The sequence below is a fragment of the Pseudomonas sp. 91RF genome, assembly GCF_003576265.1.
GTDB lineage: Bacteria > Pseudomonadota > Gammaproteobacteria > Pseudomonadales > Pseudomonadaceae > Aquipseudomonas > Aquipseudomonas kribbensis.
The window spans coordinates 172,429-281,826 of the sequence record NZ_QWFC01000032.1; the positions used below are offsets into that span (position 1 = coordinate 172,429).

105 protein-coding genes, 2 tRNA genes and 2 pseudogenes (1 of these 109 only partly in view) are annotated in these 109,398 nt (G+C 60.6%); 50 read left to right on the forward strand and 59 right to left on the reverse strand.

From position 1 onward, the window contains the following. The 7 genes from tauD to DXT77_RS17835 form a co-directional block, all read right to left on the reverse strand. Window positions 1–583: the 5' portion of a taurine dioxygenase gene (gene tauD, locus DXT77_RS17805; protein WP_119428607.1), read on the reverse strand. It extends 260 nt beyond the left edge of the window; the window shows 583 of its 843 coding nt (coding positions 1–583); it begins with the start codon at window positions 581–583; the stop codon falls past the left edge of the window. Between the two features lie 58 nt (window positions 584–641). Further along, complete coding sequence (gene tauC / locus DXT77_RS17810; protein WP_119428608.1) at window positions 642–1,481, reverse strand: taurine ABC transporter permease TauC; 840 nt, start codon at window positions 1,479–1,481, stop codon at window positions 642–644. Further along, window positions 1,478–2,272 carry a taurine ABC transporter ATP-binding subunit gene (gene tauB / locus DXT77_RS17815; RefSeq protein WP_119428609.1) on the reverse strand — a complete coding sequence of 265 codons (795 nt, stop codon included), beginning with the start codon at window positions 2,270–2,272 and terminating at the stop codon, window positions 1,478–1,480. Before tauB ends, tauC begins: the two co-directional genes overlap by 4 nt. Before the next feature lie 16 nt (window positions 2,273–2,288). Next, window positions 2,289–3,266, reverse strand: coding sequence for a taurine ABC transporter substrate-binding protein (gene tauA, locus DXT77_RS17820; protein ID WP_119428610.1), 978 nt, complete (start codon window positions 3,264–3,266; stop codon window positions 2,289–2,291). Window positions 3,267–3,484: 218 nt separating this feature from the next. After that, entirely contained in the window at window positions 3,485–5,068 is a 1,584-nt protein-coding gene (gene gshA / locus DXT77_RS17825) for a glutamate--cysteine ligase (RefSeq protein ID WP_119428611.1), read from the reverse strand. A 214-nt stretch (window positions 5,069–5,282) separates the two neighbouring features. Next, a complete protein-coding gene (locus tag DXT77_RS17830; RefSeq protein WP_119428612.1) occupies window positions 5,283–5,666 on the reverse strand; it encodes a PaaI family thioesterase in 384 nt (127 codons plus the stop codon). After that, window positions 5,666–7,990, reverse strand: a complete 2,325-nt coding sequence (locus DXT77_RS17835; protein ID WP_119428613.1) for a Tex family protein — start codon at window positions 7,988–7,990, stop codon at window positions 5,666–5,668. The genes DXT77_RS17830 and DXT77_RS17835 overlap by 1 nt, the downstream gene beginning before the upstream one ends. 360 nt (window positions 7,991–8,350) lie before the next feature. Between DXT77_RS17835 and ompR the strand changes: the two genes are divergently transcribed. Together ompR and DXT77_RS17845 are read left to right on the forward strand one after the other, a co-directional pair. After that, entirely contained in the window at window positions 8,351–9,091 is a 741-nt protein-coding gene (ompR, locus tag DXT77_RS17840) for a two-component system response regulator OmpR (RefSeq protein ID WP_007952694.1), read from the forward strand. A gap of 114 nt (window positions 9,092–9,205) precedes the next feature. Then, the gene (locus DXT77_RS17845) at window positions 9,206–10,519 is read left to right on the forward strand and encodes an ATP-binding protein (protein WP_085712711.1); all 1,314 of its coding nucleotides are present in this window, start codon (window positions 9,206–9,208) and stop codon (window positions 10,517–10,519) included. A 35-nt stretch (window positions 10,520–10,554) separates the two neighbouring features. Here the strand turns inward: DXT77_RS17845 and rimK are convergent, their stop codons facing one another. Together rimK and DXT77_RS17855 are read right to left on the reverse strand one after the other, a co-directional pair. After that, the gene (gene rimK / locus DXT77_RS17850; RefSeq protein ID WP_007949201.1) at window positions 10,555–11,460 is read right to left on the reverse strand and encodes a 30S ribosomal protein S6--L-glutamate ligase; all 906 of its coding nucleotides are present in this window, start codon (window positions 11,458–11,460) and stop codon (window positions 10,555–10,557) included. Beyond that, window positions 11,457–11,903, reverse strand: coding sequence for an ATP-dependent zinc protease (locus DXT77_RS17855; RefSeq protein ID WP_169432582.1), 447 nt, complete (start codon window positions 11,901–11,903; stop codon window positions 11,457–11,459). The genes rimK and DXT77_RS17855 overlap by 4 nt, the downstream gene beginning before the upstream one ends. A gap of 251 nt (window positions 11,904–12,154) precedes the next feature. Here DXT77_RS17855 and DXT77_RS17860 point away from each other — a divergent pair, with 251 nt between their 5' ends. Further along, complete coding sequence (locus tag DXT77_RS17860) at window positions 12,155–12,562, forward strand: RNA-binding S4 domain-containing protein (RefSeq protein WP_119428614.1); 408 nt, start codon at window positions 12,155–12,157, stop codon at window positions 12,560–12,562. Between the two features lie 70 nt (window positions 12,563–12,632). On the opposite strand, the gene DXT77_RS17865 is transcribed toward DXT77_RS17860, so the two are convergent. Beyond that, window positions 12,633–13,433 (reverse strand): phosphatase PAP2 family protein, encoded by an 801-nt coding sequence (locus DXT77_RS17865; RefSeq protein WP_085712713.1) that lies wholly within the window; start codon window positions 13,431–13,433, stop codon window positions 12,633–12,635. 104 nt (window positions 13,434–13,537) lie between these two features. On the opposite strand from DXT77_RS17865, the gene hslO reads away from it, so the two are divergent. Beyond that, the gene (hslO, locus tag DXT77_RS17870; RefSeq protein ID WP_085712714.1) at window positions 13,538–14,440 is read left to right on the forward strand and encodes an Hsp33 family molecular chaperone HslO; all 903 of its coding nucleotides are present in this window, start codon (window positions 13,538–13,540) and stop codon (window positions 14,438–14,440) included. Window positions 14,441–14,621: 181 nt separating this feature from the next. After that, a complete protein-coding gene (locus DXT77_RS17875) occupies window positions 14,622–16,163 on the forward strand; it encodes a phosphoenolpyruvate carboxykinase (protein WP_119428615.1) in 1,542 nt (513 codons plus the stop codon). Window positions 16,164–16,284: 121 nt separating this feature from the next. On the opposite strand, the gene DXT77_RS17880 is transcribed toward DXT77_RS17875, so the two are convergent. The 5 genes from DXT77_RS17880 to DXT77_RS17905 form a co-directional block, all read right to left on the reverse strand. Next, entirely contained in the window at window positions 16,285–16,884 is a 600-nt protein-coding gene (locus DXT77_RS17880; RefSeq protein ID WP_119428616.1) for a Fic family protein, read from the reverse strand. After that, window positions 16,884–17,054 carry a YhfG family protein gene (locus DXT77_RS17885; protein ID WP_096821911.1) on the reverse strand — a complete coding sequence of 57 codons (171 nt, stop codon included), beginning with the start codon at window positions 17,052–17,054 and terminating at the stop codon, window positions 16,884–16,886. Before DXT77_RS17885 ends, DXT77_RS17880 begins: the two co-directional genes overlap by 1 nt. A 294-nt stretch (window positions 17,055–17,348) precedes the next feature. Next, window positions 17,349–17,648 carry a hypothetical protein gene (locus DXT77_RS17895; protein WP_119428618.1) on the reverse strand — a complete coding sequence of 100 codons (300 nt, stop codon included), beginning with the start codon at window positions 17,646–17,648 and terminating at the stop codon, window positions 17,349–17,351. A gap of 347 nt (window positions 17,649–17,995) precedes the next feature. Next, entirely contained in the window at window positions 17,996–19,123 is a 1,128-nt protein-coding gene (locus tag DXT77_RS17900) for a hypothetical protein (RefSeq protein ID WP_119428619.1), read from the reverse strand. Between the two features lie 102 nt (window positions 19,124–19,225). Beyond that, the gene (locus DXT77_RS17905) at window positions 19,226–19,507 is read right to left on the reverse strand and encodes a hypothetical protein (RefSeq protein WP_119428620.1); all 282 of its coding nucleotides are present in this window, start codon (window positions 19,505–19,507) and stop codon (window positions 19,226–19,228) included. A gap of 303 nt (window positions 19,508–19,810) precedes the next feature. On the opposite strand from DXT77_RS17905, the gene DXT77_RS17910 reads away from it, so the two are divergent. From DXT77_RS17910 to DXT77_RS17925, 4 genes are all read left to right on the forward strand, one after another. Next, window positions 19,811–20,314 carry a polysaccharide deacetylase gene (locus DXT77_RS17910; RefSeq protein WP_119428621.1) on the forward strand — a complete coding sequence of 168 codons (504 nt, stop codon included), beginning with the start codon at window positions 19,811–19,813 and terminating at the stop codon, window positions 20,312–20,314. A gap of 386 nt (window positions 20,315–20,700) precedes the next feature. Further along, window positions 20,701–22,629, forward strand: coding sequence for an ATP-dependent DNA helicase RecQ (locus DXT77_RS17915; RefSeq protein WP_119428622.1), 1,929 nt, complete (start codon window positions 20,701–20,703; stop codon window positions 22,627–22,629). A gap of 109 nt (window positions 22,630–22,738) precedes the next feature. Beyond that, window positions 22,739–23,962 carry a 3-hydroxyacyl-CoA dehydrogenase gene (locus DXT77_RS17920; protein ID WP_119428623.1) on the forward strand — a complete coding sequence of 408 codons (1,224 nt, stop codon included), beginning with the start codon at window positions 22,739–22,741 and terminating at the stop codon, window positions 23,960–23,962. A 31-nt stretch (window positions 23,963–23,993) separates the two neighbouring features. Continuing rightward, a complete protein-coding gene (locus DXT77_RS17925; RefSeq protein WP_158593099.1) occupies window positions 23,994–24,425 on the forward strand; it encodes a thioesterase family protein in 432 nt (143 codons plus the stop codon). A gap of 64 nt (window positions 24,426–24,489) precedes the next feature. Here DXT77_RS17925 and DXT77_RS17930 read toward each other — a convergent pair whose 3' ends face one another. The 4 genes from DXT77_RS17930 to DXT77_RS17945 all read right to left on the reverse strand — a co-directional run bounded on the left by DXT77_RS17930 (window position 24,490) and on the right by DXT77_RS17945 (window position 29,344). Further along, a complete protein-coding gene (locus tag DXT77_RS17930; protein WP_085712724.1) occupies window positions 24,490–24,969 on the reverse strand; it encodes a glycine zipper domain-containing protein in 480 nt (159 codons plus the stop codon). Between the two features lie 210 nt (window positions 24,970–25,179). After that, a complete protein-coding gene (locus DXT77_RS17935; protein WP_119428624.1) occupies window positions 25,180–27,528 on the reverse strand; it encodes an FdhF/YdeP family oxidoreductase in 2,349 nt (782 codons plus the stop codon). Then, the gene (fdhD, locus tag DXT77_RS17940) at window positions 27,525–28,364 is read right to left on the reverse strand and encodes a formate dehydrogenase accessory sulfurtransferase FdhD (protein WP_119428625.1); all 840 of its coding nucleotides are present in this window, start codon (window positions 28,362–28,364) and stop codon (window positions 27,525–27,527) included. The genes DXT77_RS17935 and fdhD overlap by 4 nt, the downstream gene beginning before the upstream one ends. A 92-nt stretch (window positions 28,365–28,456) precedes the next feature. Continuing rightward, window positions 28,457–29,344 (reverse strand): LysR family transcriptional regulator, encoded by an 888-nt coding sequence (locus DXT77_RS17945; protein WP_119428626.1) that lies wholly within the window; start codon window positions 29,342–29,344, stop codon window positions 28,457–28,459. Window positions 29,345–29,481: 137 nt separating this feature from the next. On the opposite strand from DXT77_RS17945, the gene lysM reads away from it, so the two are divergent. Beyond that, the gene (lysM, locus tag DXT77_RS17950; protein ID WP_065257779.1) at window positions 29,482–29,922 is read left to right on the forward strand and encodes a peptidoglycan-binding protein LysM; all 441 of its coding nucleotides are present in this window, start codon (window positions 29,482–29,484) and stop codon (window positions 29,920–29,922) included. A gap of 93 nt (window positions 29,923–30,015) precedes the next feature. On the opposite strand, the gene yrfG is transcribed toward lysM, so the two are convergent. Further along, window positions 30,016–30,678, reverse strand: coding sequence for a GMP/IMP nucleotidase (gene yrfG / locus DXT77_RS17955; RefSeq protein ID WP_119428627.1), 663 nt, complete (start codon window positions 30,676–30,678; stop codon window positions 30,016–30,018). An 88-nt stretch (window positions 30,679–30,766) separates the two neighbouring features. On the opposite strand from yrfG, the gene nudE reads away from it, so the two are divergent. Both nudE and cysQ read left to right on the forward strand, forming a co-directional pair. Next, window positions 30,767–31,333 carry an ADP compounds hydrolase NudE gene (gene nudE, locus DXT77_RS17960; RefSeq protein WP_119428628.1) on the forward strand — a complete coding sequence of 189 codons (567 nt, stop codon included), beginning with the start codon at window positions 30,767–30,769 and terminating at the stop codon, window positions 31,331–31,333. A gap of 5 nt (window positions 31,334–31,338) precedes the next feature. Continuing rightward, the gene (cysQ, locus tag DXT77_RS17965) at window positions 31,339–32,172 is read left to right on the forward strand and encodes a 3'(2'),5'-bisphosphate nucleotidase CysQ (RefSeq protein ID WP_119428629.1); all 834 of its coding nucleotides are present in this window, start codon (window positions 31,339–31,341) and stop codon (window positions 32,170–32,172) included. A gap of 31 nt (window positions 32,173–32,203) precedes the next feature. On the opposite strand, the gene DXT77_RS17970 is transcribed toward cysQ, so the two are convergent. The 4 genes from DXT77_RS17970 to rfbC are packed head-to-tail and all read right to left on the reverse strand — an operon-like array spanning window position 32,204 to window position 36,444. Further along, window positions 32,204–32,659 (reverse strand): YiiD C-terminal domain-containing protein, encoded by a 456-nt coding sequence (locus DXT77_RS17970; RefSeq protein ID WP_119428630.1) that lies wholly within the window; start codon window positions 32,657–32,659, stop codon window positions 32,204–32,206. After that, window positions 32,656–34,041, reverse strand: coding sequence for a sigma-54 dependent transcriptional regulator (locus tag DXT77_RS17975; RefSeq protein WP_119428631.1), 1,386 nt, complete (start codon window positions 34,039–34,041; stop codon window positions 32,656–32,658). Before DXT77_RS17975 ends, DXT77_RS17970 begins: the two co-directional genes overlap by 4 nt. After that, window positions 34,038–35,846 (reverse strand): ATP-binding protein, encoded by a 1,809-nt coding sequence (locus DXT77_RS17980; protein WP_119428675.1) that lies wholly within the window; start codon window positions 35,844–35,846, stop codon window positions 34,038–34,040. Before DXT77_RS17980 ends, DXT77_RS17975 begins: the two co-directional genes overlap by 4 nt. Window positions 35,847–35,898: 52 nt before the next feature. Next, window positions 35,899–36,444, reverse strand: a complete 546-nt coding sequence (gene rfbC / locus DXT77_RS17985; RefSeq protein WP_119428632.1) for a dTDP-4-dehydrorhamnose 3,5-epimerase — start codon at window positions 36,442–36,444, stop codon at window positions 35,899–35,901. A gap of 180 nt (window positions 36,445–36,624) precedes the next feature. Here rfbC and DXT77_RS17990 point away from each other — a divergent pair, with 180 nt between their 5' ends. From DXT77_RS17990 to DXT77_RS18000, 3 genes are all read left to right on the forward strand, one after another. Continuing rightward, on the forward strand, window positions 36,625–39,537 hold the full coding sequence (locus DXT77_RS17990; RefSeq protein WP_119428633.1) for an aminotransferase: 2,913 nt from the start codon (window positions 36,625–36,627) through the stop codon (window positions 39,535–39,537). Between the two features lie 179 nt (window positions 39,538–39,716). Continuing rightward, on the forward strand, window positions 39,717–40,823 hold the full coding sequence (aguA, locus tag DXT77_RS17995; RefSeq protein WP_119428634.1) for an agmatine deiminase: 1,107 nt from the start codon (window positions 39,717–39,719) through the stop codon (window positions 40,821–40,823). A 245-nt stretch (window positions 40,824–41,068) separates the two neighbouring features. Beyond that, window positions 41,069–41,281, forward strand: a complete 213-nt coding sequence (locus DXT77_RS18000) for a hypothetical protein (protein ID WP_065257771.1) — start codon at window positions 41,069–41,071, stop codon at window positions 41,279–41,281. A 64-nt stretch (window positions 41,282–41,345) separates the two neighbouring features. On the opposite strand, the gene DXT77_RS18005 is transcribed toward DXT77_RS18000, so the two are convergent. Beyond that, a complete protein-coding gene (locus DXT77_RS18005; protein ID WP_119428635.1) occupies window positions 41,346–43,433 on the reverse strand; it encodes a TonB-dependent siderophore receptor in 2,088 nt (695 codons plus the stop codon). Between the two features lie 244 nt (window positions 43,434–43,677). Between DXT77_RS18005 and DXT77_RS18010 the strand changes: the two genes are divergently transcribed. The 6 genes from DXT77_RS18010 to DXT77_RS18035 all read left to right on the forward strand — a co-directional run bounded on the left by DXT77_RS18010 (window position 43,678) and on the right by DXT77_RS18035 (window position 48,375). Then, complete coding sequence (locus DXT77_RS18010) at window positions 43,678–44,346, forward strand: DsbA family protein (protein WP_119428636.1); 669 nt, start codon at window positions 43,678–43,680, stop codon at window positions 44,344–44,346. Between the two features lie 297 nt (window positions 44,347–44,643). Next, entirely contained in the window at window positions 44,644–45,930 is a 1,287-nt protein-coding gene (locus tag DXT77_RS18015) for an OprD family porin (RefSeq protein ID WP_085733304.1), read from the forward strand. Window positions 45,931–46,162: 232 nt separating this feature from the next. Next, a complete protein-coding gene (locus tag DXT77_RS18020; RefSeq protein ID WP_114881035.1) occupies window positions 46,163–46,909 on the forward strand; it encodes a 2OG-Fe dioxygenase family protein in 747 nt (248 codons plus the stop codon). A gap of 79 nt (window positions 46,910–46,988) precedes the next feature. Beyond that, window positions 46,989–47,366 carry a GNAT family N-acetyltransferase gene (locus tag DXT77_RS18025; protein WP_007952618.1) on the forward strand — a complete coding sequence of 126 codons (378 nt, stop codon included), beginning with the start codon at window positions 46,989–46,991 and terminating at the stop codon, window positions 47,364–47,366. Further along, window positions 47,363–48,079 carry an AzlC family ABC transporter permease gene (locus tag DXT77_RS18030; RefSeq protein ID WP_085608636.1) on the forward strand — a complete coding sequence of 239 codons (717 nt, stop codon included), beginning with the start codon at window positions 47,363–47,365 and terminating at the stop codon, window positions 48,077–48,079. Before DXT77_RS18025 ends, DXT77_RS18030 begins: the two co-directional genes overlap by 4 nt. Next, window positions 48,058–48,375: an AzlD domain-containing protein gene (locus DXT77_RS18035; RefSeq protein ID WP_007952614.1), complete on the forward strand. Its 318-nt coding sequence runs from the start codon at window positions 48,058–48,060 to the stop codon at window positions 48,373–48,375. The genes DXT77_RS18030 and DXT77_RS18035 overlap by 22 nt, the downstream gene beginning before the upstream one ends. Here DXT77_RS18035 and DXT77_RS18040 read toward each other — a convergent pair. Beyond that, window positions 48,292–49,218 carry a LysR family transcriptional regulator gene (locus tag DXT77_RS18040; RefSeq protein ID WP_115076202.1) on the reverse strand — a complete coding sequence of 309 codons (927 nt, stop codon included), beginning with the start codon at window positions 49,216–49,218 and terminating at the stop codon, window positions 48,292–48,294. The two genes, DXT77_RS18035 and DXT77_RS18040, sit on opposite strands and share 84 nt — an antisense overlap. 459 nt (window positions 49,219–49,677) lie before the next feature. On the opposite strand from DXT77_RS18040, the gene DXT77_RS18045 reads away from it, so the two are divergent. The 4 genes from DXT77_RS18045 to DXT77_RS18060 all read left to right on the forward strand — a co-directional run bounded on the left by DXT77_RS18045 (window position 49,678) and on the right by DXT77_RS18060 (window position 51,553). Next, window positions 49,678–49,968, forward strand: a complete 291-nt coding sequence (locus tag DXT77_RS18045) for a type II toxin-antitoxin system RelB/DinJ family antitoxin (RefSeq protein ID WP_085712741.1) — start codon at window positions 49,678–49,680, stop codon at window positions 49,966–49,968. Next, the gene (locus DXT77_RS18050; protein WP_119428637.1) at window positions 49,934–50,248 is read left to right on the forward strand and encodes a type II toxin-antitoxin system YafQ family toxin; all 315 of its coding nucleotides are present in this window, start codon (window positions 49,934–49,936) and stop codon (window positions 50,246–50,248) included. Before DXT77_RS18045 ends, DXT77_RS18050 begins: the two co-directional genes overlap by 35 nt. A 326-nt stretch (window positions 50,249–50,574) precedes the next feature. Then, window positions 50,575–50,793 (forward strand): 4-oxalocrotonate tautomerase family protein, encoded by a 219-nt coding sequence (locus DXT77_RS18055; RefSeq protein ID WP_119428638.1) that lies wholly within the window; start codon window positions 50,575–50,577, stop codon window positions 50,791–50,793. Window positions 50,794–50,842: 49 nt separating this feature from the next. Beyond that, window positions 50,843–51,553, forward strand: coding sequence for an SDR family NAD(P)-dependent oxidoreductase (locus DXT77_RS18060; RefSeq protein WP_119428639.1), 711 nt, complete (start codon window positions 50,843–50,845; stop codon window positions 51,551–51,553). A 58-nt stretch (window positions 51,554–51,611) separates the two neighbouring features. Here the strand turns inward: DXT77_RS18060 and DXT77_RS18065 are convergent, their stop codons facing one another. Then, the gene (locus tag DXT77_RS18065; protein ID WP_119428640.1) at window positions 51,612–51,878 is read right to left on the reverse strand and encodes a DUF3077 domain-containing protein; all 267 of its coding nucleotides are present in this window, start codon (window positions 51,876–51,878) and stop codon (window positions 51,612–51,614) included. A gap of 426 nt (window positions 51,879–52,304) precedes the next feature. Between DXT77_RS18065 and DXT77_RS18070 the strand changes: the two are divergent. Next, a pseudogene (locus DXT77_RS18070) lies at window positions 52,305–52,533 on the forward strand (helix-turn-helix domain-containing protein). Window positions 52,534–52,663: 130 nt separating this feature from the next. Here the strand turns inward: DXT77_RS18070 and DXT77_RS18075 are convergent. From DXT77_RS18075 to DXT77_RS18105, 7 genes are all read right to left on the reverse strand, one after another. Continuing rightward, window positions 52,664–52,739, reverse strand: a tRNA-Thr gene (locus DXT77_RS18075). A 75-nt stretch (window positions 52,740–52,814) separates the two neighbouring features. Then, the gene (locus DXT77_RS18080) at window positions 52,815–53,651 is read right to left on the reverse strand and encodes an FkbM family methyltransferase (RefSeq protein WP_119428641.1); all 837 of its coding nucleotides are present in this window, start codon (window positions 53,649–53,651) and stop codon (window positions 52,815–52,817) included. A 344-nt stretch (window positions 53,652–53,995) separates the two neighbouring features. Beyond that, window positions 53,996–55,231, reverse strand: a complete 1,236-nt coding sequence (locus DXT77_RS18085) for a methyltransferase (protein ID WP_119428642.1) — start codon at window positions 55,229–55,231, stop codon at window positions 53,996–53,998. After that, window positions 55,212–55,901 (reverse strand): ABC transporter permease, encoded by a 690-nt coding sequence (locus DXT77_RS18090; protein WP_085712748.1) that lies wholly within the window; start codon window positions 55,899–55,901, stop codon window positions 55,212–55,214. The genes DXT77_RS18085 and DXT77_RS18090 overlap by 20 nt, the downstream gene beginning before the upstream one ends. After that, a complete protein-coding gene (locus DXT77_RS18095; protein WP_085712749.1) occupies window positions 55,898–56,593 on the reverse strand; it encodes an ABC transporter permease in 696 nt (231 codons plus the stop codon). Before DXT77_RS18095 ends, DXT77_RS18090 begins: the two co-directional genes overlap by 4 nt. A gap of 78 nt (window positions 56,594–56,671) precedes the next feature. Continuing rightward, the gene (locus tag DXT77_RS18100) at window positions 56,672–57,421 is read right to left on the reverse strand and encodes an ABC transporter substrate-binding protein (RefSeq protein ID WP_119428643.1); all 750 of its coding nucleotides are present in this window, start codon (window positions 57,419–57,421) and stop codon (window positions 56,672–56,674) included. A 13-nt stretch (window positions 57,422–57,434) separates the two neighbouring features. Further along, on the reverse strand, window positions 57,435–58,208 hold the full coding sequence (locus tag DXT77_RS18105; protein WP_119428644.1) for an ABC transporter ATP-binding protein: 774 nt from the start codon (window positions 58,206–58,208) through the stop codon (window positions 57,435–57,437). A gap of 551 nt (window positions 58,209–58,759) precedes the next feature. On the opposite strand from DXT77_RS18105, the gene gabP reads away from it, so the two are divergent. Beyond that, entirely contained in the window at window positions 58,760–60,151 is a 1,392-nt protein-coding gene (gabP, locus tag DXT77_RS18110) for a GABA permease (protein WP_085712751.1), read from the forward strand. Between the two features lie 70 nt (window positions 60,152–60,221). Here gabP and DXT77_RS18115 read toward each other — a convergent pair whose 3' ends face one another. The 5 genes from DXT77_RS18115 to DXT77_RS29825 all read right to left on the reverse strand — a co-directional run bounded on the left by DXT77_RS18115 (window position 60,222) and on the right by DXT77_RS29825 (window position 63,374). Then, the gene (locus tag DXT77_RS18115) at window positions 60,222–60,674 is read right to left on the reverse strand and encodes a hypothetical protein (RefSeq protein WP_119428645.1); all 453 of its coding nucleotides are present in this window, start codon (window positions 60,672–60,674) and stop codon (window positions 60,222–60,224) included. A 6-nt stretch (window positions 60,675–60,680) separates the two neighbouring features. Continuing rightward, entirely contained in the window at window positions 60,681–61,094 is a 414-nt protein-coding gene (locus DXT77_RS18120) for a hypothetical protein (protein WP_119428646.1), read from the reverse strand. 31 nt (window positions 61,095–61,125) lie between these two features. Beyond that, a complete protein-coding gene (locus DXT77_RS18125) occupies window positions 61,126–62,100 on the reverse strand; it encodes an alpha/beta fold hydrolase (RefSeq protein WP_119428647.1) in 975 nt (324 codons plus the stop codon). 69 nt (window positions 62,101–62,169) lie between these two features. Next, a complete protein-coding gene (locus DXT77_RS18130) occupies window positions 62,170–63,228 on the reverse strand; it encodes a YhcG family protein (protein WP_119428648.1) in 1,059 nt (352 codons plus the stop codon). Next, window positions 63,228–63,374 carry a hypothetical protein gene (locus DXT77_RS29825; RefSeq protein ID WP_158593100.1) on the reverse strand — a complete coding sequence of 49 codons (147 nt, stop codon included), beginning with the start codon at window positions 63,372–63,374 and terminating at the stop codon, window positions 63,228–63,230. Before DXT77_RS29825 ends, DXT77_RS18130 begins: the two co-directional genes overlap by 1 nt. Before the next feature lie 115 nt (window positions 63,375–63,489). On the opposite strand from DXT77_RS29825, the gene DXT77_RS18135 reads away from it, so the two are divergent. Further along, window positions 63,490–63,939, forward strand: a complete 450-nt coding sequence (locus DXT77_RS18135; RefSeq protein ID WP_119428649.1) for a carboxypeptidase regulatory-like domain-containing protein — start codon at window positions 63,490–63,492, stop codon at window positions 63,937–63,939. A gap of 37 nt (window positions 63,940–63,976) precedes the next feature. Here DXT77_RS18135 and DXT77_RS18140 read toward each other — a convergent pair whose 3' ends face one another. The 5 genes from DXT77_RS18140 to DXT77_RS18160 form a co-directional block, all read right to left on the reverse strand. Further along, the gene (locus DXT77_RS18140) at window positions 63,977–64,294 is read right to left on the reverse strand and encodes a hypothetical protein (protein ID WP_119428650.1); all 318 of its coding nucleotides are present in this window, start codon (window positions 64,292–64,294) and stop codon (window positions 63,977–63,979) included. Between the two features lie 136 nt (window positions 64,295–64,430). Further along, window positions 64,431–64,506: transfer RNA gene (locus DXT77_RS18145), tRNA-Phe, on the reverse strand. 103 nt (window positions 64,507–64,609) lie between these two features. After that, window positions 64,610–64,882: an oxidative damage protection protein gene (locus DXT77_RS18150; protein WP_085712761.1), complete on the reverse strand. Its 273-nt coding sequence runs from the start codon at window positions 64,880–64,882 to the stop codon at window positions 64,610–64,612. Beyond that, window positions 64,879–65,946, reverse strand: coding sequence for an A/G-specific adenine glycosylase (mutY, locus tag DXT77_RS18155; RefSeq protein ID WP_119428651.1), 1,068 nt, complete (start codon window positions 65,944–65,946; stop codon window positions 64,879–64,881). Before mutY ends, DXT77_RS18150 begins: the two co-directional genes overlap by 4 nt. Beyond that, window positions 65,943–68,174: an AsmA family protein gene (locus tag DXT77_RS18160; protein ID WP_119428652.1), complete on the reverse strand. Its 2,232-nt coding sequence runs from the start codon at window positions 68,172–68,174 to the stop codon at window positions 65,943–65,945. Before DXT77_RS18160 ends, mutY begins: the two co-directional genes overlap by 4 nt. 353 nt (window positions 68,175–68,527) lie before the next feature. On the opposite strand from DXT77_RS18160, the gene DXT77_RS18165 reads away from it, so the two are divergent. From DXT77_RS18165 to DXT77_RS18195, 7 genes are all read left to right on the forward strand, one after another. Next, on the forward strand, window positions 68,528–70,192 hold the full coding sequence (locus DXT77_RS18165) for an OFA family MFS transporter (protein ID WP_085712763.1): 1,665 nt from the start codon (window positions 68,528–68,530) through the stop codon (window positions 70,190–70,192). A 262-nt stretch (window positions 70,193–70,454) separates the two neighbouring features. Further along, a complete protein-coding gene (hisB, locus tag DXT77_RS18170; RefSeq protein WP_085712764.1) occupies window positions 70,455–71,048 on the forward strand; it encodes an imidazoleglycerol-phosphate dehydratase HisB in 594 nt (197 codons plus the stop codon). Next, a complete protein-coding gene (gene hisH, locus DXT77_RS18175; RefSeq protein ID WP_085712765.1) occupies window positions 71,048–71,686 on the forward strand; it encodes an imidazole glycerol phosphate synthase subunit HisH in 639 nt (212 codons plus the stop codon). Before hisB ends, hisH begins: the two co-directional genes overlap by 1 nt. Then, complete coding sequence (locus DXT77_RS18180; RefSeq protein WP_085712766.1) at window positions 71,687–71,944, forward strand: DUF2164 domain-containing protein; 258 nt, start codon at window positions 71,687–71,689, stop codon at window positions 71,942–71,944. Between the two features lie 42 nt (window positions 71,945–71,986). Then, window positions 71,987–72,724 carry a 1-(5-phosphoribosyl)-5-[(5-phosphoribosylamino)methylideneamino]imidazole-4-carboxamide isomerase gene (gene hisA / locus DXT77_RS18185; RefSeq protein WP_114881093.1) on the forward strand — a complete coding sequence of 246 codons (738 nt, stop codon included), beginning with the start codon at window positions 71,987–71,989 and terminating at the stop codon, window positions 72,722–72,724. Between the two features lie 9 nt (window positions 72,725–72,733). Continuing rightward, window positions 72,734–73,504, forward strand: coding sequence for an imidazole glycerol phosphate synthase subunit HisF (gene hisF / locus DXT77_RS18190; RefSeq protein ID WP_119428653.1), 771 nt, complete (start codon window positions 72,734–72,736; stop codon window positions 73,502–73,504). Between the two features lie 73 nt (window positions 73,505–73,577). Next, the gene (locus DXT77_RS18195; protein WP_119428654.1) at window positions 73,578–74,333 is read left to right on the forward strand and encodes an ABC transporter substrate-binding protein; all 756 of its coding nucleotides are present in this window, start codon (window positions 73,578–73,580) and stop codon (window positions 74,331–74,333) included. On the opposite strand, the gene DXT77_RS18200 is transcribed toward DXT77_RS18195, so the two are convergent. The 5 genes from DXT77_RS18200 to gpmI form a co-directional block, all read right to left on the reverse strand. Then, window positions 74,314–75,702 (reverse strand): Vps62-related protein, encoded by a 1,389-nt coding sequence (locus DXT77_RS18200; protein WP_119428655.1) that lies wholly within the window; start codon window positions 75,700–75,702, stop codon window positions 74,314–74,316. The two genes, DXT77_RS18195 and DXT77_RS18200, sit on opposite strands and share 20 nt — an antisense overlap. Before the next feature lie 116 nt (window positions 75,703–75,818). Beyond that, window positions 75,819–76,595 carry a divergent polysaccharide deacetylase family protein gene (locus DXT77_RS18205; protein ID WP_119428656.1) on the reverse strand — a complete coding sequence of 259 codons (777 nt, stop codon included), beginning with the start codon at window positions 76,593–76,595 and terminating at the stop codon, window positions 75,819–75,821. A gap of 2 nt (window positions 76,596–76,597) precedes the next feature. Further along, a complete protein-coding gene (locus tag DXT77_RS18210; protein ID WP_085712771.1) occupies window positions 76,598–77,917 on the reverse strand; it encodes a S41 family peptidase in 1,320 nt (439 codons plus the stop codon). 31 nt (window positions 77,918–77,948) lie between these two features. Then, window positions 77,949–79,253 carry a murein hydrolase activator EnvC gene (locus DXT77_RS18215; protein WP_119428657.1) on the reverse strand — a complete coding sequence of 435 codons (1,305 nt, stop codon included), beginning with the start codon at window positions 79,251–79,253 and terminating at the stop codon, window positions 77,949–77,951. 136 nt (window positions 79,254–79,389) lie between these two features. After that, window positions 79,390–80,916, reverse strand: a complete 1,527-nt coding sequence (gene gpmI / locus DXT77_RS18220; protein ID WP_119428658.1) for a 2,3-bisphosphoglycerate-independent phosphoglycerate mutase — start codon at window positions 80,914–80,916, stop codon at window positions 79,390–79,392. A gap of 153 nt (window positions 80,917–81,069) precedes the next feature. On the opposite strand from gpmI, the gene DXT77_RS18225 reads away from it, so the two are divergent. Genes DXT77_RS18225 through secB form a run of 3 tightly spaced genes read left to right on the forward strand, consistent with a single transcriptional unit; the run spans window position 81,070 to window position 82,278 of the window. After that, window positions 81,070–81,483, forward strand: coding sequence for a rhodanese-like domain-containing protein (locus DXT77_RS18225; protein ID WP_085712774.1), 414 nt, complete (start codon window positions 81,070–81,072; stop codon window positions 81,481–81,483). Between the two features lies 1 nt (window position 81,484). Continuing rightward, window positions 81,485–81,739 (forward strand): glutaredoxin 3, encoded by a 255-nt coding sequence (grxC, locus tag DXT77_RS18230; protein ID WP_085712775.1) that lies wholly within the window; start codon window positions 81,485–81,487, stop codon window positions 81,737–81,739. A 53-nt stretch (window positions 81,740–81,792) separates the two neighbouring features. After that, window positions 81,793–82,278: a protein-export chaperone SecB gene (gene secB / locus DXT77_RS18235; protein WP_085712776.1), complete on the forward strand. Its 486-nt coding sequence runs from the start codon at window positions 81,793–81,795 to the stop codon at window positions 82,276–82,278. A 122-nt stretch (window positions 82,279–82,400) separates the two neighbouring features. On the opposite strand, the gene DXT77_RS18240 is transcribed toward secB, so the two are convergent. Beyond that, on the reverse strand, window positions 82,401–82,856 hold the full coding sequence (locus DXT77_RS18240) for a tRNA (cytidine(34)-2'-O)-methyltransferase (protein ID WP_114881098.1): 456 nt from the start codon (window positions 82,854–82,856) through the stop codon (window positions 82,401–82,403). Here DXT77_RS18240 and DXT77_RS18245 point away from each other — a divergent pair. After that, complete coding sequence (locus tag DXT77_RS18245) at window positions 82,855–83,295, forward strand: hypothetical protein (RefSeq protein WP_119428659.1); 441 nt, start codon at window positions 82,855–82,857, stop codon at window positions 83,293–83,295. The two genes, DXT77_RS18240 and DXT77_RS18245, sit on opposite strands and share 2 nt — an antisense overlap. Before the next feature lie 410 nt (window positions 83,296–83,705). Here the strand turns inward: DXT77_RS18245 and ntrC are convergent, their stop codons facing one another. From ntrC to glnA, 5 genes are all read right to left on the reverse strand, one after another. Beyond that, window positions 83,706–85,142, reverse strand: a complete 1,437-nt coding sequence (gene ntrC / locus DXT77_RS18250) for a nitrogen regulation protein NR(I) (RefSeq protein ID WP_119428660.1) — start codon at window positions 85,140–85,142, stop codon at window positions 83,706–83,708. After that, window positions 85,139–86,224: a nitrogen regulation protein NR(II) gene (gene glnL / locus DXT77_RS18255; protein ID WP_085712779.1), complete on the reverse strand. Its 1,086-nt coding sequence runs from the start codon at window positions 86,222–86,224 to the stop codon at window positions 85,139–85,141. The genes ntrC and glnL overlap by 4 nt, the downstream gene beginning before the upstream one ends. A gap of 231 nt (window positions 86,225–86,455) precedes the next feature. Further along, window positions 86,456–87,079 carry a DUF4124 domain-containing protein gene (locus tag DXT77_RS18260; RefSeq protein WP_119428661.1) on the reverse strand — a complete coding sequence of 208 codons (624 nt, stop codon included), beginning with the start codon at window positions 87,077–87,079 and terminating at the stop codon, window positions 86,456–86,458. Further along, entirely contained in the window at window positions 87,076–87,585 is a 510-nt protein-coding gene (locus tag DXT77_RS18265) for a DUF4124 domain-containing protein (RefSeq protein ID WP_119428662.1), read from the reverse strand. Before DXT77_RS18265 ends, DXT77_RS18260 begins: the two co-directional genes overlap by 4 nt. 144 nt (window positions 87,586–87,729) lie before the next feature. Next, window positions 87,730–89,136: a glutamate--ammonia ligase gene (gene glnA / locus DXT77_RS18270; protein WP_085712782.1), complete on the reverse strand. Its 1,407-nt coding sequence runs from the start codon at window positions 89,134–89,136 to the stop codon at window positions 87,730–87,732. Between the two features lie 328 nt (window positions 89,137–89,464). Between glnA and thiI the strand changes: the two genes are divergently transcribed. Further along, entirely contained in the window at window positions 89,465–90,919 is a 1,455-nt protein-coding gene (gene thiI / locus DXT77_RS18280) for a tRNA uracil 4-sulfurtransferase ThiI (protein ID WP_119428663.1), read from the forward strand. Window positions 90,920–91,058: 139 nt separating this feature from the next. Then, window positions 91,059–92,879 (forward strand): translational GTPase TypA, encoded by a 1,821-nt coding sequence (gene typA, locus DXT77_RS18285; protein WP_085712784.1) that lies wholly within the window; start codon window positions 91,059–91,061, stop codon window positions 92,877–92,879. A 114-nt stretch (window positions 92,880–92,993) separates the two neighbouring features. Here the strand turns inward: typA and DXT77_RS18290 are convergent, their stop codons facing one another. Beyond that, a complete protein-coding gene (locus DXT77_RS18290; RefSeq protein ID WP_119428664.1) occupies window positions 92,994–93,431 on the reverse strand; it encodes a YkgJ family cysteine cluster protein in 438 nt (145 codons plus the stop codon). Between the two features lie 258 nt (window positions 93,432–93,689). Between DXT77_RS18290 and DXT77_RS18295 the strand changes: the two genes are divergently transcribed. The 5 genes from DXT77_RS18295 to DXT77_RS18315 all read left to right on the forward strand — a co-directional run bounded on the left by DXT77_RS18295 (window position 93,690) and on the right by DXT77_RS18315 (window position 103,009). Beyond that, on the forward strand, window positions 93,690–96,140 hold the full coding sequence (locus tag DXT77_RS18295) for a glycogen/starch/alpha-glucan phosphorylase (RefSeq protein WP_119428665.1): 2,451 nt from the start codon (window positions 93,690–93,692) through the stop codon (window positions 96,138–96,140). Between the two features lie 102 nt (window positions 96,141–96,242). Continuing rightward, on the forward strand, window positions 96,243–99,836 hold the full coding sequence (locus tag DXT77_RS18300; protein ID WP_119428666.1) for a DUF2339 domain-containing protein: 3,594 nt from the start codon (window positions 96,243–96,245) through the stop codon (window positions 99,834–99,836). Next, complete coding sequence (locus DXT77_RS18305; protein WP_119428667.1) at window positions 99,833–101,197, forward strand: DUF3999 domain-containing protein; 1,365 nt, start codon at window positions 99,833–99,835, stop codon at window positions 101,195–101,197. The genes DXT77_RS18300 and DXT77_RS18305 overlap by 4 nt, the downstream gene beginning before the upstream one ends. 195 nt (window positions 101,198–101,392) lie before the next feature. After that, window positions 101,393–102,403, forward strand: coding sequence for a class 1 fructose-bisphosphatase (locus tag DXT77_RS18310; RefSeq protein ID WP_065261556.1), 1,011 nt, complete (start codon window positions 101,393–101,395; stop codon window positions 102,401–102,403). A gap of 3 nt (window positions 102,404–102,406) precedes the next feature. Further along, window positions 102,407–103,009, forward strand: a complete 603-nt coding sequence (locus DXT77_RS18315) for a DUF924 family protein (RefSeq protein WP_119428668.1) — start codon at window positions 102,407–102,409, stop codon at window positions 103,007–103,009. A gap of 62 nt (window positions 103,010–103,071) precedes the next feature. On the opposite strand, the gene DXT77_RS30425 is transcribed toward DXT77_RS18315, so the two are convergent. Together DXT77_RS30425 and DXT77_RS30430 are read right to left on the reverse strand one after the other, a co-directional pair. Beyond that, window positions 103,072–103,836: a methyl-accepting chemotaxis protein gene (locus tag DXT77_RS30425; RefSeq protein WP_371320915.1), complete on the reverse strand. Its 765-nt coding sequence runs from the start codon at window positions 103,834–103,836 to the stop codon at window positions 103,072–103,074. A gap of 93 nt (window positions 103,837–103,929) precedes the next feature. Next, a pseudogene (locus tag DXT77_RS30430) lies at window positions 103,930–104,964 on the reverse strand (cache domain-containing protein); the annotation flags it as partial. Window positions 104,965–105,246: 282 nt separating this feature from the next. Between DXT77_RS30430 and DXT77_RS18325 the strand changes: the two are divergent. Next, on the forward strand, window positions 105,247–105,501 hold the full coding sequence (locus DXT77_RS18325; protein ID WP_119428670.1) for a hypothetical protein: 255 nt from the start codon (window positions 105,247–105,249) through the stop codon (window positions 105,499–105,501). 31 nt (window positions 105,502–105,532) lie between these two features. Further along, a complete protein-coding gene (locus DXT77_RS18330) occupies window positions 105,533–106,102 on the forward strand; it encodes a lipocalin family protein (RefSeq protein ID WP_085712791.1) in 570 nt (189 codons plus the stop codon). Between the two features lie 48 nt (window positions 106,103–106,150). On the opposite strand, the gene DXT77_RS18335 is transcribed toward DXT77_RS18330, so the two are convergent. Beyond that, on the reverse strand, window positions 106,151–107,515 hold the full coding sequence (locus DXT77_RS18335) for a formimidoylglutamate deiminase (RefSeq protein WP_119428671.1): 1,365 nt from the start codon (window positions 107,513–107,515) through the stop codon (window positions 106,151–106,153). Window positions 107,516–107,660: 145 nt separating this feature from the next. Between DXT77_RS18335 and hutC the strand changes: the two genes are divergently transcribed. Further along, complete coding sequence (hutC, locus tag DXT77_RS18340; RefSeq protein WP_162803449.1) at window positions 107,661–108,371, forward strand: histidine utilization repressor; 711 nt, start codon at window positions 107,661–107,663, stop codon at window positions 108,369–108,371. Next, window positions 108,368–108,937, forward strand: coding sequence for a HutD family protein (locus tag DXT77_RS18345; protein ID WP_119428672.1), 570 nt, complete (start codon window positions 108,368–108,370; stop codon window positions 108,935–108,937). The genes hutC and DXT77_RS18345 overlap by 4 nt, the downstream gene beginning before the upstream one ends. Window positions 108,938–109,398 lie beyond the last annotated feature (461 nt).

The window sequence follows — 109,398 nt, forward strand, 5'->3', positions numbered from 1 at the left end:
CGCTCACCGGGTGCGTGCGGATCACTGGATGTGACAGCGGTGGATTCTTGCGCCGTGCCTCTTCCCATTGCGCCAGTGCTTCCGGCGTGTTGCCGTAACGCTCCAGCGGAAACGAGCGGGTGAAATCGTGAGTCGCGGTCAGCCCTTCGAGCATCGCCTTCATCGGCGTCGACAGCGCTTCATACGCGGCAATCCCGCTGGCCCACAGCGTGTCGCCACCAAACTCCGGCAACAGCTTGGCGCTGAGCACCGCGCCCATGGCCGGGGTCGGCAGGAAGGTCACGTCGGTGTGCCAGATCGCGTTGTCGCGCACGTCGGTGACGGCGGTGTCGAGGATCAGCACTTCCGGTTGTTCCGGCACGTTCGGGTAGATCGGGTGAATGTGCAGGTCGCCGAAATAGTGGGCGAAGCGCGCCTGTTGCGACGGCTCGATCGGCTGATTGCGGAAGAACAGCACCTGATATTTGAGCAGTGCCTGCTCGATGGCGTCGCGCTGTTCCAGGCTCAGCGGCTGGCTGATATCGACGCCGCTGATCTGTGCGCCGAGGGCCGAGCTTAACGGGGTGATGTTCAGGCTGCTCATGGTGGTTCTCTTCAATTCCGGGGCCCCGAAACTGTCGGGGTAGTCAGTGCTGAAAAAATCAGTGGGCCTGGCCGTGCCACGGCACAAGTTTGCGTTGCAGGGCGCGCAGGCCCATTTCCATGGCGAAGGCGATCAGGGCGATGACCAGAATCCCCAGCACCACCACATCGGTGACCAGGAATTGCGCAGCCGACTGCACCATGAAGCCCAGGCCGCTGGTGGCCGCGATCAATTCGGCAGCGACCAGGGTCGACCAGCCGACGCCCAGCCCGATGCGCACACCGGTCAGAATGTCCGGCAGGGCGCTGGGCAAAATCACGTGGCGGATCAGTTGTGCGCGGGTAGCGCCCAGCGACTGAGCGGCGCGCAGTTTGGCCGGGTCGACGGTGCGCACGCCGGTGGCGGTGGCAATCGCGATCGGGGCGAAAATCGCCAGGTAGATCAGCAGTACTTTCGACAACTCGCCGATGCCGCACCAGATCACGATCAACGGCAGATAGGCGAGTGGCGGAATCGGCCGGTAGAACTCGATCAGCGGATCCAGCACGCCACGGGCGATGCGGTTGGCGCCGATGGCAATGCCTACTGGCACGGCGGTCAAAATCGCAAAGCCGAGGCCCAGGCCGATGCGGCTCAGGCTCGCGCCCAAGTGCTGCCACAACGTCGAATCCATGTAGCCCGTGGTCGCCAGCAACCAGCCTTTTTGCAGCACGGCTGACGGTGGTGGCAGGAACAGCGGTTCGATCAGACCGGAGGCCGTCACCGCCCACCAGATCACCAGCAACGCGAACAGGGTCAGCAGGCTGATCCAGCGGGTGCTGAGGCTGCGGCGCACGGGAATCGCCACCGACGTGGCGGCGGGTTTCACTGCGGTGGCAGAAACGTCGTAACTGCTCATGCGCGCTCCTGCCGTTGAACGGCGCTGCGTTGCGAGAACACTTTGGCGAGCACGTGTTCGCGGGTTTCGATGAAGCGCGGATCGGACTTGATCGACCGCGCCGATTCGCCGGCGGCGTAGCGCTTGCCGAAATCCAGGTGCAGGCGCTCGACGATCTGCCCCGGATTCGGTGCCAGCAAAATCAGGTCAGTGGCGAGGAACACCGCTTCTTCAATGTCGTGGGTAATCAGGAACACCGGTTTGGCGGTGCGTTGCCAGACTTGCAGCAACAGCTCCTGCATCTGTTCGCGGGTAAAGGCGTCGAGGGCACCGAAGGGTTCGTCCATCAGCAGTACGCGCGGGTCGGCGGCAAGGGCGCGGGCCAGGCCGACACGTTGCTTCTGGCCGCCGGAGAGCTGCCAGATGCGACGCTTTTCAAAACCGGAGAGATCGACCAGCGCGAGCATTTCCCGGGCGATCTGTTCGCGTTTGTCCTTGGCCGCACCGGCCAGCTCCAGACCGAAGGCGACGTTGGCCAGCACGTCCTGCCAGGGCAGCAGGGCGTCGTCCTGGAACACCACGCCGCGCTCGGCGCTCGGGCCTTTGACCGGCACGCCGTCCAGGGTAATGCGCCCGGCGCTCGGTTCGACGAAACCGGCAATCAGGTTCAACAGCGAAGTCTTGCCACTGCCGGACGGGCCGAGGGCCACCAGCAATTGCTGAGGGCCGAGGGTCAGGGAAATGTCGGACAGTACCGGTTCCGGGCTGCCGGGATACTGTGCGCTGATGCGCTCCAGTTGTAGCAAGGCCATCGCAGTTAACTCCCGATCAGTTGGTGATGTACTTGGGGGTGACATACGGCGCGTAGTCCGGCAGAACCGCTTCGACCTTGCCTTGCTCCTTGAGGAACGCAGCGGTGTCGGTGATGGCTTTGGTGGTCGGCGCGCCGAGGTCATTGACCTGATCCGCCGCCAGCGGGTAGACGTTGCCCTGCAGCAGCAATGGGATGTCGCTGGCCTTGGCGCCGGACAGTTTTACCAGTTTGTCGACGTTGCTCTGGTTGGCCAGCCAGGCTTTCGGATCCTTGCGGTAGTCGGCGTAGGCGTCGAGGGTGACCTTGGCGAACGCGGTGACGATTTCCGGGTGCTTCTCGGCGAAGTCCTTGCGCACGATCCAGGCGTCGAAGGTCGGCGCACCGAACTTGGCCAGTTCACCGGAAGTGATCAGCACTTTGCCGTTTTCCTTGGCCACGCCCAGCGCCGGATCCCAGACGTAGGTGGCGTCAATGTCACCGCGCTTCCATGCGGCAATGATCGCCGGCGGGGCGAGGTTGAGAACGGTGACTTTCGAAGGATCGATGTTCCAGTGCTTCAGCGCGGCCAGCAGGCTGTAGTGACCGGTGGACACGAACGGCACGGCGATTTTCTTGCCGACCAGATCCTGCGGCGTCTTGATGCCGGCGCCGTCGCGGGCGACCAGCGCTTCGGCGGCGCCGATCTGGGTGGCGATGAGGAAGGTTTCCACCGGGACTTTACGGGTGACGGCTGCGGTCAGCGGGCTGGAGCCGAGGTAACCGATCTGCACATCGCCGGAAGCGATGGCCGAGATGACGTCCGCACCGTTGTCGAACTTGCGCCAGCTGATGTCGGCTTTGGTGGCTTTCTCGTAGGCGCCGTCGGCCTGGGCGACTTTTGCCGGGTCGACGGTGGTCTGGTAGGCGACGGTGAGGTCGGCGGCCTGGGCCAGGAAACTCGCAGCAGCCAGAGAGGCCACGGCCAGCAGGCGAAGCGGGACATTCAGTTTCATTTAAGAGCTCCATATCAGGCGACCGAGGATCGGCGTGAAAGGAGACTAAATGATCTAAGAAACTAAAAATAAATAACTTTTTAGACTTAGCTTATGAGCGGAAAAATCTAAGCGTAGCCGCTGCGCGGTCATTCGCGAGCAGGCTCGCTCCCACAGGAGATTGCAATCCAATGTGGGAGCGAGCCTGCTCGCGAAAAGGTTCGAAGAACCTTCTGATGTCAGTTGCTGATCGCCAGAATGCTCGCCTGATACGACCCGACAAACACGTCGAAATCGCCCACCTCGTTCTGCTCCAGCTCAGCCTGTTGCGCCAGCGACGAGCGCGCCAGTTCTTCAAACGTCGCCTGTTCGTCAGCTGCCAACGGTTCGCTGCGGAAGAACTCGGCGTGGGCCTGGCTCTGGCGCAGGGAGAATTGCGCGAAGCTTTCCTTGTGCTCGGCCATGGCCGCCAGCACCTGGGCCGAAGGCGTCAGGGACGAATCCTTGACCTTGGCCAGTTGCGCGTCGAGGGCCTTGCTGTGGGCATCGCCGCCATGGCTCTGATCCAGCAGCGCGGCCAGCGGAGCGATTTTTTCCAGCAGCTCCGCCGCCCATTCCTTCATGCCGACCGGTTGACCGTCGCGCTGCAATTGCAGGCCCGGGCGGCGACCTTCCTTGACCACGCTGAGGAAGTTCGATGTAGCGTTGCCGCAGCTGATGTTGGTCAGCAGCGGGCTGTCGTTCAGCGCGCAGTACAGCAGGAACGCGTCGAGGAAGCGCGATTCTGTCAGATCGATGCCCATCGGCAGGAACGGGTTGATGTCCAGGCAGCGCACTTCGACATACTGGATGCCACGGGCCATCAAGGCCTGGATCGGCCGCTCGCCGGTGTAGGTCACGCGTTTCGGGCGGATGTTCGAGTAGTACTCGTTTTCGATCTGCAGGATGTTGGTGTTCAGTTGCACCCACTCGCCATCCTGGTGCGTGCCGACTTCGACGTACGGCGCGTATGGCGTGGCCACCGCCTTGCGCAGGCTGTCGGTGTAGCTGGCCAGGTCGTTGTAGCAAGGGGTCAGGCCAGCCTGGGCGTTGCTCTGGTAACCGAGGTCACTCATGCGCAGGCTGGTGGCGTAAGGCAGGTACAGAGTGTCCGGGTCCAGTTGTTCCAGCTGATGCGAACGGCCGCGCAGGAATCCCGCATCCAGCGCCGGCGAAGCACCGAACAGGTACATCAGCAGCCAGCTGTATCGACGGAAGTTGCGGATCAGTGCGATATAGGACGACGACTGGAAATCCCGGTCGGTGCCGACGAAGCCTTCGGCTTCTTTCAGCAGCGGCCAGAGTTTTTCCGGCAGGGAGAAGTTGTAGTGAATCCCGGCGATGCACTGCATGGTCTTGCCGTAACGCAGGGCCAGGCCCTTGCGGTAGACATACTTGAGCTGACCGATGTTGGAGGTGCCGTAATAGGCGATCGGGATATCTTCCTCGGCCGGCAACGGGCACGGCATCGATGGACTCCACAGATACTCGTTGCCGAGCTTGCTGTAGGCGAAGCGATGAATCTTGTCCAGGCTCGCCAGGGTGTCGGCCGGATCGGGCAGGGCAGGCGTGATGAATTCCAGCAGCGACTCGGAATAGTCGGTGGTGATCTGTTCGTTGGTCAGCGCGGAACCCAGGCTTTCGGGGTGCGGCGTTTGCGCCAGTCGACCCTCGCCGGTCACGCGCAGGCATTCACGTTCGATGCCGTGCAGGCACTGTTCGAGCAGAGAGAGGTTGGCGCGCTCACCGAGCAGAGCCAGGCGGCGGTTGAGAAGTTCGCTCAATTTGGATTCCTTCACGCGTCAGTCGCCCCAATATGGGGGTGGGCAGGACGGTCTACAAGGGTGAAGTTGAAACTGGCGTTTTCGCCTGGTTTTCGGGCCATGAAAGCCCCATTGCAAACGCCAACTTCAGTCCCTGAATCTGGCAGACGCGGGCGAGGAAAACTCCGACGCTGCGATCACAGCGCCGAAATTAACTCAAATCGATGACGAGTAGCTACAGGACAGCGAACGTGCCTTGCGCTTTTGCGACCAGTTTGTCGCCCTGCATCACGTCGGCTTCGACCACCAGCGTGCGCCGGCCCGGGTGGATCACCCGCGCCGTGCACATCACCTCGCCTTCGGAGACGGCGCGGATGTAGTTGATCTTGCACTCGATGGTCGCGCTCTGCTGGCCAAAGCCGTGGGTGCTGGAACAGGCCAGCCCCATGGCGATATCGACCAGACTGAACAGCGCGCCGCCGTGCAGCTTGCCGCCGCGGTTGCGCAGTTCCGGTTCCAGCGCCAGGGCGACTTGCGCCACCCCGGTTTCCAGGCTGTGCAGGCGGCAACCCAACAGCTTGAAAAACGCGCTCTCGACGAGCCCGGCCGGAATCTCCATCAGCGTTTCTTCAACTGCTTGGCGTTGGCGAACAGCAATGCCATGGCGTTGTTCGCCGGAGCCGCCGGGGTGCTTTCCTTGCGCGGAGCCGAACCCTGCGACTGGCGTGGCGCCGAGCCCGGACGCGAACCACGGGCACCGTCGATCTTCTCGCCCGGCGTGTCGCTCATGCGCATCGACAGGCCGACGCGTTTGCGCGGGATGTCGACTTCCATGACCTTCACTTTCACCACGTCACCGGCTTTCACTGCTTCGCGCGGATCCTTGATGAATTTCTCCGACAGCGCCGAGATGTGTACCAGACCGTCCTGGTGTACGCCGATGTCGACGAACGCGCCGAACGCGGTCACGTTGGTCACCACGCCTTCGAGGATCATCCCCAGTTGCAGGTCCTTCAGGTCCTCGACGCCTTCCTGGAACTCGGCGGTCTTGAACTCCGGACGCGGGTCGCGGCCCGGCTTTTCCAGCTCCTGCAGGATGTCGGTGACGGTGGGCAGACCGAAGGTCTCGTCGGTAAACTTCTTCGGATCCAGACGCTTGAGGAACGAGGCGTCGCCGATCAGCGAGCGGATGTCGCGGTCGGTTTCAGCGGCGATGCGTTGCACCAGCGGATAGGCTTCCGGGTGAACGGCCGAAGAATCCAGCGGGTTGTCGCCGTTCATCACGCGCAGGAAGCCGGCGGCCTGTTCGAAGGTTTTCTCGCCCAGACGCGCGACTTTTTTCAGCGCAGCGCGGGTCTTGAACGCGCCGTGTTCGTCACGGTGAGTCACGATGTTTTGCGCCAGGGTCGCGTTGAGGCCGGAGATCCGCGCCAGCAGCGCCACGGACGCGGTGTTCACGTCCACGCCCACGGCGTTCACGCAGTCCTCGACCACGGCGTCCAGACCGCGCGCCAGTTTCAGCTGCGACACGTCGTGCTGGTACTGGCCGACACCGATGGATTTCGGATCGATTTTCACCAGTTCGGCCAGTGGATCCTGCAGACGGCGGGCGATGGACACGGCGCCACGGATCGACACGTCGAGATCCGGGAATTCCTTGGCCGCCAGTTCTGAGGCCGAGTACACCGATGCGCCGGCTTCGGAGACCATGACCTTGGTCATTTTCATCGCTGGATATTTTTTGATCAGTTCGATGGCCAGTTTGTCGGTCTCACGGCTGGCGGTGCCGTTGCCGATGGCGATCAGATCGACCGAGTGCTTGGCGCACAGGGCGGCCAGGATGGCGATGGTCTGATCCCACTTGTTGTGCGGCACGTGCGGGTAAACCGTGGCGTGATCCAGCAGCTTGCCGGTGGAGTCGACCACCGCGACCTTGCAGCCGGTGCGCAGGCCCGGGTCGAGGCCCAGGGTGGCGCGCGGGCCGGCCGGGGCGGCCAGCAGCAGGTCGTGCAGGTTGTGGGCGAACACGTTGATCGCCTCGGTTTCAGCGCCGTCGCGCAGCTCGCCGAGCAGATCGGTTTCCAGGTGGGTGTAGAGCTTGACCTTCCAGGTCCAGCGCACCACTTCACCCAGCCATTTGTCGGCCGGACGGTTCTGGTTCTGGATGCCGACGTGCTGGCCTATCATGCCTTCGCATGGGTGCAGGGTGCCCGGCAGCTCTTCGCCGACTTTCAGCGCAGAGCTGAGAATGCCTTCGTTGCGGCCACGGAAAATCGCCAGCGCGCGGTGCGACGGCATGCTTTTCAGTGGTTCGTCGTGTTCGAAGTAGTCGCGGAACTTGGCGCCTTCCTCTTCCTTGCCGGCGATGACGCGGGCGCTGAGGGTGGCTTCCTGCTTCAAATAGTTGCGCAGTTTGTCCAGCAGGTTGGCGTCTTCGGCGAAACGCTCCATGAGGATGTACTTGGCGCCTTCCAGCGCTGCCTTGGCGTCGGCCACGCCTTTTTCGGCGTTGATGAAGCGTGCGGCTTCGGCTTCCGGGGTCAGGCTCGGATCGTTGAACAGGCCGTCGGCCAGCTCGCCGAGGCCGGCTTCCAGGGCGATCTGGCCCTTGGTGCGGCGCTTCTGCTTGTACGGCAGGTACAAGTCTTCGAGGCGGGTCTTGGTGTCGGCGAGTTTGATTTCGCGCTCCAGCTCAGGGGTGAGTTTGCCCTGCTCCTGGATGCTGGAAAGGATGCTGATGCGCCGTTCGTCGAGTTCTCGCAGGTAGCGCAGACGCTCTTCCAGATGACGCAACTGAGTGTCATCGAGGCTGCCGGTCACTTCTTTCCGGTAACGGGCGATGAAGGGAACGGTAGAGCCTTCATCGAGTAGCGCGACGGCCGCTTCGACCTGTTGCGGGCGTACGCCGAGTTCCTCGGCGATGCGGCTGTTGATGCTGTCCATAAAACCACCTGACAAATTGTGAAAGCAGGCTCGCAGGCGCATAAATAAGGGCCCGGAGTCTGGTGGGGCGGCCTGACGCTTGCCGCTGCCTGGGTCAAAAGGCATCCCATTGACCCGTGAAATCGAACAATTACTGCGGCCACCCGGAAAATAAAGGACGGCCACCTGCGGTAACGATTCAGACGTTGCCTGGCACAAAAGGCCGCGCATTATAACCGGCGTTCTGTCATTCGGGGGCGACACGGTCTGTAGGCTCAAGCCCCGGTTTTCTGGCAGTGAAGGAAAAATCTGCTAACAATGCACACGGTGCGTATAACGGCAGCTACGCCATAATGCGCGCCGAGCTAAAAGGAGCATCCAATGAGCAGCACTGCACAAACTGCTGAAGGCGAAAAAATTCTTATTGTTGACGACGATCCGGGGCTGAGCAGCCTGCTGGAACGCTTCTTCGTCAGCAAGGGCTACCGTGCCCGCGCCGTACCGAACACCGAGCAGATGGATCGTCTGCTGTCCCGTGAAGTGTTCAACCTGGTCGTTCTCGACCTGATGCTGCCGGGCGAAGACGGCCTGACCGCTTGCCGTCGTCTGCGTGGCGCGAACAATCAGATCCCGATCATCATGCTCACCGCCAAGGGCGACGAACTGAGCCGGATCAAGGGCCTGGAACTGGGCGCCGACGATTACCTGGCCAAGCCGTTCAACCCGGACGAACTGATGGCCCGTGTCAAAGCGGTGCTGCGCCGGCAGGCCGCACCGGTGCCGGGCGCGCCGGGCAGTGAAGAAGAGAACGTCACGTTCGGCGACTACGTGTTGTCCCTGGCCACCCGCGAACTCAAGCGCGGCGACGAAGTGCACATGCTCACCACCGGTGAGTTTGCGGTACTCAAGGCCCTGGTGATGAACGCCCGTCAGCCGCTGACCCGCGACAAGCTGATGAACCTGGCCCGTGGCCGGGAGTGGGATGCCCTGGAGCGTTCCATTGACGTGCAGATTTCCCGTCTGCGCCGGATGATCGAACCCGATCCGTCCAAGCCGCGCTACATCCAGACTGTCTGGGGCGTGGGATATGTGTTCGTGCCGGATGGCAACTCCACCAAGTGACGGGTGATTTGTAGGAGCGGGTCTGCGGGAAACGGTCGAAAGTGCCGGCTCCGCAGACTCGTTATCCGCAATATGCGAGCATTGCTCGCTCCTGCAAGTGCGTAGCGGTTATCCATGAAAACCCCTGTCTGGTTCCCCCAAAGCTTCTTCTCCCGCACCCTTTGGCTGGTGCTCATCGTCGTATTGTTTTCCAAGGCACTGACCCTGGTTTATCTGCTGATGAACGAGGACGTGCTGGTGGATCGCCAATATAGCCACGGTGTTGCCCTGACGCTGCGTGCCTATTGGGCCGCCGATGAAGAAAACCGCGCGAAGATCGCCGATGCCGCGACTCTGATCCGGGTGGTCGGCGCCGGTGTGCCGGAAGGCGAACAGCACTGGCCGTACAGCGAAATCTACCAGCGGCAGATGCAGGCGGAACTGGGGGCGGACACCGAGGTTCGACTGCGCATGCATTCGCCGCCGGCATTATGGGTGCGCGCGCCGAGCCTGGGTGATGGCTGGCTGAAAGTGCCGTTGTACCCGCACCCGTTGCGCGGCCAGAAAATCTGGAACGTGCTCGGCTGGTTCCTCGCCATCGGTCTGCTCTCGACCGCTTCCGCATGGATCTTCGTCAGTCAGCTCAACCAGCCGTTGAAGCGTCTGGTGTATGCCGCCCGGCAACTCGGTCAGGGCCGCAGCGTGCGCCTGCCGATCAGCGATACACCCAGCGAAATGACCGAGGTTTATCGTGCCTTCAACCAGATGGCCGAGGACGTCGAACAGGCTGGACGTGAGCGTGAACTGATGCTCGCCGGGGTTTCCCATGACCTGCGGACGCCGCTGACCCGTCTACGACTGTCACTGGAGTTGATGGGCGACCGCACCGACCTGACCGATGACATGGTGCGCGACATTGAAGACATGGATGCGATTCTCGACCAGTTCCTCGCGTTCATTCGCGATGGTCGGGACGAATCCGTGGAAGAAGTGGACCTGAGCGATCTGGTGCGCGAAGTCGCGGCGCCGTACAACCAGAGTGAAGAGAAAGTGCGCTTGCGTCTGGAACCGATCCAGCCGTTCCCGCTGCGCCGGGTGTCGATGAAGCGTCTGTTGAACAACCTGATCGGCAACGCGTTGAATCATGCCGGCGGCAGTGTGGACGTCGCGGCTTATGTGTCCGGCGACACCAGTGCGCCGTACGTGGTACTGAGCGTGATGGACCGTGGGGCAGGGATCGATCCGTCGGAGCTTGAAGCGATCTTCAACCCGTTCACTCGTGGCGATCGGGCGCGGGGCGGGAAGGGCACCGGGCTGGGTCTGGCGATCGTGAAACGGATTGCTTCGATGCACGGCGGCAATGTCGAACTGCGCAACCGCTCCGGGGGCGGGCTGGAGGCGCGGGTGCGCTTGCCGTTGGGATTGATGCTGCCGCGGGACGCGGTTTAAGTTTCAGGCGGCCTGGCGGCCGCCTGATTCCAGGTTCAACCCTTGCCTTTGGTGCGGGTCATGTTCGGCCCGCCATTCTTCTCGAGATGCTCGATGATGATCCCCGCCACATTCTTGCCGGTGGTGGTCTCGATCCCTTCCAGGCCCGGTGACGAGTTCACTTCCATCACCAGCGGCCCGTGATTCGAACGCAGGATATCCACACCCGCCACCGCCAGGCCCATGACCTTGGCGGCGCGCAATGCGGTCATGCGTTCTTCCGGGGTGATCTTGATCAGGCTGGCGCTGCCACCCCGGTGCAGGTTGGAGCGGAATTCCCCTGGCTTGGCCTGACGCTTCATCGCCGCGATGACCTTGTCACCGACCACGAAGCAGCGGATGTCTGCGCCGCCCGCTTCCTTGATGTATTCCTGCACCATGATGTTCTGTTTCAGGCCCATGAACGCCTCGATCACCGACTCCGCCGCCGTTGCGGTTTCGCACAGCACCACGCCGATGCCCTGGGTGCCTTCCAGTACCTTGATCACCAATGGCGCACCGTTGACCATGTCGATCAGGTCGGGAATGTCGTCCGGCGAGTGGGCGAACCCGGTCACCGGCAGGCCGATGCCCCGGCGTGACAGCAATTGCAGCGAACGCAGCTTGTCCCGGGAACGGGCGATGGCCACCGATTCGTTGAGCGGAAACACCCCCATCATTTCGAACTGCCGCAGCACCGCGCAGCCATAAAACGTCACCGACGCGCCGATCCGCGGGATCACCGCATCGAAGCCTTCCAGCGGCTTGCCGCGATAGTGGATCTGCGGTTTGTGGCTGGCGATGTTCATGTAGGCGCGCAAGGTGTCGATCACTACCATTTCATGCCCGCGTTCGGTTCCGGCTTCGACCAGACGGCGGGTGGAATACAGACGCGGATTCCGCGACAGCACAGCGATCTTCATGCAACACCTGTGGAGGAGGTAGATACCGGGAACACCGGCTTGTCTTGTACATACTTGATGCCCGGATTGACCACCAACTGGCCGTCGATCAGGGCTTTGGAACCGAGCAGCAGGCGATAGCGCATGGACTTGCGGCAGGCGAGGGTGAACTCGACCGGCCAGACCCGATCACCGAGGGCCAGGGTGGTGCTGATCACATAGCGCACCTGGGCCTGGCCGTTGGAACTCTTGATGGTCTTGCGGGTGACCAGCGGTGCTTCGCAACGCCGGTGGCGCAACTGCACCACCGTGCCCAGGTGCGCGGTGAAGCGCACCCACTTCTCGCCGTCCCGTTCGAACGGCTCGATGTCGGTGGCGTGCAGGCTGGAGGTACTGGCACCGGTGTCGATTTTTGCCCGAAGGCCCGCGACTCCCAGATCCGGGAGCGCCACCCACTCGCGCAGACCGACAACGGTCAAATGGTCAAATGTCTTCAAAAAAATGCTCAACCGGTGAAAACCGATCAGCCCGCAGGGGGCCGGATTTGCGGTATTCACGCAGAATAGTGGTTAAAAGGCGACAGATATCTACGGCCCGGATTGGCGCCATCTCAAGCACGCCCCGGAATGTGCGCATTGTAATCCGGGACAGCACAATTCATGGCACGACAGAAACGGTAGTACAGTTCATCAATATTTCAGAATGAGGAAATTCCATGGCACAAAAAAGCGAAGAGGACGACAAGGTCCGTCTCGATAAATGGTTGTGGGCTGCGCGTTTTTATAAAACACGGGCCTTGGCCAAAGCCGCCATTGAAAGCGGCAAGGTGCATTGTCGGGGAGAGCGCTGCAAGCCTGGCAAAGAGCCACGCATCGGCGATGAATTCGAGATTCGCACCGGCTTCGATGAAAAGACCGTTGTGGTGCAAGCCCTGTCGATCGTGCGTCGTGGCGCGCCGGAAGCGCAGACGCTGTATGCCGAGACCGAGGCCAGTATCGCCAAGCGAGAGGCGGCTGCGGCGATGCGCAAGGCGGGCGCCTTGGGCGTGACTACCGATGGCAAACCGAGCAAGAAGCAGCGCCGGGATCTGTTTAAATTTCGTGGGAACAGTGGCGGAGAATAAAAAAGATCGCAGCCTGCCGATCCTGACTCAAGACTCGTCAAAGGCTGCGACTTTTTTCAGCGGTCGTCGATTATCGTGCGGACACGACAGTCATCCGCGAAATCACCGGCAACTTGCCCAGCAGCCCGAAGATCGGCGCCGTGACCTTCAGCCAGAAGTTCGCCGCGTGATAGGCAAACGGCGTGTAGTAACCCCAGCCCAACGCCCACACCGCCAGCAGCAGGCCACCGATGTAATCGTCCTGGCCCCAATGCGCACCGGCCACCAGCCGCGGCAGCATGAACAGCAGCGCCAGGCCCCAGACTGTCAGGAACTGGCCGGCTGAGCGACTGAACACACCCATGAACAACGCCCAGATCAGCAGCACCGAAGCATGGTCACCGGGAAAGCTCTGGCTGGAGCGATCCTTCAGCTCAAAGGTTTTCTCCAGATGCGGGAAGTAGTCGCTCATATGGACGGCGCCTTCGAGCACCATGGAAGGGCTGTTGTGCTGCCAGCCCATGTGGTCGGCGAATTTGGAAAACAGCGCGCGGATCACCACCATCAGCAGCAGGATCGAAAAAAATCCGAAGAACGCGCGACGTACGTCAATCGCCTTGAACACCCAGTCGCCCTTGATCAGCAGCGTCAGCAGAATCAGTCCGACGACAACGTCGAACGGGCGCAGACTTGCAATTGCCCAGATGTGGAGCCATATGGGGTTGCTGGCCAGCGGAGTATTGAGTGAGCGGAACAGCCACTCGTCGAAAACCACACACAGCATCTGGCCTGTAGGCCATAACCAGAAAGCCAGTAGTGCCAATGGCACCGCATTGCACAGAACCAGCCGGCCGAGGTTCCACCTTGATTGGAACAAACCCGGATTGTTCATAAAATGCCTCCCGTGGCTGAACATAGGCATCAAAATGGATGCCAGAAGCACGGGATTTTCATTCTTTGTAACCTTTTTGTCATTAAAATCAGATACCTAGACCTATGACCGATTTCCTCGATACCGATTACACCCAACGCTTCATCTTCGATGACAGCGACACGCGCGGCGAACTGGTGTCGCTGGAACGCAGCTATGCCGAAGTGCTCGCCAAGCACCCGTATCCGGAGCCGGTTGCGCAATTGCTGGGCGAATTCATGGCTGCCGCGTCGCTGCTGGTGGGCACCCTGAAATTCGATGGCTTGCTGATTCTTCAGGCGCGCTCCGAAGGCCCGATTCCGCTGCTGATGATCGAGTGCTCCAGCGAGCGTGAGATCCGTGGTCTGGCCCGTTACGAGGCGGACCTTATCGCCCCTGACGCAACCCTCGCCGACCTGATGCCCAACGGCGTTCTGGCCCTGACGATCGACCCGACCGTAGGCCAGCGCTATCAGGGCATCGTCGACCTCGACGGCGAAACCCTGTCCGACTGCTTCACCAACTACTTCGTCATGTCCCAGCAGGTCGGTACCCGCTTCAAGCTGTGCGCCGACGGCCGTCGTGCCCGTGGTTTGCTGCTGCAACAACTGCCGGCCGATCGCCTGAAAGATGAAGAAGAGCGCGCTGCCAGCTGGCAGCACATCACCGCGTTAGGCAACACCCTGACCGCTGATGAACTGTTGAGCCTGGACAACGAAACCGTCCTGCATCGCCTCTACCATGAGGAGCAGGTCCGTCTGTTCGATGTGCAGAAACTGCGCTTCCACTGCAGCTGCTCCCGTGAGCGTTCGGGCAACGCACTGGTCAGCCTGGGTCTGGAAGATGCGCAGCAATTGGTGGCCGAACAGGGTGGCAGCGTCGAGATCGATTGCCAGTTCTGCAACCAGCGCTACCTGTTCGATGCGGCGGATATCGCTCAATTGTTCGCTGGCGCCGGCGTCGAGACGCCGTCAGATACCCGGCACTAAAACGGTTCAGCGCAGGTAAATTCACTGCTCAACGACGGAATAACGCCGTTACGACGGGAGGGCCCTACTCTTTTTGGGCTTTTCTGGCATAATCCGGCCCACTTTTTTCGCGGTAGTAGTGCACGACTTTCTACTACAAAACGTTTGGAGCACACTCGGCCACTGGCCGACGGGGAACCTCATGACGCAACCCAATAACGCCGTGTACACCGATCTGAGTGTTGATGATCTGGTAAAAGAAGCCCTGAAACGCGGTGAAGGCGAGCTTGCCGATACCGGCGCTCTGGTAGTTCGCACCGGTCACCGCACCGGCCGTTCGCCAGTCGACCGTTTCATCGTTGAAGAGCCTTCCACCCAGGACGCAATCGCCTGGGGCCCGATCAACCGCAAGTTCCCGGCCGACAAGTTCGACGCGCTGTGGGCTCGTGTCGAGGCGTTCAACAACGCGCAAGAGCATTTCGTTTCCCACGTGCATGTAGGCGCGGCCGACGATCACTACCTGGCCGTGAAGATGACCACCCAGACTGCCTGGCAGAACCTGTTCGGTCGTTGCCTGTTCATCAACCCGGCCCAGTACAACCCGGCCGGTCGTGAAGAGTGGCAAGTGCTGAACGTGGCCAACTTCGAGTGCGTGCCTGAGCGTGACGGCACCAACTCTGACGGTTGCGTGATCCTCAACTTCGCCCAGAAAAAAGTGCTGATCGCCGGTATGCGTTACGCCGGTGAAATGAAGAAAGCCATGTTCTCGGTGCAGAACTTCCTGCTGCCGGCTTCCGACGTGCTGCCAATGCACTGCGCTGCCAACATCGGCGAAGCAGGCGACGTGACCCTGTTCTTCGGCCTGTCCGGCACCGGCAAGACCACCCTGTCCGCCGACGAAAGCCGTTACCTGATCGGTGACGACGAACACGGCTGGGGTGAAGGCGTTGTCTTCAACATCGAAGGCGGCTGCTACGCCAAGTGCATCGACTTGTCCGAGAAGAACGAGCCGGTCATCTGGAAAGCCATCAAGCACGGCGCAGTCCTGGAAAACGTCGTGATCGACGATGCCAAGCATGCCGACTACGCCGATGTCAGCCTGACCCAGAACAGCCGCGCGGCCTACCCGCTGGAGCACGTTGCCAAGCGTTCCGAGAAGAACCTGGGCGGCGAGCCGAACGCTGTAATCTTCCTGACCTGCGACCTGACCGGCGTACTGCCGCCAGTGTCGATCCTGAACAACGAGCAGGCGGCCTACCACTTCCTGTCCGGCTACACCGCACTGGTGGGCTCGACTGAAATGGGTTCGGGCAGCGGCATCAAGTCGACCTTCTCCACCTGCTTCGGCGCACCGTTCTTCCCGCGTCCGGCTGGCGAATACGCTGAGCTGCTGATCAAGCGCATCAAGGGCTTCGGCTCCAAGGTCTACCTGGTCAACACCGGCTGGACCGGCGGTGGCTACGGCGTTGGCAAACGCTTCAACATCCCGACCACCCGTGCGGTGATCGCAGCGATCCAGAGCGGTGCCCTGGTCGGTGCCGAAACCGAACACCTGGACACTATCAACCTGGACGTGCCGCTGGCCGTACCGGGCGTCGAAACCAACCTGCTCAACCCACGCAACACCTGGGCTGACAAGGCTGCGTACGACGAAGCTGCCAAAGCACTGGCCGGTCTGTTCATCGAGAACTTCAAGAAGTTCGACGTGAGCGACGCGATCAAGGCTGCCGGGCCTAAGTTGTAAGACTTGGTTCTGGTGAATGAAAAAGCCGCCTCTTGAGGGCGGCTTTTTTGTGGGTGTTCAGTTATCGAGTAAGTACCAGTATTTCCGTACGAAACAGTGTGAACTGCCAGAATTTTGCTACTTAAGATGCAAGCTTTTCGCCAATGCAGCGATCAAAAATTGCCTCAAGGCCCCGGTAATCGCATGCCACAGCATCGATGTTTGCCGGAATCCAGGCTTCATCCTTGATCAACCACCAATCTACTGCAAAACCAGCATTGATGATGATGTGCTCAAAAAGAATGCGTTGGGCACGACCATTGCCTTCGCGAAAAGGATGAATGACGTTCAGATCGCCGTAGGCTTCGGCAACTTTTACTACGAGATCTGATCTTTCCAGCCCCTCGAACCATGCGGAGCGTTCCATAGAGAGAAAAATTTTGTGAGCTTCCGGGAGGATCCTCTCCGCCGTGCAAAAAAATGTTTCGCCTTTTTGGATGTTAACGGTACGCAGCAGTCCAGCCCAATCATAGACGTCGCAAAAAAGCACTTCATGGACGTGCTGCAAGCGGCTGAGGTCATAAGGAGGGGGGAGAAGATGAAATCGGCTGATTGCGATTTCAGAGAGCTCTCGCTCTGCTTTTTGAAGCCGTTCTTCACAATGGATGTTGAGCAAATTACGCAAAACATCAGTGCCGGGGTAACAATAAGGGTCTTGCCCAACCCCGTACTTGTCCACCATTAACGGCCGTTTTGACGATATTTTTCGATAACCGATTCCCGCGAAGGAAGCGGTTTTTCAGCGTCGGCACGGGTGGTGTCAAAGCCTTCAAGCCGCAGACTAGCCAGATAGTTGGACCGGCGGACCTTGTCGTAATAAGCCTGTTTTTGCTGGAACGTCAACTCGCTCATGTCATATGCCTCTTTGTGCTGGGTTCCAGTGTAGCGCAATCGTGTTCCCGGATCTGTCGGGATTTTCGATGCTTACATATGTGTTGCCTGTCATTGGGTTGATGGGGTTCTTTGGGAAATCCATCGATACTCGATTGGTAGTCGGTTCGGTGCTCGCGGCGAAAGATTTCATCTGCCTGTTTGACGCTTTCCATCAGCTCATCAAAAAAATTGCTCACGAGAATCTTCATTGTTTGATTGCTGTTTTTCAGATCGCTCTCAGGTAATGCGTGAGAGCGATTCGATCACTCATCTTCAGGCCGGGGCTTTCCAGCTGAGCATTTTCTGCTGGGCGGCTTGCAGCAGGTCGCAGCCGTCTTTGGTCAGCAGGTAGAGGGCGTGGGTGATGTGCGGGATGTCTTCGACGTCGGCGTGTTTGAAGCAGAGGCAGTAGAGGGTTTGCAGCAGGTCGCTGGAAGCACGCAGGCGCTGGACGGCGCATTCGAGGATGTCTTGCGGGTTGGCATCGGTGTCGATGACCAGGGGCTTGGTGTCGGTGAGGTTGGAGTCGAGTGGACGGTAGCGATCGGAGTGGAGCTCGTTCCATGATTTCATTTTTTAGATCCTCAATTGCTTCGAATGAAGCCACCAAATCGTGACCAAGCGACTGGAGGCGACTGTGTTCGGGTTGGTCAACCGGTGAGGATCATGCACATACCCGGCACGCTCGAAAGCGTCCCAAACACAGCCACCACAACGCTGCTGGCAATTGAGTGCCGGCAGCATACAGCGGACGCGAATGCATGATCCAATCGGGTGACCAAGCCCGGGCCGCTGAATTGGCAGCGACAGTCACAACTATAGGTTTCGGCCCACCGGCGCCGATAGAAGACAAGGCGCCGCTGCCTGTAGGAACTGGATGCAGATTCGAGCAGGTAGTTCCTACAGATCAATCACGGTTTTCAACGAATCGCCCGATACCCCTCAACATCCAGCACACTCGTCGTCAGCCCGGTCGCCGGGGTGTAGATCGTGCCTTTCACCGTCGAGAACGGGACGCCCTTGCTGCCCAGCGACACGTAACGTTCACCTTGGTCCAGTTCGGTGAACCAGGTGTAGGAGCACTTCTCCATGGCCTTGTATTTCGCTGCCGCGTTGGCGATGGTGGCGGCGTGGTTACGAAGGTCGGCGTCAGTAAGGTTGAGGTTCTTGTCGAGCACGGCGCCCCAGCGTTTCAGGCAGACTTCTGCAAAGTGACGGACGATCAGGCCAGGTTCGGCCACAACCTTCGGACCGCTGACGCCATCGGCCGAAGCATTGCCGACCAGGGTGGCGTGACGACCTGGCATGGGGAAAATGCTGGTTTTGGTGCCGGTCGCGGTTTGCGGAATGACGCAGCTGAAACCCTTGGAGCATTCGTCCCGAGCATAAAAGCCCACGTATTCTTTGACGTTGTAATTGAGCTTTACCCGGTGTTCCTGAAAGTTACCGATACCGGGCACAGGATCAATGGCAAAGATATTGACTGGAATGTTTTTCAGCGCACTGTCATTGAACATGGCATTGGCCAGCATATGGCAACTAATGCCGCCACGGCTCCAGCCCACCAGATTGACCTTTGTTGGAATTACACCATCCTTGCGGAACGTTTTAATGATTTGTTCCTGTAACTTCTGTTGTGTGATGCTGCGTTCGCCATAGTTGTATTTACGCCACATCCAGGAACCTTCGACCTTTACATCTTCAATCGGAATGCCCGCAGCCTTGAGGCGGTTGTATTCCGCTTCGGTCAACTGCTCGCGCTGCCAGTCGCATTTGCCTTTGATGATGTTCATCGCGTGCTGGACGTTTTCCTCCCAGCCCTTGCCGAACAGGGTTCCGCTGAGGCCATAGTCCTTGGATTTGGTGAACAGGTCATCGGCCTGCAGGTTGCTGGTGCCGGGGCCATCGACCACGATCCATTCGGCAAATTCGCGACCGGCGTGATGGGAAGCAAGTGTGGAAACCAGTTCGCCATCCCAATAATTTTCGTGGGTATTATCAAACTTTGTGGACCCCGTACCGCAAAAGAAAATAGTCAGCGTAGTCATGTTGTTGCTCTGGGTTGATGAAAGAGCAAACAGGTTAGTTCTGAACTTTGCAGTCATGGAAGCGAAGGGTTGTTGCGAACTTTGTAAGTTTGGGCGGCAGCGTTAGTTGTTTGTTCGTTGTCTGGCAACTTCCAGCAAGTCACAGCCGTCCTGCGTCAATAAATAAAGCACATTGACGATGTTGGGGATGTCCTTTACATCGGCCTGTTTGAAACACAGGCAGTAAAGAGTTTCCAGCAGGTTGTTGGCTGCACGCAGTCGCTGATCGGCGGCATCGAGGAGATCGCGGTGGCTCGCCTCGGTATCAATGACCAGCACGGGCGTTTCGTTATAGCTGGTCGTGAGTGCGCGGTATCGGGAGTTTAGCGGTTTGAACGGGGTCATGATCGGGTGAGTCCTTTACGAAGTCGCTTCGGTGGGCCGACACAGTGCTTTCAGTCGCGCCGGCCACTATAGAAGGACGCCCTCGAGCGGAACAAGACAGCCACGATGGACAGAAATCGTAGGGGTTTTTCCGGGGTTCGGGCATTTGCCCTACGCGTTTTCCAAGCTTTTTCACAGCCAAACCCTGATCAGCGAAATTTCCCACGTGTTTGTCGGGTGATTCCCGTTAAACCTCTGTATGGTGCGCGCCAGAATCCGTAGGGCGTTTCCAGATGTCCGACACACGCTTAAAGGGAATTAGATATGCAGTGGCTACGAATGGCCTCGATCATTTTGCTGTGGGCCAGTGGTTGTCGCGTGGCAGTGGCCTCCGATACGGCCAACGGGTTGGCGCTTGCCAATCTGGAACGAAGCGGCTGGCCGGACGCGCTCACCACTCGGGACGACATCGATACGGCTTCCCGCGCGCAAGTGCTGATCTTCGGCAAGGCCCTGTTGGCCAGCGAAGCGCTGGACGAAACGGGACTCAAGCAACGATTGGGCGTGCAGCAGATGCAGCTCAAGTCGATCCGGCAAGTGCGCGACGGTCTGTGGGATCGCTTGCTCACTAACTATCGCAACGCCAGTCAGAATTGCGACGAACAGGCGTTTTGCCCGCGGGTGCGCAGCGTCGCCGATCTGCGCCAGCTGGCGGCAGCATTCACCGGTGATATCAGCCCGGCCCATGCACAATGGGCAAGCAAGAGCCTGGACGTGCATGAGCGGGTACTGGATGAGCAACTGCGGGTGGCCGTCCTGCGGCCCTGACGTTGCTTTTGCGGGTGTCAGGCCGAAGAGGTTTCACCCGTTGTCACGGCGGACGCCCACGGCGGTGGGAAGTTGTCGGGAGAGGGCGTACATCCACTCAGTAACAGGGATGCAAAGATCAGGGCAAAGGGCAGTTTCAAACGGTTCGACATGTTCACTCCTTGATAAAAATCCATGGGCATCGGCCGTCCTGGCTCGAGGCGTGACGGACATTACCCTTGGTTCGATTCACGCGGCGATGAACAAAGTGTTTCATTTGTTTGATCCCGTGGCGTGGCCGCCGACGCTGTATCATCCCGTATCGATTTGCCCCCCGACCTTTTCTCGATTCGCTGCGATCGCCCGCTAGGCTGTTGGCATCACAGCGGTCAACGGAGTGACAGCGAATGCACAACACCCTGGAACAGGTTTTCGGTTATCCACAATTTCGACCCGGTCAGGAAGCGGCAATCAGCGCTGTGTTGGCCGGGCGCTCGGCGGCAGCGATCTTTCCCACCGGCTCCGGTAAATCCCTTTGTTACCAGGTGCCGGCGCTGCTGTTGCCACACCTGACGCTGGTGGTCTCGCCGTTGCTGGCGCTGATGCAGGACCAGCTCGAATTCTTGCGTCGTCACGGCATTTCAGCGGGGAGCATCGACTCGGCACAAAGCCGCGAAGACGCCAACGATGTAATGTCCCGTGCCCGTTCGGGCGAGCTGAAGATCCTGATGATTTCCGTTGAGCGCCTGAAAAACGAGCGCTTTCGCAATTTTTTGCAGCAGGTGCCGATCTCGTTGCTGGTGGTGGATGAGGCGCACTGCATCTCCGAATGGGGCCACAACTTCCGGCCCGACTACCTCAAGCTGCCGGACTACCAGCGCCAGTTCAACATCCCGCAGACCCTGTTGCTGACCGCCACGGCAACGCCGAAAGTCATCGCCGACATGCAGACGAAATTCGCTATCGCCGCCGAAGACGTAGTGACCACGGGTTTCTATCGGCCCAACCTCAATCTGCTGGTGGAGCCGGTGCGCGGTGAGGACAAGCGGCGACGGCTGGTGCAATGGATGGCCGAGCGGGCGGGCCAGCCGAGCATCGTCTACGTCACCCTGCAGAAAACCGCCGAACACATCGCCGAACATCTGGGGCGCAATGGCATTCAGGCCGAGGCTTACCACGCCGGGCTGCCTCACGAACAACGGGACGCGATCCAGAAGCGCTTCATGGGCGGGCAGTCCAATTGCATCGTCGCCACCATCGCGTTCGGCATGGGCATCGACAAGAGCGACATCCGCAACGTGGTGCATTTCGACCTGCCCAAATCCATCGAAAACTACAGCCAGGAAATCGGCCGCGCCGGGCGTGACGGGCAACCGTCCGACTGCCTGGTGCTGGCTAACCGCGACAGCCTCAATGTGCTGGAAAACTTCGTCTACGGCGACACGCCGGAGCGCGACGGCATTCGTCATGTACTGGATGAATTGCAGGCCGCTGCACCTGAAGGTCAGTGGGAGTTTTTGCTCGGGCCGCTGGCGGATCAGAGCAACATCCGTGCGCTGCCATTGAAGACGTTGCTGGTGCAACTGGAGTTGCGAGGGCTGATTGCCCCGCGCTACGCGTATTACGCCGAATACCGCTTCAAGTACCTGCTGGAGCCCGAGGTGTTGCTTGAGCGTTTCGAGGGTGAGCGCAGGGATTTCGTCGCAGCGATCATCAAGACCTCGAGCCGCGCACGGACCTGGGCCACGGTGAATTTCGAGGCGATGTACACGCAACATTCCGCTGAGCGTAACCGCGTGGTGAAGGCGCTGGATTACTTCCAGGAGAAGGGCTGGGTCGAGCTGGAAAGCAAGCAGATGACCGAGGTCTACAACGTGCTGCACAGCAACTTCGACAGCCAGGTCTTGAGCGGCGAGCTGCATGATTACTTCTTCTGCCACGAACAGGCCGAAGTGGCGCGGATTCACGCGATGCTCGAGCTGTTCGCGACCGAGCGCTGCCTGGGCTATCGACTGGCGGAGTATTTCGGCGATCACAATGCCCCCGAGCAGTGCGGGCATTGCTCGGTGTGTCACGGGCAAGTTGCCCGGTTGCCGTCACCTCCGGAATTGCCGGCGCTTGTGGATAAAAGTTTCCCGGCCTTGTGTGGCGATTTTATCCACAGGCACGAGCAACAGACCGGAAGTGCGCCTTCGGCGGAGCGGCTGACGCGGTTTCTGTGCGGGATCAGTGTGCCGCTGTTCACCAGGCTCAAGGCGCGGACGATTGCCGGGTATGCGGCGCTTGAGGAGTATCCCTACGCGAGTGTTCGGACGTGGGCTCAGGCGCATCTCTGAAGCGGCGAATCCATCCGCTGAATGTCGATCATCACGGCAATAAACTTCAAAAATGCCCGGTGGCTGACTATGGTGAATGCTGTCTTTGGATCTCCAACAAGAGAACAACATGAGCCAGACATCCTTCGAAATCCGCCAGGCCGCCGTGATCGGCGCCGGCACCATGGGCCGCGGCATTGTCATGTGCCTGGCCAATGCCGGCGTTTCAGTGCAATGGGTCGACAACAATCCGCAGATGCTCGAGCAGGCGCTGAAGACGGTGGCCGATACCTATGCGCACAACGTGCGTCAGGGGCGGATCGATCAGATCGAGGCCGATGCGCGAATCGCCCGGGTCAGCACGGCGGCGGATTATGTGGCGATCCGCAATGTCGATCTGGTGATCGAAGCGGTGTACGAGAATCTCGAGCTCAAGCAGAAGATCTTCCGTGAGCTCGATGGCTTGCTGAAGCCGGAAGCGCTGCTGGCGAGCAATACCTCGGCGCTGGACATTGATGCAATTGCCGCCGCGACACGACGGCCGACTCAAGTGCTGGGCCTGCATTTTTTCAGTCCGGCGCACATCATGAAATTGCTGGAAATCGTCCGTGGCGCGCGAACCTCGCCAGCCGTGCTGGAAGCGGCGCTCGAGCTGGGCAAGCGCATGGGCAAGGTCAGTGTGGTGTCGGGCAACTGTCACGGTTTCATCGGCAACCGCATGCTTCATCCTTACGTGCTCGAGGCGCGCAAGATGCTGCTCGAAGGGGCCTGGCCACAGCAGATCGACGCGACGTTGCAGGGCTTCGGTTTTGCCATGGGGCCGTTTCGCATGTACGACGTGGTTGGCATCGATCTGGAGTGGCGTGCCCGGGAGCTGGCCGGCAAGGGCCAGGACGCGCCAGAGGTCCAGGTGGATAACCGTTTGTGCGAGCTGGGGCGGTTCGGGCAGAAATCCGGTAACGGCTATTACCACTATGAACCGGGCAGTCGTCAGGCCGAGCATGACCCCGAGGTCGACGCGCTAGTGTTGAGCGTTAGCGAAGGTCTGGGGTTTCATCGCCGTGACATCGGCTCCGAGGAGATCCTTGAGCGTTGCCTTCTGGCGTTGGTCAACGAGGGCGCGAAAATCCTGCAGGAAGGGATTGCCGAGTCGGCCCATGACATCGATCAGGTTTACCTGAACGGCTATGGCTTCCCGGCAGAGAGAGGCGGGCCGATGGCCTGGGCGGATGATCAGGGGCTGGCAGACATTCACAAGCGGTTGCTGGCGCTGGAAACGCGGCAAGGTGATCAATGGCGGCCGGCGCAACTGATTGGCGAGCTGGCGGCGCGAGGAAAAGGTTTTTACCTTTAGACTGGGCCGATCACTCAAGGAATCGACACTGATGTCCAACCCGATGCCGCAACGCGCCGATTACCCGCATTTCCAGCCGATCACCACGCGCTGGCACGACAACGATGCCTACGGTCACGTCAATAACGTCACCTACTACAGCTTTTTCGATACGGCCGTTAACACCTACCTGATTCAGGTGGGTGGCCTGGATATTCATGATGGCGAGGTGGTGGGTTTTGTGGTGAGTTCGTCTTGCGATTACTTCGCCTCGATTGCGTTTCCGGATCGGATTGAAGTCGGTCTGCGAGTCGGCAAGCTCGGTAACAGTTCGGTGCAGTACGAGCTGGCGGTGTTCAAGGCTGACGAAAGCGAAGCCTGCGCGGCGGGGCGTTTCGTGCATGTGTTCGTTGATCGTGCATCGAATCAGCCGGTGGCGATCCCTGCGGGGTTGCGCGGAGCGCTGGAGCGGCTGGCGGTTTGACAGGCAAAAAAAATCGCAGCTCGGGGGAGCTGCGATCTGGCTGTACCGGCAACGAGGTCAGGCCTCAGTCGCGGTAGTAGCGGTGGTGCTTGCGATGGCCGTAGGCGTGGCCGCGACCATGGTGGTAGTCACGGTAGTAGCGACGATCATCACGGCCGCGATCATAACGACGGTCTTCGCGATTGCTCTCGTTGCCCATGTAGTTACCCAGCGCGCCACCGGCGCCGCCACCTGCTGCGGCGCCGATCAGGCTGCCGGTGGTGCCGCCCATGCTGCGGCCGACCACGTTACCGCCGGCTGCGCCCAGCGCACCGCCAATGGCGGCTTCGCCACGGCTGTGTTTGTTGGCGCCAACCGCGCTACCACCCGCGCCGCCCAGGGCCGCGCCAATGGTTGAACCTGTGCTGCCGCCCAAAGACTGACCGACGACCGAGCCAAGAACCCCGCCCAATGCGCCGCCCACACCTGCTTCGGTGGTGCCTCCGGCAGAAGCGAAGCCACTGACCAGGCCAAGGGACAACAAGAGAATCTGGGAGAACTTCATAGAGGAGCCTCAAAGGGATGACGGCGCGATCCTGAGGCTGTGTAACAAGGCTGACAATCGAAATCCGACGAATAACACGACCTGTATACAATTATGCAAGTTACTGATTTTTGGATGGAACTTAACCGATTTTGGCCGGTCTTTAGCTACTTCACAAAGGCCGCTTTTATGCAAAAGCGGCCTTTTTTGTGGGCGTAGAAAAGTTTTGTATCAGGCCGACTTGGCCATGATCAGCCCCGTCTCGCTCGCCGCTTCCAAACGAATGGCGATGAACTTCGACGTCGGCGTATGGCTGCCGTCCCCGGTGCTTTCCAGCGGCACCAGCGGATTCACCTCTGGGTAGTAGGCAGCTGCCTGACCCGCCGGAATATCGAACGCCAGCAGCGTGAAACCCTTCACCCGGCGCTCACGGCCATCGTCCCACAGCGACACGATGTCAGCCTTCTGCCCCGGTTTGAAGCCCAGGCGAATGATGTCTGCCTCGTTGGCGAACAGCACGTCACGCTGTCCCTTCACACCGCGATAACGGTCGTCGAGACCATAAATCGTGGTGTTGTACTGATCGTGAGAACGCATCGATTGCAGGATCAGGTCCGGCAGTTTGCCGGTGGCGCGGGTGCGCTCGTGGATCAGGTCCTTGGGCAGCATGTTTGGCTTGAAGTTGGCCCGGCCCGACGTGGTGTTCCACTTGCGCGCGCCGGCGCTGTTGCCAAGGTAGAAACCGCCCGGGTTCTTGACCTTCTCGTTGAAGTCCTTGAAGCCCGGGATGGTGTCGGCGATCAGTTCGCGGATGCGCCGGTAGTCGGCCACCAGCCAGTTCCAGTCCACCGGTTTGCTGCCCAGGGTCGCGGCGGCGATGCCGGCGATGATCGACGGCTCCGAGCGCATCTGGTTCGACAGCGGCTGCAACTGACCGTTGGAGGCGTGCACCATGCTGAACGAGTCTTCCACGGTGACGGCTTGCGGGCCTTCGGTCTGGATGTCGATGTCGGTACGGCCCAGGCACGGCAGGATCAATGCGTCCTTGCCGTGGGCCAGGTGGCTGCGGTTGAGCTTGGTGCTGATCTGCACGGTCAGGTCGCAGTTGCGCAGGGCCTGGAAGGTGCGCGGGCTGTCCGGCGTAGCCTGGGCGAAGTTGCCGCCCAGACCGATGAACACCTTGGCGCGGCCTTCGGCCATTGCGTGAATCGCTTCGACCACGTTGTGCCCGTTGTGGCGCGGCACCTTGAACTGGAATCGACGCTCCAGGGAATCGAGAAACGCCACCGGCGGACGCTCGTTGATGCCCATGGTGCGATCGCCCTGCACGTTGCTGTGACCGCGCACCGGGCACAGACCGGCGCCGGGCTTGCCGATGTTGCCGCGCAGCAGCATCAGGTTGGCGATTTCCTGGATGGTCGGCACCGAGTGGCGGTGCTGGGTGATGCCCATCGCCCAGCACATGATCACGTTCTTGCCTTTGGCGTACATGCGCGCCGCTTGCTCGATCTCGACCAGGGTCAGGCCGGACTGCGCGACGATCTGCTCCCACGGCGTGTCATCGACGACACCGAGGTATTCCAGGACGTTGACGCTGTGTTCATTGAGGAAGTCGTGATCGAACACTGCCGGCGCACCGGCCTTCTGCGCATCGCGCTCCCATTGCAGCAGGAATTTGGCCATGCCGCGCAGCACCGCCATGTCGCCGCCCAATGCCGGGCGGAAGTACGCGGTGTTGGTTGGCTTGTCGCCGTTGGTGAGCATCTCGATCGGGTGCTGCGGGTGCTGGAAACGTTCCAGGCCGCGCTCTTTCAGCGGGTTGATGCAGACCACCTGAGCACCGCGTTTCACCGCCTCACGCAGCGGTTCGAGCATGCGCGGATGGTTGGTGCCGGGGTTCTGGCCCCAGACGAAAATCGCATCGGCGTGTTCGAAATCGTCGAAGGTCACGGTGCCTTTACCGACACCGACGCTTTGTGCGAGCGCCACACCGCTGGCCTCGTGGCACATGTTCGAGCAGTCGGGGAAGTTGTTGGTGCCGAAAGCGCGGACGAACAGTTGATACAGATACGCCGCTTCGTTACTGGCACGCCCCGAGGTGTAGAACTCGGCCTGGTCCGGACTCGACAACGCCTGCAGGTGTTTACCGATCAAGGCGTAGGCATCATCCCAGCTGATCGGCTTGTAGCGATCGGTTTCGGCGTCATACACCACCGGCTCGGTCAGACGGCCCTGATATTCGAGCCAGTAGTCGCTCTGCTCCAGCAACGAGGTGACGCTGTGTTTGGCGAAGAACTTGCCATCGACTCGACGTTTGGTTGCTTCCCAGTTGACCGCTTTGGCGCCGTTCTCGCAGAACTTGACCATGCCGCTTTCCGGCGAATCGCCCCAGGCGCAGCCCGGGCAATCGAAGCCGCCGTTCTGGTTGGTCTTGAGCATCATGCGCAGGTTTTTCAGCGCGTTGTCGCTGGTCAACCAGGCCTGGGCCACGCTGATCAGTGCGCCCCAGCCGCCCGCTGCGCCCTTGTAGGGTTTGTAGCGCGGGACGGGTTTCTGGTCGGCTTGATGGTGTTGGCTCACGGGTGTTTCTCCATTTCTGGGCTATACACCCGCGGCGCGTTTTTCTGCGGCAGGTGGATGAGATTGAGGTTGTGGCGACGGGCCCATTGCACGGCGAGGCCGGTGGGCGCGGACAGACTGACGAGGGTCTGGATCCCGGCGCGCAGGACTTTCTGGATCAATTCGAGGCTGCAGCGGCTGGTGACAATCGCCAGGCCGCCGGTTGTGGATATCTTTTGCCGGATCAGGCCACCGATCAGTTTGTCGAGAGCGTTGTGTCGGCCGATGTCTTCACGGCCCAGCAGCAATTCACCGCTGGCATTCATGAACACCGCCGCGTGCACCGCGCCACAATGCTGGCCGAGCGGCTGGAACGCGCCGATGCGCTGGCGCAGACCGTCGAGCCATTCGACCGGCGGCAAAGGCGCGCCGGGCAAGACCTTGAGATCGGGCAACGCCTGTTCCACCGCCTCCACACCGCACAAGCCGCAACCGCTGGTGCCGGCCAGTTGCCGACGTTGCTGCTTGAGGTTCCAGAAGGCGCGATTGGCGATGGTCACCTGGGCGTACTGCGCCGAGCCTGAACCGGTCAGTTGCAGGTCATAAATGTCAGTGGCGTCTTCGATGATGCCGCTGCCGAGGCTGAAGCCGACGATGAAGTCTTCGAGGTCGGTCGGTGTCATCAGCATCACAGCCTGGCTGATGCCGTTGTAGGCAATCGCCAAGGCGACTTCCTCGGCCAGCGCGGTGCTGGCCGACTCCGCCAGGGGCAGGTCGCTGTAGCTGTAGGTCTGACTGGCGGCGGGCGCGGGCGTTTCGAGTGCAGGCGCCGCGCAGGCCGGGCGCTTGGCGTTCATGGCATCACCGACGGATTGATCAACGTTAAGACTAGGCGCGGCAACTTGTCGCGTCTAATCGCTAGTGTCGATCTATCGATAGATGCCGTCGATCAAGCGGCCGCTGGCGATTTCTGATACAGCGCGAAACAGGCCTCGGCCAGCGCCGAACGCGGGGCGCCACGGCGCATGATCAGGCCCAGTCGGGCGAGGGTCTGGGCGTTTTCGATAGGTTGCAGCCGCAGGTGATCGGTGAGGCTTTCGAGGCCGCCGTCCAGCGGCATGATCGCGCAGCAGAATCCGCCGTGCACAGCTTGTAACAATTGATGCACGGCGTCGGTCTGCAACAGTGGCTGCGGTGTCAGGCCGCGGCTGTGGAAGTTATGGTCTATGGACTGGCGAAAGTGCATGCCGCTGGTGAGCATGCCCAGCGGCAGTTCGATCAGCGCCTGCCAGCTCAGCGGTGGCTCGCCGAAACTGAAGGAGCGCTGATCGTAGAGCAGGCCCATGCGGGTTTCGTCAAAGGCCAGGGATTCGAAACGTTCGTTGTCGAGACGATCCAGATAGGACACGCCGATGTCGATCCGGTTGTCCGCCAGTTGTTCGAGGATCTGCTCGGAGCTCAGTGCCGACAGTTCGAAACGCAGCTCCGGGTGTGCAGTGTGCAGGCGTTGCATCAGCGGCAGCGGATCGAAACTCGACAGCGGCACGACCCCCAGGCGCAGGGTGCCGATCAGGTTGCCGCGACAGGCTGCCGCTTCCGCCTGCAAGCCGTCATAAGCCGCCAGTACGGTACGGGCCCAGGCCAGCACGCGCTCGCCTGGCGCGGTAAAACCTTCGAAGCGCTGACCGCGATTGACCAGCGGCAGATCGAGTTCTTCTTCGAGGCTGCGCAGACGCATCGACAGGGTCGGCTGGGTGATGTGGCAGCGGGCGGCGGCCTGGCCGAAGTGGCGGGTTTCGTCGAGGGCGATGAGGAATTTCAGCTGCTTGATGTCCATCTTCGCTCCGGGGCGCTGGCAAGGGTGGGCGATTCTACCGCTTGCGCGGGGGCAGGGTCATTGGTCGGGCCGGAACCGGCGGGGTTCGGGGTGGTCTAGGCTTGGGCGTCTGGAACTTAAATCAAGGAGTGTGCGCTATGAGTCTTTTGAGCTTTGTTAAAGAGGCCGGTGAGAAGCTGATCGACCTGCTGACCCCCGGCAACGCCAATGCCAGCGAGCAGTTGAAGGAACACATCAGCAAGGTCGGGTTGGGCAACCCGAATGTCCAGGCCACCGTGGACGGCGACAAGGTGACGGTCACCGGCGAGGTGGCGAGCCAGGAAGAGAAAGAGAAGATTCTGCTGGCCGTCGGCAACATCGAAGGCGTGGGCAGTGTCGATGACCAGATCACCGTGACCGGGCCGGTGGTGGCCGCCGCACGTTTTGTGGTGGTAAAAAAGGGCGACACCCTCAGCGCGATTTCCCTGGCGGTGTACGGCAATGCCAACCAGTACAACAAGATCTTCGAGGCCAACAAGCCAATGCTCAAGGATGTGAACAAGATCTATCCGGGGCAGACGCTGCGTATTCCTGACTAATCTTCGAAACCGCAATCGCGAGCAGTCTCGCTCCCACACAGGAATGCATTTCCATTGTGGGAGCGAGCCTGCTCGCGATGGGGACGATGCGGTCTATAGGCCCGCAATCAAATCCCGATAATCCTCGACCGCCGCAAATTCCGCCGTGTCCTTCGGCCCCTTGCGACTGTCCGGTTCCTTCACCGCCAACAGATGCGCCACCCCGAAATCCCGTGCACTGCGCAGGATCGGCAGGGTGTCGTCGATGAACAGGCTGCGCGCCGGGTCAAAACCGATATCGGCCTGCAAGGCATCCCAGAACTGCGGGTTCTCCTTGGGGAATCCGTAATCGTGAGAGCTGATAAGCCGCTCGAAGTAGGGCGCCAGTTCAACCCGCTCCAGTTTCAGCGACAGCGAGTCACGGTGCGCATTGGTGATCATCACTACGCGTTTGCCGGCTCGCTTGATCGCCGCGAGAAAGGTGTCGGCGTCCGGGCGCAACGCGATCAGGTGGGCGGTTTCCAGTTTCAGTTCACGCACCGACAGCTTCAGTTCCGCGCTCCAGAAATCCAGGCAATACCACTGCAATTGACCGGCATGGCGCTCGAACAACGGCTGCAATTCCATTTCCGCCATGGCCCGGCTCACGCCATGCAGTTCGGCGTAGCGCTGTGGCAGGTGTTCCAGCCAGAAGTGGTTGTCGAAGTGCAGATCCAGCAACGTGCCGTCCATGTCCAGCAGAACGGTATCGATGTCGGACCACGGTAATGAAGGCATGGCAACGTCTCGAACGGTAGAAAGATATCCGACACAAACAATCGGAAAAGCCGCGTTATAGTAGCGCGTTCACGCCAAGGAGCTTTGCATGCGCCAGAAACCAACCGTACTCGCCCGGGAAATCGTCGCCACCAGCCGTCTGTTCTGTGTCGAAGAGCTGAAGCTGCGCTTTTCCAACGGCGTGGAGCGCACCTACGAGCGGCTGGTGGGCAAGGGCGCCGGTTACGGCGCGGTGATGATCGTGGCCATGCTCGATGCCGAGCACGCGGTACTGGTCGAGGAATACTGCGGCGGTACCGACGAATATGAACTGTCCCTGCCCAAAGGGTTGATCGAACCGGGCGAAGATGTACTGGCGGCGGCCGAGCGTGAGCTCAAGGAAGAGGCAGGCTTTGGCGCGCGGCAGCTGGAACACCTGACCGAACTGTCGTTGTCCCCTGGTTACATGAGCCAGAAAATCCAGGTGGTGCTTGCCAGCGATCTCTATGAAGAGCGACTGGAAGGCGATGAGCCGGAGCCGATGCGGGTGGACAAGGTCAATCTGCGGGACCTTTCGGCGCTGGCGCAAAATCCGCAATTTTCCGAAGGTCGTGCCCTGGCGGCGTTGTACCTGGCCCGCGATCTGCTGACCCAGCGCGGCGTTTTCCAGTCATGAGTGAGATGTCGATGAGTTTTCCCCATCCGATGATGGCGCCAGTGGTTGAGCTGGCACTGCGAGCCGGCGAGGCGATCCTGCCGTTCTGGCGCGCCAATGTGGCGGTCACCGCCAAGTCTGATGATTCGCCGGTAACCGCGGCGGACCTCGCCGCGCACCATGTGATCGTTGCCGGTCTGACCGCCCTGGATCCGAGCATCCCGGTGTTGTCCGAAGAGGACGCCAACATCCCGCAAAGCGTGCGCGCTGGCTGGCAGCGCTGGTGGCTGGTGGATCCGCTGGATGGCACCAAAGAGTTCATCAGCGGCAGCGAAGAGTTCACGGTCAACATCGCCCTGATCGAAAATGGCCGCGTGGTGTTCGGGGTGGTTTCGATGCCCACCAACGGACGTTTCTACGTCGGCGGTGCCGGGCTTGGTGCCTGGCGTGGCGAAACGGGCGGCACGCCGGTGGCGATTCGGGTGCGTGACGTGCCTGGCCCTGGCGAAGCATTCACAGTGGTCGCCAGCCGCCGTCATTCGAGCCCGGAACAGGAACGTTTGCTGGCCGGCTTGAGTGCAAGCCTTGGTGAGTTGCAACTGGCCAACATCGGCAGTTCGCTGAAGTTCTGTCTGTTGGCCGAAGGTGCGGCGGATTGTTATCCGCGACTGGCGCCGACATCCCAGTGGGACACGGCGGCGGCGCAGGGTGTGCTGGAAGGTGCCGGCGGCGAGGTCCTGGATTTGAACGGCGATGCGTTCTGTTATCCGCCGCGGGAATCGTTGCGCAACGCGTTCTTTCTGGCACTGCCGGCGAAAGCGGCGTGGCGTTCGAAGTTGCTGGAACTGGCCCGTTCGTAAGCGCGTTCCCGTACTCGGGAACGCTCAGCCTTCAGCGGTGCAGCACGTACTGCCCGCTGAAGGTCACCGCCTCCTCATCGCTGCCCGCATTGACGATCCGTGTCTGCAGGGTCAATCGAGCCCGCCCGTAACGCTGATACATCGCCAGGAATTTCTTCCACACGGCTGCACTCGGCGCCGGGCAGATCGCGATGGCATCGCCGGTCACCGGCAGCGGATAACTGATCTGTCCTTCCTGAATGACGATGTGTCCGTCGTCGATGCCTTCTTCCTTCAAACGCAGATGCAGCCAGCCCCAGCCGGCCAGCACCGCGCCGCAATACAGACTGCCGCCGAACATGGTGCTCTTGTGATTGACGTTGGCTTCCAGCGGCAAGTGCAGGCGCAGTTGCTGTTCGTGCCAGTCGAGTACCTTGAGACCCATGTCCCGGGTCAGCGGGATGTCGTGATGGAGGACGGATTCCAGATAATGGCTGTCGTGCTTCATTCGGATTCGTCTCCATGGTTGCTGCTGTCGGCGAAGTTCAGACCGTGCTTGCGCAGTTTGTCGTGCAGGGTCTTGCGCGGAATGCCCAGGGCTTCGGCGAGGCTGCGCACCGAGCTGTGCGAGCGGGCCAGCTCGGCGGCGATCAAGGACTTCTCGAAATGTTCCACCTGTTCACTGAGGCCACCGCCGGTGACTTCGATGGTCGCGCTGCCGCCGTCGGACTGAGTGTTGTCCAGCGCCAGCTCCAGGCCGAGGGCGAAACGCTCCGCCGCGTTCTGCAATTCCCGCACATTGCCCGGCCATGCGTGGCGCAGCAGCAGCGCCCGTTGCGCCGGTTGCAGCTCATGCGGTGGCAGACCGTGGCGGGCGCTGGCTTCATCGGCATAGTGCTGGAACAGCACCAGCGCGTCTTCGCCTCGTTCACGCAGTGGCGGGATGCGCAGCGGCGCGACGTTGAGGCGGTAATACAAGTCCGCCCGGAACCGTCCTTGATCGGCGGCCAGGCGCAGGTCTTCCTTGGTCGCGGCGATGACGCGGATGTCCAGCGGGATCAACTGATTGCCACCCAGCCTTTCGACGACCCGCTCCTGCAGCATGCGCAGTAGTTTGACCTGCACATCCATGCTCATGCTTTCGATTTCATCGAGGAACAAGGTGCCGCCATTGGCGAATTCGAACTTGCCGATCCGGCGTTTCTGCGCCCCGGTGAAGGCGCCGGGCTCATGACCGAACAACTCGCTTTCCACTACCGATTCGGCCAGTGCCCCGGCGTTGATCGCCACGAACGGGCCGTTACGCCGGCTCGACAGATCGTGCAGGGCGCGGGCGACGACTTCCTTGCCGGCGCCGGTTTCGCCGAGGATCAGGACGTCGGCCTTGGTCGCGGCCAGTGCGCCGATCTGCTCGCGCAGGCGTGCCATCGGGGCCGAGTGGCCGACCAGTCGGGCGCTCAGTTCGTTGCGGTCACTCAGGGCCATGCGCAGGCTGCGGTTGTCCAGCACCAGACGCCGCAGGGCCAGTGCGCGGCGCACGCTGTCGAGCAGGGCGTCGCTGGCGAAGGGTTTTTCGAGGAAGTCGTAGGCACCGGCGCGCATGGCCTGCACGGCCAACGGCACGTCGCCGTGGCCGGTGATCAGCAGCACGGGCAGCTCGGGATCCTGAGCGTGAAGTTCATGGAGCAACTCAAGACCGTCCATGCCAGGCATACGGATGTCGCTGACCACCACCCCCGGCCAGTCACGCTCCAGTTGGGCGGCCAGGCCTTTGGCTTCGGACAATGGAAGGATTTTCAGGCCGGCCAGATCCAGCGTCTGGCCGAGGGCCTGACGCAGGTGCGGATCGTCGTCGATCAGCACCACCTGAATGCGGTTGTCGATGGTCATGCACTTCGATCCTCGGACGGTTGCAGGCTGACCCCGGGCGCGCCGGCGCGCAGCCGCAGGGTGATCAAGGCGCCACCTTGCTTGTGGTTGGCGAACGACAATTCACCACCGAAGGCGCGCATCAGGGTTTCGCAAATGGCCAACCCCAGACCAAGGCCCTGAGTGCGGGTCTTGGTGGTGTAAAACGGCTCACTGGCGCGGCCCAAAGCCTCCATGCAGAAACCCGGGCCGTTGTCGCGAATGTACAGATTGACGCCCTCGCCGGTGGATTCGGCACTCAGCCACAATTTGCGCGGCGGGCCTTTCTCGGTCAGGGCATCGAGGGCGTTGGCCAGCAGATTGCCGAGGACCTGGCGCAGGCGGGTTTCCCCGGCCTCGACCCACAAGGTTGCGGCGGGCAGGTCGCGGATCAGCTCCACATCCATGCTCCGGCGACGTTTGGCCAGCAGCGCCAACGCATCGTCCAGTGCAGGTTGCAGGGCCACGCTTTCCGGGGCGTGACGATCGCGGCGGGCGAAGGCGCGCAGATGAGCGATGATCGACGCCATGCGCCCGGTCAGTTCGCTGATCAACTTGAGGTTGCCGCGGGCATCTTCAGTGCGCTGATGGTCAAGCAGCACTTCGGCGTTTTCCGCGTAACTGCGGATTGCCGCCAGCGGTTGATTGAGCTCGTGGCTGATGCTCGCCGACATGGTGCCCAGCGCCGACAGCTTGCCGGCCTGCACCAGATCGTCCTGTGCACGCACCAGTTCCTGTTGGGCCTGTTCGCGCTCCAGCACTTCCTGTTTCAGACGCCGGTTGAGTCCTTCCAGATCGCTGGTGCGTTCGGCGACCCGGCCTTCGAGTTCTCGGCGCGCCTTGGCTTCGAAAGCGATCCGTTCCAGGTAATGGCGACGGCGCTGCATCATCAGTCCGAGCAACAGCATCACTACCAGCAACGTCGCGCCGCCGACGGCCACCACGGTGCGCACCGGACGGTCGATCAGCGTGCGCGGCGCAAGAATGCTCACGCTCCAGCCGGTTTCTTCGATATCCCGGGTCTGGATCAGCCAGGCGCTCGGGCTGAGGTTCAATGGACGCGGCTCGCGGGTCGGATACGGCTGGATCGCGGTGATTGCCGAGCGTTCGTCGCCACTCAATGGGCGGGTCGAGCGGAAGCGCCATTCCGGGCGCGACGTAAGGATGACCACGCCGTTGTGATCGGTCACCAGCAGTTGCTCAGGGGTTTTGCCCCACAGACTTTCGGTGTGGTCGAGGTCGACCTTGATCACCAGCACACCAATGATTTTTTCGCCGTTACGCACCGCAGCGGCGAAGAAGTAGCCGCGCTTGGCAGAGGTGGTGCCCAGGCCGAAGAAGCGGCCCAGGCGCCCGGCCATGGCTTCACTGAAATAAGGCCGGAACGAGAAATTGCGCCCGACGAAACTGTCGTGCTTGTCCCAGTTTGACGCCGCCAGCGTCCGGCCGGTGGTGTCCATCAGGTACATGACTTCGGCGCCGGTCTGGGAAGCAATGTTCTTCAGCAGGCGGTTGGCGTTGCCCTGGGTGACGCCGTCGTCCGGCGCACCGATGATCGCCCGCAGGGCCGGCAGATCCCCGAGGATCTGTGGCAGCACTTCGTAGCGATGCAGGGTGCCCAGCAGGTTGGCGACATAGAGGTCTAGGGTCTGGCGGTTCTGCCCGATCAGTTCGCTGCGGTAGTAGCGCTCGGCCAGATGCTCCAGCGGCCACAGCAGCGGGGCCAGGCACAGGGCCAGCAGGGCGAGGCTGCGCCAGCGGGGGCGGCGGGGAAGGGTCGGAGTCATGAGCATCGGGCGCCTGTGGATACAGGCGCATTATGCCTAGGCTTGGGGCACTTCAGGAAAAGACGTCGGCATCCTTGAACAAGGCCGCTGCCTGATCCTTGGCGGACAGTTTCGGTGCTTCGTCCAGTTGCCAGTCGATGCCCAGATCCGGGTCGTCCCAGCGAATGCTGCGCTCGGCCGACGGGGTGTAGTAGTCCGTGGTCTTGTAGAGGAATTCGGCGAATTCGCTCAGTACCACGAAACCATGGGCGAAGCCTTCCGGCACCCACAGCTGACGATGATTGTCGGCGGACAGACGTACGGCAACCCATTTGCCGAAGTGCGGCGAGCTGCGACGGATATCGACGGCCACGTCGAGCACTTCACCGGCCGTGACGCGGACCAGTTTGCCCTGGGTGTTTTCCAGTTGGTAATGCAAACCGCGCAGGACGCCTTTTTGCGAGCGGGAATGGTTGTCCTGGACAAATTGTGTATCCAGGCCGGTCGCGTCCTGAAAAGCCTTGGCGTTGAAGCTTTCGTAGAAGAAGCCGCGCTCGTCACCAAATACCTTGGGTTCGATGATCAGAACACCGGGCAGGTCGGTGGTGATTACATTCATGAAAATTTTCCAGTGGCGGGTGTGGATGGCCGACATTCTTGCGCAAAGTGCCGGTGGGTGCGAGTGCAGACTTGCAAATATGCCCGCCACACAGCGCACGGGGGACGGATGGTCGGGGGGTTGCTTATCGCCCGAAGCAGTGGCGATATAGGCGCCTAATAAAATTTCAGGGGTCGTTCCATGTCGTTCGCCACGTTGATTCACCGCGCCAGTCTTCCAGGCCCACGGGTCACTGCAGAGCAGGCCTTGCAGGTACTGTCGCAGCATTACGGGCTGGGCGGCACGTTGCAGGCGCTGGGCAGTCAGCAGGACCTCAACTATCGCGTGGACAGTGAGCGTGGGCGGTTCGTGCTGAAGATCTGCCGGGGCGACTATTCGCTGGTGGAGTTGCAGGCCCAGCACGCCGGCCTGAAGTATCTGGCGGAACATTGCGATGTCCATGTTCCCCGGGTCATCCCGGCCAATGACGGCCAGGACCTGTTGTCGCTGGAGATCGGCGGTGAAGCGGTGCACGTGCGGCTGCTCGATTACATCGAAGGTCAGCCGCTGACCGCGCTCGATCATCTTGGCCATGAAGTCGTCGCCGGATTCGGTCGGCTCTGCGGCGAAATGGACCTGGCCCTGGCCGGGTTCGACCATCCGGGACTCGAACGCACCTTGCAGTGGGACGCGCGCCACGCCAGCGCACTGATCGAACATCTGCTGCCGGTGATCGGGGATCAGCACCAGCGCGCCCTGATCGCCGAGGCCGCGGAGCAGGCCGGGCGCCGTCTGCAACCGTTGCTGGAAAAACTGCCGGTGCAGGCGATCCACATGGACATCACCGACGACAACGTGGTCTGGCAACGTGATGCCCGGCGGCACTGGCAGTTGCAGGGCGTCATCGATTTCGGCGATCTGGTGCGTACCTGGCGCATCACCGATCTGTCGGTCACCTGTGCCGCGTTGCTGCATCACGCCGGGGGCGATCCGTTTGTGATCCTGCCGGCGGTGCAGGCCTATCACGCGGTCAATCCGCTGCAACACGAAGAATTGCAGGCGCTGTGGCCGTTGATCGTGGCGCGGGCGGCGGTGCTGGTGCTCAGTGGCGAGCAACAGGTCAGCATCGATCCGGGCAATACCTACAGCCGCGACAACCTTACTCATGAGTGGGAAATCTTCCGGGTCGCGACGTCGGTACCACTGGCGCTGATGGAGGCGGCGATTCTCTCGGCGGTCGGGCAGGCATTGCCGGCCATCGACAGTGAAGGCTTCGTGCCGTTGTTGCCGGGGCTGGTCGGGCGCGAGTTCGCGCTGATCGATCTGGGTGTGTTGAGCGCGCATTTCGAGGCCGGTAACTGGGAACAGCCAGGCATCGATCAACGCCTGCTGAATGAAGCCGCCGCGATACATGGTCTGGCCGCCAGTCGATACGGGCAGTACCGTTTGTCCCGCACCCGGCCGGACAGCGCCGAGGAACCAGAGACGTTTCCGCTGCACGTCGAATTACGTGTGCCTCAAGGGACAGCGGTCGAAGCGCCGTTTGCCGGCGTTCTGCACCTGTCGGCTGACGGCGCGCTGCGACTCGACGGCCCGCAACTGAGCCTGCGTCTGTGGGGTGTGACGCCGTCGTTGCAGGGCGGTGCGGCGCTGGTCAAAGGACAGGTGCTCGGTTCGGTGGACGGGCCGCTGATTGTGCAACTGGTCCGCGATGCGCATCTGGAGGTGCCGCTGTTCTGTACGTCGACCCGCGCGCCGGCGTGGCAGGCGTTGTCCCCATCGCCGGCAGCACTGCTGGGCCTGGCCTGCGACGCCGAGCCGGAGCTGGACGCGAAAACCCTGCTGGCCCGCCGTGACGCCAGTTTCGCCCGCACTCAAAAACACTATTACGTCGACCCGCCGCGTATCGAACGCGGCTGGCGCAATCACCTGATCGACATGCAGGGCCGTTCCTACCTCGACATGCTCAACAACGTCGCGGTGCTCGGGCATGGTCATCCGCGCATGGCGGCGGTCGCGAGCCGGCAGTGGTCGCTGCTCAACACCAACTCGCGATTCAACTATGCGGCGGTCGCGGAGTTTTCCGAACGCTTGCTGAAGCTGGCGCCGGACGGCATGGACCGGGTGTTCCTGGTCAACAGCGGCAGCGAGGCCAACGATCTGGCAATCCGTCTGGCCTGGGCCTACAGCGGCGGGCGTGACATGCTCAGTGTGCTGGAGGCCTATCACGGCTGGACGGTCGGTGCGGACGCGGTATCGACGTCGATTGCCGATAACCCGCAAGCCCTGAGCAGCCGTCCGGAGTGGGTGCACCCGGTGACTGCGCCGAATATCTATCGCGGCGAATTCCGTGGCCTCGATTCGGCACCGGACTATGTGCGCAGCGTTGAACACAACCTGGCGAAAATCGACGCGCAGAAACGGCAACTGGCCGGGTTCATCTGCGAGCCGGTCTACGGCAATGCGGGAGGGATCTCGCTGCCGCCGGGTTACCTGAAGAAAGTCTATGAGTTGGTGCGCGCCCGGGGCGGGGTGTGCATCGCCGACGAGGTGCAAGTCGGCTACGGGCGCATGGGGCACTTTTTCTGGGGCTTCGAAGAACAAGGGGTGGTGCCGGACATCATCACCATGGCCAAAGGCATGGGCAACGGCCAGCCGCTGGGCGCGGTGATTACCCGTCGGGAAATCGCCGAGGCGCTGGAGGCCGAGGGTTACTTCTTCTCGTCCGCCGGCGGCAGTCCGGTGAGCTGCCAGATCGGCATGGCGGTGCTCGATGTCATGGAAGAAGAAAAGCTCTGGGAAAACGCCCAGGTCGTCGGCGGGCACTTCAAGCAGCGGCTGGAGGCGTTGATCGATAAACATCCGCTGGTCGGCGCGGTGCATGGCTCGGGGTTCTATCTGGGGGTCGAACTGATCCGCAATCGGCAGACCCTGGAGCCGGCAACCGAAGAAACCACGTTGCTGTGCGATCGCCTGCGGGAGCTGGGGATTTTCATGCAGCCGACCGGCGATGACCTGAACATCCTCAAGATCAAACCGCCGATGGTCACCTCGCGCCAGAGTGTGGATTTCTTTGTCGACATGCTGTCGAAGGTGCTGGAAGAAGGCCTCTAAGCCTGTTGCAGTTCGATTAATACCGATTTCTATCGGTATTAATCGGCAAAAACAAAACTCGGTATTTGTTTTTAGCTTTTAAAGTCGATATTTATCGTTTATAAAGTCGCCATCGTCCGTCGTCCAAACCTGTTCGGCGCGTTGAACAACCTCGACCGTTCCCTGGAGTCCTGATCGACATGACCACCTTGAAAAGTACCCCACGCGCCGATGGCTTTTACATGCCGGCCGAATGGGCGCCGCAAACCCAGACCTGGATGATCTGGCCCGAGCGTCCGGACAACTGGCGTCTGGGCGGCAAGCCGGCGCAGGCCGCTCATGCTGCCGTGGCCAAGGCCATCGCGCGATTCGAACCGGTGACCGTTGCAGTGTCCGCCGGCCAGTACGAAAACGCTCGCGCGCGCCTCGATGTACCGAATATCCGCGTGGTCGAGATGTCCAGCGATGACGCCTGGGTCCGCGACAGCGGTCCGACCTTCGTGATCAACAACAGCGGCGAAGTGCGCGGTGTGAACTGGGACTTCAACGCCTGGGGCGGTTTTGACGGCGGTCTGTATTCGCCGTGGAACCGCGATTCCCAGGTCGGCGGCAAGATCCTCGAGATCGAGCGCAGCCCACGCTATCGCACCGAAGGCTTCGTGCTGGAAGGCGGTTCGATTCACGTCGACGGTGAAGGCACCCTGATCACCACCGAGGAATGCCTGCTCAACCGCAATCGCAACCCGCACCTGGGCCGCGAAGAAATCGAAGCGGTGCTGCGCGACAACCTGTCGGTGGACAAGATCATCTGGCTGCCGGATGGCCTGTTCAACGACGAAACCGACGGCCATGTGGATAACTTCTGCTGCTACGTGCGTCCGGGCGAAGTGCTGCTGGCGTGGACCGACGATCCGCAGGACCCGAACTACCCGCGTTGCCAGGCCGCGATGAAAGTGCTGGAAAGCAGCACCGACGCCAAGGGTCGCCCGTTCACGGTGCACAAGATGCCGATCCCGGGGCCGCTGTTTGCCACCGAAGAGGAATGCGCGGGCGTGGATCCGGTGGACGGCACTCAGGAGCGCAACCCGAGCGTGCGTCTGGCCGGTTCCTACGTGAACTTCCTGATCGTCAATGGCGGCATCATCGCGCCAAGCTTCGACGACCCGATGGACGCTCCGGCCCGGGAGATCCTGCAGAAGCTGTTCCCGCAACACGAAGTGGTGATGGTGCCAGGCCGCGAACTGTTACTGGGGGGCGGCAACATTCACTGCCTTACCCAACAGCAACCCGCGCCGCACAAAGAGTGAGTGCGGATGTAACAGCTTGAGTTGATTGGAAAATCGACCGGGCAGTCATTTGTTGCCCACGCTTGAAGAGAAACCCGCAGCCCGTCAGGACTGCGGGTTTCTTTATGTCCGCTGGTCGACAATTTCATTACGTTGGCATAGCTCTTGTATCGCTCATGACGCACTAGGGAGGGGGGAGAACTTCAACAGTTCTGTCATAAACCTTGGATAACGTAGCCGCTCACGAACGGGGAGAGAGCGCTGAAATGAACGCCGAAGTGAACGTAATCAGCGAGCGGACGTTGCATCCCATGGCTGTAAATAGTGAGTCGCTCCAGATTGTCGCGCACTGGTTGAAGTCCAATGGAACGCGTCAGATCAGGGAACCTGATCCGCGCCGGATGATGATCGAGCGTTACCCCGCTGGCCTGTTCAGCGAGGCCGAACTGGATGCACTTTGGGATGTGATGGAAGGATAAGAAGAACAAACAAGGATTGTAAAAAGCGCTGCCGGGATGGCAGCGCTTTTTTTATGGGCGCGAATCAGAAGCTGTAGGTGCCGGTCATGACCAGGCTGCGCGGTGCGCCCGGCTGGATCTGGAAGGCGCTGGTGGCCGACGAGTAATACTCGCGGTCGGTGATGTTGTTCAGCGCTGCACGCAGGTCCCAGTCCTTGTGGCGGTAGCCGACCAGGGCGTCCCAGCGACCGTAGCCCGGCAACACGGTGGTGTTGGCGTTGTCGGCGTAACGCTGGCCGACCAGGGTCAGGCCGGTTTCGCCGTACCAGCCCATCTCCGGTTTCCAGGTCAGGAACAGGCTGCCGTTGTGCTTGGCGACGTTGTTGACACGTTTGCCTTCCAGGCCGTTGTTGTCCTTCTCGATGGTCGCGTCCTGCACGCCGACGCCGCCGCGCACGTACCAGTTGCCGACGATCTTGCCGGTGCCGGTCAGTTCGATCCCGCGTGAACGTTGCAGGCCGCTGAGTACGGTCAGAGTCGGGTCGTTCGGATCAGTGGTGCGGCGGTTGTAGAGCTCCAGCTCGTAGATCGCCAGGGTGGTGCTCAGGCGATCGTCGAGCCAGTCGCTCTTGACCCCGATTTCTTTTTGCTTGGTCAGCTCTGGACTCAGGTCGTTGGTGTTGCCGGCCGCGCCCGGGGTGATGCCGATCAGGCCGCCACCGACCGGCGAGAAGGTCTTGGTCCACGAAGCGTAGAACGAGTGATTCTGCAACGGCGTCCAGACCACGCCGAAACGCGGGCTGGTGCTGTGGCTGTCACGGTCTTCGGAAATGTTGCGCAGCTTGTTGGTCGACTCGATGTCGAAGGTGTCGTAGCGCAGGCCGGCCAGCAGTTGCCATTGATCGTTCAGACGCAGTTGATCCTGAACGTAGATCGCGCGGCTTTCGACTTCAGTGTGGCTGCTGCTCGACACCTGCATGCGTCCGGTGTGGCGCAGGCCGCGGTTGGGGTTGTACAGGTCCAGCGACGGCACCGGCTGAGTGCCCCGGCCGGTGGCCGCGTTGTACAGCGTCGGGTCGCGACGCTGGCTGCCGGTTTCGATCCCGGTCAGCAGGCGATGCTCGAGGCCGAAGGTGTCGAAGCCGCCTTCCAGTTCGACGTTGTTGTAGACGTTGCGGGTGGTCAGGTCCTGTTGCCAGTGCTGGCGGGTGACCTTGTTGGTCTTCTTGTCGAAACCGGTGAGGTAGGTGTTGTCGAAATCGCTGTCTAGCTTGAACACACCGAGGGTGTGGCGCAGTTGCCAGTTGTCGTTGAGTTCATAGCTGAGTCGCGAGCGCAGGGATTGCGTCTTGTCGTCGATGAAGTCGTGATCGTTGCCGTAGGTCGTGTCCCGGCCAACGTCGGCCGGACGCCCGTTAACCCCGGGAATGCCGCGATCCGGCGTGCGGTTGTAGCGGCTGTATTCGTATTGCACCAGCCAGTTGAGGTCAGGCGTGAGCTGCCAGCTCATCGACGGCGCGAACAATTTACGGTTGCCGCTGACGCCGTCGCGGAAGCTGTTCTCGTCCATGTTGCCCATGTTCAGGCGCAGGCTGATGTTCTCGCTCGGGTCGGCGCTGAGGTCGGCGTACAGGCTGCGCAGATCATCGCTGCCGCCCTGGGCCTCGATGGTCGAGCGGCGACCGGCCTCGGGTGCCTTGCTGACGCGATTGACGATCCCGCCCTGGCTGCCACGGCCGTACAGCACGGCGGCGGGGCCCTTGAGCACTTCGACGCGTTCGATGTTGTGCAAGTCGCGCTTGTACTGGCTGTCGTCGCGGATGCCGTCCAGATAGAAGTCGTTGCTGGCATCGAAACCACGGATGCGCAGGCTGTCGAAGCGCGTGTCGCCTCCACCGCTGACGTTGGGAATCCCGCTCAGGGCGTCTTCGATGTCATTGATGCCGTAATCCGCGACGTTGGCGGTCTTGATCGAGTCGATCGCCTGAGGCACATAGCGCACCGGGGTGGAGGTACGGGTCGCGGTGTTGCTGACTTTTACGCGTGGGTCGTCAGCCTGCGCTTCGGCGCTGATCGACGTGGCGGGAAGCTCGGTCGCGGAGTAGGCGAAACCGGAGGACAAAAAGGCAGAAAGCCCAAGCGTGACGGGCGTGAGACGGAACGGGGCAGGCATTGAAAAGCGCATCCGAAAGGTTGGAAGAATTCGAGCGCGCGAATGGTAATGCTTTGCATTTGCTTCCGTTAATTATTCCGGAAAAGTTCCGTGGTTTGATTGTGTCAATTTGTTTCTGGTTTGTATCTGCGTGGATAACGACTGCATTCGACCGATTGCCGAAACAGACTGAAAGCCATTCCGGCGTTTTTCCGCAACCGCCGAGGGACTAACGTGGCTGCCATCGATTTCCCGGAGTTTTCAGATGATCCTTCACTACATTTACGACCCTCTGTGCGGCTGGTGCTACGGCGCCAAACCGCTGGTACAGGCCGCACAACAAGTGCTGCCGGTGATCGCCCACGCGGGCGGCATGATGACCGGTGCCAACCGCCAGAGCGTTTCACCGCAACTGCGCAATTACGTGATGCCCCACGACCGGCGCATTGCCGAGTACACCGGACAACCGTTCGGTGAAGCCTATTTCGAAGGCCTGTTGCGTGATCACACGGCGGTATTTGATTCCGCTCCGCCGATTGCCGCAGTCATGGCAGCGCAAAGCATCGATGGGCGTGGCCTGGAACTGCTGGGTCGTCTGCAAACCGCACACTATGTAGAAGGCCGGCGAATTGCCGATGAGGCCGTGCTTGTGGAATGCGCGGTCGAGCTTGGCTACGAGACGGAAGTTTTCCTCAAAACCCTGCAAGCAACCGACACCGATCAACACATCAAGAACAGCCGCGCATTGTTGGCGAAACTCGGCGGCCAGGGCTTTCCGACCTTTGCGCTGGAACAGGACGGCCAGTTCACCCTGATCGATATCGGCCCGTGGCTCGGCAAACCGCAGGCGTTTGCACAATGGTTGAGCGAGTCGATTCCGTCGGTTCCCGACGCGCAAGCCGTGCCGGTCTGTGGCCTCGACGGTTGTGCATGACCGGACATCAAATCCCTGATTACAGGCATTTCCCCGCACGCAGCTTTCGAAAAATTTACTTTTATTAGACGATTTTTGCCTATTTAAAGACGATTCTTGAAATTGACACATTGTTCAGGGCGCGGCTACGATTCGGCCCAACGCCTGTGGCTAACCGCCATGACTCAAAATCAGGAGCAGGCCCGCCATGACATTGTCTTGGCGGGCCTTTTTGTTTCGGGGTGAATAAAAGAGTGCATCAAGCGCCGTTTCAGCCGTTCGACACAGCGCGTTTCAACCCGTAATAAGGAAAACAAAATGTTGAACAAGCGGATCAGTCTGATCGCATTGGGGATGTTGAGCGCCACTCAGGCCATGGCTAACGACCAGGCCGAGTCCAAGGGTTTTGTTGAAGACAGCAGCCTGAAAGTGCTGCTGCGCAATGCCTACATCAATCGTGACTACAAAGACGGCAACAAGGACAAATCCGAGTGGGGCCAGGCGGCCATCGGTACGTTCTCGTCCGGTTTCACCCAGGGTACTGTCGGTGTCGGCGTTGACGCCTTCGGCCTGTACGCCCTGAACCTGGAGCGCAGCGAAGATCGCAGCGGTGCCGGCGGCATCGACTTCTTCAAGAAGGGCGACAGCGGCAAACCGGCAAACGATCTGTCCAAGGGCGGCGCAGCGGTGAAATTCCGCCTGTCCAACACCACCCTGACTTACGGTGACCAGATGCCGGCCCTGCCGGTGCTGAACTACGACAACTCGCGTCTGCTGCCGGAAAGCTACACCGGTACCTTGATCACTTCCAAAGAGATCAAAGGTCTGCAACTGGATGCCGGTCGTTTCACCGCCGAGTCGCGCAAGAGCGCTGAAGGCCGTGACAGCGGTGGTCTGAAGTCGATCAACGTGTTGGGCGGTAGCTACCAGTTCACCGAACAGTTCAAGGCTGCGCTGTACGCTTCCGACGTCGAAGACGTGCTGAAGAAGCAATACGTGAACGCCAACTACGTGTTCCCGATCGACAAGGATCAGTCCCTGACCCTGGACTTCAACGGTTACCGCACCAAGCTGGACAACTCCTATGTCCGCGAGAACGGTGTGACCGGCGACGACAACAAGATCTGGAGCCTGGCAGCAACCTTCGCCACCGGCCCGCACTCGTTCACCGTGGCGCACCAGCGTTCCACCGGCGACAGCAACCTGGGTTACGCCTACGGCGGCTACCAGAAAGGTCAGGGTCGCGTGGGTGACGGTGGCAACACCATCTACCTGGCCAACTCCTACTGGTCGGACTTCAACGCTGAAGACGAGCGCAGCTGGCAACTGGGTTACGGCCTGGACTTCGGCGCATTCGGCGTACCGGGTCTGAGCTACAACTTCGCGTACGTGCGTGGTGACAACATCACCACGTCCACCAGCGAAGGCGGCACCGAGCGCGAAATCTTCAACCAGTTCAAGTACGTCGTGCAAAGTGGCCCGGCCAAAGACCTGAGCGTGAAAGTACGTAGCTCGATCCTGCGTGTTTCGCAGAAATCCAGCGAATACAACGTCAGCGGCAACGAGCTGCGTGTGTTCGTGGATTACCCGATCAACATCTTCTGATGATCGGTTGAACCCGCGAAAAGCGATAAAAAACCCCGACTGGTTCGGGGTTTTTTTTTGACGGTTTTTCTGAAAAAAACATGAAAACCCGTGTTTTTGTCATTTGAAATGCACTTTCAGGCCGTTTCAAATCGCGTTTCAAACAGGGCTTTAAATGCCTGAAATTCTTTCTCATGGACGCAAATTCTCCACCTAATAGATTAGGCCGCTCAATGCAGCGGAGAATTTGGTAATGATCGTTTTAACCAGAGAAGTGGGCGAATCGCTACGGCGCGACAAGTACGCCAATGTGCAGGGTGCTGACTTCAATCTCTACGGTCATTTCGCCGACTTCGTCAGACTGACCAAAAGTTGGGAAAACATGGAGCCTGACAGTTACTACGGTCAGGCCGAAGCCGGCATGCGTTACCGTCGTTACAGCGACTTTGAATACAACCCCAAGACGCGAGAGCTGAAGCAGCTGGAACATCGCGCGTACGTGCAGTCCAAGGAGAACAACGCCTACGTGGGCGGCGTTGTGCGGCACTTTCAGGACTTCTCGGACGAAGTCATCGAATCGCCCGTGATGCGCAGCCTGATCGACACCGATTTCGAAGTGTACAAAAGCGTGCTGCCGGAAGAGCTGCACGATGAAATCTGGCAATGCCAGATCCATCAGATCCGCATCGAGATCAAACCGGGCAAACAACTGGAAATCACGCCGGAAGGCATTCACTGCGACGGTTATCCGTTCAGCGGTGTGCACTTCTGGGGTCGCAACAATGTCGAGGGTGCCGAAAGCCGCCTGTACGACATTCACGAGCAGCAACTGGCGTCGACCACCTACCAGGAAATCCTCGACACCACTTACTTCCTCGACCGCGACATGCGCCACTACGTGACACCGGCGCGCAATACCCACTCCCATGCCATGGCGTATCGGCAGATTCTGGCGATTTCCTTCTCGCGGCCCGGGACCGCTTTCGACATTGTTCGCTAATCAGATCACCCAAATCGACGGCGTCGAATGCTCGACGCCGGTGGTGCTGCGGCGCGCGACGGCCAAGGACGCGCAGCGCATGGAGCGCTTCTTCCGCCAGTTCGACGAAGTGTCGTTCTGTGAATGGCAGGACGCCAAGTGTCTGCGCGGCGTGCTGATCCAGAAAACCACCACGGCGTATCTAGCCTTCGACGTCGAAGGCGAGATCGTCGGTGCGGTGCTGGGCGGCATGCTCGGCAGTCGCGGCACCATCAACCATCTGGCGGTCAGCCTGCGCTATCGCAGCCAGGGCGTCGGCCAGCGACTGGTGGAAGCGGCGTCGGCCGACATGAAACGGGTCGGTGTGCTGCGGATGTTCCTGTTCGTCGATGATGCTAACCTCGCGGGCAAGCGTTTCTGGACTGCCCAGGGTTTCTGCGAACCTCACGGCGAACGGACATTTGAGAGGGATCTATGAATGAAACATCCGGCAGTGCGCCGCTGATGGTCGACCGTCAGCCGTCGCGCACGTTTGCCGAAGCCAGCCCGGTGGTGGCCGGTTATTTCACCGTGTCTTTCGTGTTCGGGCTGATGGCGGTCAACGCCGGGCTGCCGCTGTGGCTGCCGGTGGCAATGTGTCTGTTCGTGTATGCCGGGGCTTCGCAGTTCGCGGCGCTGGCGCTGATCAGCAGCGGGGCGTCGCTGACCACCATCGTGCTGACCACGTTTCTGATCAACGCGCGGCACATGCTGATGTCGGTCTACATGGCGAAGGCCCTGCGGGCGCTGGGCCTGAGCCGCATGGAGCGCTGGTGCTACGCCGGCGGTCTGACCGACGAATCGTTCGCCTTCCACAGCGTCAAGCTCGGCACCGGTGCCCCGGTGAACATCCGTTATCTGATCGGCTTCAACCTGTTCTGCCACACCTCCTGGGTGATCGGCGGATTGCTCGGCGCCCTGTGCGCGCAGTACGCCTCGCACCTGATCAAATACCAGCTCGACTACGCGCTGACTGCGATGATGCTCTACGTGCTGGTTTCGCTGTGCAACACCCGCAACAAACTCATCGCCGCCCTGGCCGCTGTGGTCTGCATGGGCGCTCTGAGCCTGGTCGGCAGCTCGCCGTTCAACGTTTTCATCGCCACGTTCGTGGGTTGCGGAGTGGGTGTATGCCTGACCAAACGTTCCTGATTCTGGTGGTCGCGCTGATGATGGCCGTGACCTTTCTGCCACGGGCCTTGCCGTTGCAGGTCAACACCGAGCACTGGCCGCCCTTCGTCGCCCGGGCGCTGGAATACCTGCCGGTGGCGATCGTCGCTGCGATCAGCCTGACACCCTTGTTGATCAAGGATCAGCACATACAGCTCGATCGCCCGGAATTCTATGCAGCGATTCCGACGCTGTTATGTGCGTATTTCAGCAAAAACCTCTTTCTCAGTGTGGCGGTTGGGACGGCTGCGTACATTGCGCTCGGCTCGTTCATGTAGCGGCAGATCGACCACGTCGTTCAACGCCTGGCCGGACAGATCCGGATTGTTCACCGCCAGGCGCACTTCGAGGAAATCCTCGAACCCGGGGAAAATCGTCAGGCCGTTCTTCTGCGCGGCCTCGCGGGAGACCATGCCGACGGCGTCCATCTGCGTGATGAGCGACAGGGTCAGCGTTTCGCTGCAGGAATAAATCGTCCGCTGGCTGTTCTCGTGATTGCCCAGCCCGGCGTCGAGAAAACGCAAGAAGCTGTGGGAATACGGGCAATCTTCTGCAGGACGCACCTGAAACTTGTTGCCGAGCAACGTCAGCGGATCGTTCTCCTGACCGCAGTGCGCGCCGACCACCTGCACCTGCACATCCGGCAGGACAATGCTCGGCAATCCCGGACGCTGCGGACCGATCAGCACCGCGAGGTCGAAGTCTTCGTTCTTCAGCTTGCTGAGATTTTCCATCGACTCGGCGTAGCTGAATTCCATCTGGTAGTCGGGGAACACATCGATCAGGCGCCCGATCAAGCGCCGGTTGAAATCCGGGTCCAGCGTGGTGTTCAACGCCACTTTCAACGTGCGCTGTCCTGGCACCTTCAATGCCTCGACTTTCTCTTCCATCTGCCGCGTGGCTATCAGCACTCTGTCCATATAGGGCGTCAGCTCCGTGCCTTGCGGCGTCAGCGTCAGGCCCTTGTTGGAACGGCGAAACAAGCGGAAACCGAACTGTTCTTCGACCTTGTTCAACTGCGCGGCCAGGGCCTGCACGGTCAGGCACGAATGCTCGGCTGCGGCCGACAAGGAGCCGGTCTGCACGATGCGCATGAGGTTGCGTAAGGTTCTGCTATCCATGGGTAATGCCCTCTGAAGTGGGCTGGGTATTGTTGTGTACGTGACGGCCTGAACGGCTCCATTTGCCGGCTATATTCCTGTACCTGAGCATAGTTGTCGCGCAATTAGTAGCGAATTGATGTCCCTGCCGATGGCTGGAGGCTGACACAGGATCGGGGTTTTTGGTGACGTGGGGGTGATTGGGGTCAAAAAAAGTGCACGGTTTGGGTGCGTTTGGCCGGGTTCATCAAGAGAAACGACTGACAGGGTTCACACGTTATGCCTGCACGGTGAGCAGATTCATCTCAGGGAAATTGGCGATTGGGCTGATAGCGGACCTTTGTCAAAGCGGATGAAATGGCAGTGAGTTACGACGGTGAGGCCCCGTATATCAACTTCACATTGACCCAAAACGAATCCACTGACCACAATGCAGAGGTGGCGCCGATGTAGCTACAAAATCACAATGAGGTAATTGAAATGGGTGCACTACTGAAAACCACCGATGTGCGTTGCCGCATTGATGAGGATTTGAAGGCGCGTGCCACTGAGGTTTTGAACGCTTGCGGGCTCAGTATTAGTGATGCCATGCGTCTGTTTCTCCGTCAGGTCGTTGCGACCCAAGGCTTGCCCTTTGAGGTGCGCGTCCCTTCAGAGAAGACCGCCCGCGCGATGATGGAAGCACGAGATATTCGCCAGCGTTTCGACTCGATAGACGAGATGCTGAGGGCCGCCGATGGCGAAACCGGAGAAAAGACAAAAACGCGCTGAACGGCCTAAGCAGGCTTCACAAACGTCCGAGTTCAAGAAGTCTTGGGATCGTTACGAGCGTGCCGGGCGTCGAGATATGAATGAAGTTCGTAAGGTGATGGTCATGTTGTTTTTGGGCGAACAGTTGCCTGCGGAGTATGTGGATCATGCTCTGAACGGTGATTGGTCTGGATTTCGCGAGTGTCACATCGGCGGTGACTTTTTGATGATTTACGAAAACACACGCCCAGATTTGATCACCTTCGTCGACTTGGGTACTCACTCTGAACTGTTCAAATAGCGCGCACAAAAAAGCCGACATCACTGTCGGCTTTTTTGTTGAAGTTGCTCGATATTGTGCGCTCTCAAGCAGGGGAGAAGAGGTCTCACCCGAACGCTGATTTTCAGGTCATCAACGGGGTTCCTAACGCCGGCTATCGCCACCTGATGGCAGCCGGTTTCGCGCTCTTGGGGGGATTCTCTGTCACAGAACTTCGGCTTGTCAATTCATTACACCACCTCACAAATGAAGTACCCCACCCCTACTTTTTCCCCTCCCGGCTCACGCCTAAATTGAGCTCCAACACCTGACCATCATCCCGAGGGCAGGTCACTGGAGTCGTCGTCATGCCATTTGTCAGCGTACGCATCACCCGCGACGGTGTTACCCGTGAGCAGAAAGCTCAGGTGATCGCCGAAATCACTGAAACCCTGGAACGCGTCCTCAACAAACGCCCGGACCTGAGCCACATCGTGATCGAAGAAGTCGACACCGATAACTGGGGCTACGCCGGCATCACCACCACCGAATACCGCCGGCAACTGGCGGAGCGGAATCAATCCTGACCGCGCCCGCTGTCTTGTCGATCACAATCAATCTGTTGAGGATTTCATCATGAGCAATTCGAAAAAAACCATCGTTATCACCGGTGCTTCTCAAGGTCTGGGAGAAGGCATGGTCAAGGCCTTCCGTGATCTGGGCTACAACATCGTCGCCACTTCGCGCTCGATCAAACCGTCGAATGACCCACAGATCCTGACCATCGCCGGTGACATCGGCGACCCGGCTACTGCTCAACGCGTGATCAGCGAAGGCGTGACTCGCTTCGGTCGTATCGACACCCTGGTCAACAACGCCGGCATCTTTGTCGCCAAACCGTTCACCGCCTACACCGCGGAAGACTACGCGGCGGTGCTGTCGGTCAACCTCAACGGCTTCTTCTACATCACCCAACTGGCCATCGCCGAAATGGAAAAACAGGGCAAGGGCCACGTGGTCAACATCACCACCAGCCTGACCGACCACGCGGTCGACGGCGTGCCCTCGGTCCTCGCTTCCCTGACCAAGGGCGGCCTAAACGCCGCCACCAAATCCCTGGCCATCGAATACGCCAAACGCGGGATCCGGGTGAATGCGGTATCGCCGGGCATCATCAAGACGCCGATGCACGGCGAAGAAACCCACGCGGCACTGGGTGCGCTGCATCCGGTCGGGCACATGGGCGAAATCGACGATATCTCGCAGGCGGTGGTGTATCTCGATAACGCGAACTTTGTGACAGGCGAGATTCTGCATGTGGATGGCGGGCAGAGCGCCGGGCACTGATTGATGTGGGAACACAAAGCCCTTGCAGAAATGCGAGGGCTTTTTTGTGGGCGACGGTTTACGGATCCGGAATCAGGACTTTGACTGCGTCATCGACCAGCGCCTTGCTCAACTCCTGCAAGTATTGCGAAGCGCAGGCGTGGAGTTCCGGGTCGTTGGCGGCAGAAGTATCTGACGTGAGCAGTTTGGAAATGTGGAGCAGATGTGATGCGTGGGAAAGGGCGGTGACAACCGGGACGCCGGGGTTGGTGCGGAAGAGGGCGTGGTTGGATTGAAAAGAGAACTGGGTGAGACCGAGGGTTTTCAGATCTTGGGGATTGGTCATGGCTTCACCTACCGCTTGCTGGAAGGTGGAAAGGGCAGATTTTGGACGGATCGATGCTAATCATTTGTGAAACTCCCTGTATCAAATGAGCGCTGCCAATTCGTTCTCAGGCGAAAGGGTGGCAGCTATGCGCAGGCTGAGAAACCGGAGATACAGGAACCCGGCAGGCCCGAAGACCTCCCACGCACAGCCGCCATTACACGGAATTGCAGGCATAAAAAAGCGCCGGCAATCGTGGGTTGGGGCGCTGGTGCGCCTGGATCTTACGCGGGTTATCAGGCCCGGTCGCTGAATTGGCAGCGACGGGTTTGACGGTAGCGTGGGGGGAGGGTTGAGCGCAATCGTGGCCAGGTGGTGGCGGGGCTGATGTTCTTGGAAGAAACCTATAGCCTTTGATCACGAAGCAACTGAAGGAGGAAATCAGCGATGATCAATGAACTGGAGCAATTCCAGCAGGACTTGCTGGACTCTGTCCACCAAATGAAGGCGGGAAAAACTGCTCGTGTGACAGAGGTGCCACTCTCGGCGGCCGCTGAAGTGCAGGATGTTACAGGATTGGAAGTAGGGTCGCAGGCAGCCGACAGCTGCGGCACAGACATTGTTACGTGTTGCGAGCCAGCATCCGGAAGCATTGCGGGATTTGCAGCCAGCCTGAGGTGAAATCGTCTACCGATTGTTCCGATTAAAACTGGCAATACGGTTGCTGATGATCGGAGATGTGGACGTTTTGTGGACACTCCAGAAACAACAAAGCCCCTGCATTTCTGCAGGGGCTTCGTTTTGTATGGTGCCGGCACCAGGAATCGAACCCGGGACCTACTGATTACAAGTCAGTTGCTCTACCATCTGAGCTATACCGGCGTGTGGGCGACGATTATAGCGACTGGGTTGGTTCTGTAAACCCCTGAATTCTGACTATTTTTGCGCGGGCTTGGATCAGGCTCGGCGCAGGACGTTGCGCAGTTTCTGGATCGCTCGCCAGGCGCGGTTGTTCTGGAGGGCGCGCAGTTGGGCTTCGGCGTGTTCGGCGCGTTGCGTGGCGGCGCTGATTTGCGCCAGGGCTTCGGCTTCGCCGGGGCTGACGGGGTGGGCGAAGGGGTGGCCGAGGCACAGCTGGAAGTTGTCGAGCTGGCAGGGCGGCATGTCGAAGGCCGGTTTGAGGTTCAGGTGTTCGTCGGCCAGGAAGTAGCTGTTGAGGCCGTCGAAGCAGACGTTGGTGTAGCTCGCGTCGGTGATCAGGTGTTCCCAGGTGTGGTCGCGTTCGAACGGGGTTTCGATGAGGATGATCCACGGGCGGAAGCGGCTGAAGTCCATGCCGCGCAGCACGGTTTCTTCATGGCCTTCGACGTCGATTTTCAGGAAGTGGATTTCGCGGCCGGCGGCGTGTTCTTCGCAGATCGAGGTCAGGGTGCGGGCCTTGACGGTGAGGCTGCGCACATCGAGGCCAAGGTCGCGACGCTCCTGGGCGGTGACGGGGTCGGCGGTGGACAGGCCGGTGCCGGGAATGCCGTAGAAGGTCACTTCGCCGGGTTCATCGCTGGCGATGCATTGCAGCGTGGTGTCGCGGGGGCGCTGCTGGCGCAGGGCGTCGTGGAAGTTCTGCATCGGCTCGACGTTGATGCCGCTCCAGCCGCGATCATAGAACGCCTTGGTTACCGAATCGTGGATCGGGTCGTTTGCGCCGACATCTATATAGAAGCCGTTCTCGAAGAATTTAAGGGCGCGCCACAGGCGGATGTCTTCGAAATTCTGTGCGTAAGAGATGAACGTCACGGTCGCTCCCTGTCGGTCAGGTTCTTCTTGTTCGTGCGTGCGCTGCCGGCACGGTGTGAGCCTGTATAGCAAGGGTGGTTGGCCGGTGCAATTGTCCGCTCCCCCCGTCCGCGATTCGGCGGTTATGTCCTTTTGCTTGGGGGCTTATGCACAACGGGCTTTGAAGAGGGCGGGCTTAGAGGGGATTTTGTGGACGGGTTCTCATTTGATGTGCAAATCCCTGTTTTACCGGTTTTTTATTTGTGTGAACAAAAAATGACCAAGGCTGTTAATGGCTTGAAACAGCCGTGGATATTGGATCCACGAGAATTCCATCAACAGAGTTATCCACAGGCTGTAAAGATTTAAACGCGTTCGGCCAGCAGCAGGAAATTGCGCGGTGTGAGCGGCGCTTCGCAGAAGGTGCCGAGGCGTACGACGTATCCCTGCTCGGTGAGGAAAAGTGCCCGATCAAGGTTCAGCCAAAGCTCCAGCGGGCGTCGGAACAGTCCTCGCAGCAATTCCAGGTTGCGAACTTCGGCCAACCGCTGCCAACCGGCGGCTTCCAGTGCCGGCCAATTCTGCTCGCCGACTGTGGATAACTCTTTCAGCGATGCCAAGTCGCGGCAGAAATCGGCGAACGGTTTTTCCAGCCATGCGCTTGGCAGGGAAGGTGTCGGCAGGTATTCCTCGACGCCGCGCACTTGCCGTTGCAGCAGATCGAAAGCCAGTCGGCGGGCCATGGAAGTATCGCGTTGACGTCGGACGCGGGCACCGGCGGTGACGGTTTCGCTCATCGGCAGCGACAGATCTTCCAGTGAGAGCTGTAGGGCAGAGCGCGAGCCGGCGCAGGACAACGCCTGATATTCCGTGCGACTGATCCGGTTATAGCAACACGGTGCGATCGCCAATTGTCGACATCCAGTCGCCGAAGCCAGTTGCATCAGTCGCACATGCAAGTCACCGCAAGCGTGCAGGGCGACAGGTGTGTGTTCGCTGTTCAGCAATAAAGCCGTGTCCGCCGCGAGCACATCCTGCTCGACATGCAGCGCATGCAGGTGATGACGCTCACTCAGCGCCTGGCCGCTGGCGACCAGCGCCGGGTCATATTCCAGACAAGTGAGTTGCTGGCCAGCGCCGAGCAGGCGCCGACCCAAATGGCCTTTACCCGAACACCAGTCCAGCCAGTGCTTCGGTTGTGAGGCAAACGACAAGCGGCTGGCGAAGGCCTCGATCTGCTGCCATTTGCGCCCCGGTACGTCGACATTCAGGCGATGGCCGGCAGCTTCCAGTGACCGTGTGGGCAATTCACCCACCGCACCCAGTTCAAGCGACAACGCCGCCAATGAAGCAAAGGGCTCCGGTGCATCCAAAAGCTCGGCAGGGTTGTTGTGAGCGTTTTCCGCATCTTCCAGCGAGCGTCCACGTAGCCAAGAGGCCAGCTCCGGGTTGGACGCTTCCCAGGGAAGTTGCAGGTGAGTAAACGGGCGAGGCTTCCAGAGCGCCTGATGTGCTGTGAGAAATGTATCCAGTGCCGTGAAACGGGCGAGTAGGGCCTCGCCCGTCAGCACGTCAGAAGAATCAGCGTCCCTGGCACGCATCGACGCGCAGCCAGCGTTCCAGCAGTTTGAAACCGCGAACCAGCACGTAGGCCATCACCAGGTAGAACAAGCCGGCAGCGAAGAAGATCTCCACCGGCAGGTAAGTGCGGGCAATGATCGTACGGGCCATGCCGGTCAATTCCAGCAGCGTCACGGTGCTGGCCAGGGCGCTGGCCTTGAGCATCAGGATCACTTCGTTGCTGTAGGCCGGCAGACCGATGCGCGCAGCGCGCGGCAGGATGATGTAGAACAGCGCTTTCGGTCGGGACATGCCCAGTGCCCGCGCTGCTTCGATTTCACCCGGCGGAATCGCCTGGATCGCGCCGCGCAGGATCTCGGCGATGTACGCCGCAGTGTGCAGGGTCATGGTCGCGGTCGCGCACCAGAACGGATCGCGCAGGTATGGCCACAGCGCGCTGCTGCGCACCGCGTCGAACTGCGCCAGGCCGTAATAGACCAGGAACAGTTGAACCAGCAGCGGTGTGCCACGGAAAAAGAAGATGTAGGCGTAGGGCAACGAACGCACATACCACAGCTTCGAAGAGCGGGCGATGCCCAGCGGAATTGCCAGCAGCAGACCGGCGATGACGGCGATGGCCACCAGTTCCAGAGTCAGGGTCGCGCCCTGCGCCAGTTTCGGCAGCCACTTGATGATGACTTCCCAGTTCATTGAGCGCTCCTCGCGAAGCCGCGGGCGGCGCGTTTTTCCAGGAAGTGCATGCCGGTCATCGCCAGCACCGTCAGGCACAGGTACATGAGGGCGGCGACCATGTAAAAGGTGAACGGCTGTTTGGACACCGTCACGCCGATCTGCGCGTGACGCATGATTTCTTCCAGGCCGATGACCGACACCAGCGCGGTGTCCTTCATCAGGATCATGAACAGGTTGCCCAGACCGGGCAGGGCGATGCGCCACATCTGCGGCATGATCAGCTTGGTGAAGATCCGCCATTTCGACAGGCCCAGGGCCACGCCGGCCTCACGGTGGCCCTTGGGAATGGCGAGGATCGCGCCTCGGAACACTTCCGTGGCGTAGGCGCCGAAGCACAGACCCAGCGCGATGACGCCGGCGGCGAAGGCGCTGAGTTCCAGTTCGGGATTGCCGAAGAACTCTCCGAGCGCGCGCATGGCGTTGACCGTACCGAAGTAGATCAACAGCACCCAGAGCAATTCCGGGACGCCGCGCACCAGGGTCGAATAAGTGCCGCCAAGCCATTGCAGCGGCTTGTACGGGGAAGTCTTGGCCAGGGCGCCGAGCAGACCGAGCACCAGCCCGAGGCACAGGGCCGTCAGTGCCAGTTTGACGGTCATCAGCGCGCCGGCGGCGAGCGCCGGGCCGAATCCGTAGAGGTCGATAATCATGGATTTCTTTTCAAATCGCGGCAGGCAAGGCCGGGAGCCTGCACCGTCGGATGACGGCGCAGGTCCCGCACGTCAGGATCAGTAGATGCTGAACGGGAAGTACTTGTCGTTGATCTTCTTGTAGGTACCGTCGGCGACGATTTCCTTCAATGCGGCGTTCAGCTTCTCACGCAGCGGGTCACCTTTGCGCACAGCGATGCCGATCTTGTCGCTTTCCACGACCGGGTCGCCCTTGAACTCGTAGTTCTTGCCGGCGTCGGTTTTCAGCCAGTCATAGTTGGCGTACTTGTCGGCGAGGATGGCGTCGACACGACCGGAAGTCAGGTCGAGGTAGGCGTTTTCCTGGGTGTCATAGAGTTTGACCTGGATATCGCTACCGTAGGTGTCTTCAAGCCAGGTGCCGGCCAGGGTCGCGCGTTGCGTACCGATGATCTTGCCTTTGAGCGCGTCCTTGTCGGTTTTGAATTCGACGTTTTTCGGCGCGATGAACTGCAGCTTGTTCGAGTAGTACGGGTCGGTGAAGTCCACCGCGCCCTTGCGCTCGTCGGTGATCGACAGCGAGGAAATCAGGAAGTCGAACTTCTTGGCGTTCAGAGCCGGGATGATGCCGTCCCAGTCGGAAGTCACGACGCTGCACTCGACTTTCATCTTGGCGCACAGGGCGTCGCCGACGTCTTTGTCGAAGCCAACAACCTGGCCGCTGGCGTCTTTATTGTTGAACGGCGGGTAAGCGGCTTCGATGCCCATCTTCAGGGTCTCGGCCATGGCGCCGGCGCTGAACGCCAGGGAGACGGCGGCGGCCAGGAAGACCTTTTTGTAGTTCTGCATGCGGGTAGCTCCGTTAGCGGTTGCTGGACATGAATTGTTTGCAGCGCGCCGAAAGCGGGTTTTCGAACACCTGCTGTGGCGATCCTTGCTCTTCGACCAGGCCCTGGTGGAGGAACACCACTTCACTGGACACCTGACGGGCGAACCCCATTTCGTGGGTCACGAGCAGCATGGTGCGGCCTTCTTCGGCCAATGCGCGGATGACATTAAGTACTTCCTGGACCATTTCCGGGTCAAGGGCGGAGGTGGGCTCGTCGAACAGGATCACCTTGGGTTGCATCGCCAGCGTGCGGGCAATCGCCGCGCGCTGTTGCTGGCCGCCGGAGAGTTGCGCCGGGTAGGCGTGGCGCTTGTCGGCGATGCCGACCTTGGCCAGCAGGGCTTCGGCGACTTCGATGGCTTCTGCCTTGCTCTGGCCGAGCACGCGGCGCGGGGCTTCGATGATGTTGTCGAGCACGCTCATGTGCGGCCACAGATTAAAGTTTTGAAACACAAAACCAATCTCGGAGCGCAGGCGATTGATCTGCTTGCCTTCGGCGGCAACCAGTTCGCCATTCTTGGCGGCCTTGAGCTTGAGTTCTTCGCCGGCAACCAGGATCTGGCCCTGGTGCGGGTTTTCCAACAGGTTGATGCAACGCAGGAACGTGGACTTGCCGGAACCGGAGGAACCGAGGATCGAGATCACATCGCCGTCGCGGGCGGTCAGCGAGATGCCTTTGAGCACCTCAAGCTGTCCGTAGCGTTTGTGCAGGTTGCGGATTTCAAGCGCGGGCGTGGCCTCAGCCATGTGCGTTCCTCATATATGTTGCGCTCCAGCTGTTGGTGGCCTTCCTGGCGAGGCGGCCAAGCTAGCATAGCGTTTCAATGGCAGCCAACAGCGCTACGAGCGGTAAACGGATGGCGTGTGGCAGGTTGTCGCATCAGCGCAGCAGACTGTCGCCCCGTCAACAACCGAACGGGCGTTTGAACGTTGATTCCCGTGGGTGTCGCGTAAAAAAAGGCGCGATGTTGCCACCTTTGGCGGGGTGTTGGAAGCGCTATCCGGCCGAACGTTCCTCATTCGCCCTTTTATTGTGCATCCCGCACTTTTTCAGTGTGTTTCTGGTGCGCTCGTTCGTTTGAAAAGTGAGTCGCAGGGTAACGCTTTGGCGAAAGGCCAGTATTCTCAAGGACTTGCGATGACTGTCCGGTCGCGCTAAAAACCGCGGGCCAGAAGACTTTGAAACATTTTGGCGCAATTATTGCGTGCAGAATCTGGAACGCCCCGTTGGATTCTTTTTACGAGAAGGAACGCCAGACGGGCCGGACGCAATCGCTTTCCTCGCAAAGGTAGTTTCAATGAGCAGTACCCCAAGCTCCAATGGCCTCGAACAGGGGCTCAAACCGCGTCATGTGACCATGCTGTCGATCGCCGGTGTGATCGGTGCAGGTCTGTTCGTCGGCTCCGGCCACGCGATCGCCGCCGCTGGCCCTGCCGTGCTGCTGGCCTATGCCGCCGCCGGCATGCTGGTTGTGCTGGTCATGCGCATGCTCGGCGAAATGGCCGTTGCCTCGCCGGATACCGGCTCCTTCTCGACTTATGCCGACCGCGCCATCGGCCATTGGGCCGGTTTCACCATCGGCTGGCTCTACTGGTGGTTCTGGGTATTGGTGATTCCTCTGGAAGCCAACGCCGCCGCAACCATCCTGCACGCCTGGTTCCCGAGTGTGGAAATCTGGGCCTTCGCGCTGATCATCACCATGCTGCTGACCGTGACCAACCTGTTCAGTGTGAAAAACTACGGTGAGTTCGAATTCTGGTTCGCCCTGCTCAAAGTCGTGGCGATCATCGGTTTCATCATTCTGGGTGTGGCGGCGATTTTCGGTTTCCTGCCGAACAGCCAGGTGAGCGGCGTTTCGCACATCTTCGACACCCAAGGCTTCCTGCCAAATGGCCTGGGCGCTGTATTGGGCGCGATCCTGACCACCATGTTCTCCTTCATGGGTACCGAAATCGTGACCATCGCGGCCGCGGAATCGAAGAACCCGGGCAAGCAGATTTCCAAAGCCACCAACTCGGTGATCTGGCGGATCGGTCTGTTCTACCTCGTATCGATCTTCATCGTCGTGGCCCTGGTGCCATGGAACGATCCAGCACTGGCCAGCCTCGGTTCCTACCAGACTGTTCTGGAGCGCATGGGTATCCCGAACGCCAAGATGATCGTCGACATCGTCGTTCTTGTAGCTGTGACCAGCTGCCTGAACTCGGCGCTGTACACCTCTTCGCGCATGCTGTTCTCCCTCGGCAAGCGTGGCGATGCTCCAGCCATGGCAACCCGCACCAACAAGAGCGGCACCCCTTACTGGGCGGTGATGCTGTCCACTGGCGCGGCGTTCCTGTGCACCTTCGCCAACTACGTGGCTCCGGCTGCGGTGTTCGAGTTCCTGCTGGCCAGCTCCGGCGCCATCGCGCTGCTGGTTTACCTGGTGATCGCGATTTCGCAACTGCGCATGCGTAAACAACGCATGGCTCGCGGCGAGAAAATCGTTTTCAGCATGTGGTTGTTCCCGGGCCTGACCTACGCGGTGATCGTGTTCATCGTGGCCGCCCTGACCATCATGCTGTTCCAGGAAGCCCACCGCGTGGAAATCCTCGCGACCGGCCTGCTGAGCCTGGTGGTTGTCGCCACCGGCATGCTCGTGGCGCGTCGTCGCAAGGCAGAAAACCGTGGTGCGGTGGTATTGAACTGATCCGTATCGCGTAATGCAAAACGGCCGCTGTCAGTGATGACAAGCGGCCGTTTTTGTTTGCGGGCGAGGTTTATTCGCTCTTTTCTTCCTGCGTTTCGAGCGACTGGCCATAGGTGTTCAGTGCCTTTCCGAAATCGGTGATGAACTGCGGCTCGCTCAACCAGGCCTGGGCCGTCTCGCGATCCATGCCATCGGCCCACATGCGATAGTCGATCAGCATGTCGGCGGCCAGGTGAGTGGCAGCCATGCCTTCGTCGTCGGCGTTTTCCATGTCCAGCAGTTCAGGATGGTCGACGATGATGAACGCCAGTTCCCGCAGCAGTGTCAGCAGCATGTCGTCCCGGCTGACGGCTTCGGCGTCGCGCATTTTGCTGAACATCGCCAGGGTGTATTCCGGGATCGGCTCGGCCAGATGACCGTGGTCATCGTCCAGGGCCAGAGGTTTGCGGCCGACCATGCGGATCTGCTTGGCTTTGGCCTTGGCGCGTTTGGCGCGTTTCTGTTGCTTGTTCAGGGATGCCATGGGAACTCAGTCTTTCTGTTGGGTTTGTGCGGCGATCGCGTCGGACGCGGCCACATAGTCTTTCTGGAAGTCAGGCGACTCGATCCACGCCAGGGCACCGGCTTCGTCGGTCTCGGTGGACCACTGGCGGTACTCGATCAGGGCGGCGAGGATGAAATCCATCGCGCCCTCTTCGCCTTCCTGCTCGTACACCAGCTCCAGCAACGGGTCCTCGAGGAACGCGGTGCACATGGCCTGCTGGCTGATCTTCCCGGCGTCGATCATTTTCTTGAACAGTTCGGTCAGGTCCACCGACTCGAAATCGATGCGGTCGTCGTTCGGGTCCAGCTCGACCGGTGCCTCGGCGCGTTTGGTGCGGTTCTGCTTGGCCTTGGTCTTGGCCCGGGCGGCGCGTTTTTGCTGCTTGTTGGCGGAAGCCATGGTGTGTGTTCCGTGATGCGTTGGAGGGGACTCAACTGCGCGGCACTTGCCGCCCCGGTGTGTCGGGGGCCAGTGCGCCGGTGTGCAGCCAGGTCAGCGCGATGGGCCATAGTGTGGCTTGGTATGCGCTGCGAAAAAAGGCGAAATGTCCGACTTCCTGTTCGGCGATGTCCTGCGGCTCGATTCGCAGGTGGGTCTTTTGCGCGTTGTGGAAGTAATCGAGCAGGCGTTCGGTTGCCGGAATTGTTCCGTAAGGATCGTCGCTGATACTGATCGCCAGAATGTCTGCGTGAACGTTGCTGAAGGGTAGGCGACCCGTTTTTGCCAGCATCACCCGACCGCTCGGACGCCGTTCATACCGCGCGTTTGGCGTGCTCCAGTCGCGCACAACACCAGCGGGGGTGTCCTCCAGCCAGCCGAGACGCTTGCCGGGGAAGTAACCACAGAACAGCGTCAGCAACGGCATCAGCAGATGCCACTTGCCGAACATGCGCCAGCGATGTTCCGGGGCGTAATCACGCCAGTAGGCGAACTGAGCGCCGACGGTTACCAATCGTCGGATCGCTGGCCCGGAAGCGCCAAGCCCCGCCGCACAACCGCCGAAGCTGTGCCCGACCACATCGATCGGCTGGCCGGGAAACTCCCGCTGAGCGCGATTGAGCATCGCTTCGAAATCCAGTGCTCCCCAATCTGTCCATGAAGCCTGCAGGTGCTTCATCGACTTCGGCCGCGACTCACCAATGCCCCGGTAGTCGAAGATGATCACATCGAAATTGTGGGCGAACAGGTAAGCGGCAAAACGCGAATAGTGGCGGCAACGCACCGAGGTGGCGGCGTTAATGATGACCACCGGGCGCTGTGCGTCAGGTGAAGCGTGACGCCAGGTGAACCCGCCAAGGGGATAACCATCGGCGGCGGGCTCCCGGAAGGGTTCGTCCTGAACGTCGCTTGTGAGGGCGACCCTGTCCCGTGCATTTTCCAGTGCGTGCGTCTCTTGAAAACCCATGGCTCTCGACCTTCGCGAAGTAGCTGCCAACGATAGTCTCGGCAGGCCTGGTGAACAATCCGTCAGTGTTTATTCACTCGACTGATTGCGCAGGCGCTCTTCAAGCTGAAGGTGTTCACGATTCAGTTCCGCTCGCAATTCATCTTCGCTCGGCAGCACCAGCTTGTAGCTGCTGGCGAACAGTTGTTCGTTGCCCTTGAGCATCGAGTAGTGCGCAACCGACTCGTTCTGTTGCGCACAGAGAATGATCCCGACTGTCGGCCCGTCGCCCTCGCTGCGTTTGAGGTCGTCGTACATGCGGATGTACATGTCCATCTGCCCGACGTCCCGAGCACTGAGTTTGCCGCGCTTGAGGTCAATGATGACGAAACATTTGAGCAGATAGTTGTAAAACACCAGGTCGATGTAAAAATCATCGTCGCCGGCGCTGATGCGTTGCTGACGGCCGACAAAGGCGAAGCCCTTGCCCAGCTCGAGGAGAAATCCCTGGAGCTGATCGATCAAGGCTTGTTCCAGTTCCGACTCCTGAAGCTTGCCCGGTGAGGGCAGGCCGAGAAACTCCAGAAGGACAGGATCGCGGATGAATTCCCGGGGATTGCTTTTCATCGCGGCGATGTTGGTCGCTGCCTCTGCATAGAGGTCGGTTCTGTCTCGACTCATCAACAGACGTTCGTAGTAGAGCGTGTTTATCTGCCGATCCAGAGCGCGGCTGGACCAGTTTTGTGAGGCGGATTCGTTCATGTACCACTGTCGGGCTGATTCACTTTCGACCTGTATCAAGCGGCGGTAGTGGGTCCAGCTCAATTCGTGACGCAGTGCGTCACGAATTGGAAAGGCTTGATAAAACAAGCGCATATAACGGAGGTTTGATGCATCGAAGCCCTTCCCGAAGTCCTCGGTCAGTCGCTTGGCCAGCGTAGCCAGCAAATGCTTTCCATAACCCGCGCGCCTGGCCCCTTGTTGTTCAAACTCGACAATATGCCGCCCGATCTGCCAGCAGGTCTGGACCTGAATCGTATCGACCGTTCGCAGTACTTTTTGGCGTGCCTGACGTATCAGGTCACCAAGGTCGCCCAGCAACGAATCGAGTTTCGGATCTTGCGTTTCAGCAGGTTCAAGTTGGCTCATCAAGTCTTCCGGCTCAGGAGAAACAGAAGCGAGAGCATGCCAATAACCTGCGGCTTGGCGATGCCGGCCATGTCTGGTTCAACTGAAGGAAGGGTGAGCGGGTTCTGCGGGATCTGACCGAAGACGGCGATGGTTGGGGAATACAACGCGTAGTCCTTTTCGCACCCAGGACAACTCCCAATCAATCTAAAACCAGCCCCGCATCGCAAAATCTAAACAGGAGTAACGATTGGGTTCTGCGAGAACCCGGGAGTGCTCATCATGAAACGCGTCACTTCACTCATGTTGCCCGTCGCCGCTGTGGCGATTCTGATGTTCCCGCTCATGGCGCAGGCCACGAGTGCCGAGCCTGTCGAAAGCGCCGGCGTGCAAGTCCAGCAGCAACAGCAGAACGGGATCAATTATCTGTCCGGCGGGATTGGCCTGGATGAGTCGCGGGCCATTCAACAGTCCGCCGGTTACAACCTGCATATGACGTTCGCCGTCGGTGCGCAAAATCTGTACACCTCGGACGTCGATCTGGTGGTGCAGAAAGCGACAGGACAGCCTGTTCTGAACCTGAACCAGATCGGGCCTCTGGTTTATGCACAGTTGCCTCCGGGCAAATACACCGTGGTCGCTACCCGCAATGGCGAGGTGCGCCGGGACGTTGCCAATGTCGGCAGCGGCGCAGCCAGCAATCTGGTGTTTCATTGGGACTGGCATCAATAGCGTCGGTAAGGACGGGATTTGCCCTGAATCCCGTCCTTCACGATCGCTTGCGCAGTTTCAGGTGGATCCGTAATCCGAACAGCGAAACCGCTAGCAGCAACAGCGTGCCAAGGCTTTGCCATATCACTTCGAACCAGTATTTGTGCGGTTGCAGATCCCGCAGCCAGGTTTTGCGCGGGCCTCGATTGTTCGTCGTGATCGAACCTGTGATCAGGCTGTCGATGATCAGGTAGAGGGATGCGCCGATGGCGAACGTGATCAACAGTCCGACAAGCAAGGTCAGCCAGAATGAAGTCCGGCTCTGCCGATAAGCTGGCGGATGGGGCAGGGGGACGCGGGTTCGTTTCTGGTTCATCGACGTGATGACCCTCTTCCGTAAGGGGCGAGCAAAGTATCGCGAATGGCGGCCTGCAAGAAGCGCGTAATCCAGCCGTCATCAAATCGCAGGCATAAAAAAACCCTGAATCTTGCGATTCAGGGTTTTCGGTATTTGGTGCCCAGAGACGGAATCGAACCGCCGACACGGGGATTTTCAATCCCCTGCTCTACCGACTGAGCTATCTGGGCAACGGGGCGCATTAAAAGGGTTTTTCGGATTTACGTCAACGACTTTTTTAAAATTTCTTAAATTAATTCCGTCGCTTACGATCAGACCCCCGATTTCCGCTGATTATTCGGCCGGCGGAACGTAGCCTTCGGCCTGGGCGTATTCCTCGCCGGAGAAGTACTTGTCCATTTCGCCCTGCAGATATTTGCGGTCTTCGGCGTTCATCATGTTCAGGCGTTTTTCGTTGATCAGCAGGGTCTGGTGTTTCTGCCAGTCGGCCCAGGCCTTGGCCGAGACGTGTTCGAAGATGTCCTGGCCCTTGGCGCCCGGGTACGGTGGGCGCTCCAGACCTTCGAGTTGTTCTTTGTACTTGCGGCACATTACGGTGCGGGTCATGTCGACTCTCCTGCATTCAAGACGGCGGCCGCGCGTTCGAGCAAGGTCTTGACCGGGGCGGCGAGGCCCAGGCGCGGCGGGGTGGCGAGGTTATACCAGAGCCAGTCGGCCTCGGCCACGTGACCGCCGGCTTCCTGCACCTGGACCAGCCAGGGTTCGATGGACAACTGGAAATGGCTGAACGTGTGGACGAGGCTCGGCAGCGCCTGCTGCTCGCCCAGTTCCAGCGAGTGCTGCGCAGCGAGGTGTTGCAGGTCGTCGAGGTCGTCGAGTTCCGGCAGGCTCCACAAACCGCCCCACAATCCGCTGGACGGGCGGCGATAAAGCAGAATCGCGCCATCCTCGTTGGCCAGCAGCGGCATCAGCGTGCGTTTCTGCGGAATGGCTTTGCGCGGCTTGGGGATCGGGTAGCGTGTCTCCAGACCGAGCATGTGCGCTTCGCAGCCCTTTTTCAGCGGACACAGCAGGCAGCTCGGTTTGCTGCGGGTGCAGAGCGTGGCGCCCAGATCCATCATCGCCTGGGTGTAGGCGTTGACCCGATCCTGCGGCGTGAAGCGCTCTGCGTTGGCCCACAGCTGTTTGGCGACCTTAGGCTCGCCCGGATAGCCTTCTTGCGCGGTAAAGCGCGCCAGCACCCGTTTGACGTTGCCGTCGAGGATCGGCGCGCGCAGGCCCATGCTGATGCTGGCAATCGCGCCGGCGGTGGACAGGCCGATGCCCGGCAAGTCCGTGAGCTTCTCGACATCGCGGGGAAACTCGCCGCCGTACTGGCTGACGACGATCTTTGCGGTTTTCTGCAGATTGCGTGCGCGGGTGTAGTAACCCAGGCCCGTCCACAGGTGCAGCACTTCGTCCTCCGGTGCTTCGGCCAAAGCCTCGACCGTCGGCAACGCAGCCATGAAACGGTCGAAGTAATTGAGCACGGTGCTGACCTGAGTCTGCTGCAACATGATCTCGGACACCCACACCCGATACGGGTTGATGTTCTGTTGCCAGGGCAAATCATGGCGGCCGTGGCGGTCGAACCATTCCAGCACCGCCGTGGAAAACTGCTCCGCTCTCATCGCTTGAACAGCCCCTTCAATGCGTTTTTCAGTTCCGGGCTGACTTTGTCGCCCAGTTTTTCGTCGATTTTTTCGCTGAGCTTGTCGCCGGCCATTTTGGTCGCGACCTGGCCCAGGCGCTCATTGTCCACGCGGCAGGCCTTGGCCCCCAGTTCCAGCGGGCCACGGCAACGCAGCGGCCATTCGATGCCGACGAACTTCTCGCCGACCTGGCAGGCCGGATCCGGCATGGCGCTGGTATCGCCCTCGACGATGATGCCGACGCGATAGTCCATGCCCAGCACTTTCAGGTCGATGTCGCCGTCACCGTTGACGGTCATGCCCGGGATGCGCACTTTCAGGTCCGGGTTGTTGGCTACGCCGTTGCGGAAGGTCAGGTTGCCCTTGAGTTCCTGGAACGGTGTGTCCTTGCCCCGTGGCTCGCCGCTCAGGGATTTGCGGTTGAGGGTGGCGATGCCTTTGCACAGTTGCTGCTCAAGGTTGGCGTTGAGCAACACGCCGTTGTTGATCACGAAACTGGCGTTGCCGTTGAGGGTGTCGATCAGCGCCTGCTGGCTGTTGCCGCTACCGGTGACGGTGCTGGTGAGGTTCACCAGGCCTTTGACCGGCGGATTCTTGCCCTGGCTTTCGAGGATTTTTTCCACCGGCACCCGGTTGATCCGGGTTTGCAGGTTCAGCAGTGGTGCATTCGGGCGTACGTCGAGGGTGCCCTTGGCTTCGAAGTCGCCGTTGTACAACTCGCCGCGCAGGTTCTCCAGGGTCAGCAGGCCGCCCTGGCCGGTGGCTTTCAGCGCGGCGTTCTGGATCGGCAATTTGTCGAGGGTCAACTGGCCGAAGGTCAGGTCGGCGTTCACGTCCATCTTGCTCAAGCGCTCCACAGGGAACAGGCGCTCGGTGCTCCAGGCGCTTTTGCTCGGCTTGTCCGGCAGAGGGGTGCTGCCGGCGCCGGCCATGGCATCGGCTTCGGTGCTGGCGACTTCGGTCTGACGCGCCTGGGTGGCGCTGGCGGCTTTTTCCGATTTCGGTGGCAGGTAGCGATCGACGTTGAAGGTGTCGGCCTTGAGGATCGCCCGCAGCGATTGCCTGGCGAAGTCTTCGATGGCGATGCGGCCGCTGAAGCTGCTGTCGTCGAGTTTCAGGTTGATGTTGTCCAGCGCCAGGCTGGTCGGTGTGGCAGCGACACGGCTGACCAGCTCGACTTTGCTCAGGCTGCCTTCGGCCATGGCCGGCAGGGTCTGGCCGATGCTGTCGACGAACTTCGCCAGATCGAACTGGGCGATGGAAATCGCGCCGGTGATTTGCGGGGTCTTGTCCAGATCGTTGGCCTTCAGCTCACCCAGAGCGCGCAACTGGTTGGCGGAGATCTTGATCCCGGTCCATTCGGCGACGTTCGCGGCCTTGTCGAGCAACATCTGCCCTTGGGCGGAGAACGTCATGGCCTTGCCTTGCAGCGGGTCGCCGGTCAGTTCGCCGGACAGCTTCAGGTCTTCGAACTTGTAGCGTTGCAGGGCGCGCTCGATGCGCAGCTCGCCATTCAGCTCGGTGCGTACTCGTAGCACGGGCTGATTGGTGCTGAGGAACGCCGTGGCTTTCAGCGGAATGTTGGTCGAATCGTGCACCGCACCGGTGCTCAGCTGGATGCTTTCGGCGCTGAACTGCTTGCCGGTCTGCTCGTCGTTGTATTCAACCCGGGCGTTGTTGACGGTCAGGCTGTCGATGTCGAGGCGGATCGGTTGTGGTGGCTTTTCCGGCTGGGCAGGTGTCTCGGCGACCGGTTCGCCGGCGGCCGCTGGAGGGGTGCTGCCCGGCGCAGGGGCGGCAGTCGGCAGCTTGCCGATGTCTTCCCAGTTGCCGTGGCCGTTCTTGTCACGGTTCAGGCGCAGGTTCAGGCCTTCGACGCGCACGTCGCTCATTTGCACTTCGCGGCGCAGCAGCGGCAGCACGCGTACCGACAGACCGAGCATCTGCAGATCGGCATACGGTTCGTCAGGCTTGATCAGGGTGGCGACGCTGGCCTCGTGCAATTCCAGGCCGAGCCACGGGAACAGGCTCCAGCCGATATCGCCATTGAGCGTCAGCTCGATGTGGGCCTTGTCGCGGGCTATCTGGCGGATCTCGTTTTTGTAGTCGTTGGGATCGAAGAAGTGGGTCAGGGCGAAGCCCGCCGCCACAATGATCAGCAACAGCCCGAGAAGTACCAGACCCAGGATTTTGCCGAACGCTTTCATGGGCGAGTCCTTGTAGTTAGTCGAATTCGTAATTTAGCCGGGGAGTATAGCGCTGCCTGACCCCGTGCTGGTGCGGTGTCCTGAGGAGCCTCTTGAACCGCGGCGTGCAGCGCTTCGACAACGGTCGGCGGGAGGGTTCCCCGGTCATATGAGATCAGATGACTCAAAAAAGGTGATATCAGTTTGGTTTTTCTGTCACGTGCAGATGGTAACCTTCGCCCGTTCGTCCGTCCCTCTGCGACTTTTGGTCGCGCTTCAAGGAGCTCCACCCACTAACACGGTCATGCCTGCGTGCATAAAGGCCGGGGGTGAGCAGTGGCTGACGAACACATACTAATAATTGGGGGTACACAATGAGCACGAGCATCACGGCGGACGGCCTCAGCGCCGCCCAGCCTGCGTTCCTGTCCAAGGAACGCATCATCGCCAAGCCCGGTTTCAACCGCTGGCTGGTCCCACCGGCCGCTCTGGCCATCCACCTGTGCATCGGCATGGCCTACGGTTTTTCCGTGTTCTGGCTGCCGCTGTCCAAGGCACTGGGCATCACCGCGCCAGTGGCTTGCGCGCCGGACATGGGCTTCATCGCACAAGTCTTCTCGTCGCAATGCGACTGGCCGATCTCCATGCTCGGCTGGATCTACACCCTGTTCTTCATCTTCCTCGGCTGCTCGGCAGCGATCTGGGGTGGCTGGCTCGAACACGCCGGGCCACGCAAGGCCGGCGTTGTATCGGCTCTGTGCTGGTGCGGCGGTCTGCTGATTTCCGCGCTGGGTATTTATACCCACCAGATCTGGCTGATGTGGATCGGCTCCGGCGTGATCGGCGGTATCGGTCTGGGCCTGGGCTATATCTCGCCGGTCTCGACCCTGATCAAGTGGTTCCCGGACAAGCGCGGCATGGCCACCGGCATGGCGATCATGGGCTTCGGTGGTGGCGCGATGGTCGGCGCTCCACTGGCAACCGCACTGATGAGCCATTTCGCGTCGCCAACCGGCGTCGGCGTATGGCAGAGCTTCGTGGCCATGGCCGCGATCTACTTCGTGTTCATGATCGGTGGTGCGCTGGCTTACCGCGTGCCGCCAACCGGCTGGAAGCCTGAAGGCTGGACCGCACCGGCGAAGAAAGCCTCGAACGCGATGATCACCCACCGTCACGTTCACGTGAATGTGGCGTGGAAAACCCCGCAGTTCCGTCTGGTGTGGCTGGTGCTGTGCCTTAACGTGTCGGCCGGTATCGGCATCCTCGGCATGGCTTCGCCACTGTTGCAGGAAGTGTTCGGCGGCAAGCTGCTGGGCAATGATCTGCCGTTCGGTCAGCTCGACGCTGGTCAACTGGCCTCGATCGCGGCGATTGCGGCCGGTTTCACCGGTCTGTTGAGCCTGTTCAACATCGGCGGTCGGTTCTTCTGGGCATCGTTCTCGGACTACCTGGGCCGCAAGAACACTTACTTCGTGTTTTTCGCGCTGGGCTTCGCGCTGTACGCACTGATCCCGAACCTCGGTCACCTGGGCAACGTTGCGCTGTTCGTGGCGGCGTTCTGCATCATCCTGTCGATGTACGGCGGTGGTTTTGCGACCGTTCCGGCGTATCTGGCCGATCTGTTCGGCACGCAAATGGTCGGCGCGATCCACGGTCGTCTGCTGACCGCCTGGGCCGCTGCTGGCGTACTGGGTCCGGTGCTGGTGAACTACCTGCGTGAGTATCAGCTGAGCATCGGCGTTGAACGCGCCGCCGCTTACGACATCACGCTGTACATCCTCGCCGGCCTGCTGGTACTGGGTTTCCTGTGCAACCTGCTGGTGCGCCCGGTGGCGGACAAGTACTTCATGACCGACGCCGAACTGGCCGCCGAACAGGCGCTGGGCCACGACAAGGGCGCTGACAGCAGCACCGTGCTGGAGTGGAAAGCCGCGCCGGGCAGCAAGCCGCTGGCAATCGCTGCGTGGCTGGTGGTCGGGATTCCGTTGGCGTGGGGTGTGTGGGTGACCCTGCAGAAGACGGCGGTTCTGTTCCACTAAGTAAAACGTCGTAACCTTGTGGGAGCGAGCCTGCTCGCGATAGCGGTCTGACAGTCGACAGTGATGTTGAATGTGCGGCCCTCATCGCGAGCAGCCCGCTCCCACAGTTGTTTCGGGCTATCCGAAATGGCTTGTATGGACATGTCTATCCCCGACAGCACGGGCTTCTATCCGTCTGCCATATCACGTCTCGTGTTTCTGTTTCGGCCCCGCGCCCCTATAATGGCTGCCTTTTTCGCCCAATGATTTTGCGGAGCTGGTGATGGCCGAACGTAAGGCGTCTGTCGAGCGCGACACTCTGGAAACCCAGATCAAAGCCTCGATCAACCTTGATGGCACCGGAAAGGCCCGATTCGATATCGGTGTTCCTTTTCTTGAGCACATGCTGGATCAGATCGCCCGTCACGGGTTGATCGACCTGGATATCCAATGCAAGGGCGATCTGCATATCGACGACCACCATACCGTGGAAGACGTCGGTATCACCCTCGGCCAGGCCTTCGCACAAGCCATCGGCGACAAGAAAGGCATCCGTCGCTACGGCCACGCCTACGTGCCGCTCGATGAAGCGCTGTCGCGCGTGGTCATCGACTTCTCCGGCCGTCCGGGTCTGCAGATGCACGTGCCGTACACCCGCGCCACCGTTGGCGGTTTCGACGTCGACCTGTTCCAGGAATTCTTCCAGGGCTTCGTCAACCACGCGCTGGTCAGCCTGCACATCGACAACCTGCGCGGCACCAACACTCACCACCAGATCGAAACCGTGTTCAAGGCTTTCGGCCGCGCGCTGCGCATGGCCGTCGAACTGGATGACCGCATGGCCGGCCAGATGCCTTCGACCAAGGGCGTGCTGTAATGCAGACGGTTGCAGTCATCGATTACGGCATGGGTAACCTGCACTCGGTGGCCAAGGCCCTCGAGCACGTCGGCGCCGGCAAGGTGCTGATTACCAGCGATGCGGACGTGATCCGCGAAGCCGACCGCGTGGTTTTCCCCGGCGTCGGCGCGATTCGCGATTGCATGGCGGAGATCCGTCGCCTCGGCTTCGACTCGCTGGTACGTGAAGTCAGCCAGGATCGCCCGTTCCTCGGCATCTGCGTCGGCATGCAAGCCTTGCTCGACACCAGCGAGGAGAACGACGGCGTCGACTGCATCGGCCTGTTCCCGGGCGCGGTGAAGTTCTTCGGCAAAGACCTGCATGAAGACGGCGAGCACCTGAAGGTCCCGCACATGGGCTGGAACGAAGTGAAACAGTCGGTGGATCACCCGCTGTGGCACAACATTCCGGACCTGGCGCGTTTCTACTTCGTGCACAGCTACTACATCGCCGCCGGTAACCCTCGGCAGGTGGTCGGCAGCGGTCATTACGGTGTCGATTTCGCCGCAGCGCTGGCCGAAGGTTCGCGTTTCGCCGTGCAGTTCCACCCGGAGAAGAGCCATACCCATGGCCTGCAATTGCTGCAGAACTTCGCAGCGTGGGACGGTCGCTGGTAAATGGCCGCCAAGAAAAAACCGCCGATCCTGACCCTCACACCCGAGCAGGAAAGCGACGCCAACCGCAAGATCCAGCGGTTCATGGAGGATCGTTTCGAACTGGACCTGGGTTCGTTCGAAGCGGCGGAAATTCTTGAGCTGTTTACCCGCGAAATTGCTCCGCACTATTACAACAGGGCGATTTTCGATGTGCAGACCCACCTCAAGGAGCGGTTTGAAAGCATCGAAAGCGACCTGTGGGCGCTCGAGAAAAACTGATTTCCGAGCCAAGCTGAACATTCAAATTTGAAGGTTTGCCAGATGCTGATTATTCCCGCTATCGATCTCAAAGACGGTGCCTGCGTACGTCTGCGCCAGGGCCGCATGGAAGATTCCACAGTGTTCTCCGATGACCCGGTGAGCATGGCTGCCAAGTGGGTGGAGGGCGGTTGCCGTCGTCTGCATCTGGTCGATCTGAACGGCGCCTTTGAAGGCCAGCCAGTAAACGGCGAAGTGGTGACCGCGATTGCCAAGCGCTACCCGACCCTGCCGATCCAGATCGGCGGCGGCATCCGTTCGCTGGAAACCATCGAGCACTACGTCAAGGCTGGCGTGAGCTACGTGATCATCGGCACCAAGGCGGTTAAAGAACCGGCGTTCGTTGCAGAAGCCTGCCGCGCATTCCCGGGCAAAATCATCGTCGGCCTCGACGCCAAAGACGGTTTTGTCGCCACCGACGGCTGGGCTGAAATCAGCCAGGTGCAGGTCATCGACTTGGCCAAGCAGTTCGAAGCCGACGGTGTGTCCTCGATCGTTTATACCGACATCGCCAAAGACGGCATGATGCAGGGCTGCAACGTACCGTTCACCGCTGCGCTGGCTGCTGCCACCAGGATCCCGGTGATCGCCTCCGGCGGCATTCACAACCTGGGTGACATCAAGTCGCTGCTCGACGCCAAGGCGCCGGGCATCATCGGCGCAATCACTGGCCGGGCGATCTACGAAGGCACCCTCGACGTCGCCGAAGCGCAAGCTTTCTGCGATTCGTACCAAGGCTGAGGACTGACCATGGCGCTGGCCAAACGCATCATCCCTTGCCTGGACGTGGACAACGGCCGGGTCGTCAAAGGTGTGAAGTTCGAGAACATCCGTGATGCCGGTGACCCGGTGGAAATCGCCCGTCGCTACGACGAGCAGGGTGCCGACGAGATTACCTTTCTCGACATCACCGCCAGCGTCGATGGCCGTGACACCACGCTCCATACTGTCGAGCGCATGGCCAGCCAGGTGTTCATCCCGCTGACCGTCGGCGGCGGCGTGAGGACCGTGCAGGACATCCGCAACCTGCTCAACGCCGGAGCGGACAAGGTGTCGATCAACACCGCTGCCGTGTTCAATCCGGAGTTCGTCGGCGAAGCGGCGCAGCATTTCGGTTCGCAATGCATCGTTGTTGCCATCGACGCGAAGAAGGTTTCGAGTCCTGGCGAAACCCCGCGCTGGGAAATCTTCACCCACGGCGGCCGCAAGCCGACCGGTCTCGACGCGGTCGAGTGGGCGAAGAAAATGGAAGGCCTGGGTGCCGGTGAAATTCTCCTGACCAGCATGGATCAGGACGGCATGAAAAACGGCTTCGATCTCGGCGTGACCCGCGCCATCAGCGATGCGCTGGGCATTCCGGTAATCGCTTCCGGTGGCGTCGGCAATCTGCAGCATCTGGCTGACGGGATCCTTGAAGGTCATGCCAGCGCGGTGCTGGCGGCGAGTATTTTCCACTTCGGCGAATACACCGTTCAGGAAGCCAAGGCCTATATGGCTCACCGCGGCATCGTAATGCGTTAAACAATACAGGCCAGTGGACAGCATGGCGTACCCAAGGCACTCTTGGGCACGCCATGGATTTCGGTAGCCCGACATGATCAAACGCCTGCTTCTCGCCCTCGCCAGTGCCTCCGTGTTGTTGATCAACACTGGCCACGCCGCAGAAAATCCCGACACCGATCTGGTGCTCCTCACCGAAAACTTTCCGCCATACAACATGGCGAAGAACGGCAAGAATTTCGCCCAGGACGAAAACATCAATGGCATCGCCACGGACATCGTGCGCGAGATGTTCAAGCGTGCCGGCATCACTTACAGCCTGACCCTGCGCTTCCCATGGGAGCGGGTCTACAAGCTGGCGCTGGAGAATCCTGGTTATGGAGCGTTCGTCATGGCGCGCCTGCCGGATCGCGAGACGCTGTTCAAGTGGGTCGGCCCCATCGGCCCGGATGACTGGGTCATGCTGGCCAAGGCCGACAGCAAGATCACCCTCGAAACCCTCAATGACGCACGCAAATACAAGATCGGTGCCTACAAGGGCGATGCGATTGCCGAGACTCTGACCAAGCAGGGCCTGAAACCGATGGTAGTTTTGCGTGATCAGGACAACGCCAAAAAGCTTGTCAGCGGCCAGATCGACCTGTGGGCCACCGGCGATCCTGCCGGGCGTTATCTGGCGCGGCAGGATGGCGTGACCGGGTTGAAAACCGTGCTGCGTTTCAACAGCGCCGAACTGTATCTGGCGCTGAACAAAGAAGTGCCGGACGAAGCCGTCGCCAGACTTCAGGCAGCACTCGATCAGATGCGCAAAGACGGTGTGGTCGACGAGATCATGGGGCGGTATCTGTAACGGGAGCCTCCTCTCTCACGGGTTGAGATGCGCCCTCAACGTTATTGCTCTCATTATTTGATGAGTCTTCGCTGGCGGGCGGCTTCGTCGCCAGTTGTGGCGTGAAGGTCAGCGCGCTGTCGGTTTCCGGCGGATATTCGGTCAGGTAAAGACTTTCGTCATCGGTGTAACCAATACTGACCGCCACCTGTGTGCCGTCCGCGCGCTTCAGCGTAAAGAAACTCTGTATTTGATAGATCGCCACGGCCTTTTTTTTGGCTGCCATGGCGACGACGTCCAGTGGGCGGGAGTCGCTCCATCCGTTGGATGATGTCTCGGTGTAAGTGAAGTCCTTGTACAAATGGGCCGAGAACCTGATGGGCCGGGGGGCGTTCGACGGCTTTGCTGGCCATGCTGTTGCAACCTCGATAGATGTGAGAATGCTGAAAATCTGTAGCATCTGCGAGTTCTGAGCCCGAAGTGCTCTCCACTTGAACGGACGGGGCTGGTCGTCGGTGTTCTGGCCATGACCCACCAGTACATATTGATCTGTCCGCTCAAGGCGGTAGAACGGAGACGTGCGCAATTGCTCCCCGGGATGCAAATGATCGGTCACCGCGAACCAGGGAATTCGAACAGTTTGAGTGAGCTTGGAGGGTTCCAGTTCTGGAGGTGCTCCATACCCCGATAATTTCGGCGCTACAGGGGCTGGCAAAGTCTGACGAGGAATTTGCATCCGTAACGCATATGCGACAGACGCCGCAGGCCTGGAGTGGCTCTGAACACCGAAAAAAGTGCCCGGTGCAAAGTAGATTTCGCCTGCGGCAGCCTGCGGAGGATCTATGTTCCAGGCGCTGAAATTCTGCCTGGCGCCACTGCCTTTATCGTCCCAGATCTGATTACCGACGTTTGCAGCGATGACCAGATCTTCGCGAACACAACGGATCGCATTGAGCAGGGGTTTGTCACGGCCATTGGAGCAGACAAACCCCATGGCTACATAGCCGGTGGGAGGGATCGGGCGCCATACCGTGCAGTCGGCAGCGGCGCCGGAGTTGGAGTCTCGCCAGACTCTTTCATAGTCCGTGGGCGGACTGAGCGCCTTGCCTTGAGATGCATCATCAACAGGCGTCTCACCTTCGCATACGACGGCTACGACCCTGTTTCCGTTGACGTTGTCGTATCCGGTCACGGCCAGATCTCCCAGCGGGAAATACCCCGGCAGCAGATCGGGGGCGGGGGTTGGCCGCCAAAAACTTCCAACCGAGGAGCCGGAGCCCCGGCTGTCCCAGATCCGATGAAACTCGCTGGTGAAATTGATCAGCAGATTGCCGAACTTTATCGATTCCAATTGCCCGGCAGACAGGGTGCGGCTGTTATCGGTAGTCATAGTCAGTCCTGTAGTTGAAAGGCGACTCGTGGAGTCGCTGACATTTGCAAGACTGACTATCCCGATCGGGGCAGGTCTTCTGGCGGTAACTATGTGTTGCGGTTGTTTCAGGGTATTTACCGGTAGACACCGTCTTTGCCATGAGCGGCCGTGGCGCGATTGCTGCGCACACTGATCATCTGCTTGATGTCGATCCACTCGATGCCTTGAGCTTTCAGCTTCGGCAGCTCCCGCTCCAGCACCGCCAGCGTCTGTGGATAAGGATGGCCGATCATCACCGCCGAACCCTGTTTGCGGGCCAGATTGATCGCGGTCTGCAACTGAGTGTAGATCGCCGCTTCGGTGCGCTCGTCATCGAGAAACACGTCCCTTGAAACACTCGCCAGATCGATCTTCTGCGCCTGTTGCGCGGCAACGGTCTGCGCGCTGGTGCGGCTGTCGACGAAGAACTTGTGACGGCGCTGCAACTCACCCATCAACCAGGCCATTGCCATTGGTTGTGCAGTCATACGACTGCCCATGTGGTTATTGATGCCGGCTGTGTAGGGGACCATTTTGAACGCGGCATTCAGCCGTTTCTCAAGTTCTTCGATGGGCAGTTCAGGGTGCCAGGCAAACGGGCCGGTGGCCGGGTCCATCGGCATGTGCAGGATCACGATCTTGCCGGCGCGATGGGCTTCGCGGGCGAATTCGGTGGCGTGCGGGGTGTCGGGCATGATTGCCGTGGTCACGGGCCCGGGCAGGGCCAGCACGCGACGATCCCGGGGCAGGTTCTGCCCCAGGTCGTCGATGATCAGTGTCAGGTAGGCTTTTTGCGGTGTCGGTCTGGCAGGTTCTGCGTGAACAGCACCCGCCAGACAGCACAGCAGGACAAAGACGAAACGCAAAGACATCCTCAACGGCCGGACGTAATGCTCAGGCCTTTGAGCAGGCTCAGGGCCTGGGCCAACTGGTAATCGTCATCCTGCGGCATGGCTTTCGGCTTGCCGCCAGAGCCGGTCGGTTTGTCCGCGCCGCCGTTGCCGTTGCCCAGGTGACCCTGCAGGTCGGCTTCCTTGAAGTAGTCGCCGTCTGCCTCGTTGGTGATCTTGGCCTTGCGCACTTCGATGTCCGGGACGATGCCCTGGGCCTGGATCGAGCGGCCGTTCGGCGTGAAGTACAGCGCGGTGGTGATCTTCAGCGCACGGTCGTTGTTCAGCGGCAGCACGGTCTGCACCGAGCCCTTGCCGAAACTGGTGGTGCCCATGACCACGGCGCGTTTCTGGTCCTGCAGGGCGCCGGCGACGATTTCCGAAGCCGAGGCACTGCCACCGTTGATCAGCACGACCATTGGCACCGCTTCGCTTTCGTCCTTGCCTGTGGCGGAGAAGCGCAACTCGGAGTTGGCGATCCGGCCCTTGGTGTAGACGATCAGGCCTTTGGTGATGAAGTGGTCGACCACTTCCACCGCTGCCTGCAACACGCCGCCCGGGTTGTTGCGCAGGTCGAGGATGATGCCGTTGAGCTTCTTGCCGTTGTCCTTGCGCAGCTTGGCCAGGGCCTTGGAGACTTCTTCGCCGGTCTTGACCTGGAACTGGGTGATGCGGATCAGGCCATAACCCGATTCGAGCAGTTGCGCCTTGACGCTCTTCACCTGGATCACCGCACGGGCCAGGGTCACGTCGAACGGCGTACCGCCATCACGGACCAGGGTCAGGGTGATTTTCTGGCCGATCTTGCCGCGCATCTTGTCCACGGCTTCGGTCATGGTCTGGCCACGGGTCGGCGCGCCGTTGATCTTGACGATGAAGTCACCGGCCTGGATGCCGGCCTTGGATGCTGGCGTATCGTCGATTGGCGACACGACTTTGATGAAGCCGTCTTCCGAACCGACTTCGATGCCCAGGCCGCCGAACTCACCGCTGGTGCTTTCCTGCAGCTCGGTGAAATCTTCCGGGCCGAGGTAGGCCGAGTGCGGGTCGAGGTTGCTGAGCATGCCCTTGATGGCGTTTTCCAGCAGGGTCTTGTCGTCCACCGGTTCGACATAGGCGGCTTTGATCCGGTCCATGACCTCGGCAAAGGTGCGCAGCTCTTCCAGCGGCAACGGGGCCTTGGACGTCGCGGCAGTGCCTGCCGGAGCGACAGCCGGGGCCGGTTGAGCGGCGAACGCCAGAGGCGCGCCGATCACCAGGGCGATCGTCAGGGCCAGCGAGGTAAGGCGGGACAAATGCAGCATGTCGAACGAACTCCTGAATTAGGCGACGCGCTTATCCTTGCGCGTGACACCATTGCGCCGGATCACTCGGGTGACCCTGCTGACGAATTGCGAAATACAGCGCTGGTGTGTCCTGCCCGCCACTGCTACCGACAGTGGAGATGGACTCACCGGCTTTTACCACGTCACCAGCCGACTTCAGCAGCGTCTGGTTATGACCGTAAAGACTCAGAAAACCGTTGCCGTGGTCGAGGATCACCAGCAGCCCGGCACCGCGCAACCAGTCGGCAAACACCACGCGCCCGCCGTGTACGGCATGCACCTGGCTGCCGGCGGCGGCGCTGATCATCACGCCGTCCCACTTGGTGCGGGCATCGTCGCCACGGGTTTCACCGAAGCGTGCCAGCAGTCGACCATCAACCGGCCATGGAAGTTTTCCCCGGGTGGCGGCAAAAGGGCCGCCGAACGTCTCGCCGCTGCTGGAAACCAGCGCGCCAGGTGTGGGTCTGGCTTTTGGGCGTGGGGCGTCGCTGGTGTCCGAGTCCGCATCGGCGCGGGCCTGGGCCTCACGTAAACGCTTTTTTTCGGCTTCCTGCTGGGCGATCAGCGCTTTCTGCCGCGCTTCTTCTGCCTCACGGGCCTGGCGGGCCAGGGTTTCTTCAATGGTTTTAAGGACTTTAGACAGGTCTGCCTGATCCTGCTCGCGGGCGGCCAGTTTCTGGTCGCGGGCTTTCACGTCGTCGTTGAGCTTGGCCAGTACTTGCTGGCGCTCCTTGCGAACCTTGTCGAGGGCGTCACGCTGGGTGTCCAGATCGCTTTTCTGCACCAGCAGCTGCGCTTGCTGCGAGGAAATGTCTTTTTCGACATTGGCCAGCTGGCGCAGGGTTTCGTTGAAGTTCTTCAGCTGCTCCAGGCGGGCCTGGCTCAGATAGTCGTAATAGGTGAGGGTGCGGGCGAATTTCTCGGGATTCTGCTGGTTGAGCAGCAGCTTGAGGTATTCCTGCCGGCCGTTCTGGTAAGCCGCGCGGGCCTGGATGGCGATCAGTCGCTGCTGTTCAGTGCGCGCGCTCTGGAGTTTTTTTTTCTCCGCATCGAGCCGCTGCAGCTCGGATTCACTCTTCTTCAGCTCTTTTTGCAGGGCATCGACCTGCTTTTCGAGCTTGCCCATCTCGGTTTCGGTGCCCTTGAGCTCCTTTTGCACGCCGGATTTTTCTTCCTGGAGCTTGCCCAGCAGCTTTTTCAGCTCGGCGATGTCCTGACGCGTGGCGTCCAACTGCTGTTGGGTTTGCGCACGCTCGTCAGCGAAGGCCGGTTGGAGCAGGCATGTCAGAGCGAGGGCGATCAGGACGCGAAGCATAGGGGCGGGCGGCACCAGGGTAAGGGACGGCCTAGTATGCCCGCCCCACGCGGCAAAAAAAACGCCTCAAAGCCAACTGCTTTGAGGCGTTCGTCATAAAAAGCCGTTTCAGGCTGATTACAGGGCGTTTTTGATATCAGACCAGAATCGAAGTGCCAGTCATTTCTGCCGGTTTTTCCAGGCCCAGCAGTTTGAGCATGGTCGGCGCCACGTCCGCCAGCACGCCGCCTTCGCGCACCTTGAGGTCGCGTTTACCGACATAGATGAACGGCACCGGTTCGGTGGTGTGCGCGGTGTGCGCCTGGCCGGTGGCTTCGTCGGCCATTTGTTCGACGTTACCGTGGTCGGCGGTGATCAGCGCTTCACCGCCGACCTTTTCCAGCGCTTCGACGATGCGGCCCACGCAGGTGTCCAGGCATTCCACGGCTTTCACCGCCGCCTCGAATACGCCGCTGTGGCCGACCATGTCGCCGTTGGCGTAGTTGACCACGATCACGTCGTAGCGCTGATTCTCGATGGCATCGACGATGCGGTCGGTGACTTCCGGCGCGCTCATTTCCGGCTGCAGGTCATAGGTGGCGACCTTCGGCGACGGGATCAGGATGCGCTCTTCGCCCGGGAACGGCTCTTCGCGACCACCGGAGAAGAAAAAGGTCACGTGGGCGTACTTCTCGGTTTCGGCGATACGCAGTTGAGTCTTGCCATTTTTCGCCAGGTAGTCGCCGAGCACGTTTTCCAGGCTGCCCGGCGCGAAGGCAGCGGGGGCCGGGATGCTGGCGGCGTACTGGGTCAGGCCGACGTACTGCACTTTCGGCTGGCGTGCGCGCTCGAACTCCTTGAAACCGTCTTCGACAAACACGCGGCTCAGTTCGCGGGCACGGTCGGCGCGGAAGTTCATGAACACCACGGCGTCGCCGTCTTCGACCTTCACCGGCTCACCGATGCTGGTGGCTTTGACGAACTCGTCGCTCTCGCCACGGGCGTAAGCGGCTTCCAGGCCTTCCTGGGCGGTGGCGGCGTTGAATTCGCCCTTGCCGTCGACGATCAGGTTGTAAGCCTGGGATACGCGGTCCCAACGGTTGTCGCGGTCCATGGCGTAGTAGCGGCCGATGAGGCTGGCGATACGGCCCTTGCCGAGGGCCTGGAAGGTTGCGTCGAGCAGTTCGATCGACGAAGCGGCGCTTTTCGGTGGCGTGTCGCGGCCATCGAGGAAGGCGTGCAGGTAGATTTTTTCGGCGCCACGCTTGAAGGCCAGTTCGGCCATGGCGATCAGGTGATCCTGGTGGCTGTGAACGCCGCCGTCCGACAGCAGGCCCATGAAATGCACGGCCTTGCCGGCAGCCACGGCTTTATCCACAGCGGCGCAGATGGTCGGGTTCTCGAAGAACTCGCCGTCGCGGATCGCCTTGGTCACGCGGGTGAAGTCCTGATACACCACGCGGCCGGCGCCCAGGTTCATGTGGCCGACTTCGGAGTTGCCCATCTGGCCGTCCGGCAGGCCGACGTCCATGCCGCTGCCCGAGATCAGGCCGTTCGGCACGGTGGCCCACAGGCGATCCAGCACAGGCTTTTTGGCCGCGAAGACGGCGTTGGATTCGGGGCTGTCGCTGTGACCGAAGCCGTCGAGAATCATCAGGACCAAAGGTTTAGGCGTGGTAGTCATGGAATCCACTCGTGGCTAATAAAGAAGAGGGCGATGGAAAAGGGAGTTGGAGTTTAAAGCGAAGTTCCGACCGCGTCACCGCCGGACGGGGTTTGGCCGACCATAGTGGCTGTGTATACTGGCCGACATTTTAACGCCCTGGAACCTCCTTCGATGGTTGCTCACCTGATTGAATTTGCCACTAACCACTACATTCTTGTCGGTATCTTCGTCGTACTGCTGGCATTGCTGCTGGCGCACACAGTGCAGGGCGGCGGTAAAAGCCTGAGCACGGGCGAGCTGACCGCACTGGTCAACAAGGAAGCCGGCGTGGTCGTGGACATCCGTCCGAGCAAGGAATACGCCGCCGGTCACATCGTTGGCGCGGTGAACATTCCCCAGGACAAACTGGCCGCCCGCATCGGCGAGCTGGAAAAGCACAAGGCCAAGACCATCATTCTGGTCGACGCCCTGGGCCAGACTGCCGGCACCCACGCCCGCGAGCTGATGAAATCCGGCTTCACCGCCGCCAAGCTGTCCGGCGGGATTTCCAGCTGGAAAGGCGACAACCTGCCGCTGGTGAAGTGATATGAGCGAAGTCATCGTCTACTCCAGCGATTACTGCCCTTACTGCTCGCGCGCCAAGTACCTGCTCGCGAACAAAGGCGTGGCCTTCGAAGAGATCAAGGTCGATGGCAAGCCGCAAGTGCGCGCCGCCATGGCCCAGAAAGCCGGACGCACGTCCGTGCCGCAGATCTGGATCGGCGACACCCACGTCGGCGGATGTGACGATTTGTACGCCCTGGAGCGCGCCGGCAAGCTCGACGCGCTGCTCAAGGCCTGAACTGCTGCACCTCACCAAGAACCCAAAAGACCCAAGATCAGAAAGGATCTGAGATGACTGACCAACAGAACACTGCAGCCAGCGAAGAAGAAACCGCACCGCAATTCTCCTTGCAGCGCATCTATGTACGCGACCTGTCCTTCGAAGCTCCGAAAAGCCCGGCGATCTTTCGCCAGCAGTGGGACCCGACCGTCGGTCTGGATCTGAACACCCGTCAGAAAGCGCTGGAAGGCGATTTCTACGAAGTCGTGCTGACCCTGTCCGTGACCGTGAAAAACGGTGAAGAAGTCGCCTTCATCGCTGAAGTGCAACAGGCCGGTATCTTCCTGATCAAGAACCTGGACGCGGCTTCGATGAGCCACACTCTGGGTGCGTTCTGCCCGAACATCCTGTTCCCGTACGCTCGCGAAACCCTGGACAGCCTGGTGACCCGCGGTTCGTTCCCGGCCCTGATGCTGGCCCCGGTGAACTTCGACGCCCTGTACGCGCAAGAGCTGCAGCGCATGCAGGAAGCCGGCGAGACCCCGACCGTTCAGTAAGCGGTTTTGCAACACCCAATGTGGGAGCGAGCCTGCTCGCGATTTCGGTCTGTCAGACACATCAATGTTGACTGACACTCCGTAATCGCGAGCAGGCTCGCTCCCACATTTGTTATGTGCGGTTATTTAAAGCCGTTCTGCCGCCACGCTTCGTACACGGCCACTGCCACGGTGTTGGACAGGTTCAGGCTGCGGCAGCCTTCGCGCATCGGCAGGCGCAGGCGCTGTTCGGCGGGCAGGGCATCCAGCACTTCCGGCGGCAGGCCACGGCTTTCCGGGCCGAAGATGAAGGCATCGCCCGGGACGAACGCGGCATCGTGAAACGGTCGCGAACCCTTGGTGGTGAAGGCGAACAGCCGTGGGTGGCCGAGGCTTTCCAGGCAACTGGCGAGGTCGGCGTGGCGTTGCAGCGTGGCGTACTCGTGGTAGTCGAGACCGGCGCGACGCAGGCGCTTGTCGTCCATCTCGAAGCCCAGCGGTTCGATCAAATGCAGGTGGCAGCCGCTGTTGGCGCACAGCCTGATAACGTTACCGGTGTTCGGTGGAATTTCCGGTTGAAAAAGGATGACGTGAAACATGCACGGCTCCGAAGGTAAAGATGACGCGCATTCTACGCCGCCAGCCGACCCGCGTTCGAAACTATTCCCGCGAGTCATGGGATCGCTGGCGATTTTCGGCCTGATGGTAGGGATGATGATCGGCCGTTTGACCACGCCTGAGCCAAGCGTCCTGCAGCAGGTCGAGGTGATCGATGGCGGTCTGGCGGTCTGGTTCAACAATGAGCCGAAGCTGCATGGCGAAATCGTCGATGGCACGCTCGCCCTGTTGTTTCAGGCCGAGGGCAAGGCACAAAAGGGCCAGTTGAAGATCAACGGCAAAGACGTGAACTGGCGGACGCGATTGAGTGACGGTGGTTTGCTGCTGACGGTGCTGGCGGCGCGGCCGCTGCAAGGGGAGTGGGCCGGCCAGGCGGTCGATGACCGCTGGCGGCTGGAGATCCGTCTCCGGGAGCAATAAAAGAGGGAATCCCCGGCCTGCCTGTACCAAGGTTCCCGAAACGGGCGGGCTCATCGCATGGCGTGCTGAGCCGGTGTAAAGAAGGAACCCCTGACCTGCCTGTATCAAGGGCCCCAAAAGGGTGGGCTTGATGAGCCCGGTGTAAAGAGGGGAATCCCCGGCCTGCCTGTACCAAGGCCCCCGAAAGGGTGGGTGAATCGAATCACCTGAAAGGGTTATTGCAGGGGGCGTGCCAGTTTTTATCGTTTTGAAACAAAAAAGCCCGACACCATGACGAAGGCCCCGTAATACGGGGCCTTCGTCTTTTCACCGGATGGTTTTTTCAGCGTGTTGCGATACTAGGTCGAGCCCGCGACCGTGCCCGATAACGGGTCACGGTGCCTTGCGGCGGTGCAGGCCGGCACTGAATCTCAGCCTTCATCACCCTCGTCCTCATCCCCGCCATCGACCTTCATGCCGAGCTCCTTGATCTTGCGGGTCAAGGTATTGCGGCCCCAGCCCAGCAGCACCGCCGCGTCACGGCGGCGCCCGGCCGTGTGCTTCAACGCCGTCTCGATCATGATCCGCTCGAACGCCGGCACCGCGCTGTCGAGCAGGCTCGACTGGCCACGCGCCAAGGCCTGGTCGGCCCACTGGCGCAGTGCCTGTTCCCAGTTGGTCACCGGTGCAGAATCCTGCGGCAGGCTCAGCAGTTCCGGCGGCAGGTCGCCGATGTGCACTTCACGCCCGGACGCCATCACCGTGATCCAGCGGCAGGTGTTTTCCAGCTGCCGCACGTTGCCCGGCCATGGCAGGTTCTTCAGGTATTCCTCGGTCTCGCTTTTCAGCAGCTTCGGCTCCACCGCCAGTTCCTGCGCGGCGCGGCTGAGGAAGTGCTTGGCCAGGGTCGGGATGTCTTCGCGGCGGTCCGACAGGCGTGGGATGTGGATGCGGATCACGTTGAGGCGGTGGAACAAGTCCTCACGGAATTTCCCGGCGTGAACCAGAGTTTCCAGATTCTGGTGAGTTGCAGCGATGATCCGTACATCAACCTTGACCGGCACATGCCCGCCGACGCGATAGAACTCGCCGTCGGCCAATACCCGAAGCAGTCGGGTCTGGGTGTCCGCTGGCATGTCGCCGATTTCATCGAGGAACAGCGTGCCACCGTCGGCCTGTTCGAAACGCCCGCGACGCAGGTTGGCTGCGCCGGTGAATGCGCCTTTCTCGTGGCCGAACAGCTCGGACTCCATCAGGTCCTTCGGGATCGCCGCCATGTTCAGCGCAATGAACGGCGAGGCCGCCCGCGGGCTGTGGCGGTGCAGGGCATGGGCCACCAGCTCTTTACCGGTGCCGGATTCGCCATTGATCAATACGGTGATATTGGAGTGGCTCAGGCGCCCGATGGCGCGAAACACTTCCTGCATCGCCGGCGCTTCGCCGATGATTTCCGGGGTGCGGGTCAGCGCCGGCACCACTTCCAGCCCTTGCTGCTCCTGGGCGTGCTGGTTGGCGCGCTTGACCAGCGACACCGCTTCGTCGACGTCGAACGGCTTGGGCAGGTATTCGAAGGCGCCGCCCTGATAGGAGGCGACAGCGCTGTCCAGATCGGAGTGAGCGGTCATGATGATGACCGGCAGGCGTGGATGCTGCTCGCGAATCCGCGCCAGAAGATCCAGGCCGCTGGCACCCGGCATGCGGATGTCGGAGATGATCACGTCCGGCTGCTGGCGGGCCAGGCGGCTCATCACGCCATCGGCACTGTCGAAGCTCTGGGTGGTCATGCCTTCCTGTTGCAGGGCTTTTTCCAGGACCCAGCGGATAGAACGGTCGTCATCGACGATCCACACGGTTTCACTACGGCTCATGTCGATGTGGCTCCTTGTTCCAGTGGCAGAAAGATCGAGAAGGTGGTGTGGCCTGGATGGCTGTCACACTCGATCAGGCCCTGGTGCTGGCTGATAATGTTCTGGGTGATGGCCAGGCCGAGTCCGGTACCGTCCGGACGTCCGCTGACCATGGGAAAGAAAATGGTTTCCTGGAGTTCCGCCGGAATCCCCGGGCCGTTGTCGATGATCTCGATCTTGGTCACCAGACGATGGCGGATATGGCCGATGGTGAACTGGCGCATGGCGCGGGTGCGCAGGCTGATGCGGCCCAGGCGCAGCTCGTTCTGACTGCTGATCGCCTGCATCGCGTTGCGCACGATGTTCAGCACCGCCTGAATCATTTGTTCGCGGTCGATCAGCACGTCCGGAATGCTCGGGTCGTAATCGCGCACCAGGGTGATGCAGCCCTGGCTTTCGGCCTCGACCAGCTGGCAGACGCGTTCCAGCACTTCGTGAACGTTGCAGAGGGCCAGCGACGGCAGTTTGTTCGAGCCGAGCATGCGGTCGACCAGATTACGCAGGCGGTCGGCCTCTTCGATGATCACGTTGGTGTAGTCGCGCAGGCTGTCTTCCGGCAGCTCCCGGGCCAGCAATTGCGCGGCGCCACGGATGCCGCCCAGCGGATTCTTGATCTCGTGGGCGAGGCCGCGCACCAGCATCTTGCTGGTTTCCTGCTTCGACAGCTGCGCCTCTTCCTTGGTGATCCGCAGCAAGCGATCGCGAGGGTGAACCTCCAGCAACAGCAGGGTCGCGCCGCTGCTCAGGATCGGTGTCACCGCGTAGTCCACGGTCAGGGTCTGGCCGGTGAGGGCGGTGAGCATCGCTTCGCGCTTGGTGAACGGGTGCGCCTGTTCCACCGCCTGACGCAACGAATTGAGCGCTTCGGTGGATTCGGTGAACAGCTCGCTGATGAACTGGCCATGGCTGCGCTGACCGCTGATGGCCAGCAGCATCTCCGCCGCCGGGTTCATGTACTCGAGGCGCAACTCGGCGTCGAGCAGGATGGTGGCGGTGGTCAGGTTGTCGAGCAGCAATCGGTGGAGTGCGTCGCTTATGGTCATCAGGACCTCTTTTGGAGCAAGGCGTGCGCGAGAAACGAAGCGCCGGTGCGAGGAAAATGCAAAAACCAAACCAAGGCTCCGAAAAGAAGCGTTCATCCCCTGAAACGGGCGTTTGACGCTCGTTTGCGTGGCGATCAGCCGGCCCTGGCGGGTACTTTCGAACCAAAATGGGTTGGATTGTGGGTACGGTGCAGACTGTTGCACCAATATAGTGCGCAAAGCTGAACGGCGTTAGAAGAAACGCAGGAAGGGGTTTTTCGGTTCGACGGGTTTGTCTTTCAGCGGGCATTCCGGGCGAACGCCGTAGTCGTCGGTGGTGCAGGGTTTGACCTGGCGTTTTTGTGCCAGTGAGATGCGCTGCATGTGGAATGGCTGATTGGCGGTGCGCTCGACAATGCGATCCTGCGCATCGAGGATCTCCACCGACAGATTGTGGCTGCCGCGATCGATATTGCTCAGCGGGAACACCGGGCTCAGGCCGGGTTCGCCGGTGGGCTGGCCGTCCAGCAACAGGCGATAGCGATGTCCCTCTTGCAGGCCGGGTTCGCTGGTGATGCTGACGATCAGCTCGCCGGCACTGCTGCGAATGGTCGCGTCCGGCTCGGGAACCAGCACCCGCAGCATGTCGTAGCGGAACAACGGTTGCTCCGGTGATTTTTTGGCCGTGGTGATGGGCGCCGCCCCGGTCGGGTTCGAGGCCATGCGATTGCTGGTGGCCAGCGGCACCCGCTTGGCATTGCCGCGCGGCTGGTCGGTGTAGACCCGATTGCCCTGGGAATCGACATAAGTGAAGACCTCGGCGGATGCGCCGTATGCGAACAGGGCCAGACACACGGCAATCAATCCGCGAGTCATGGCTTGTGCACCCGCTGCACGGTGAAAACCACGGCCGGGCTCTGCTGAATGATCGCCTCGCCATCGATCACCTGAACCGCCAGCCGATGCTCGCCCCGGTCGACGTTCACCAGTTGCAGGATCGGTACGTTGCTCGGCTGACCATAAGGCGCGTCGTCCAGCAGCAGGCGCAATTGATGTGGCGGTTGCAGGCGCGGCTTGATCAGCACGCTGACCGTGAACGTGCCGTTGTTGGCGCGCAGGGCTTGTTCGGTGGGCAGGCCGGTCAGCTCCAGCACTTCATAGGCATTTCGTGCAGGCGCCCGACTGGCCGTGTCCGACGACGGCGCACTCGGTGCCTGAGGCTGGACGCTGTTGAGCGGCGGCAACTCCACCGCCTGCGCCTTCACGCCGTCCGGCGAATGATCGCTGTACACCGTGTTGCCGTTGGCGTCGGTGTACTTGTAGATCTGCGCAGCGGCGGGCAGGGCGATCAGCATCAGGATGTAGAGAAAGGTGCGACCCATGAAATCGACCGGAAACGAAAACGATGGGTTGCAGCATAGGCCAGTCGGGCGGGGATGGCTCGGGCGGTAAACATCCGGCCAATAAAAAAGGCCTCCCGAAGGAGGCCTCTCTTTTGTCACGCCGCGTAGCGCAGCGCTACCGGATCAGCAGCTGTAGTACAGCTCATATTCCAGTGGGTGTACGAAGGTGCGGACCTTGATTTCTTCTTCGGATTTCAGCGCGATGTAGGCATCGATGAAGTCGTCGGAGAATACGCCGCCCTTGGTCAGGAACGCGCGGCCCTTGTCCAGCTCTTCCAGCGCTTCTTTCAGGCTGCCGCAAACTTGCGGGATCTCTTTCGCCTCTTCAGGCGGCAGGTCGTACAGGTTTTTGTCAGCAGCATCGCCTGGGTGGATCTTGTTCTGGATACCGTCCAGACCGGCCATCAGCAGTGCTGCGAAAGCCAGGTACGGGTTGGCAGCCGGATCCGGGAAACGTGCTTCGATACGACGGCCACGTGGGCTGTTGACGTAAGGAATACGGATCGAGGCGGAACGGTTGCGAGCCGAGTAGGCCAGCATTACCGGAGCTTCGAAACCTGGCACCAGACGCTTGTAGGAGTTGGTGGCCGGGTTGGTGAAGCCGTTCAGGGCCTTACCGTGCTTGATGATGCCGCCGATGAAGTACAGGGCGGTTTCGGACAGGCCGGCATAGCCTTCGCCAGCGAAGGTGTTCTTGCCATCTTTGGCGATGGACATGTGAACGTGCATACCCGAACCGTTATCGCCGTACAGAGGCTTCGGCATGAAGGTCGCGGTGCGGCCATAGGCATCGGCCACGTTGTGGACAACGTATTTCAGAGTCTGAACTTCGTCAGCTTTCTTCACCAGGGTGTTGAACTTGACACCAATTTCGTTTTGACCGGCAGTCGCCACTTCGTGGTGGTGAACTTCAACGGTCTGACCCATTTCTTCCAGTGCGTTGCACATGGCGGTACGGATTTCGTGGTCGTGGTCGAACGGCGGAACCGGGAAGTAGCCGCCTTTCACGCCTGGACGGTGGCCTTTGTTGCCGCCTTCCACGTCCTGGTCGGACATCCACGAGCCTTGCTCGGAGTAGATCTTGAACATCGAACCGGAGATGTCGGACTTGAACTTCACTTCGTCGAAGATGAAGAACTCAGGCTCCGGACCGGCGAATACGGTGTCACCGATACCGGTGGTCTTCAGGTATTCCTCGGCGCGGTGGGCGATGGCGCGCGGGTCGCGATCGTAACCCTGCATGGTCGAAGGTTCGATGATGTCGCAGACCAGGATCAGGGTCGGCTCTTCGGTGAACGGGTCCAGAACGGCAGTTTCGTCGTCCGGCAGCAGGATCATGTCGGAGGCTTCGATGCCTTTCCAGCCAGCGATGGAGGAACCGTCGAACATCTTGCCAACTTCGAAGAAGTCGTCTTCCAGCGCATCGCGAGCCGGCATGGTCACGTGGTGCTGAGTGCCTTTGGTGTCCGTGAAGCGCAGATCAATCCACTTGACGTCATGATCTTTGATGAGTTGAACCGACTTCGACATAGTGTCCTCCGGGTGGCTTAGGGCTGGTAGTGGATGCCCTTAAATGTTGGTGATGCCGGCGCGAATACTCTGCCAAGGCAACCTGCCTCACAAGGGAGCAAATTGCATGCCAGTGCCCCAGCATGGGTTTTTTGCCCCAAATTCACGCTTATAAAGGTGCGAAACGCATAAAGGCTGAAAATCCCGCCCTTTAATGTAGCGTCTTAAGTCGAAAATGATCCGTTTTGGTGCATGCAAAACCTTCTGCATATTAACTGGTTAAACCTTGAGCAATTTCCGCTATAATCCGCGCCCCCCTTTTTCGGCTGGCCCAGCGCGCGCTGTTTTCATGAAACTAATCGTTAAAGTCTTTCCCGAGATCACCATCAAAAGCCGACCTGTCCGGACGAAATTCATCCGCCAGCTGGCCAAGAACATCCGCACCGTGCTCCGCGACCTGGACCCGGCCGTGGTGGTGAACGGTGTGTGGGACAATCTCGAGCTGGAAACCCGCGTGACCGATCCCAAGGCCCTGAAAGAGATGGGCGAGCGCCTGACCTGCATGCCGGGCATCGCGCACTTTCTGCAGATCGACGAGTACCCGCTGGGCGACTTCGACGACATCACCGAGAAGTGCAAGCAGCACTACGGCGATGCACTGGCCGGGAAGATTTTCTCGGTGCGCTGCAAACGTGCGGGCAAGCATGCATTCAGCTCGATGGACGTCGAAAAATACGTTGGCAGCAAGCTGCGCCGTGAGTGCGGTGCCGCCGGAATCGACCTGAAAGCGCCGGAAATCGAAGTCCGCATCGAAGTTCGCGACAAACGGTTGTTTGTCATCCACAGCCAGCACAATGGCATCGGCGGCTACCCGCTCGGTGCGCTGGAGCAGACGCTGGTATTGATGTCCGGCGGCTTCGACTCGACCGTTGCTGCGTACCAGATCCTGCGCCGCGGCCTGATGACGCACTTCTGCTTCTTCAATCTGGGTGGCCGCGCCCACGAACTGGGCGTAATGGAAGTCGCGCATTTCATCTGGAAGAAGTACGGCAGCTCGCAACGCGTGCTATTTGTCAGTGTCCCGTTCGAAGAAGTGCTGGGCGAAATTCTCGGCAAGGTCGACGACAGTCATATGGGCGTCGTATTGAAGCGTATGATGTTGCGCGCCGCGTCGAGCATTGCCGAACGCCTGCACATCGATGCGCTGGTCACCGGTGAAGCGATTTCCCAGGTGTCGAGCCAGACGCTGCCGAACCTGTCGGTCATCGATTGCGTCACCGACAAGCTGGTGCTGCGACCGCTGATCGTCGCCCACAAGCAGGACATCATCGACACGGCCGACCAGATTGGTACCGGTGACTTCGCCCGGCACATGCCGGAGTACTGTGGCGTCATCTCGGTCAACCCGAAGACCGCCGCCAAGCGTGGCCGGGTCGAGCACGAAGAGCAGGAATTCGACATGGCGGTGCTCGAGCGTGCGCTCGCAAACGCCAGACTGGTGCCGATCGATCGGGTGATCGACGAATTGGGCCAGGATTTGCAGATCGAAGAAGTCAGCGAGGCGCTGGCCGGTCAGATCATCATCGACATCCGTCACCCGGATGCTGCCGAGGATGACCCGCTGGAACTCGCTGGCATAGAGGTACAGACGATGCCGTTCTACGCAGTGAACGCTCGTTTCAAGGAACTGGATCCGACTCGCCAGTACCTGCTGTATTGCGACAAAGGCGTGATGAGTCGCCTGCATGCTCACCATTTGCTCAGTGAGGGGCATGCCAATGTGCGCGTTTATCGACCGAGCTAAGTGCCCGGGGCTGTTTGCCTGTGGCCTGCGTCACCGGCCCCCCGACACCGCCGTCAAGCTGTAACGGCCATGCCGGACACTACTGCTAATCGCTGCCAAGACTTGTCAGCAAACCGAATCCTCTGATCGAGATACACAAGTGATCGAAAATCTACGCAACATCGCCATCATTGCCCACGTTGACCATGGTAAGACCACCCTGGTAGACAAACTCCTGCGTCAATCCGGCACTCTGGAGCGCAACGAGCTCAACGACGAGCGCGTGATGGACTCCAACGACCAGGAAAAAGAGCGCGGCATTACCATTCTGGCGAAAAACACCGCCATCAACTGGAACGGCTACCACATCAACATCGTGGACACCCCGGGCCACGCCGACTTCGGCGGCGAAGTTGAACGCGTTATGTCCATGGTTGACTCCGTGCTGCTGCTGGTCGACGCTCAAGACGGCCCTATGCCGCAAACCCGTTTCGTGACCAAGAAGGCTTTCGAAGCCGGCCTGCGTCCGATCGTGGTCATCAACAAGGTTGACCGTCCGGGCGCGCGTCCTGACTGGGTTCTGGACCAGATCTTCGATCTGTTCGACAACCTGGGCGCCACCGAAGAACAACTGGACTTCCAGGTTGTTTACGCTTCGGCTCTGAACGGCATCGCCGGTCTGGACCACACCGCCATGGGCGAAGACATGACCGCGCTGTACCAAGCGGTTGTCGATCACGTTCCAGCTCCGGCTGTTGACCGTGACGGTCCGTTCCAGATGCAGATTTCCGCTCTGGACTACAACAGCTTCCTGGGTGTTATCGGTGTTGGCCGTATCGCTCGTGGTCGCGTCAAGCCGAACACTCCGGTTGTGGCTATCGACGCCAACGGCAAGCGCCGCAACGGCCGTATCCTGAAGCTGATGGGTCACCACGGTCTGCACCGTGTTGACGTTGAAGAGGCAGCGGCCGGCGACATCGTCTGCATCAGCGGTTTCGACGAGCTGTTCATCTCCGACACCCTGTGCGACATCAACACCGTCGAGGCGATGAAGCCTCTGACCGTTGACGAGCCAACCGTTTCCATGACCTTCCAGGTAAACGACTCGCCATTCTGCGGTAAAGAAGGCAAGTTCGTGACCTCCCGTAACATCAAGGATCGTCTGGACAAAGAGCTGCTGTACAACGTTGCACTGCGCGTTGAAGAAGGCGACTCGGCTGACAAGTTCAAGGTATCCGGCCGTGGTGAGCTGCACCTGTCGGTACTGATCGAAACCATGCGTCGCGAAGGCTTCGAGCTGGCCCTGGGCCGTCCTGAAGTGATCATCCGTGAAGTTGACGGCGTGAAGCAGGAACCGTTCGAAAACGTGACCATCGACATCCCTGAAGAATCCCAGGGCAAGGTCATGGAAGAAATGGGTCTGCGTAAAGGCGACCTGAGCAACATGGTGCCGGATGGCAAGGGCCGTGTTCGTCTGGAATACAACATCCCTGCTCGCGGTCTGATCGGTTTCCGTAACCAGTTCCTGACCCTGACCAACGGTGCTGGCATCCTGACCTCGATCTTCGATCGTTACGCTCCAGTGAAGTCGGGCCACATGTCCGGCCGTCAGAACGGCGTTCTGGTTTCGGTTGAAACCGGCAAGGCACTGACCTACTCCCTGGAAACCCTGCAGGCTCGTGGCAAGCTGTTCGTAGAACACGGCCAGGAGATCTACAACGGTCAGATCGTTGGTCAGAACTCCCGCGACAACGACCTGGGTGTGAACCCAACCAAAGGCAAGAAGCTCGACAACATGCGTGCTTCGGGTAAAGACGAAACCATCGCTCTGGTACCACCTGTTCGCTTCACCCTGGAACAGGCTCTGGAATACATCCAGGAAGACGAGCTGTGCGAAGTTACTCCTAAGTCCATCCGTCTTCGCAAGAAGATCCTGGACGAAAGCGAGCGTACCCGCGCTGCCAAGAAAGCCAAGGCGTAATTTAGCCCAGGCTTAAAAAAACGCCCCCGGTCGAGAGACCGGGGGCGTTTTTGTTTGTCCGGGCTTTTTTGATATCTCGTTCCCACGCAAAGCGTGGGTACGATCAAGAGCCGATCAGAACTTATCGATCGACCGCGAATTCTGCACCCGCTCCACTTCCTTCGGCTTGTACGCGCAATACCCCGGCCGAGGGCCGATCTTCGGGTGGTTGCGGCAGGTGTCCGGGCGCTTGTCATAAATGGTGCACAGCCGGCTCTTGCGATCCAGGTAGTAGCAATCGTTGTTGCTCATGCGCTGCAGGGTGAAGATTCCCGACTTCTGGTTGAAGCGCTCCACCAGACCTTCCTTTTGCAGGCGCTTGGCGATGTTCTTCGGCGGGTCGCCCAGTTCGAACTCGTCAACCACGCCGATGCGTACCAGATCCTTGATCTTGACCTCGACCGGTAGCGTGCAACAGCTGGAAACGCACGAGCCGCACATCGGGGCCGAATATTTGGCCCAGGTATCGAGACGGTCGATCTCGGCTGCGGCGATCAGGTTGGGCTTCATCATCGGGGTTTACCAGGCGTGTGCATCAGGGCGCGCGATCATACCGGGACTGGTGGATTTTTGAACAACCTTTCGCCAGATTTTTTCTTTCTGTCATGAGCAGGGTCGAGAATTCGGCACGGCCCCTGCATTCATTCAGGCATTCGCCAAGGTATTGCCGAACGATCCCGCACTCTCAGGAAAAACTGCCGAACCAGAGCCCCCACCGTCGGTCAGACCGTCTAGGCTCTGACAATTCCCCGCTCGCTCGAGGTCCTATCGATGACTCAAGAACCACTAGTTCGCGAAGCAGAGGTGGCCGCATTCCGCGACGCCGTCCTGACCAAACTCACCTACGCGGTGGGCAAAGACCCGGATCACGCCTTCGACCATGACTGGTTCGAAGCCATCGCCCTGGCGGCCCGGGACCACATGGTCGAGCACTGGATGGACCACACCCGGCAGATCTACCGCAAAGGTCAGAAGCGGGTGTATTACCTCTCGCTGGAATTTCTCATCGGCCGTTTGCTGTACGACAGCCTGAGCAACCTCGGTCTGCTCGACGTAGCCCGTGAGGCGTTGACCGAACTGGGCGTGGATCTGGAGCGCATCCGCCTGCTGGAACCCGACGCGGCGCTGGGCAACGGTGGCCTCGGACGGCTGGCGGCGTGCTTCATGGAAAGCATGTCGACCCTCGGCATCGCCGGTCACGGCTACGGCATTCGTTATGAGCACGGACTGTTCCGCCAAGCCATCGTCGATGGCTGGCAGCAGGAACAGACCGAGCACTGGCTGGATTTCGGCAACCCCTGGGAGTTCGAGCGGCCTGAGGTGGTCTATCCGATCGGCTTTGGCGGCAGCGTCGAGACTGTCACCGACGCCAGCGGCAAGTCCCGGCAAGTCTGGCACCCGGCGGAAACCGTGCGGGCCATTGCTTACGACACCCCGGTGGTCGGCTGGCGCGGAGCGAGCGTCAACACCTTGCGCCTGTGGCGGGCGAGGGCCATGGAAGATCTGCATCTGGAGCGCTTCAACGCCGGTGACCACCTGGGCGCCGTCGCCGAAGTGGCCCGGGCCGAAAGTATTTCCCGCGTGCTCTACCCGGCGGACAGCACCGAAGCCGGGCAGGAACTGCGCCTGCGTCAGGAATATTTCTTCGTCGCCGCGTCGCTTCAGGATTTGCTGCGCCGTCACCGCAACATGCACACCTCGGTGCTGACCCTCGGCGATCACGCCGCGATCCAGCTCAACGACACGCACCCTTCGATCGCTGTCGCCGAACTGATGCGCCAACTGGTCGACGTCTACGACGTGGCTTGGGACGCGGCGTGGCAAGTCACCGTCGATACGCTCTCGTACACCAACCACACGCTGCTGCCCGAAGCACTGGAGACCTGGCCGGTGGGCCTGATGGAACGCATGCTGCCGCGGCACATGCAGATCATCTACCTGATTAACGCCCAGCACATCGATTCGCTGCGGGCCAAGGGCATCCACGATTTCGACGTGCTGCGCGCGGTGTCGCTGATCGAGGAAGACAACGGCCGTCGGGTGCGCATGGGCAACCTCGCGTTTCTCGGTTCCCACAGCGTCAACGGCGTATCGGGCCTGCACACGCAGCTGATGCGCAAGACCGTGTTCGCCGAACTGCACAAGCTCTACCCGGAGCGGATCAACAACAAGACCAACGGCATCACCTTCCGCCGCTGGCTGTACCAGGCCAACTCCGAACTGACCTCGATGCTGGTGGACGCCCTCGGCCCGGGTGTGCTGGACAACCCCGAAGAGCGCCTGCTGGACCTTGAACCGTTCGCCGAAAAAGCGGCCTTCCGCAAGGCCTTCGCGGAGCAGCGGCTGCACAGCAAAAAAGCGCTGGCCTACCTGATCCACGAGCGTCTGGGGATTGCGGTCAACCCGGCGGCGATGTTCGACGTGCAGGTCAAAAGGATCCACGAGTACAAGCGTCAACTACTCAACCTGATGCACACCGTCGCGTTGTATCAGGCGATTCGCGCTCAGCCGGAAACCGACTGGGTGCCACGGGTGAAGATCTTCGCCGGCAAGGCGGCGGCCAGTTATCACCAGGCCAAACTCATCATCAAACTGACCAACGACATCGCCCGGGTGGTGAACAACGACCCGACCGTACGCGGGCTGCTCAAGGTGGTGTTCCTGCCCAACTACAACGTCAGTCTGGCGGAGAGCATCATCCCGGCGGCGGATTTGTCCGAGCAGATTTCCACCGCCGGTTTCGAAGCCTCGGGCACCAGCAACATGAAGTTCGGCCTCAACGGTGCGCTGACCATCGGCACCCTTGACGGTGCCAACGTGGAAATGTGCGAGCGCATCGGCGCCGAGCACATGTTCATCTTCGGCCTGAGCGCCCAGCAGGTCGAAGCGCGCAAGCAGAACCACGAGTTCAGTGCAGCGCCGGACATTGCGGCGTCCCATCGCCTCAACGACGTGTTGCAGGCGATCCGCAGCGGCGTCTTCTCGCCGGACGACACCTCGCGCTATACCGGGCTGATCGATTCGCTGGTGGACTACGACCGCTTCCTGGTCTGCGCGGACTTCGATTCTTACTGGGAAGCGCAGATGCGCGTCGATGCGCTCTGGCACGACTCCAACAACTGGTGGCGTTCGGCGGTGCTGAACACCGCGCGGATGGGCTGGTTCTCGTCGGACCGGACGATTCGCGAGTACGCTACGGATATCTGGAAGGCACTGGAGTAACTTTTAGCGACAAATGTGCGCCCGGCCCCACGCTTGTTGGGCCGGGCCGATATACTGAGCCCTGGTTTCGCCCCGTTCCGGGGCTGCTCAGGGATATCGACCATGCAATGGATGTTCATGTTGATCGGGCTGCTGCTCGGTTGGCTGCTCGACGAATCGTTCAGTTCTGCGCTATTGGGCGCGTTGCTGGGCCTGGCGATCGGGCAGACGATCCGCATCATGCGCCTCGGCTCGCAGGTGGCGGAGCAACAGCGGCAACTTGAACAGACGAAGGTGGCGTTGCAAGGCGTTGCGCAGCGTCTGTATCTGCTGGAAGGATCACCTTCGCACGCGGTACCGGCGCCAGGCGTAGAACCGATCCCCGAGTCTTTGGTCGAGCCAGCCGAGGTTGCAGAAGAAGCTGCGGCCCCTGAACTGGTCTGGGAGTTGCCACCCGAGCTGGAACCCCTCTCCGCCGTCGCCAGTGAAGCCAGCCAGCCGCTGTCGGCCGATGCCTGGCGTCTCGACGCGGTAACCCCTGACACTCCCGAACCACAGCAACCTGCCGAACCCCGTGGCCCGAACCTCATCGAGCGCGGCATCAGTGCGGCGCGCAACTGGCTGTTCGGTGGCAACACCGTGCTGCGGGTCGGCGTGGTGTTGTTGTTCTTCGGTCTGGCTTTCCTGCTGCGCTATGCCACCGAAGGCATGGTGGTGCCGATCGAAATGCGTTACGCCGGGGTCGCGGCAGCGGCGTTTGGGTTGCTGGCACTGGGCTGGTGGTTGCGCCATCGCAACACGAGCTACGCCTTGATGCTGCAGGGCACCGGGATCGCCGTGTTGTACCTGACGGTGTTTGCGGCGATGCGCCTGCATCCGCTGCTCGATCCATCCGCCGCGCTGGGTTTGCTGGTGGCCGTGACGGTGTTCTCGGCCATTCTGGCCATCACCCAGGATTCCCTGGCCCTGGCCTGCGTTGCTGCGCTTGGCGGGTTTGCCGCGCCGATCCTGACCTCTACCGGCGCCGGCAATCATGTCGCGCTGTTCAGTTATTTCGCGTTGCTCAACGCCGGCATCCTGGCCATCGCCTGGTTCAAGGCCTGGCGTCTGCTCAACCTGATTGGCTTTGCCGGCACCTTCGGCATCGGTTTCGCCTGGGGCCTGCGTTCGTATGCGCCGGAATTGCTGTGGAGCACCGAGCCGTTCCTGATTCTGTTCTTCCTGATGTACCTGGCCATCGGTCTGCTGTTCGCCCGGCGCAAGCTGCTGGACATGCCGGATGCACCGGCAGAGAACGATCGCGAGGCGCTGCTGAATTGGTCGGCGCGCAAGGGTGACTACGTCGACGGCACCATGCTGTTCGGTCCGCCGTTGGTGGGTTTCGGTTTGCAATTCGCGCTGGTGCAGCATCTGGAATTTGCCGCGGCGTTCAGTGCGCTGGCGCTGGGCATGATTTACATGGCGCTCGCCCGGGTATTGATGGGTGGCCGAGCGCTGCTGCTGGGCGAAACTTGCCTGGCGCTCGGGGTGATTTTCGCCAGCCTGGCGATTCCGCTGGGGCTGGATGCGCGCTGGACCTCCGCGGCCTGGGCAGTGGAGGGCGCGGGGATTTTCTGGCTCGGCCTGCGTCAGCACCGGCCGTCCGCCCGGGCCTTTGCGTTGCTGCTGCAACTGGGTTCGGCGCTGGCGTTTCTCAGCCAGTTGCGTGCCGGTGAAAGCAGCCTGCTCGACGGTGCACCGCTGGGGGCGTTGATGCTGGGCATTGCGTTGCTGTTCAGCTTCTATCAATTGCGCAAAACCCCGGCGGAACACACCTCGGCGTGGGAGCGCCAAGGCCTGCCGGTATTGGCGAGTCTCGGCCTGACTTTTCTCTATCTGCTGGCGCCGCTGTTTTTCTTCGTCCAGTTCACGGCAATCAGTTGGGCCCTGGCCGGACTGGTGACCTTGTTCGCCGGCTTGCGCCTGCAATCGCGCACGTTCCTGTTCACCGCATTTGCCGTGCAGCTGCTCGGCGGTGCGCTATTTCTGTTGCGCCTGCAAGGGGCGGGCGAGGATTCGGCGGCCGTGTTCAGCGCTGGCTGGAGCGGTTTGCTCAGCGCCTCGCTGATCGGTCTGGCGCTGATCGCCGGCATGCTGCTGGCGGCGCGCGACGAGATGGTGCGCAACGATGTGCGACTGCTGCGCGGTTTGTCGGTGGTGCTGCTGGCGGGGCTGGTGCTGATCAATCTGGCGGTGTTGTTCGTGCTGCCGTGGCAGACCGCGAGTGCGGTGTGGGCGGCCAGTGGCTTGCTGATCATCTGGCTCAGCCTGTACCTCAAGCAGCGCGTGAGCTTTGTCTTCGGTTTGTTGTTGCAACTGATCGGCGGCGCGGCGTTCTTGCTGGCCGGTCCCGAGTTGCTCGGGCCGCTGTCCAGCGAAGGTCTGCGACCGCTGGCCCATGGCGGATTCTGGACGCCACTGGTGCTGGGTCTGGCGGCGATGATCGGTGCGTGGCGCCTGCAATTGGGCAATCACGCCTCGGCGTTCGATGTGCTGAGTTTGCCGCGGCTGTCCGAAGTGTTGCTGGTGTGGGGAGCCGGTTGGTGGGCGTTGGCGTGGTTCAGCGAAGTGATGCGTTTTGCGCCGATGAATCTGGAAAATTCGCTGTTACTTCTGGTCGCCGCGTTGATGGTTGCGTTGTGGGCGGTGTTGGCGTTGCGCCTGAAATGGCCGGCATTGGGTTTGCTCTGTACTTTGCTGATTCCGGTGGCCGGGTTGGTGTTGCTGGTCTCGTGGCACTCGCGTTATCACCCGGCGGCCAACTTCGGCTGGCTGGCGTGGGCAGCAGTGTTTGCGGTGCATTTTTTCAGCCTGCGGCGTCTGGCGCCGATGCTGCCGGCGCGAGCCCTGAGCACGGCCCATGTGCTCGGCTGCTGGCTGCTGATCGGCGTGCTGGCGCTGGAGCTGCGCTACGGCCTGCTGCTGTTGTCCGAGCAATACAACGCCTGGCGCTGGCTGGGTTGGGCGATTCTGCCGAGCGTGTATCTGTTGTTGATGGCCGCACCGCGCACCTGGCCGTGGCCGGTGGCAGCGTTCCCTCGCGAGTACCGCTTGTACGCGGCGGCGCCGCTGGCGGTGTTGATGTTGATCTGGTTCTGGCTGGCGAATGGGGTGAGCGACGGCAACGCCGAACCGCTGCCTTACGTGCCGCTGATCAACCCGCTGGAGCTGGGTCTGCTGATCGCGTTGTTCAGCGTTTATGTCTGGTCGCGCAGCGCGGTAACCGAGCTGTCGATCCGCAAGGATTACGCCGCTCATGCCTCGCAACTGATCGCCGGCGTTTCGCTGTTCGCCTTCTGCACCGCGCTGGTGACCCGTGCCGCGCACCATTGGGCGGGGATTCCGTTCGAGCTGGACCTGTTGCTCGAATCGATGCTGGTGCAGGCCGGGTTGTCGATCGTCTGGACGCTGATGGCGCTCGGGCTGATGATCGGCGGGCATCTGCGCCATCGCCGCGAAGTGTGGCTGATCGGTGCGGCGCTGATTGCGCTGGTGGTGGCGAAACTGATTTTTGTCGAATTGAGTAACCGTGGCGGGCTGGCCCGGATCGTCTCGTTTATCGGCGTCGGTGTGTTGCTGCTGGTGGTGGGCTACTTCGCGCCGCTGCCGCCCAAACGCGTCGAAGCTTCACCGGAGGCGGACAAACCGGCCCCGGAAACCGAAGGAGTGTCGTCTTGAGTCGCAAGCTTAATCTCGGGTGGCTGTTGCTGGGCGTGGCCATGACGGCCGGCGCTCAGGAAAAACCGGCGGACTTCGCCGCGCAGGTGCCGTTGTCGGTCAGCGGCGCAGGCCCGTGGTATCGCCTCGAACTGCCGCTGAACGTGCAGTTGCAGGCGCGTCAGACCGATCTCAGTGACCTGCGGGTGTTCAACGCCGCCGGTGAACCGCAGGCCTATGCGCTGGCCCGGGAATCGGCGCAGACCCGCGATGACGGCCACATGAACACGGTGAAGTGGTTCCCGCTGTACAACTCGGCGGATGCCACCGAACGCGCGCCGAGCGTGCGGGTGCAGTCGACGACTACCGGCACGCTGGTGGAAGTGCAGCCCTCCAGCCAACTGGAAGCGGGCGAGGAAGTGCTGCGCGGCTGGCTGCTCGATGCCAGTGCAATCAAGGCACCGTTGCAGCAACTGATCCTCGACTGGACCAGCGAGCGCGACGGCTTTCAGCGTTTCAGCATCGAGGCCAGCGACGACCTGCAGCACTGGCAACCGTGGGGTGAAGGCCAGGTCGCGCGCCTGACTTTTTCCGATGAGCGCATCGAACAGCATGAAGTCGCGCTGCCGGGGCAATCGGCGCGCTATCTGCGGTTGTTGTGGGATTCGCCCAATGCGGCCCCGACCCTGACCTCGGCGCAGTTGAAAAGTAGCGACCCGCAAAACCTGCCGTTGCCGCTGGTCTGGTCGCCTGCATTGGCCGGCAGCAGCACCAAGGCCGGGGAATACACCTGGCAGTTACCGATGGGGCTGAATGTCGAGCGGGTCCAGGTCGAATTGAAACAGCCCAACAGCCTGGCGCCGGTGACGCTGGCGGGGCGCCGCGAAACCAGTCTGCCGTGGCAGCCGTTGAGCAGCGGTCTGCTCTATCGCCTGACCCAGAATGGCCAGGACGTGGTGCAGAACGAATTGCAGCTTTACGGGCAGACCGTGCAGCAGTTGAAACTGACAGTCGACGAACGCGGCGGCGGCCTCGGCGAACAGGCGCCGAGCATCAAGTACGCGGTGCGTGCCACTCAGGTGATCTTCCTGGCATGCGGTGACGGGCCTTACAGCCTCGCGCTGGGCAATCCGACGGTGAGAACGGCAAACCTGCCGCTGACCACGCTCATCCCCGATTTCAAACCGGAGAAACTGGCCACGCTGGGCAAGGCCACGGTGCAGGGCGATGCAGTCGCGACGCAGACAACGACGGCAACGACAGCAGCTGTCGCCGAGACCAGCTGGAAGAAAATCGGATTGTGGGCGGTTTTACTGTTGAGCGTGCTGTTTCTGGCCGCGATGGCCTTCAGTCTGCTGCGCAAGCCACCGGCCAAGTCCTGAATATGACGGGTGTGGCATCCACACCCGTCGGGTTTCCAACTACGCTGAATCCGATGCCTGAACTCTCCCGGATTCATCACGTCTGATAGCAGGAATTGCACCCGACGCACGTTAGCGGGCGTCATTGCTCGCTACGGTTTCAGACTCCCTGTAAACTGCGCGGGTTTTCAGCCCCCCATTCCACCGGAGCCGTCCATGTCCCGCGTTACCCTGAGTCGCTATTTGATTGAGCAGACCCGCAGCAACAACACTCCTGCCGATCTGCGCTTCCTGATCGAAGTGGTGGCGCGTGCCTGCAAAGAGATCAGCCACGCCGTGTCCAAAGGCGCCCTGGGCGGTGTTCTGGGCAGCATGGGCACGGAAAACGTGCAAGGCGAAGTGCAGAAGAAACTCGACGTGCTGTCGAACGAAATCCTGCTCGAAGCCAACGAGTGGGGCGGTCACCTGGCCGGCATGGCGTCCGAAGAAATGGACAACGCCTACCAGATCCCGGGCAAATACCCGAAAGGCGCCTACCTGCTGGTATTCGACCCGCTGGACGGTTCGTCGAACATCGACATCAACGCACCGGTCGGCACCATCTTCTCGGTACTGCGCTGCCCGAACGAATACCTGAGCCAGAACGAAGCCCTGAATGAAAAGGCCTTCCTGCAGCCAGGCACCCAGCAGGTTGCAGCCGGTTACGCGATCTACGGTCCGCAGACCATGCTGATCCTGACCCTGGGCAACGGCGTGAAGGGCTTCACCCTGGACCGCGAAATGGGCAGCTTCGTCCTGACCCACGAAGACATCACCATTCCTGAAAGCACCCAGGAATTTGCGATCAACATGTCCAACCAGCGTCACTGGGAAGCCCCGGTACAGCGCTACGTTTCGGAACTGTTGGCCGGTGAAGAAGGCCCGCTGAAGAAGAACTACAACATGCGTTGGGTCGCGGCGATGGTTGCCGACGTGCACCGCATCCTGACCCGTGGCGGTCTGTTCATGTACCCGCGCGACAGCCGCGAGCCGTCCAAGCCAGGCAAACTGCGCCTGATGTACGAAGCCAACCCGATGTCGTTCCTGGTGGAACAGGCGGGCGGCGCTTCCACCGACGGTCACCAGCGCATCCTCGACATCCAGCCTGAAGGCCTGCACCAGCGCGTAGCGGTGTTCCTCGGCTCGAAAGAAGAAGTCGCCCGCGCCACGGCTTACCACAAGGAATAAACCATGACCGCGCCCTGGCAGCCGTTGCTCGATTGGTGGTTCGGTCATGCCGAGTCAGCGACTGAAGTGACGGCGCAACAGGGCAAGTTGTGGTTCGGCAAGAAAGACAGTCAGGACCTCGAGGCGCGTGAGCGTTTCGGGGTATTTGTCGATCAGGCCCTCGCCGGCGGATTGACCGAGTGGACGCAACGTCCCGAAGGTTGGCTGGCGGTGGTGCTACTCCTCGATCAGCTCCCGCGCATGATCTTTCGCGATACGCCCAAGGCTTTTTCCGGCGATCTGCGGGCGCAGAAACTGGTTGCCCAAGGCATCGCGGCGGATTTCGACCGGCAGTTGAAACCGGTTCAGCGACTCTTTATCTACCTCGTCTTTGAACACTGCGAAAACCTCGCTGTGCAGAATGAAGCCGTCTCGCGATTCATCGAATTGGTGGCTGAACAGCCGGAGGCGGAGCGTGGGGTGTTTGCCGATAATCTGGATTATGCCGAGCGGCACCAGCGGGTGATTGCGCGGTTTGGGCGGTTTCCGCATCGCAATGCGGTGTTGGGGAGGGAGTCTACGGCGCAGGAGTTGGAGTTTCTTTCACAGCCGGGGTCGCGGTTCTGAATCAGCATCTAGACGACTGATCTCTTCGCAGAAAGGCCCGCGAAGAGATCAGTGAGAGCGCCTTAGATCCGGAAACTACCCACCAACTGCTTCAACCGCGCAGCCTGCTGCTCCAGATCCGCACAAGCGCGCAATGTCGCCTGCAGGTTCTCCACACCTTCCTGGTTCAGTGTGTTGATCTCGTTGATGTCGACGTTGATCGACTCGACCACCGCCGTCTGCTCTTCGGTCGCGGTCGCCACCGACTGGTTCATGCCGTCGATCTCGCCGATGCGCTGGGTCACGCTTTCCAGGCGTTCGCCGGCCTGGTTGGCGATGCCGACGCTGCTTTCGCTCTCGCGCTGGCTCTCGGTCATGATGCCGACCGCCTGACGCGCGCCGACCTGCAGCTCTTCGATCATGCTCTGCACTTGCTGCGCCGAGTCCTGGGTGCGGTGCGCCAGGTTGCGAACTTCGTCGGCGACCACGGCGAAACCGCGACCGGCCTCACCGGCACGGGCCGCTTCGATGGCGGCGTTGAGCGCCAGCAGGTTGGTCTGCTGGGAGATGCTGGTGATCACTTCCAGAATCTGCCCGATGTTCACGGTGTTGCTGTTCAGGGTTTCGATGTTGCCGCAGGAGTCGCTGATCTTCGCCGACAGTTGCTGCATTGCGTGGATGGTTTTATCCACAACCTGCTGGCCGTCGACCGCCAGGCTGCGTGCGTCGCTGGAGTGTTGCGAGGCGAGGGCGGCGTTCTGGGCGATTTCCTGGGCTGCGGCGCCGAGTTGGTTGATCGCGGCGGCCACGCTGTTGGTGCGCGAGGCCTGCTGGTCGGAGTTGAACATCGACGAGTTGGACGCCGCGACCACGCGCAGGGCGACTTCGTTGACCTGCCCGGTGGCCGAAGACACTTCGCGGATCGAGGTGTGGATACGCTCGACGAAACGGTTGAACGACAAGCCCAGCGCGCCGAACTCGTCGTGGCCGTGGATGGTCAGGCGTTTGGTCAAGTCACCTTCGCCCTCGGCGATGTCATGCATGGCGCGACCCATGGTCAGCAGCGGTTGCATCAGCACGCGGATCAGCATGCCGAGCAGGGCGATGATGATCACCACGGCGATGACCATGGCGATCAGCGCCGAGGTGCGGAACTCGCTGAGCATCGAGAACGCGGTGTCTTTGTCCAGCACCAGGGCCACGTACCAGTCGGCCGACGGCACGCCGTTGACGCGGGTGAAGGAGATCAGCTGGGTCTTGCCGTCGAACTCGACTTCCTTCAGGCCCGGGCTGACCTTTGGCGCGCCGTTGGGATAGGCCTCGGCCAGGGTCTTGAGCACCAGTTTGCTGTCCGGGTGGATCAGGATCTTACCGTCGGCACTGACGATGAACGCGTGGCCGTGGCCGCCGAAGTTCAGCGAGTTGATGATCGCGCTGACGCTGGTGAGGTCGATGTCGGCGCCGGCCACACCGATCATCTGGCCCTGGCGCTGCACCGGGGTGGCGACGGTGATCACCAGCTTGCCCGACGACGCGGCGATGTACGGTTCAGTGACGATGGTCTGCTGGGCGCTGTTCGCGGCCTTGTACCAGCCACGGGCGCGCGGATCGTAATCCGGCGCGCGATTGCCGGCCGGGACCGAGAACATCACGCCGTCGGCGCCGCCGAAATAGCTGAGCTGGAAATTGCCGGTGTAGGCGGGCAGGTCGATGATGCGTTTCAGGCTGGCCGGGGCGCTGCCGTCGGCGACAACCTGCTGCGACATCGATTGCAGCAACTGGATGCGGCTTTCCAGCCAGGTCTGGATGTTGCTGGTGGTCAGGCTGCCCAGTTCCTGCATGGACGCTTCGGTGCTGCTTTGCAGGGCTTCGCGTTGTCGATAGTCGTTGAACAAAATGAAACAGGCGAACGCTACGGCCACCACGAGGGCGGCAGCCAACAAGATCTTGTGGCTGAATTTCATGTTTCTGGTCATTAAGTGAGCTACCGCGAAGGGGCTGGTCAAGAAAGGGCGGCAATTTGCCACACTCTCGGGCTTTGCGCTGCTCTTATTTCGACCGCCGCGCGACAAAGATGAGGACGCTTTTGTTAAAGGCGACGAAATGCTCAATAGCCCTACAAAGTGTCTGATTTACCGATGAATGCCGGACGAGCGGGCCAATAAATAGCCACCTGCCGAGGGAACCAGACAGGGGTTTTCTCTTCTAAGCTTCTGGTTGGCGCCAGGCCATCCCCCTTCCGTTCCAGGAGTTACACCATGTCGCTGCGATCTATCGCCCTTCTGTCGTTTTGCGTGCTGTTGGCCGCATGCAGCAAGGTCAATCAGGAAAACTACTCGAAGCTCTCGACCGGCATGGCCAAGGCCGAAGTGGAGACGCTGCTCGGCAAGCCCACTGATTGCTCGGGCGCGCTCGGCATGTCCAGTTGCACCTGGGGCGACAAGAACAGCTTTATCAGCGTGCAGTACGCCGGTGACAAAGTGTTGATGTTTTCCGGCCAAGGCCTGAAGTAAACCGGGGCTACGCGCCCACGGGAGAAAAACAATGAAGCGGTTATTGCTTGTCCTTTTTGCCGGCCTGGTACTGGCCGGCTGCGCCACCACCGGTGAAGATCCGCTGGCGCCCAAGACAGTCCACAGCGTCAATCTCAAGCGTTATCAGGGTACCTGGTACGAGCTGGCGCGACTGCCGATGTATTTCCAGCGCAATTGCGCACAATCCGAAGCCCGTTACACGCTCGAATCGGACGGCAACCTCGGCGTGTTCAACCGTTGCCTGACCAAGGACTGGCAATGGGAAGAGGTCAAGGGCACGGCTTATCCACAGGTGCCGGGCAAGACCGACAAATTGTGGGTCGAGTTCGATACCTGGTTCTCGCGGCTGATTCCGGGTTCGGCGAAGGGCCAATACTGGGTGCTGTACGTCAGCGACGACTACAAGACTGCCATCGTTGGCGACCCGAGCCGTCGCTACCTGTGGCTGTTGTCGCGCACGCCGACCGTGAATGGTGTGGTGCGCGAAGAACTGCTGAGCAAGGCGCGCCAGCAGGGTTACGACACCACGCGGTTGATCTGGCGGGCATCGGATCAGCAGATGGCCAAGACGTCCAACTGACGCACAACAAAAAACCTGTGGAGGTTGCCCTCCACAGGTTTTTTTGTGTCAGCCCAAAAGGTCTCGCAGGACCTGGGTGAAGGCGCGATTGCTGTCCTCTTCCCCGGCATGTCGACCGTCACGAACGACCCACTGACCGTTGACCAGCACGTCACGCACCTGACGATCACCACCGGCAAACAGCCAGCGGTTGAGGATCCCGTCGCCGCTGGCCGTGGCCAGGTACGGATCGCTGCCATCGAGCACAATCCAGTCGGCGCGTTTGCCGACCTCCAGCGCGCCGATCGGCTGGCCCAGCGCCTGAGCGCCACCGTCCAGTGCGGCGTCATACAACGTGCGGCCAACCATCGGCTGATCCGCGCCATACAAGCGGTTGCGTCGCTGATCGCGCAGACGCTGGCCGTATTCCAGCCAACGCAATTCTTCCACCACGCTCAACGACACATGGCTGTCGGAACCGATGCCCATGCGCCCGCCCTGAGCGAGGAAATCCACCGCCGGGAAAATCCCGTCACCGAGGTTGGCCTCGGTGGTCAGGCACAGACCTGCAATGGCGCGACTCTTGGCCATCAGCGTGACTTCTTCCGGATTGGCGTGGGTCGCGTGGACCAGGCACCAGCGCTGATCGACCTCGGTGTTTTCGTACAGCCATTGCAGCGGACGGCGACCGCTCCAGCTGAGGCAGTCATCGACTTCTTTCTGCTGTTCGGCGATGTGGATGTGCACCGGGCATTGCTTGTCGCTGGCTGCCAGCACTTCGCTGATCTGCTGCGGGGTGACTGCGCGCAACGAGTGGAAACACAATCCCAGCGACTGGGCCTTCTGCTGCGCCAGCAACGGTTGCAGGCGCGATTGCAGTTTCAGGTAGTTTTCGGTGCTGTTGATGAAGCGGCGCTGGCCTTCGTTCGGCGTCTGGCCACCGAAGCCGCTGTGGCTGTAGAGCACCGGCAACAGAGTCAGGCCGATACCGGCGGAGCTGGCGGCCTGGCTGATGCGCAACGCCAGCTCCGCCGGATCGGCGTACGGCTGACCGTTGTGATCGTGGTGGACGTAATGGAATTCGGCGACCGAGGTGTAACCGGCCTTGAGCATTTCGATGTACAGCTGACGGGCAATCACACCGAGCTGGTCCGGGCTGATTTTTCCGACGAGCCGGTACATCAGATCGCGCCAGGTCCAGAAACTGTCATTGGGATTGCCGGCCACTTCCGCCAGCCCGGCCATCGCTCGCTGGAACGCGTGAGAGTGCAGATTCGGCATGCCCGGCAGCAGCGGACCGCTCAGCCGTTCGGCGCCGTCTGCGGTGGAATCGGCCTGGATTCGGGTCAATACGCCGTCGGCGCTGACCTCGAGACGTACATTGTTGGCCCATCCGTTAGGCAGCAGCGCGCGTTCGGCAAAGAAGGCGGACATGGTTCAGCACCCCATCGTGTGTTATTTGTATATACATATACAGACGTTTGCCTGCCCGGTAAACTCCGGCAAGCTAGCAACCTTATCCAATGAACAGGGATCCAACGTGCCGACTCCGCCTCCAGTTTCTCCGTTGGCCGCGAACATGGGCGACAGTCCGGCGCCCTTGTACGCCCGCGTCAAACAGATGATTACCCAGCAGATCGACAGTGGTAACTGGCCGCCGCATTACCGCGTGCCGTCGGAAAGCGAGCTGGTCAGCCAGCTGGGTTTCAGCCGCATGACCATCAACCGCGCGCTGCGCGAGATGACCGCCGACGGTCTGCTGGTGCGCATGCAAGGCGTCGGCACCTTCGTCGCCGAGCCGAAGAGTCAGTCCGCGCTGTTCGAAGTGCACAACATCGCCGACGAAATCGCCTCCCGTGGCCATCGCCACACCTGCCAGGTGATCACTCTGGAGGAAGAGGCCGCCGGTTCCGAACGCGCCCTGGCGCTGGATATGCGCGAAGGGCAGAAGGTGTTCCACTCGCTGATCGTGCATTACGAAAACGACATTCCGGTGCAGATCGAAGACCGTTTCGTCAACGCGCTGGTCGCCCCGGAATACCTCAAGCAGGACTTCACCCTGCAAACGCCATACGCCTATCTGAACCAGGTTGCGCCGCTGACCGAAGGCGAGCATGTGGTCGAAGCGATCCTCGCCGAGCCCTCCGAATGCAAACTGCTGCAGATCGAAAAAGGCGAGCCGTGCCTGCTGATCCGTCGCCGTACCTGGTCGGGCCGTCAGCCGGTAACCGCTGCGCGCCTGATTCACCCTGGTTCCCGTCATCGTCTGGAAGGTCGGTTCCATAAATGAAAGAGTTGAAGGTTTTACGCGCCGAAGGCTACCCGCGCATGCCGTGGAAAAACGGCGGCGGCAGCACCGAAGAAATCACCCGTGACGCCGGTGCCGGCCTAGACGGTTTCGGCTGGCGGCTGTCGATTGCCGACATCGCCGAATCCGGTGGTTTCTCGACGTTCACCGGTTATCAACGGGTGATCACGGTGTTGCAGGGCGACGGCATGACTCTGTGCGTCGACGGTGACGACACCCGGCCGCTGTTACCCCTCGACCCGTTTGCCTTCAGCGGTGAAAGCCAGGTGTCCTGCACCTTGCTCGGCGGTGCTATCCGCGATTTCAACCTGATCTATGCGCCGCAGCGTTACAGCGCGCGCTTGCAGTGGCTGGAGGGCGAGCAACGATTTTTCAGCTCCGCCAGCACCGTTCTCGTTTTCAGTGTCAGCGAGCTGCTGCAAGTAAAGGTCGGTGAAAGCGCTGCGCAACTTGGCCGGCATGACTGCCTGCAACTGGACGGCAACACCGGTCTGGTGGAATTCGCCGTCAACGCGGGCTGCTGTGTGATTGAACTGGCTGCGCACTGATCCGATTCTTGAAAAACCGCCGCTTTGAACAGTGCCTGTAGGGGCTGTTGAGAGCGGCGGTTTTTTTATCCCGACGTTCCCGAACGCGCACCAACTTGTTACCGAACGCCCCAGCGTGGCGCAAAACCACGCACATGAACTCGCCTTCCGCTTGTTCAAACCCACCCCGCGAAAAAATTCATACACGCCGCAACCCTTGATTCAGGCGTCCTCCAGCCATGGCCGGCATTTTTGTTGAACAGCCCTCCAACAAGTTGGCCGCTCGATTGCATATGCTTGTATGTACAAGTAAAGACGTATGCGTATGAGTCGTCAGAGGTTCTCCGCAGCGTCCCTGATTCGCTTGTCGCGCATTGAAGCGCACAAGCCGCTTGCCCATCGCCAGGGTTGGTTTGAATTGATCGCTGAGGAGTCTTTTTCGTGACTGACGCAAAAACTACTAAATTCCGTGACGTTGAAAT

Excerpts from the sequence above, each read along its gene's own strand:
- DXT77_RS18050 (WP_119428637.1), top strand. The coding sequence starts at position 49,934 with ATGGCGAAACCGGAGAAAAGACAAAAACGCGCTGAACGGCCTAAGCAG.
- DXT77_RS17885 (WP_096821911.1), bottom strand. The coding sequence starts at position 17,054 with ATGAGCGAGTTGACGTTCCAGCAAAAACAGGCTTATTACGACAAGGTC.
- DXT77_RS18180 (WP_085712766.1), top strand. The coding sequence starts at position 71,687 with ATGGCCGCCAAGAAAAAACCGCCGATCCTGACCCTCACACCCGAGCAG.
- DXT77_RS17915 (WP_119428622.1), top strand. The coding sequence starts at position 20,701 with ATGCACAACACCCTGGAACAGGTTTTCGGTTATCCACAATTTCGACCC.
- hisF (WP_119428653.1), top strand. The coding sequence starts at position 72,734 with ATGGCGCTGGCCAAACGCATCATCCCTTGCCTGGACGTGGACAACGGC.
- gpmI (WP_119428658.1), bottom strand. The coding sequence starts at position 80,916 with ATGACTACCACGCCTAAACCTTTGGTCCTGATGATTCTCGACGGCTTC.
- hisH (WP_085712765.1), top strand. The coding sequence starts at position 71,048 with ATGCAGACGGTTGCAGTCATCGATTACGGCATGGGTAACCTGCACTCG.
- DXT77_RS18200 (WP_119428655.1), bottom strand. The coding sequence starts at position 75,702 with ATGACTACCGATAACAGCCGCACCCTGTCTGCCGGGCAATTGGAATCG.
- DXT77_RS17970 (WP_119428630.1), bottom strand. The coding sequence starts at position 32,659 with ATGAAGCACGACAGCCATTATCTGGAATCCGTCCTCCATCACGACATC.
- DXT77_RS18065 (WP_119428640.1), bottom strand. The coding sequence starts at position 51,878 with ATGACCAATCCCCAAGATCTGAAAACCCTCGGTCTCACCCAGTTCTCT.
- DXT77_RS18300 (WP_119428666.1), top strand. The coding sequence starts at position 96,243 with ATGCAATGGATGTTCATGTTGATCGGGCTGCTGCTCGGTTGGCTGCTC.
- DXT77_RS18005 (WP_119428635.1), bottom strand. The coding sequence starts at position 43,433 with ATGCCTGCCCCGTTCCGTCTCACGCCCGTCACGCTTGGGCTTTCTGCC.
- DXT77_RS18055 (WP_119428638.1), top strand. The coding sequence starts at position 50,575 with ATGCCATTTGTCAGCGTACGCATCACCCGCGACGGTGTTACCCGTGAG.
- gabP (WP_085712751.1), top strand. The coding sequence starts at position 58,760 with ATGAGCAGTACCCCAAGCTCCAATGGCCTCGAACAGGGGCTCAAACCG.
- tauA (WP_119428610.1), bottom strand. The coding sequence starts at position 3,266 with ATGAAACTGAATGTCCCGCTTCGCCTGCTGGCCGTGGCCTCTCTGGCT.
- DXT77_RS18330 (WP_085712791.1), top strand. The coding sequence starts at position 105,533 with ATGAAGCGGTTATTGCTTGTCCTTTTTGCCGGCCTGGTACTGGCCGGC.
- DXT77_RS17900 (WP_119428619.1), bottom strand. The coding sequence starts at position 19,123 with ATGACTACGCTGACTATTTTCTTTTGCGGTACGGGGTCCACAAAGTTT.
- DXT77_RS18260 (WP_119428661.1), bottom strand. The coding sequence starts at position 87,079 with ATGACTCGCGGATTGATTGCCGTGTGTCTGGCCCTGTTCGCATACGGC.
- DXT77_RS18315 (WP_119428668.1), top strand. The coding sequence starts at position 102,407 with ATGACCGCGCCCTGGCAGCCGTTGCTCGATTGGTGGTTCGGTCATGCC.
- DXT77_RS17925 (WP_158593099.1), top strand. The coding sequence starts at position 23,994 with ATGTCCAACCCGATGCCGCAACGCGCCGATTACCCGCATTTCCAGCCG.
- DXT77_RS18125 (WP_119428647.1), bottom strand. The coding sequence starts at position 62,100 with ATGGGTTTTCAAGAGACGCACGCACTGGAAAATGCACGGGACAGGGTC.
- glnL (WP_085712779.1), bottom strand. The coding sequence starts at position 86,224 with ATGACCATAAGCGACGCACTCCACCGATTGCTGCTCGACAACCTGACC.
- glnA (WP_085712782.1), bottom strand. The coding sequence starts at position 89,136 with ATGTCGAAGTCGGTTCAACTCATCAAAGATCATGACGTCAAGTGGATT.
- tauC (WP_119428608.1), bottom strand. The coding sequence starts at position 1,481 with ATGAGCAGTTACGACGTTTCTGCCACCGCAGTGAAACCCGCCGCCACG.
- rimK (WP_007949201.1), bottom strand. The coding sequence starts at position 11,460 with ATGAAGATCGCTGTGCTGTCGCGGAATCCGCGTCTGTATTCCACCCGC.
- DXT77_RS30425 (WP_371320915.1), bottom strand. The coding sequence starts at position 103,836 with ATGTTCAACTCCGACCAGCAGGCCTCGCGCACCAACAGCGTGGCCGCC.
- DXT77_RS17910 (WP_119428621.1), top strand. The coding sequence starts at position 19,811 with ATGCAGTGGCTACGAATGGCCTCGATCATTTTGCTGTGGGCCAGTGGT.
- DXT77_RS18295 (WP_119428665.1), top strand. The coding sequence starts at position 93,690 with ATGACTCAAGAACCACTAGTTCGCGAAGCAGAGGTGGCCGCATTCCGC.
- DXT77_RS18195 (WP_119428654.1), top strand. The coding sequence starts at position 73,578 with ATGATCAAACGCCTGCTTCTCGCCCTCGCCAGTGCCTCCGTGTTGTTG.
- fdhD (WP_119428625.1), bottom strand. The coding sequence starts at position 28,364 with ATGAACGCCAAGCGCCCGGCCTGCGCGGCGCCTGCACTCGAAACGCCC.
- DXT77_RS17875 (WP_119428615.1), top strand. The coding sequence starts at position 14,622 with ATGACGCAACCCAATAACGCCGTGTACACCGATCTGAGTGTTGATGAT.
- DXT77_RS18290 (WP_119428664.1), bottom strand. The coding sequence starts at position 93,431 with ATGATGAAGCCCAACCTGATCGCCGCAGCCGAGATCGACCGTCTCGAT.
- hutC (WP_162803449.1), top strand. The coding sequence starts at position 107,661 with ATGGGCGACAGTCCGGCGCCCTTGTACGCCCGCGTCAAACAGATGATT.
- DXT77_RS18000 (WP_065257771.1), top strand. The coding sequence starts at position 41,069 with ATGAACGCCGAAGTGAACGTAATCAGCGAGCGGACGTTGCATCCCATG.
- DXT77_RS17880 (WP_119428616.1), bottom strand. The coding sequence starts at position 16,884 with ATGGTGGACAAGTACGGGGTTGGGCAAGACCCTTATTGTTACCCCGGC.
- grxC (WP_085712775.1), top strand. The coding sequence starts at position 81,485 with ATGAGCGAAGTCATCGTCTACTCCAGCGATTACTGCCCTTACTGCTCG.
- DXT77_RS18120 (WP_119428646.1), bottom strand. The coding sequence starts at position 61,094 with ATGGCTTCCGCCAACAAGCAGCAAAAACGCGCCGCCCGGGCCAAGACC.
- DXT77_RS18135 (WP_119428649.1), top strand. The coding sequence starts at position 63,490 with ATGAAACGCGTCACTTCACTCATGTTGCCCGTCGCCGCTGTGGCGATT.
- DXT77_RS18010 (WP_119428636.1), top strand. The coding sequence starts at position 43,678 with ATGATCCTTCACTACATTTACGACCCTCTGTGCGGCTGGTGCTACGGC.
- lysM (WP_065257779.1), top strand. The coding sequence starts at position 29,482 with ATGAGTCTTTTGAGCTTTGTTAAAGAGGCCGGTGAGAAGCTGATCGAC.
- DXT77_RS18245 (WP_119428659.1), top strand. The coding sequence starts at position 82,855 with ATGCACGGCTCCGAAGGTAAAGATGACGCGCATTCTACGCCGCCAGCC.
- DXT77_RS17845 (WP_085712711.1), top strand. The coding sequence starts at position 9,206 with ATGAAAACCCCTGTCTGGTTCCCCCAAAGCTTCTTCTCCCGCACCCTT.
- DXT77_RS18030 (WP_085608636.1), top strand. The coding sequence starts at position 47,363 with ATGAATGAAACATCCGGCAGTGCGCCGCTGATGGTCGACCGTCAGCCG.
- DXT77_RS18265 (WP_119428662.1), bottom strand. The coding sequence starts at position 87,585 with ATGGGTCGCACCTTTCTCTACATCCTGATGCTGATCGCCCTGCCCGCC.
- DXT77_RS17860 (WP_119428614.1), top strand. The coding sequence starts at position 12,155 with ATGGCACAAAAAAGCGAAGAGGACGACAAGGTCCGTCTCGATAAATGG.
- DXT77_RS17865 (WP_085712713.1), bottom strand. The coding sequence starts at position 13,433 with ATGAACAATCCGGGTTTGTTCCAATCAAGGTGGAACCTCGGCCGGCTG.
- thiI (WP_119428663.1), top strand. The coding sequence starts at position 89,465 with ATGAAACTAATCGTTAAAGTCTTTCCCGAGATCACCATCAAAAGCCGA.
- hisB (WP_085712764.1), top strand. The coding sequence starts at position 70,455 with ATGGCCGAACGTAAGGCGTCTGTCGAGCGCGACACTCTGGAAACCCAG.
- DXT77_RS17975 (WP_119428631.1), bottom strand. The coding sequence starts at position 34,041 with ATGACCATCGACAACCGCATTCAGGTGGTGCTGATCGACGACGATCCG.
- hisA (WP_114881093.1), top strand. The coding sequence starts at position 71,987 with ATGCTGATTATTCCCGCTATCGATCTCAAAGACGGTGCCTGCGTACGT.
- DXT77_RS18105 (WP_119428644.1), bottom strand. The coding sequence starts at position 58,208 with ATGGCTGAGGCCACGCCCGCGCTTGAAATCCGCAACCTGCACAAACGC.
- DXT77_RS18115 (WP_119428645.1), bottom strand. The coding sequence starts at position 60,674 with ATGGCATCCCTGAACAAGCAACAGAAACGCGCCAAACGCGCCAAGGCC.
- DXT77_RS18140 (WP_119428650.1), bottom strand. The coding sequence starts at position 64,294 with ATGAACCAGAAACGAACCCGCGTCCCCCTGCCCCATCCGCCAGCTTAT.
- DXT77_RS18060 (WP_119428639.1), top strand. The coding sequence starts at position 50,843 with ATGAGCAATTCGAAAAAAACCATCGTTATCACCGGTGCTTCTCAAGGT.
- DXT77_RS18165 (WP_085712763.1), top strand. The coding sequence starts at position 68,528 with ATGAGCACGAGCATCACGGCGGACGGCCTCAGCGCCGCCCAGCCTGCG.
- ompR (WP_007952694.1), top strand. The coding sequence starts at position 8,351 with ATGAGCAGCACTGCACAAACTGCTGAAGGCGAAAAAATTCTTATTGTT.
- DXT77_RS17920 (WP_119428623.1), top strand. The coding sequence starts at position 22,739 with ATGAGCCAGACATCCTTCGAAATCCGCCAGGCCGCCGTGATCGGCGCC.
- DXT77_RS18035 (WP_007952614.1), top strand. The coding sequence starts at position 48,058 with ATGCCTGACCAAACGTTCCTGATTCTGGTGGTCGCGCTGATGATGGCC.
- DXT77_RS17930 (WP_085712724.1), bottom strand. The coding sequence starts at position 24,969 with ATGAAGTTCTCCCAGATTCTCTTGTTGTCCCTTGGCCTGGTCAGTGGC.
- DXT77_RS18090 (WP_085712748.1), bottom strand. The coding sequence starts at position 55,901 with ATGAACTGGGAAGTCATCATCAAGTGGCTGCCGAAACTGGCGCAGGGC.
- DXT77_RS17905 (WP_119428620.1), bottom strand. The coding sequence starts at position 19,507 with ATGACCCCGTTCAAACCGCTAAACTCCCGATACCGCGCACTCACGACC.
- yrfG (WP_119428627.1), bottom strand. The coding sequence starts at position 30,678 with ATGCCTTCATTACCGTGGTCCGACATCGATACCGTTCTGCTGGACATG.
- DXT77_RS17830 (WP_119428612.1), bottom strand. The coding sequence starts at position 5,666 with ATGGAGATTCCGGCCGGGCTCGTCGAGAGCGCGTTTTTCAAGCTGTTG.
- DXT77_RS17895 (WP_119428618.1), bottom strand. The coding sequence starts at position 17,648 with ATGAAATCATGGAACGAGCTCCACTCCGATCGCTACCGTCCACTCGAC.
- rfbC (WP_119428632.1), bottom strand. The coding sequence starts at position 36,444 with ATGAATGTAATCACCACCGACCTGCCCGGTGTTCTGATCATCGAACCC.
- DXT77_RS18095 (WP_085712749.1), bottom strand. The coding sequence starts at position 56,593 with ATGATTATCGACCTCTACGGATTCGGCCCGGCGCTCGCCGCCGGCGCG.
- DXT77_RS18205 (WP_119428656.1), bottom strand. The coding sequence starts at position 76,595 with ATGTCTTTGCGTTTCGTCTTTGTCCTGCTGTGCTGTCTGGCGGGTGCT.
- DXT77_RS17980 (WP_119428675.1), bottom strand. The coding sequence starts at position 35,846 with ATGACTCCGACCCTTCCCCGCCGCCCCCGCTGGCGCAGCCTCGCCCTG.
- aguA (WP_119428634.1), top strand. The coding sequence starts at position 39,717 with ATGACCACCTTGAAAAGTACCCCACGCGCCGATGGCTTTTACATGCCG.
- DXT77_RS18100 (WP_119428643.1), bottom strand. The coding sequence starts at position 57,421 with ATGCAGAACTACAAAAAGGTCTTCCTGGCCGCCGCCGTCTCCCTGGCG.
- DXT77_RS18310 (WP_065261556.1), top strand. The coding sequence starts at position 101,393 with ATGTCCCGCGTTACCCTGAGTCGCTATTTGATTGAGCAGACCCGCAGC.
- DXT77_RS18130 (WP_119428648.1), bottom strand. The coding sequence starts at position 63,228 with ATGAGCCAACTTGAACCTGCTGAAACGCAAGATCCGAAACTCGATTCG.
- hslO (WP_085712714.1), top strand. The coding sequence starts at position 13,538 with ATGACCGATTTCCTCGATACCGATTACACCCAACGCTTCATCTTCGAT.
- DXT77_RS18085 (WP_119428642.1), bottom strand. The coding sequence starts at position 55,231 with ATGCGTGCCAGGGACGCTGATTCTTCTGACGTGCTGACGGGCGAGGCC.
- tauB (WP_119428609.1), bottom strand. The coding sequence starts at position 2,272 with ATGGCCTTGCTACAACTGGAGCGCATCAGCGCACAGTATCCCGGCAGC.
- cysQ (WP_119428629.1), top strand. The coding sequence starts at position 31,339 with ATGTCGATGAGTTTTCCCCATCCGATGATGGCGCCAGTGGTTGAGCTG.
- DXT77_RS18240 (WP_114881098.1), bottom strand. The coding sequence starts at position 82,856 with ATGTTTCACGTCATCCTTTTTCAACCGGAAATTCCACCGAACACCGGT.
- DXT77_RS18210 (WP_085712771.1), bottom strand. The coding sequence starts at position 77,917 with ATGCTGCATTTGTCCCGCCTTACCTCGCTGGCCCTGACGATCGCCCTG.
- DXT77_RS18345 (WP_119428672.1), top strand. The coding sequence starts at position 108,368 with ATGAAAGAGTTGAAGGTTTTACGCGCCGAAGGCTACCCGCGCATGCCG.
- secB (WP_085712776.1), top strand. The coding sequence starts at position 81,793 with ATGACTGACCAACAGAACACTGCAGCCAGCGAAGAAGAAACCGCACCG.
- nudE (WP_119428628.1), top strand. The coding sequence starts at position 30,767 with ATGCGCCAGAAACCAACCGTACTCGCCCGGGAAATCGTCGCCACCAGC.
- DXT77_RS18020 (WP_114881035.1), top strand. The coding sequence starts at position 46,163 with ATGATCGTTTTAACCAGAGAAGTGGGCGAATCGCTACGGCGCGACAAG.
- DXT77_RS18215 (WP_119428657.1), bottom strand. The coding sequence starts at position 79,253 with ATGCTTCGCGTCCTGATCGCCCTCGCTCTGACATGCCTGCTCCAACCG.
- DXT77_RS18335 (WP_119428671.1), bottom strand. The coding sequence starts at position 107,515 with ATGTCCGCCTTCTTTGCCGAACGCGCGCTGCTGCCTAACGGATGGGCC.
- DXT77_RS17835 (WP_119428613.1), bottom strand. The coding sequence starts at position 7,990 with ATGGACAGCATCAACAGCCGCATCGCCGAGGAACTCGGCGTACGCCCG.
- DXT77_RS18025 (WP_007952618.1), top strand. The coding sequence starts at position 46,989 with ATGGAGCGCTTCTTCCGCCAGTTCGACGAAGTGTCGTTCTGTGAATGG.
- DXT77_RS17945 (WP_119428626.1), bottom strand. The coding sequence starts at position 29,344 with ATGGACATCAAGCAGCTGAAATTCCTCATCGCCCTCGACGAAACCCGC.
- DXT77_RS18160 (WP_119428652.1), bottom strand. The coding sequence starts at position 68,174 with ATGAAAGCGTTCGGCAAAATCCTGGGTCTGGTACTTCTCGGGCTGTTG.
- DXT77_RS18045 (WP_085712741.1), top strand. The coding sequence starts at position 49,678 with ATGGGTGCACTACTGAAAACCACCGATGTGCGTTGCCGCATTGATGAG.
- mutY (WP_119428651.1), bottom strand. The coding sequence starts at position 65,946 with ATGAGAGCGGAGCAGTTTTCCACGGCGGTGCTGGAATGGTTCGACCGC.
- DXT77_RS18040 (WP_115076202.1), bottom strand. The coding sequence starts at position 49,218 with ATGGATAGCAGAACCTTACGCAACCTCATGCGCATCGTGCAGACCGGC.
- DXT77_RS18150 (WP_085712761.1), bottom strand. The coding sequence starts at position 64,882 with ATGACCCGCACCGTAATGTGCCGCAAGTACAAAGAACAACTCGAAGGT.
- DXT77_RS17990 (WP_119428633.1), top strand. The coding sequence starts at position 36,625 with ATGTCGTTCGCCACGTTGATTCACCGCGCCAGTCTTCCAGGCCCACGG.
- ntrC (WP_119428660.1), bottom strand. The coding sequence starts at position 85,142 with ATGAGCCGTAGTGAAACCGTGTGGATCGTCGATGACGACCGTTCTATC.
- DXT77_RS18325 (WP_119428670.1), top strand. The coding sequence starts at position 105,247 with ATGTCGCTGCGATCTATCGCCCTTCTGTCGTTTTGCGTGCTGTTGGCC.
- DXT77_RS18225 (WP_085712774.1), top strand. The coding sequence starts at position 81,070 with ATGGTTGCTCACCTGATTGAATTTGCCACTAACCACTACATTCTTGTC.
- DXT77_RS18015 (WP_085733304.1), top strand. The coding sequence starts at position 44,644 with ATGTTGAACAAGCGGATCAGTCTGATCGCATTGGGGATGTTGAGCGCC.